At 68.4% G+C, this 113,298-nt stretch carries 103 protein-coding genes, 2 tRNA genes and 2 pseudogenes (1 of these 107 only partly in view); 49 read left to right on the forward strand and 58 right to left on the reverse strand.

Annotated elements, in window-relative coordinates:
* Positions 1-237, reverse strand: a 237-nt coding sequence (locus EFY87_RS14290; RefSeq protein ID WP_148043354.1) for a hypothetical protein, incomplete at its 3' end; no start/stop codon positions are given.
* Positions 238-536: 299 nt separating this feature from the next.
* Here EFY87_RS14290 and pta point away from each other — a divergent pair.
* From pta to EFY87_RS14325, 7 genes and pseudogenes are all read left to right on the forward strand, one after another.
* Entirely contained in the window at positions 537-2,672 is a 2,136-nt protein-coding gene (gene pta, locus EFY87_RS14295) for a phosphate acetyltransferase (RefSeq protein WP_123272168.1), read from the forward strand.
* Positions 2,673-2,936: 264 nt separating this feature from the next.
* Positions 2,937-3,980 (forward strand): annotated as a pseudogene (gene nicT / locus EFY87_RS20960) (Nickel transporter NicT).
* Positions 3,981-4,160: 180 nt separating this feature from the next.
* A complete protein-coding gene (locus tag EFY87_RS14305; RefSeq protein WP_158607653.1) occupies positions 4,161-6,101 on the forward strand; it encodes a S53 family peptidase in 1,941 nt (646 codons plus the stop codon).
* A gap of 29 nt (positions 6,102-6,130) precedes the next feature.
* Positions 6,131-6,814 (forward strand): hypothetical protein, encoded by a 684-nt coding sequence (locus tag EFY87_RS14310; RefSeq protein WP_123272170.1) that lies wholly within the window; start codon positions 6,131-6,133, stop codon positions 6,812-6,814.
* An 84-nt stretch (positions 6,815-6,898) separates the two neighbouring features.
* Positions 6,899-8,620: a glycoside hydrolase family 35 protein gene (locus tag EFY87_RS14315; protein WP_123272171.1), complete on the forward strand. Its 1,722-nt coding sequence runs from the start codon at positions 6,899-6,901 to the stop codon at positions 8,618-8,620.
* A gap of 56 nt (positions 8,621-8,676) precedes the next feature.
* Positions 8,677-9,093: a MarR family winged helix-turn-helix transcriptional regulator gene (locus tag EFY87_RS14320; protein WP_220093647.1), complete on the forward strand. Its 417-nt coding sequence runs from the start codon at positions 8,677-8,679 to the stop codon at positions 9,091-9,093.
* The gene (locus EFY87_RS14325) at positions 9,090-12,908 is read left to right on the forward strand and encodes an ABC transporter ATP-binding protein (RefSeq protein WP_123272172.1); all 3,819 of its coding nucleotides are present in this window, start codon (positions 9,090-9,092) and stop codon (positions 12,906-12,908) included. The genes EFY87_RS14320 and EFY87_RS14325 overlap by 4 nt, the downstream gene beginning before the upstream one ends.
* A 10-nt stretch (positions 12,909-12,918) precedes the next feature.
* Here the strand turns inward: EFY87_RS14325 and allB are convergent, their stop codons facing one another.
* The 5 genes from allB to EFY87_RS14350 all read right to left on the reverse strand — a co-directional run bounded on the left by allB (position 12,919) and on the right by EFY87_RS14350 (position 19,097).
* Positions 12,919-14,265: an allantoinase AllB gene (allB, locus tag EFY87_RS14330; RefSeq protein ID WP_281276209.1), complete on the reverse strand. Its 1,347-nt coding sequence runs from the start codon at positions 14,263-14,265 to the stop codon at positions 12,919-12,921.
* A 110-nt stretch (positions 14,266-14,375) separates the two neighbouring features.
* On the reverse strand, positions 14,376-15,545 hold the full coding sequence (locus EFY87_RS14335) for a glycerate kinase (protein WP_123272174.1): 1,170 nt from the start codon (positions 15,543-15,545) through the stop codon (positions 14,376-14,378).
* Between the two features lie 35 nt (positions 15,546-15,580).
* Positions 15,581-17,359, reverse strand: coding sequence for a glyoxylate carboligase (gcl, locus tag EFY87_RS14340; protein WP_123272175.1), 1,779 nt, complete (start codon positions 17,357-17,359; stop codon positions 15,581-15,583).
* Positions 17,356-18,279, reverse strand: a complete 924-nt coding sequence (locus EFY87_RS14345; protein WP_123272176.1) for a 2-hydroxy-3-oxopropionate reductase — start codon at positions 18,277-18,279, stop codon at positions 17,356-17,358. Before EFY87_RS14345 ends, gcl begins: the two co-directional genes overlap by 4 nt.
* 38 nt (positions 18,280-18,317) lie before the next feature.
* Positions 18,318-19,097, reverse strand: coding sequence for a hydroxypyruvate isomerase family protein (locus tag EFY87_RS14350; protein ID WP_123272177.1), 780 nt, complete (start codon positions 19,095-19,097; stop codon positions 18,318-18,320).
* A 196-nt stretch (positions 19,098-19,293) separates the two neighbouring features.
* On the opposite strand from EFY87_RS14350, the gene EFY87_RS14355 reads away from it, so the two are divergent.
* Complete coding sequence (locus tag EFY87_RS14355; protein ID WP_123272178.1) at positions 19,294-20,721, forward strand: NAD(P)-dependent malic enzyme; 1,428 nt, start codon at positions 19,294-19,296, stop codon at positions 20,719-20,721.
* Here EFY87_RS14355 and EFY87_RS14360 read toward each other — a convergent pair.
* From EFY87_RS14360 to aceB, 8 genes are all read right to left on the reverse strand, one after another.
* Positions 20,687-21,790, reverse strand: coding sequence for a DUF4185 domain-containing protein (locus EFY87_RS14360; protein WP_220093648.1), 1,104 nt, complete (start codon positions 21,788-21,790; stop codon positions 20,687-20,689). The genes EFY87_RS14355 and EFY87_RS14360 overlap by 35 nt on opposite strands.
* Positions 21,791-21,903: 113 nt before the next feature.
* On the reverse strand, positions 21,904-23,412 hold the full coding sequence (locus tag EFY87_RS14365) for a glycoside hydrolase family 3 protein (RefSeq protein WP_123272180.1): 1,509 nt from the start codon (positions 23,410-23,412) through the stop codon (positions 21,904-21,906).
* A gap of 95 nt (positions 23,413-23,507) precedes the next feature.
* Entirely contained in the window at positions 23,508-24,755 is a 1,248-nt protein-coding gene (locus EFY87_RS14370) for an acyl-CoA dehydrogenase family protein (RefSeq protein WP_123272181.1), read from the reverse strand.
* 51 nt (positions 24,756-24,806) lie between these two features.
* Positions 24,807-26,138 (reverse strand): acyl-CoA dehydrogenase family protein, encoded by a 1,332-nt coding sequence (locus EFY87_RS14375; RefSeq protein WP_123272182.1) that lies wholly within the window; start codon positions 26,136-26,138, stop codon positions 24,807-24,809.
* Between the two features lie 120 nt (positions 26,139-26,258).
* Positions 26,259-27,581, reverse strand: coding sequence for a (Fe-S)-binding protein (locus EFY87_RS14380; RefSeq protein WP_123272183.1), 1,323 nt, complete (start codon positions 27,579-27,581; stop codon positions 26,259-26,261).
* Positions 27,581-28,798, reverse strand: coding sequence for an FAD-binding oxidoreductase (locus EFY87_RS14385; protein WP_123272184.1), 1,218 nt, complete (start codon positions 28,796-28,798; stop codon positions 27,581-27,583). Before EFY87_RS14385 ends, EFY87_RS14380 begins: the two co-directional genes overlap by 1 nt.
* Positions 28,799-28,802: 4 nt before the next feature.
* Positions 28,803-30,275 (reverse strand): FAD-linked oxidase C-terminal domain-containing protein, encoded by a 1,473-nt coding sequence (locus EFY87_RS14390; RefSeq protein ID WP_123272185.1) that lies wholly within the window; start codon positions 30,273-30,275, stop codon positions 28,803-28,805.
* 5 nt (positions 30,276-30,280) lie between these two features.
* Positions 30,281-31,882 (reverse strand): malate synthase A, encoded by a 1,602-nt coding sequence (gene aceB, locus EFY87_RS14395; protein WP_123272186.1) that lies wholly within the window; start codon positions 31,880-31,882, stop codon positions 30,281-30,283.
* A gap of 209 nt (positions 31,883-32,091) precedes the next feature.
* Between aceB and EFY87_RS14400 the strand changes: the two genes are divergently transcribed.
* Genes EFY87_RS14400 through EFY87_RS14415 form a run of 4 tightly spaced genes read left to right on the forward strand, consistent with a single transcriptional unit; the run spans position 32,092 to position 36,489 of the window.
* Entirely contained in the window at positions 32,092-33,363 is a 1,272-nt protein-coding gene (locus EFY87_RS14400) for an MFS transporter (protein WP_245988654.1), read from the forward strand.
* 40 nt (positions 33,364-33,403) lie between these two features.
* Positions 33,404-35,248, forward strand: a complete 1,845-nt coding sequence (lepA, locus tag EFY87_RS14405; RefSeq protein ID WP_123272187.1) for a translation elongation factor 4 — start codon at positions 33,404-33,406, stop codon at positions 35,246-35,248.
* On the forward strand, positions 35,249-36,019 hold the full coding sequence (gene trmB, locus EFY87_RS14410) for a tRNA (guanosine(46)-N7)-methyltransferase TrmB (protein ID WP_245988655.1): 771 nt from the start codon (positions 35,249-35,251) through the stop codon (positions 36,017-36,019). It begins immediately after the preceding gene.
* Positions 36,016-36,489 (forward strand): hotdog fold domain-containing protein, encoded by a 474-nt coding sequence (locus EFY87_RS14415; RefSeq protein WP_123272188.1) that lies wholly within the window; start codon positions 36,016-36,018, stop codon positions 36,487-36,489. The genes trmB and EFY87_RS14415 overlap by 4 nt, the downstream gene beginning before the upstream one ends.
* Here EFY87_RS14415 and EFY87_RS14420 read toward each other — a convergent pair whose 3' ends face one another.
* Positions 36,490-37,380, reverse strand: coding sequence for a LysR family transcriptional regulator (locus EFY87_RS14420; RefSeq protein ID WP_123272189.1), 891 nt, complete (start codon positions 37,378-37,380; stop codon positions 36,490-36,492).
* 59 nt (positions 37,381-37,439) lie between these two features.
* On the opposite strand from EFY87_RS14420, the gene EFY87_RS14425 reads away from it, so the two are divergent.
* Positions 37,440-38,546 (forward strand): YeiH family protein, encoded by a 1,107-nt coding sequence (locus EFY87_RS14425; protein WP_123272190.1) that lies wholly within the window; start codon positions 37,440-37,442, stop codon positions 38,544-38,546.
* 23 nt (positions 38,547-38,569) lie between these two features.
* Here EFY87_RS14425 and EFY87_RS14430 read toward each other — a convergent pair whose 3' ends face one another.
* On the reverse strand, positions 38,570-39,556 hold the full coding sequence (locus EFY87_RS14430) for an N-acetylglucosamine kinase (RefSeq protein ID WP_158607654.1): 987 nt from the start codon (positions 39,554-39,556) through the stop codon (positions 38,570-38,572).
* 62 nt (positions 39,557-39,618) lie between these two features.
* Between EFY87_RS14430 and hemW the strand changes: the two genes are divergently transcribed.
* A complete protein-coding gene (gene hemW / locus EFY87_RS14435) occupies positions 39,619-40,851 on the forward strand; it encodes a radical SAM family heme chaperone HemW (RefSeq protein ID WP_123272192.1) in 1,233 nt (410 codons plus the stop codon).
* Between the two features lie 48 nt (positions 40,852-40,899).
* Here hemW and nadC read toward each other — a convergent pair whose 3' ends face one another.
* The 5 genes from nadC to EFY87_RS14460 form a co-directional block, all read right to left on the reverse strand.
* Positions 40,900-41,787 carry a carboxylating nicotinate-nucleotide diphosphorylase gene (gene nadC, locus EFY87_RS14440; protein WP_123272193.1) on the reverse strand — a complete coding sequence of 296 codons (888 nt, stop codon included), beginning with the start codon at positions 41,785-41,787 and terminating at the stop codon, positions 40,900-40,902.
* The gene (locus EFY87_RS14445; RefSeq protein ID WP_123272194.1) at positions 41,784-43,232 is read right to left on the reverse strand and encodes an L-aspartate oxidase; all 1,449 of its coding nucleotides are present in this window, start codon (positions 43,230-43,232) and stop codon (positions 41,784-41,786) included. The genes nadC and EFY87_RS14445 overlap by 4 nt, the downstream gene beginning before the upstream one ends.
* Positions 43,232-44,218: a quinolinate synthase NadA gene (gene nadA / locus EFY87_RS14450; protein WP_123272195.1), complete on the reverse strand. Its 987-nt coding sequence runs from the start codon at positions 44,216-44,218 to the stop codon at positions 43,232-43,234. The genes EFY87_RS14445 and nadA overlap by 1 nt, the downstream gene beginning before the upstream one ends.
* Positions 44,219-44,334: 116 nt before the next feature.
* Positions 44,335-45,225 carry an NUDIX hydrolase gene (locus EFY87_RS14455; protein WP_123272196.1) on the reverse strand — a complete coding sequence of 297 codons (891 nt, stop codon included), beginning with the start codon at positions 45,223-45,225 and terminating at the stop codon, positions 44,335-44,337.
* Complete coding sequence (locus EFY87_RS14460; protein WP_220093649.1) at positions 45,222-46,100, reverse strand: DUF3097 domain-containing protein; 879 nt, start codon at positions 46,098-46,100, stop codon at positions 45,222-45,224. Before EFY87_RS14460 ends, EFY87_RS14455 begins: the two co-directional genes overlap by 4 nt.
* A 147-nt stretch (positions 46,101-46,247) precedes the next feature.
* Here EFY87_RS14460 and hrcA point away from each other — a divergent pair, with 147 nt between their 5' ends.
* The 3 genes from hrcA to EFY87_RS14475 are packed head-to-tail and all read left to right on the forward strand — an operon-like array spanning position 46,248 to position 49,186.
* On the forward strand, positions 46,248-47,285 hold the full coding sequence (gene hrcA, locus EFY87_RS14465) for a heat-inducible transcriptional repressor HrcA (protein ID WP_342769127.1): 1,038 nt from the start codon (positions 46,248-46,250) through the stop codon (positions 47,283-47,285).
* Between the two features lie 25 nt (positions 47,286-47,310).
* On the forward strand, positions 47,311-48,435 hold the full coding sequence (gene dnaJ / locus EFY87_RS14470) for a molecular chaperone DnaJ (RefSeq protein WP_123272197.1): 1,125 nt from the start codon (positions 47,311-47,313) through the stop codon (positions 48,433-48,435).
* Positions 48,436-48,445: 10 nt separating this feature from the next.
* A complete protein-coding gene (locus EFY87_RS14475; protein ID WP_123272198.1) occupies positions 48,446-49,186 on the forward strand; it encodes a 16S rRNA (uracil(1498)-N(3))-methyltransferase in 741 nt (246 codons plus the stop codon).
* Here EFY87_RS14475 and EFY87_RS14480 read toward each other — a convergent pair.
* Positions 49,163-49,942 (reverse strand): ArsR/SmtB family transcription factor, encoded by a 780-nt coding sequence (locus tag EFY87_RS14480; protein WP_123272278.1) that lies wholly within the window; start codon positions 49,940-49,942, stop codon positions 49,163-49,165. The genes EFY87_RS14475 and EFY87_RS14480 overlap by 24 nt on opposite strands.
* Positions 49,943-50,007: 65 nt before the next feature.
* Between EFY87_RS14480 and EFY87_RS14485 the strand changes: the two genes are divergently transcribed.
* From EFY87_RS14485 to EFY87_RS14510, 6 genes are all read left to right on the forward strand, one after another.
* Positions 50,008-51,417: an MFS transporter gene (locus tag EFY87_RS14485; RefSeq protein ID WP_123272199.1), complete on the forward strand. Its 1,410-nt coding sequence runs from the start codon at positions 50,008-50,010 to the stop codon at positions 51,415-51,417.
* 71 nt (positions 51,418-51,488) lie between these two features.
* Entirely contained in the window at positions 51,489-52,544 is a 1,056-nt protein-coding gene (locus EFY87_RS14490) for a PhoH family protein (protein ID WP_123272200.1), read from the forward strand.
* Positions 52,545-52,557: 13 nt separating this feature from the next.
* Positions 52,558-53,055, forward strand: coding sequence for an rRNA maturation RNase YbeY (ybeY, locus tag EFY87_RS14495; protein ID WP_123272201.1), 498 nt, complete (start codon positions 52,558-52,560; stop codon positions 53,053-53,055).
* A 4-nt stretch (positions 53,056-53,059) separates the two neighbouring features.
* Complete coding sequence (locus EFY87_RS14500) at positions 53,060-54,427, forward strand: hemolysin family protein (protein WP_123272202.1); 1,368 nt, start codon at positions 53,060-53,062, stop codon at positions 54,425-54,427.
* Complete coding sequence (gene era / locus EFY87_RS14505) at positions 54,424-55,359, forward strand: GTPase Era (protein WP_123272203.1); 936 nt, start codon at positions 54,424-54,426, stop codon at positions 55,357-55,359. Before EFY87_RS14500 ends, era begins: the two co-directional genes overlap by 4 nt.
* A gap of 12 nt (positions 55,360-55,371) precedes the next feature.
* Positions 55,372-56,118: a class I SAM-dependent methyltransferase gene (locus tag EFY87_RS14510; RefSeq protein WP_123272204.1), complete on the forward strand. Its 747-nt coding sequence runs from the start codon at positions 55,372-55,374 to the stop codon at positions 56,116-56,118.
* Positions 56,119-56,123: 5 nt separating this feature from the next.
* Here EFY87_RS14510 and EFY87_RS14515 read toward each other — a convergent pair whose 3' ends face one another.
* The 4 genes from EFY87_RS14515 to EFY87_RS14530 form a co-directional block, all read right to left on the reverse strand.
* On the reverse strand, positions 56,124-57,518 hold the full coding sequence (locus tag EFY87_RS14515; RefSeq protein WP_123272205.1) for an ABC transporter permease: 1,395 nt from the start codon (positions 57,516-57,518) through the stop codon (positions 56,124-56,126).
* Positions 57,519-57,585: 67 nt separating this feature from the next.
* The gene (locus tag EFY87_RS14520; RefSeq protein ID WP_123272279.1) at positions 57,586-58,350 is read right to left on the reverse strand and encodes an ABC transporter ATP-binding protein; all 765 of its coding nucleotides are present in this window, start codon (positions 58,348-58,350) and stop codon (positions 57,586-57,588) included.
* A gap of 106 nt (positions 58,351-58,456) precedes the next feature.
* Positions 58,457-59,113 (reverse strand): response regulator, encoded by a 657-nt coding sequence (locus tag EFY87_RS14525; protein WP_245988656.1) that lies wholly within the window; start codon positions 59,111-59,113, stop codon positions 58,457-58,459.
* On the reverse strand, positions 59,110-60,324 hold the full coding sequence (locus EFY87_RS14530) for a sensor histidine kinase (protein WP_158607655.1): 1,215 nt from the start codon (positions 60,322-60,324) through the stop codon (positions 59,110-59,112). The genes EFY87_RS14525 and EFY87_RS14530 overlap by 4 nt, the downstream gene beginning before the upstream one ends.
* Before the next feature lie 21 nt (positions 60,325-60,345).
* Here EFY87_RS14530 and EFY87_RS14535 point away from each other — a divergent pair, with 21 nt between their 5' ends.
* The 3 genes from EFY87_RS14535 to EFY87_RS14545 all read left to right on the forward strand — a co-directional run bounded on the left by EFY87_RS14535 (position 60,346) and on the right by EFY87_RS14545 (position 61,976).
* Positions 60,346-61,278 carry a class I SAM-dependent methyltransferase gene (locus EFY87_RS14535; protein WP_158607656.1) on the forward strand — a complete coding sequence of 311 codons (933 nt, stop codon included), beginning with the start codon at positions 60,346-60,348 and terminating at the stop codon, positions 61,276-61,278.
* 79 nt (positions 61,279-61,357) lie between these two features.
* Positions 61,358-61,594, forward strand: coding sequence for a FitA-like ribbon-helix-helix domain-containing protein (locus tag EFY87_RS14540; RefSeq protein ID WP_123272281.1), 237 nt, complete (start codon positions 61,358-61,360; stop codon positions 61,592-61,594).
* Positions 61,581-61,976 (forward strand): type II toxin-antitoxin system VapC family toxin, encoded by a 396-nt coding sequence (locus tag EFY87_RS14545; RefSeq protein ID WP_123272208.1) that lies wholly within the window; start codon positions 61,581-61,583, stop codon positions 61,974-61,976. Before EFY87_RS14540 ends, EFY87_RS14545 begins: the two co-directional genes overlap by 14 nt.
* A gap of 200 nt (positions 61,977-62,176) precedes the next feature.
* Here the strand turns inward: EFY87_RS14545 and EFY87_RS21390 are convergent.
* Positions 62,177-62,260: pseudogene (locus EFY87_RS21390) on the reverse strand (HNH endonuclease); the annotation flags it as partial.
* A 139-nt stretch (positions 62,261-62,399) separates the two neighbouring features.
* On the reverse strand, positions 62,400-63,872 hold the full coding sequence (locus EFY87_RS14550; protein WP_158607657.1) for an HNH endonuclease signature motif containing protein: 1,473 nt from the start codon (positions 63,870-63,872) through the stop codon (positions 62,400-62,402).
* A gap of 352 nt (positions 63,873-64,224) precedes the next feature.
* Here EFY87_RS14550 and leuA point away from each other — a divergent pair, with 352 nt between their 5' ends.
* Positions 64,225-65,979 (forward strand): 2-isopropylmalate synthase, encoded by a 1,755-nt coding sequence (leuA, locus tag EFY87_RS14555; RefSeq protein ID WP_123272210.1) that lies wholly within the window; start codon positions 64,225-64,227, stop codon positions 65,977-65,979.
* A gap of 13 nt (positions 65,980-65,992) precedes the next feature.
* Here the strand turns inward: leuA and EFY87_RS14560 are convergent, their stop codons facing one another.
* On the reverse strand, positions 65,993-66,733 hold the full coding sequence (locus EFY87_RS14560; RefSeq protein WP_123272211.1) for a nucleotidyltransferase domain-containing protein: 741 nt from the start codon (positions 66,731-66,733) through the stop codon (positions 65,993-65,995).
* A 2-nt stretch (positions 66,734-66,735) separates the two neighbouring features.
* Positions 66,736-67,533, reverse strand: coding sequence for a maleylpyruvate isomerase N-terminal domain-containing protein (locus EFY87_RS14565; protein ID WP_158607658.1), 798 nt, complete (start codon positions 67,531-67,533; stop codon positions 66,736-66,738).
* Between the two features lie 88 nt (positions 67,534-67,621).
* On the opposite strand from EFY87_RS14565, the gene EFY87_RS14570 reads away from it, so the two are divergent.
* Positions 67,622-68,098, forward strand: a complete 477-nt coding sequence (locus EFY87_RS14570) for a hypothetical protein (protein ID WP_123272213.1) — start codon at positions 67,622-67,624, stop codon at positions 68,096-68,098.
* 4 nt (positions 68,099-68,102) lie between these two features.
* On the opposite strand, the gene EFY87_RS14575 is transcribed toward EFY87_RS14570, so the two are convergent.
* The gene (locus tag EFY87_RS14575; protein WP_148043355.1) at positions 68,103-68,429 is read right to left on the reverse strand and encodes a hypothetical protein; all 327 of its coding nucleotides are present in this window, start codon (positions 68,427-68,429) and stop codon (positions 68,103-68,105) included.
* Between the two features lie 39 nt (positions 68,430-68,468).
* Positions 68,469-68,960 carry a serine hydrolase gene (locus EFY87_RS14580; protein ID WP_158607659.1) on the reverse strand — a complete coding sequence of 164 codons (492 nt, stop codon included), beginning with the start codon at positions 68,958-68,960 and terminating at the stop codon, positions 68,469-68,471.
* A gap of 82 nt (positions 68,961-69,042) precedes the next feature.
* Between EFY87_RS14580 and EFY87_RS14585 the strand changes: the two genes are divergently transcribed.
* On the forward strand, positions 69,043-69,600 hold the full coding sequence (locus EFY87_RS14585) for a GNAT family N-acetyltransferase (RefSeq protein ID WP_158607660.1): 558 nt from the start codon (positions 69,043-69,045) through the stop codon (positions 69,598-69,600).
* 18 nt (positions 69,601-69,618) lie between these two features.
* Here the strand turns inward: EFY87_RS14585 and EFY87_RS14590 are convergent, their stop codons facing one another.
* Positions 69,619-70,260, reverse strand: coding sequence for an alpha-ketoglutarate-dependent dioxygenase AlkB (locus EFY87_RS14590; protein WP_123272217.1), 642 nt, complete (start codon positions 70,258-70,260; stop codon positions 69,619-69,621).
* A gap of 32 nt (positions 70,261-70,292) precedes the next feature.
* Positions 70,293-71,843, reverse strand: a complete 1,551-nt coding sequence (locus EFY87_RS14595; protein WP_123272218.1) for a phytoene desaturase family protein — start codon at positions 71,841-71,843, stop codon at positions 70,293-70,295.
* A 72-nt stretch (positions 71,844-71,915) separates the two neighbouring features.
* On the opposite strand from EFY87_RS14595, the gene recO reads away from it, so the two are divergent.
* Complete coding sequence (gene recO / locus EFY87_RS14600; RefSeq protein ID WP_123272219.1) at positions 71,916-72,665, forward strand: DNA repair protein RecO; 750 nt, start codon at positions 71,916-71,918, stop codon at positions 72,663-72,665.
* Positions 72,662-73,435 (forward strand): isoprenyl transferase, encoded by a 774-nt coding sequence (locus EFY87_RS14605; RefSeq protein ID WP_123272220.1) that lies wholly within the window; start codon positions 72,662-72,664, stop codon positions 73,433-73,435. Before recO ends, EFY87_RS14605 begins: the two co-directional genes overlap by 4 nt.
* Before the next feature lie 10 nt (positions 73,436-73,445).
* Here the strand turns inward: EFY87_RS14605 and EFY87_RS14610 are convergent, their stop codons facing one another.
* Both EFY87_RS14610 and EFY87_RS14615 read right to left on the reverse strand, forming a co-directional pair.
* Positions 73,446-73,853, reverse strand: coding sequence for a Fur family transcriptional regulator (locus EFY87_RS14610; RefSeq protein ID WP_123272221.1), 408 nt, complete (start codon positions 73,851-73,853; stop codon positions 73,446-73,448).
* A 6-nt stretch (positions 73,854-73,859) separates the two neighbouring features.
* Positions 73,860-74,171, reverse strand: coding sequence for a DUF6703 family protein (locus EFY87_RS14615; RefSeq protein WP_148043357.1), 312 nt, complete (start codon positions 74,169-74,171; stop codon positions 73,860-73,862).
* A gap of 106 nt (positions 74,172-74,277) precedes the next feature.
* Between EFY87_RS14615 and EFY87_RS14620 the strand changes: the two genes are divergently transcribed.
* Genes EFY87_RS14620 through EFY87_RS14635 form a run of 4 tightly spaced genes read left to right on the forward strand, consistent with a single transcriptional unit; the run spans position 74,278 to position 77,920 of the window.
* Entirely contained in the window at positions 74,278-75,219 is a 942-nt protein-coding gene (locus EFY87_RS14620) for an ABC transporter ATP-binding protein (protein WP_245988657.1), read from the forward strand.
* 2 nt (positions 75,220-75,221) lie between these two features.
* On the forward strand, positions 75,222-76,034 hold the full coding sequence (locus tag EFY87_RS14625) for an ABC transporter permease (RefSeq protein ID WP_123272223.1): 813 nt from the start codon (positions 75,222-75,224) through the stop codon (positions 76,032-76,034).
* A gap of 24 nt (positions 76,035-76,058) precedes the next feature.
* Positions 76,059-77,315, forward strand: a complete 1,257-nt coding sequence (locus EFY87_RS14630; RefSeq protein ID WP_245988658.1) for a sensor histidine kinase — start codon at positions 76,059-76,061, stop codon at positions 77,313-77,315.
* On the forward strand, positions 77,312-77,920 hold the full coding sequence (locus EFY87_RS14635; protein WP_123272224.1) for a response regulator transcription factor: 609 nt from the start codon (positions 77,312-77,314) through the stop codon (positions 77,918-77,920). The genes EFY87_RS14630 and EFY87_RS14635 overlap by 4 nt, the downstream gene beginning before the upstream one ends.
* A 74-nt stretch (positions 77,921-77,994) precedes the next feature.
* On the opposite strand, the gene EFY87_RS14640 is transcribed toward EFY87_RS14635, so the two are convergent.
* From EFY87_RS14640 to EFY87_RS14655, 4 genes are all read right to left on the reverse strand, one after another.
* Positions 77,995-78,300 carry an EthD family reductase gene (locus tag EFY87_RS14640; protein WP_123272225.1) on the reverse strand — a complete coding sequence of 102 codons (306 nt, stop codon included), beginning with the start codon at positions 78,298-78,300 and terminating at the stop codon, positions 77,995-77,997.
* A gap of 16 nt (positions 78,301-78,316) precedes the next feature.
* The gene (locus EFY87_RS14645) at positions 78,317-79,378 is read right to left on the reverse strand and encodes an alpha/beta fold hydrolase (RefSeq protein ID WP_123272226.1); all 1,062 of its coding nucleotides are present in this window, start codon (positions 79,376-79,378) and stop codon (positions 78,317-78,319) included.
* A gap of 49 nt (positions 79,379-79,427) precedes the next feature.
* Complete coding sequence (locus EFY87_RS14650) at positions 79,428-81,071, reverse strand: flavin-containing monooxygenase (RefSeq protein WP_123272227.1); 1,644 nt, start codon at positions 81,069-81,071, stop codon at positions 79,428-79,430.
* A gap of 173 nt (positions 81,072-81,244) precedes the next feature.
* Positions 81,245-83,116: a sigma-54-dependent Fis family transcriptional regulator gene (locus tag EFY87_RS14655; RefSeq protein ID WP_123272228.1), complete on the reverse strand. Its 1,872-nt coding sequence runs from the start codon at positions 83,114-83,116 to the stop codon at positions 81,245-81,247.
* A gap of 156 nt (positions 83,117-83,272) precedes the next feature.
* On the opposite strand from EFY87_RS14655, the gene dusB reads away from it, so the two are divergent.
* A complete protein-coding gene (gene dusB, locus EFY87_RS14660) occupies positions 83,273-84,478 on the forward strand; it encodes a tRNA dihydrouridine synthase DusB (RefSeq protein ID WP_123272229.1) in 1,206 nt (401 codons plus the stop codon).
* Between the two features lie 4 nt (positions 84,479-84,482).
* Here dusB and EFY87_RS14665 read toward each other — a convergent pair whose 3' ends face one another.
* Both EFY87_RS14665 and EFY87_RS14670 read right to left on the reverse strand, forming a co-directional pair.
* Entirely contained in the window at positions 84,483-85,595 is a 1,113-nt protein-coding gene (locus EFY87_RS14665) for a threonine aldolase family protein (RefSeq protein WP_123272230.1), read from the reverse strand.
* Between the two features lie 24 nt (positions 85,596-85,619).
* Positions 85,620-86,450, reverse strand: a complete 831-nt coding sequence (locus tag EFY87_RS14670) for a sulfurtransferase (RefSeq protein WP_123272231.1) — start codon at positions 86,448-86,450, stop codon at positions 85,620-85,622.
* 165 nt (positions 86,451-86,615) lie between these two features.
* Between EFY87_RS14670 and EFY87_RS14675 the strand changes: the two genes are divergently transcribed.
* From EFY87_RS14675 to EFY87_RS14710, 8 genes are all read left to right on the forward strand, one after another.
* Complete coding sequence (locus EFY87_RS14675; protein WP_123272232.1) at positions 86,616-87,434, forward strand: DoxX family protein; 819 nt, start codon at positions 86,616-86,618, stop codon at positions 87,432-87,434.
* Between the two features lie 31 nt (positions 87,435-87,465).
* Entirely contained in the window at positions 87,466-87,741 is a 276-nt protein-coding gene (locus tag EFY87_RS14680; protein ID WP_123272233.1) for a DUF2277 domain-containing protein, read from the forward strand.
* 10 nt (positions 87,742-87,751) lie between these two features.
* Positions 87,752-88,168, forward strand: coding sequence for a DUF3806 domain-containing protein (locus tag EFY87_RS14685; RefSeq protein WP_123272234.1), 417 nt, complete (start codon positions 87,752-87,754; stop codon positions 88,166-88,168).
* Positions 88,169-88,199: 31 nt separating this feature from the next.
* Positions 88,200-89,432 carry a deoxyguanosinetriphosphate triphosphohydrolase gene (locus EFY87_RS14690; RefSeq protein WP_123272235.1) on the forward strand — a complete coding sequence of 411 codons (1,233 nt, stop codon included), beginning with the start codon at positions 88,200-88,202 and terminating at the stop codon, positions 89,430-89,432.
* Positions 89,423-90,457 (forward strand): nitronate monooxygenase, encoded by a 1,035-nt coding sequence (locus EFY87_RS14695; RefSeq protein ID WP_245988659.1) that lies wholly within the window; start codon positions 89,423-89,425, stop codon positions 90,455-90,457. The genes EFY87_RS14690 and EFY87_RS14695 overlap by 10 nt, the downstream gene beginning before the upstream one ends.
* A 60-nt stretch (positions 90,458-90,517) precedes the next feature.
* Complete coding sequence (gene dnaG / locus EFY87_RS14700; protein WP_123272237.1) at positions 90,518-92,398, forward strand: DNA primase; 1,881 nt, start codon at positions 90,518-90,520, stop codon at positions 92,396-92,398.
* Between the two features lie 149 nt (positions 92,399-92,547).
* Complete coding sequence (locus tag EFY87_RS14705; RefSeq protein ID WP_123272238.1) at positions 92,548-93,063, forward strand: hypothetical protein; 516 nt, start codon at positions 92,548-92,550, stop codon at positions 93,061-93,063.
* Between the two features lie 65 nt (positions 93,064-93,128).
* Positions 93,129-93,201 (forward strand) — tRNA-Asn (locus EFY87_RS14710).
* A gap of 196 nt (positions 93,202-93,397) precedes the next feature.
* Here the strand turns inward: EFY87_RS14710 and EFY87_RS14715 are convergent.
* Both EFY87_RS14715 and EFY87_RS14720 read right to left on the reverse strand, forming a co-directional pair.
* Positions 93,398-94,237, reverse strand: coding sequence for a DNA-3-methyladenine glycosylase family protein (locus EFY87_RS14715; protein ID WP_220093650.1), 840 nt, complete (start codon positions 94,235-94,237; stop codon positions 93,398-93,400).
* Between the two features lie 18 nt (positions 94,238-94,255).
* On the reverse strand, positions 94,256-94,630 hold the full coding sequence (locus tag EFY87_RS14720) for a VOC family protein (RefSeq protein ID WP_123272240.1): 375 nt from the start codon (positions 94,628-94,630) through the stop codon (positions 94,256-94,258).
* A gap of 37 nt (positions 94,631-94,667) precedes the next feature.
* On the opposite strand from EFY87_RS14720, the gene EFY87_RS14725 reads away from it, so the two are divergent.
* Entirely contained in the window at positions 94,668-95,246 is a 579-nt protein-coding gene (locus EFY87_RS14725) for an EamA family transporter (RefSeq protein WP_425459368.1), read from the forward strand.
* 1,428 nt (positions 95,247-96,674) lie between these two features.
* Here the strand turns inward: EFY87_RS14725 and EFY87_RS14740 are convergent.
* From EFY87_RS14740 to EFY87_RS14755, 4 genes are all read right to left on the reverse strand, one after another.
* Positions 96,675-97,598, reverse strand: a complete 924-nt coding sequence (locus tag EFY87_RS14740; protein WP_123272243.1) for an amino acid ABC transporter permease — start codon at positions 97,596-97,598, stop codon at positions 96,675-96,677.
* On the reverse strand, positions 97,595-98,275 hold the full coding sequence (locus EFY87_RS14745) for an amino acid ABC transporter permease (protein ID WP_123272244.1): 681 nt from the start codon (positions 98,273-98,275) through the stop codon (positions 97,595-97,597). The genes EFY87_RS14740 and EFY87_RS14745 overlap by 4 nt, the downstream gene beginning before the upstream one ends.
* 107 nt (positions 98,276-98,382) lie before the next feature.
* Entirely contained in the window at positions 98,383-99,237 is an 855-nt protein-coding gene (locus EFY87_RS14750; RefSeq protein ID WP_123272245.1) for a glutamate ABC transporter substrate-binding protein, read from the reverse strand.
* 87 nt (positions 99,238-99,324) lie between these two features.
* Positions 99,325-100,107: an amino acid ABC transporter ATP-binding protein gene (locus EFY87_RS14755; RefSeq protein ID WP_123272246.1), complete on the reverse strand. Its 783-nt coding sequence runs from the start codon at positions 100,105-100,107 to the stop codon at positions 99,325-99,327.
* A 162-nt stretch (positions 100,108-100,269) separates the two neighbouring features.
* On the opposite strand from EFY87_RS14755, the gene EFY87_RS14760 reads away from it, so the two are divergent.
* Positions 100,270-100,346 (forward strand) — tRNA-Ile (locus tag EFY87_RS14760).
* A 63-nt stretch (positions 100,347-100,409) separates the two neighbouring features.
* Positions 100,410-100,937: a YflT domain-containing protein gene (locus tag EFY87_RS14765; RefSeq protein ID WP_123272247.1), complete on the forward strand. Its 528-nt coding sequence runs from the start codon at positions 100,410-100,412 to the stop codon at positions 100,935-100,937.
* A 19-nt stretch (positions 100,938-100,956) separates the two neighbouring features.
* Here the strand turns inward: EFY87_RS14765 and EFY87_RS14770 are convergent, their stop codons facing one another.
* The 5 genes from EFY87_RS14770 to EFY87_RS14790 all read right to left on the reverse strand — a co-directional run bounded on the left by EFY87_RS14770 (position 100,957) and on the right by EFY87_RS14790 (position 106,485).
* Complete coding sequence (locus EFY87_RS14770; protein WP_123272248.1) at positions 100,957-101,790, reverse strand: hypothetical protein; 834 nt, start codon at positions 101,788-101,790, stop codon at positions 100,957-100,959.
* Positions 101,791-101,832: 42 nt separating this feature from the next.
* Positions 101,833-103,062 (reverse strand): ROK family transcriptional regulator, encoded by a 1,230-nt coding sequence (locus EFY87_RS14775; RefSeq protein ID WP_123272249.1) that lies wholly within the window; start codon positions 103,060-103,062, stop codon positions 101,833-101,835.
* Between the two features lie 25 nt (positions 103,063-103,087).
* The gene (locus tag EFY87_RS14780; RefSeq protein ID WP_123272250.1) at positions 103,088-104,455 is read right to left on the reverse strand and encodes a sugar ABC transporter permease; all 1,368 of its coding nucleotides are present in this window, start codon (positions 104,453-104,455) and stop codon (positions 103,088-103,090) included.
* Positions 104,452-105,237, reverse strand: a complete 786-nt coding sequence (locus EFY87_RS14785; protein WP_123272251.1) for an ATP-binding cassette domain-containing protein — start codon at positions 105,235-105,237, stop codon at positions 104,452-104,454. Before EFY87_RS14785 ends, EFY87_RS14780 begins: the two co-directional genes overlap by 4 nt.
* Before the next feature lie 78 nt (positions 105,238-105,315).
* Positions 105,316-106,485, reverse strand: coding sequence for a sugar ABC transporter substrate-binding protein (locus tag EFY87_RS14790; RefSeq protein WP_123272252.1), 1,170 nt, complete (start codon positions 106,483-106,485; stop codon positions 105,316-105,318).
* A 228-nt stretch (positions 106,486-106,713) separates the two neighbouring features.
* Between EFY87_RS14790 and EFY87_RS14795 the strand changes: the two genes are divergently transcribed.
* Positions 106,714-108,000 carry an LCP family protein gene (locus EFY87_RS14795; protein ID WP_220093651.1) on the forward strand — a complete coding sequence of 429 codons (1,287 nt, stop codon included), beginning with the start codon at positions 106,714-106,716 and terminating at the stop codon, positions 107,998-108,000.
* A gap of 145 nt (positions 108,001-108,145) precedes the next feature.
* Complete coding sequence (locus EFY87_RS14800) at positions 108,146-108,661, forward strand: DUF3145 domain-containing protein (RefSeq protein WP_123272253.1); 516 nt, start codon at positions 108,146-108,148, stop codon at positions 108,659-108,661.
* Positions 108,662-108,702: 41 nt separating this feature from the next.
* On the opposite strand, the gene fabF is transcribed toward EFY87_RS14800, so the two are convergent.
* The 5 genes from fabF to EFY87_RS14825 all read right to left on the reverse strand — a co-directional run.
* Positions 108,703-109,947, reverse strand: a complete 1,245-nt coding sequence (gene fabF / locus EFY87_RS14805; protein WP_123272254.1) for a beta-ketoacyl-ACP synthase II — start codon at positions 109,945-109,947, stop codon at positions 108,703-108,705.
* 97 nt (positions 109,948-110,044) lie between these two features.
* Complete coding sequence (locus EFY87_RS14810) at positions 110,045-110,293, reverse strand: acyl carrier protein (RefSeq protein ID WP_123272255.1); 249 nt, start codon at positions 110,291-110,293, stop codon at positions 110,045-110,047.
* A 127-nt stretch (positions 110,294-110,420) separates the two neighbouring features.
* Entirely contained in the window at positions 110,421-111,491 is a 1,071-nt protein-coding gene (locus tag EFY87_RS14815; protein WP_123272256.1) for a beta-ketoacyl-ACP synthase III, read from the reverse strand.
* A 5-nt stretch (positions 111,492-111,496) separates the two neighbouring features.
* On the reverse strand, positions 111,497-112,438 hold the full coding sequence (locus tag EFY87_RS14820) for an ACP S-malonyltransferase (RefSeq protein ID WP_123272257.1): 942 nt from the start codon (positions 112,436-112,438) through the stop codon (positions 111,497-111,499).
* 99 nt (positions 112,439-112,537) lie between these two features.
* Positions 112,538-113,298, reverse strand: the 3' portion of a protein-coding gene (locus EFY87_RS14825) for a PucR family transcriptional regulator (protein ID WP_123272258.1). Its footprint extends 367 nt past the window's final position; only the last 761 of its 1,128 coding nucleotides appear in the window; its start codon lies beyond the right edge, outside the window; it ends in the stop codon at positions 112,538-112,540.

A 113,298-nucleotide genomic window follows, 5' to 3' on the forward strand; every position in this document is an offset into this window, starting at 1 on the left:
GTCGATCCCGCGCGGAACATCCCGGGAGGTTTGCTGCTCGTGCAGGTGGACGGTGATCCGGGCTTGCCGGGCGGTGATCGCGTTTTTCAGTTCTTCCAACGCCCGTAGTTCGGCCAGCAGGTCCGTGTCAGCATCCACGCCGACACGTGCGGTCAGCTGCTCACGGAACGCGGACACCACAGCAACACCGAAAACGGCCACGCCGTCTCCCGCACTGGTTTTCGTGGTGTCGTCCATGTGTTCGAGTATACCCGAATGCTGTTCGGATGCAACACTTTTCGTGACACTGTGTTGTCCACACCCTCCTCGTTTCGGGCGGGTTGTGCACAGGCCTTGGGGTGGGCCGACCTGGTGCGCGCTCGGCGCGGACTCGATACGCGGCTTCCCCCACTCCGGCACCCCACGAAGTTTTCCTCCGCTGCGGCCGACGTCGATATGCTCCTCCGCCGGCCAAGCACGCTCGTTCGGCTGCGCCCGTCTTGCCCGGCCCGTCAGTGCCTGGCGGCCAGATGCCCTCGCCTGACTACATTGGGCGCGTGGCCACGAATGTCTACATCGCGTCCGCCGAAGGCTTTTCCGGCAAGTCCACCATCGCGCTGGGCGTGCTCGACGCCTTCAGCCGCGCCGGCGAGCGGGTGGGCATCTTTCGGCCGGTGTCCCGGTCGGGCACGGAGCCGGACTACGTACTGCAGACGCTGCTTGCCCACGACACCGCGGATCTGGCGTATGCCGACTGCGTCGGCGTGACGTATGACGACGTCCGCGACGATCCCGAGGCTGCCCTGTCGACGATTGTGCAGCGTTACAAGCAGGTCGAGGCGCGCTGTTCAGCAATGGTCATCCTCGGCACCGACTACACCGATGTCAGCGCCGCGACCGAGCTGGCCTACAACGCCCGGATCGCGGCCAACCTCGGCGCCCCGGTGCTACTGGTCATCAACGGCCGGGACACGCGCACCGCAACCGAGGCGCTCGGGGTGACCTCTGCGCGCACGCCCGAACAGCTCGGTCACGTGGTGCATTTGGCAGTGCCGGAGATCCTGCACGAGCGCGCGGAACTCCTCGCCATTGCAGTGAATCGGGCCGATGAGGACACCCTGGACCAGATCCGGCGGACGGTGCGTCATACGCTCGCCGACCAGCTCGGGCTGCCATCGTTGCCGGTGTGGGCAGTGCCCGACGACGCGATCCTGGTGGCTCCCAGCGTCGCCGACGTCCAGGCCACGCTCGGCGCCGACCTGCTCCGCGGAGACCCGACCCGGTTGTCCCGGCCGGTCACCGCGCTGGTGATCGCGGGGATGTCCGCGGTCAACGCGCTCGACCACTTCGTCGATGGCGCGGTGGTGATCATCGCGGGGGACCGGACCGAATTGCTGCTGGCGACGGTGCTGGCCGATCAGTCGGGGACCTTCCCATCGCTGGCGGCGATCGCGCTCAATGGCGGGTTCGAACTGCCGGGCGTGATCGGCCGGCTGCTCGACGGCGTTACCTCCACGCTGCCGATCCTGCAGACCGGCCACGACACCTACCAGACCGCCGTGCGCGTCATGGGTGCGCGCGGGCGGGTCACCGCCGACTCCACCGTGCGCTATGACCGTGCCGTCGCGCTGTTCGAGCGCAGCATCGACCGAGGCGAACTCCTGCAGGCGCTCGACGTGTCCCGCCCCGCCGTGGTGACGCCGCTGATGTTCGAGTACGGGTTGATCGAGCGGGCCAGGACACACCACAAGACCATCGTGCTGCCGGAGGGCGGTGACGACCGGATCCTGCGCGCGGCAGCCATCGCACTCAGCCGCGGAATCGCGGATCTGATCATCCTGGGCGATGAATCGCAGGTGCGGTCACGGGCACTCGAACTGGGCGCGGATATCGCTGCGGCACAGGTGATCTCCCCCTTCGATCCCGCATTGGTCGAGCGGTTCGCCGCCGAATACGCACGGATCCGGCAGCGCAAGGGCGTCACCCTCGACCAGGCCGCCGACACGATCACCGACGTCTCCTACTTCGGCACGATGATGGTCCAGGCCGGGATCGCCGACGGCATGGTGTCCGGGGCTGCCCACACGACCGCACAGACCATCCGGCCGGCGTTCGAGATCATCAAGACGCGGCCCGGAGTTTCGGTGGTGTCGTCGGTCTTCCTGATGGCGCTGGCCGACCGGGTGCTGGTGTATGGCGACTGCGCGGTGATCCCTGACCCGACGGCGCAGCAACTGGCCGAGATCGCCATCAGTTCTGCAGCAACCGCCCGAGCGTTCGGCATCGAGCCGCGGGTGGCGATGCTCTCCTACTCGACCGGCAGCTCCGGCACGGGCGCCGACGTCGACAAGGTGCGTATGGCGACCGAGCTGGTCCGTGCCGCGGAGCCGTCTCTGGCGGTCGACGGACCGCTGCAGTACGACGCCGCGACCGACGCGGCCGTCGCCCGCACCAAGCTGCCGGATTCCCAAGTAGCAGGCCGCGCAACGGTTTTCATCTTCCCAGACCTCAACACGGGCAACAACACCTACAAGGCGGTGCAGCGCAGCGCCGGTGCCGTCGCGATGGGCCCGGTGCTGCAAGGCCTGAACAAGCCGATCAACGATCTGTCCCGTGGGGCGCTGGTCGAGGACATCGTCCAGACGATTGCGCTGACCGCCATCCAGGCAACTTTCGGCGCCGGCGACGCCTGAGCCGCGCGCCGTCCCAGCCTGCCTTCAGGCTTCGCTCATATCTTGCGACAGAGTCGCATCTGGAGACCACCGGATCGACCCCCTGGGCAGCGGAGGCGTGGCGATGAATGAGCGGAGCGAGCGAACAATTGGGTTCAGGGCGAATCGCCGCACCCGACGCAGGAGGGGGCGGCGATGAGCGAGCGGATCACGACGGCGGATGCGAGCCGGTGGGCGAAACTGACGGCCGCGCTGACCCCGGCCGAATGGCGGCGCGCCGGCTGGATGTTCGGCTCGATCGTGTTCTTGCATCTCGTCGGATTCGGCGTCTTTCTCTTCCTCGTGGTGCCGCACCACTACCGGGGGCTCGGCATCGGGGTGGCCGTCACGGCATACACCCTGGGTCTGCGGCACGCCTTCGACGCCGACCACATCTCCGCGATCGACAACACCACCCGCAAGCTGATGAACGACGGCCAGCGGCCGCTCAGCGTCGGCTACTTCTTCTCGCTTGGGCACTCGACCATCGTGGTCGCGATCGGTGTCGGCATCGTGATCGCGGAGAAGGCCGTCTACTCCGCGGTGTCCAACAACAACTCGTCGCTGGAGCAGTTCGGGGGAGTCTTCGGCACCGTCGTCTCGGCAGCGTTCCTCTATCTGATCGCGCTGATGAACGTGGTGATCCTGGTCGGGATCGTCAAGATCTGGCGGTCCATGCGGCGCGGGGAGTATGACGAGGCCGCTCTCGAGGAGCAGCTGCAGCAACGCGGTTTCATGAATCGCTTCTTCGGTCGGTGGATGCGCTCGATCACCAAGCCCTGGCAGATGTACCCCGTCGGCGTCGTCTTCGGGATGGGTTTCGACACCGCGACCGAGGTGGCGCTGCTCGCGACCACCGCGTTGCTGGCGACTCAGCACATCGCGTAGTACGCCATCCTGGCGCTGCCGATCCTGTTCACGGCCGGGATGAGCCTGATGGACACCCTCGACGGGTGCTTCATGAACACGGCATACGGCTGGGCGTTCATGAAGCCGGTCCGCAAGGTCTACTACAACTTGACGATCACCGGTCTGTCGGTCGCGATCTGCTACTTCATCGGCACCATCGAGATCCTGGGGCTGCTGCCGCAGGAGCTGCACTGGTCGGGGTCGTTCTGGACCTTCATGAAGAACTTCGACATCAACAAAGCGGGTTTCGTCATCGTCGCGATGTTCGTTCTGACCTGGGTGCTGGCCGTGGTGGTCTGGAAGGCCGCGAAAGTCGAACAACGCTGGGACGCCGGTATGGCGGCGGCCGACGCACGGTCCGGCACTGCGTCCGCGGAGTAGACCCGACGCCGGCCGGTTTCCGCATGCTCATGGGAATCCGAACCTTTTCCCAGCGTTCTCCCAAAGATGTGTGCTGCCCATGTAGAGTGCCAGCGCAACCACTTTCCCGGCCGGGTGTTTCGATGCCTCGAACCTTCGCCCGCCGGGCCCGTCACAGTCTGTCTCAAGGAGACGTGTTCGATGAAGCGAACTCTCGCGGCGTCCGCCGCTGCCCTGACCTGCGCGGCGCTCGTGCCCGCCGGCACTGCCTTGGCGGGCCCCGCCAAGCCCAACACGGTGACCCTGAACGGCTCCGGACGGCTCGCCAACTCCCACGTGAAGATGGGCGCTGCGGCCACGTCCGGCACCGTCGACCTCACCCTGCAGCTGCCGCTGCGCAACCAGGCGCTCGCGCAGCAGATGGCGCAGCGCGGCCAGGTGGTTTCCCCGGCGCGCTACGCCCAGTTGTTCGCGCCGAGCCAGGCGCAGGTCGACAGGGTTACATCCTGGGCGCGCGCCAAGGGCTTCCAGGTCACCTCGATCAGCCGCAGCTCCGGCCAGGTGTCGGCGGCGGCGCCGGTCAGCAAGGTCAACAGCGCCTTCGGTGTCAAGATGCACCGGGCCACGCTGGGCACCACCCGAGGTATGGCGGTCGACAAGGCTCCCACCGTGCCGGCCAGCCTCGGCCTGTCCGGAGTCGCGGGTCTCAACTCGCTGCACCGCATGCAGACGATGAACGCCAAGCAGACGGGTTCGGCGCGCAGCACGCTGCGCCCCAAGGCCGCAAAGGCACCGATCCGCGCCGGCGGGCTCCGCAAGCTGGCGAGCGGGTACGACGGCAGCACCGCCTGCGCCGACTACTGGGGCGACCACCTCGGTGCCAAGGCGCAGAAGTTTGCCAACGAGTCCAACTACCTGTGCGGTTACGGCCCCGGGGACCTCGCCACGATGTACGGCACCAGCGCCGCCGCCAAGAAGAACGCGCCGTCGCTCGGGCTGCTGCTGTGGGGCGGTGACACCACGGCCAACGTCATCAAGAACACCAACCAGTACATGAAGGACGCGGGTTACCCCGCGATGACGAAGTACACCTCCACCATCAGCAAGGGCAACGCGCAGATGGCCGACTGCGACCCGTTGGGTTCCACCGGCGAGCAGGCTATCGACGTGCAGTCCTCGCACGCCATCTCGCCCAACTCCCCGATCCAGTACGTCGGCGCGGCGAGCTGCTACGACAACGACCTGCAGTCCGCGTTGCAGAAGATGGTCGACGCGCACAAGGTGACCACCATCTCGATGTCCTTCGGCACCCTCGCCGACACGCCCGGCACGAACCCGGACACGTCGCTCACGGCCGCCGACAAGGCCGCCTGGGACCGTCCGATGCTGCAGGCGCACCTGACTGGCATCTCCACCTTCGCCTCCTCGGGCGACAACGGCGACACCAGCGGCAAGGACTCCAAGGGCAAATTCCTCGTCGACGGGAAGCCGCACGTCGGCTACCCGGCGTCCTCGACTTGGACGACCGCGGTCGGCGGTACCTCGATCGGGATGCTGACGACCGGCGCCCAGCCGGTCGTCTCCGGCTGGGAGAACAATTACTTCCTGCAGTCCGACCCGAACAAGGCGCAGTTCACCAACATCACCGCCAAAGTCGGCGTCGGCGGCGCCGGTGGCGGCCTGTCCGAGTCCTGGGCGATGCCGAGCTGGCAGAAGGGCAAGGTCAACGGCATCAGCTCCACTCGTCGCGCTGTCCCGGACGTCGCGGGTCTGTCCGACCCCTACACCGGCTACACGGTGCACTTCCTGGACCACAGCGTCGGCAGCGTGCAGTACGAGACGTATGGCGGCACCAGCCTCGGCTCGCCGATCATCGCGGCCGTGGTCGCACTCGCCAAGGCCAACAACAAGCTCACCCTCGGTGACGCTGCGCCGCTCTTCTACAAGCTGGCCGGCACCAGCGCGCTGATCGACGTCAACTCCAGGGGCAAGGCCGGGGTCTACTTCCCCGAGACCAAGCTGGGCAACATCGTCGTCGGCTTCGACGACAAGCCGCAGAGCCTGGTGACGGCCAAGGGCTGGGACAACGTGACCGGGGTCGGCACGCCCAACCCGAAGACGTTCATCGCGGCGTTCAAGTGAACCCGCGTCACGGAGGAGAGGGAAACAGCATGAAGCGCAACACGGCGCTCTTCGGAGCCTCGGTCGTGGTCGGCGTCGCCGCCGCAGCCGGTCTGGTGGCAGGTGGCACGAGCAGTTCCGCCGCCACGAACACGTTTGCGGGCTATGCCTACCACGGCATGCTCGGCAGCAGTGGCTGGAAGACGGGGTCGTTCACGGTCGACGACGCCCTGGCCAAGGGGTCGGCAACGACCACCGCGTCGTCCGCGAGCGCGTCCGTCACGATCGTCGGCGGTTCCAGCGCTGGGGTGACGACCACCTGCGCAGCGGACGGTTCGGTGTCGGTGAAGGTCACTGGCAACGCGGCCGGTGTCTACTCGGCCGGTCAGTCCGTGAGCCTGGCCAAGTTCAGCGGCCTGGCGAACGCGAGCGGCACCGTGACCTTCGGCAAGGCGACGGTCGGCGGGTTCACCGTCGGTGCCTACGTCGACTACTCGCAGCCCGGCACCGAGGGTAGTTACATCGCCCTTACCGGGGCGAAGTGCTCGGCCCAGTCGACGACCACGACGACCACCACGAAGACGACGTCGCCGACAACCGGGCCGACGAGCCCGTCGACCTCGCCGCCGAGTTCGTCGACTTCATCGACCAGCCCGTCGACGTCGCCGACGACCCAGCCGACGGAGCCGCCGACGCCGACTCCGACAACCACCACGCTGCCGGTCACCGGCTGATCAGCGACTGCACCAGCAACCGGCCCGGGATCCCCAGGATCCCGGGCTGGTTCGCGTTCTGCCGGGCATGAGAGAGTGCCCCCGATGAATGCTTCCGAACCCTCCTTCGCGACCCCCATTCTCAGCGGCGCGCTGCACTACTTCCGGGTCCACCCGGACCAGTGGGCCGACCGTGTGCAGCGTTGTCGCGCCATGGGATTGACCACGATCGAGACGTATGTCGCGTGGAATTTCCACGAGCCCCGCCGCGGTGAGCGTGACTTCTCCGGGTGGCGCGACCTGGAGGCGTTCATCGGGGTCGTCGCCGACCACGGCATGCAGCTGATCGTGCGACCCGGGCCCTACATCTGCGCCGAGTGGGACTTCGGTGGGCTGCCGGCCTGGCTGCTGGCCGACTTGCGCGACACCAGCCAGATTCGCTGTTCCGAGCCGAAATTCCTTGCGCTGGTTGACGATTGGTTCGATGACCTGATCCCGCGACTGGCGCGGCATCAGGTGACCCAGGGCGGTCCGATCGTCGCGCTGCAGGTCGAGAACGAATACGGCTCCTACGGGAGCGACACGGCATACCTTCGTCACCTGCGCGACGGGATGGCCGCACGCGGCATCGACGTGCCGTTCTTCACCTCGGACGGTCCCGAGCCGGTGATGCTGCTGGGCGGCACGATCGACGGCGTGTGGGCGACCGCCAACTTCGGCGGCGACGCCGTCGCCAACGTGCGCGTGCTGCAGGACTTCGGCACGCGCGGCCCGCTGATGTGCATGGAGTTCTGGAACGGCTGGTTCGACCACTGGGGCGAGCAGCACCACCGGCGTGAGCCGGCCGAAGCCGCCTCCGTGCTGCGCGACCTGCTGGACGCCGGTGCGTCGGTCAACTTCTACATGGCGCACGGCGGCACCAACTTCGGTGGGTATGCCGGTGCCAATCTCGAAGGCGACATCTACCAGCCGACGACCACCAGCTACGACTACGACGCGCCGATCGGCGAGGCGGGAGAGCTGACCGAGAAGTTCCGGGCGTTCCGGAGCGTCATCGCCGAGCGCACCGGGGTGACCCCGCCGGAGCCTCCGCGGGATGCGGAACGCCTTTCGCCGCAGCGAGTTTCGGTGCACGGTGGCTCGGTCCTGCCGTCCTTGCGCGGCGCCGGGCGCCATACCTCCGGTCCGCTGCCGGTCTCGATGGAGGATCTCGGCGAGCCGGACGGTGTCATGCACTACCGGACCAGGCTGCGCGGTCCGCTCGCCGACGCCGAGCTCACCCTCGGGGCTGTTCACGACCGGGCGTACGTGCGTGCGTGCGGTGACCTGGTCGCAACCGTCGAGCGGAACGACCCACGACCCGTCCTGCTGCAGATCCCGGCTGGCGGACTCGACCTGGAGATCGTGGTCGAGTGCTTCGGCCGGGTCAACTACGGCACGGGGACACCCGATCGCAAGGGATTGCTCGGTCCGGTGCGGCTCGGCCTGCGGTTCGTCCACGACTGGACCACGCGTCACCTGAGCTTCGCGGAGCTTGCCGACCTGGCCGTGGACGAGGCTGCGGACGAGACCCTGCCGTGGCTCGGCACCGCATCCGTGACTGTGGACAACCCCGCCGACGGCTTCGTCGCGCCGGCCGGCTGGGGGAGCGGGGTGCTGTGGCTCAACGGCTTCTGCCTCGGCCGCTACCGGTCCGACGGTCCGCAGCGCACGCTCTACGCGCCGGCGCCGCTGTGGCAGGCCGGTGAGAACGAGCTGCGGATCCTCGAATTCGCCACTCCCGGAAGGGATCTGGAGATCCGCGACCGGCCCGACCTGGGAGCCTGACAGCCACCCTCCTCATATTGGTTCGACTCTCGAACCAATATGAGTAGGGTGGCTATGTGAACGACATCGCTGCAGTGGACGCGGTCATCCGGTTGAGCCGGATGTTCGAGCGTGCCTCGACCGACCTCAGTCTCGCCCACTTCCGGGTGCTGTCCGCCGTCTCCGACGGCCAGCAGCGGGCCTCCCGGCTCGCACGCCGGCTGGCACTCGGAAAGCCCGCGGTCAGTGCGAGCGTCGAATCCTTGTGCAAGCGAGGCCTGCTCGAGCGGCAGGCAGAGGTCACTGACCAGCGAGCGGTCACCTTGCGGCTGACCGCCGACGGGGAAATCGCGCTCGCGGCAGCGCGCGCTGCCATGGTGCAGCAGCTTCGCGCAGTCATCGAGCACGCGTCCTCCGGGCCGGAGACCATCGATCGGCTGGCACAGCTCAACGTGGGGCTGGACGAACTGGCCGAGCAGAGGGCGGCCCGATGAGGAACGAGCAGGGCTGGGTGCGGCGCCTCTCGTCATACCTGCTCGCCCACCGGACCAGCCTCGTGCTCGCCGTGCTGGGCGCGGTCATGGGCAGCGTCTGCCAGAGCGTGGTGCCGTTGGTCGCGCGGCAGATCGTGGACCACGTCATCATCGCGCGGAACGCGTCGCTGTGGCCGTGGCTGACCGCGCTGATCGTGGCTGCGCTGCTCGCCTTCGGGTTCGCCCACTTGCGCCGCTACCAGGGCGGCAAGCTGGCGCTGTCAGTGCAATACGACCTGCGCAACCGCATGCACGACCACCTGCTGACGATGGACCAGAGCACGCTGGACCGGCTGCCGACGGGTCAGCTGGTGTCGCGCGCCAACTCCGACTCGACCCTGGTGCAGGGACTCCTTCAGTTCCTGCCGATGATGACCGGCAACCTGCTGCTGATGGTGGTCTCGCTGATCATCATGTTCGTCCTGTCGCCGCTGCTTGCGCTGGTCGGCCTGGTGGTGCTGCCCTCGCTGATCGCCGTGTCCTATTTCATGCGGCGCAAGGTCTTTCCGGCAACCTGGGACGGTCAGCAGCGCGAAGGCGACATTGCCCAGATCGTCGACGAGGACGTCGCCGGCGTCCGGGTGGTCAAGGCATTCGGCCAGGAGAGTCGTGAGCTGCGGCGGATGGTCGACACCGCGCAGGAGCTCTACGGCTCGCGGATGCGAGCAGTGCGCCTGCAGGCGCGCTATCAGCCGCTGCTCGAGGCGATCCCGTCGCTCGCGCAGGTGCTGATCCTCTTCCTCGGCGGCTGGATGGCTCTCGACCATCGCATCAGCATCGGCACCTTCCTCGCCTTCAGCACCTACATCGCGCAGTTCGTGGCGCCGGCGCGGCAACTGGCCGGTGTGCTGACCATCGGGCAACAGGCCCGCGCGGGCGTGGAACGCATCTTCCAGCTGATCGATCTGCGCCCGTCGATCGCCGACGCACCGGACGCGGTGGATCTCCCGCCGTTGCGCGGAGAAGTGGACCTGCGCGGCGTCCGGTTCGCGTATGACGAGGACGCTCCCGTCCTGCAGGGCCTCGACCTGCACATCGACGCAGGAGAGCGCGTCGCCATCGTCGGTGCCAGCGGAAGCGGCAAATCGACTGTCGCCGCGCTGATCTCACGCTTCTACGATCCCCAGTCCGGCACTGCGGCGGTCGACGGGCACGATCTGCGGTCGGTCAGCCGGCACTCGCTGCGGCGCCAGGTGGCGGTCGCCTTCGAGGAGAGTTTTCTCTTCTCGGACTCGGTGCGGGCCAACATCGCCTACGGGCGCCCCGACGCCACGGACGACGAGATCCGGGCGGCCGCACGGGCCGCGGCCGCCGACGACTTCATCCAGGCGTTGCCGCAGGGGTATGACACGCCGGTCGGTGAGCGCGGCCTGTCGTTGTCCGGCGGGCAACGCCAACGCATTGCGCTGGCCCGGGCGATCCTGGCCGACCCGCGGATCCTGATCCTGGACGATGCCACCAGCGCGGTCGATGCGCACACCGAGGAGACCATCCACGATGCGCTGCGCCACGTGCTCGCCGGCCGCACCACCCTGCTGATCGCGCACCGGGTCTCGACGCTGCACCTGGCCGACCGGATCGTGGTGCTGGACGGCGGCCGAGTGGCCGAGCAGGGCACCCACGCAGATCTCATGGCATCCAGCCACACCTATCGGACGCTGCTGTCCGGGCTGGAGGCCGAGCTCGAGGACGCAGTCGGTGACAGCATCGAGGTGCTCGCGACGATCTCGCCGGAGGCCGGGCGCACCGAGTCCGCGTGGGCGGCTGTGCGCGGCCGGCCGGCGCGCTCCGGCGCCGCCGTCTCGATCGGCGCGCCCAGCCTGGGCATGGGCCTCGGCGGAACGGCCGGCGGCGGATGGCGCCTGGCACTCGCGCCGACTCCCGAGTTGCTGGCGCGCGTGGCGGCACTGCCACCAGTGCGCGACCGGGCCGACGTCGACGTCGAGGACGAGACCCAGCCGATGCCCGACTTCTCGCTGTGGCGGCTGCTGCGGGACTTCCGGCGCCCACTCGGGATCGGGCTGCTGCTCGTGGTCCTCGACGCGATCGCCGGCCTGCTCGGCCCAGTGCTGGTGAAAATCGGAGTGGACAATGGCGTTTCGGCTGGCGCGAAGGGTGTGCTCTTCCTTGCCTCCGCGGTGTTCCTCGTCGTGACACTCGCCGACCTGCTCGACGAGGTCGCGGAGACCTTCGTCACCGGGCGCGCGGCCGAACGCATCATGTTCTCGCTGCGCATCCGGATCTGGGCGCAGCTGCAGCGGCTCTCGCTCGACTACTACGAGCGGGAGATGGCCGGGCGCATCATGACCCGGATGACCACCGACGTCGACCAGTTCGAGTCGCTGATCGAGAACGGCCTGCTGTCGGCGCTCGTCGCGCTCGTGACCTTCGTCGGCGTCGGGGTCGCGCTGGTCCTGGTCAACCTCGAACTCGGCCTGTGGACGCTCACCGTCGCCGCACCGCTCGCGGTGGCGACCTACTTCTTCCGTCGCCGGGCAGCGGTGCTCTACAGCCAGGCGCGGGAGCGGATCGCCGTGGTGAACGCCGACTTCCAGGAGAGCCTCTCCGGGGTCAAGGAGGCGCAGGCCTTCGTGCACGAGGCGGCGACGGTCGAGCACTTCCACGGACTGGGCCGGCGTTACCTCGACTCGCGGGTCGCCGCGCAACGACTGGTCGCGACCTATTTCCCGTTCGTGCAGTTCCTGTCGGCGATCGCCGACGTCATCGTGCTCGGGGTCGGCGCTCAGCTGATCGCGCGGCACGCCCTGACCACCGGGGAGCTGATCGCCTTCCTGCTCTACATCAATCTCTTCTTCTCGCCGATCCAGCAGCTGTCCCAGGTCTTCGACTCCTGGCAGCAGACCCGGGTGTCCGTCGATCGCATCTCGGAGCTGATGGCGCTGAAAACGCTGACCCCCCAGGCGGACTCGCCGATCGTGCCGGGACATGTCACCGGCCGGCTCGTCCTCGACCAGGTGCACTTCGCCTATCCGCCGGTGTCGCGCCGGCCCGGGCGCCCCGCGCGCGGACCACACGATCCGCGGTTGACGACGCACGTGCCCGACCCGGTGAAACCGCCGGAGGCGCTGCGCGGCGTCGACCTGACCATCGCGGCCGGGGAGACGGTCGCGCTCGTCGGCGAGACCGGGGCCGGCAAGTCGACCGTCATGAAGCTGCTGGCGCGTTTCTACGACCCGGACCACGGTGCGGTCTCCGTCGACGGTCATGACGTGCGAGGCCTGGACCTGCCGGCGTTCCGGCGATCCCTGGGTTACGTGCCGCAGGAGTCCTTTCTGTTCAGCGGCACGGTGCGCGACAACATCGCCTACGGCCGTCCGGGCGCTTCCGACCACGATGTCGAGGCGGCTGCGCGGGCGGTGGGAGCGCACGACTTCATCGCGACGTTGCCGGACGGGTATCACCACGAGCTGTCCGAGCGCGGCAGATCGCTGTCCGCGGGTCAGCGCCAGCTGCTGGCGCTGGCGCGCGCCCAGTTGGTCGATCCGGCGATCCTGCTGCTGGACGAGGCGACCGCGAATCTCGACCTGGCCACCGAGGCGAAGGTCACCGCGGCGATGGCGGCTGTCGCCGACACCCGCACCACGATCCTCATCGCGCACCGGCTGCAGACGGCTCGCACGGCCGACCGGATTGCGGTGCTCGATGCCGGAACGATCGTCGAGGTGGGTTTGCACGAGGAACTGCTGGCGGCCGACGGCCGGTATGCCCGCATGTGGCGGGCCTTCGAGCTGGTGGGCTCCGGCTCGGCGGGCTGAGGCGCGGGCCTCAGTCGGTGCCGTGCTGCAGCAGCCGGCCGCGCGGGTGCTCGAAGTCCACTCGGACGCCGCGCACGAAGGTCGCGTGCACGCCGCCGGTGACGTTCTTGCCGTCGTATGCCGTCACGGGGTTCTTGTGGTGCAGCTTCCGCGCGTCGACGGTGAACTCCTCGTCCGCGGCGAAGACGACCAGGTCCGCGTCATACCCGAGCGCAATTTTTCCCTTGTGCCGCAAGCCGATCCGGCTCGCGGGGGCAGCCGACAGCCACTGCGAGACCTGCTCCAGGGCGATGCCGCGGCGCCGGGCTTCGGTCCACACGACGGCCAGCTGCAGCTGCACCGAGGCGATGCCGCCCCAGGCGGTGCCGAAGTCGCCACCGGCCAGGTCCTTCAGCTCGACAGTGGACGGGGAGTGGTCCGAGGCGATGTAGTCGATCGTGCCGTCGGCCAGGGCGTCCCAGAGCAGGTCGCGATTGCTCGCCTCCCGGATCGGGGGACAGCACTTGTATGCCGTGCCGCCGTTCGGCACGTCCTGCGCGACCAGCGCGAGGTAGTGCGGGCATGTCTCGGCCGTGATGTCGATCCCGTCACGCTTGGCTGCGCGCAGCATCGGCAGTGCGTCGGAGGACGACAGGTGCAGGATGTGGACGCGTGCGCCGGTGCGGCGGGCTCGCTCGATCACCGCGGCGATTGCGAGGTTCTCCGCCTCGCGCGGCCGGGAACCGAGGAAGTCGGCATACCGGCTGCCGTGCGGTTGCGGTGCGTGCGCGATCGTCTCGGCGTCTTCGGCGTGCACGATCATCAGCCCGTCGAAGGCTCCGATCGTGGTGAGGTAGTCCTCGAGCAATTCCGTTGTGAGCGGCGGGAATTCGGGCACCCCTGAGTCGAGCAGGAAACACTTGAAGCCGAAGACGCCGGCTTCCTGCAGAGCGCGAAGGTGGGTCCGGTTGCCCGGCACCGCCCCGCCCCAGAAGCCCACGTCGACGAAGGTCTGGCCGGTGGCGACCAGTTGCTTGAACTCCAGCGCCTCGGCGGTCACCGTCGACGGTATGCAGTTGAGCGGCATGTCGACGATCGTGGTCACCCCGCCCGCCGCGGCGGCCAGCGTCGCGGTGCGGAAGCCCTCCCAGTCGGTGCGCCCCGGCTCGTTGACGTGCACATGCGCGTCGACCACCCCGGGAAGCAGCGTCTCGTCGTCCGCCAGCTCGACGACTGTTGCGGCCGACAGGCCGCTGCCGAGCGCCTCGACGGCGGCGATGCGGCCGCCGCGCACACCGACCTCGCACGCGATCATACCGTCCGGTGTGACAGCGCGCGCGGCACGGACGACCAGGTCGAACCCGGCACCGCCCGTCACCGTCAAGGCATCGCTCACCCGCGGATCATCATGCGTGGCAAGGAATTCGGCAATCTGGGCACGGACCCGCTCGGGCTGGTTGACTGCGGCCAGGTCGGCAGCGCGGTCGGTCACAAGGTCTCCTCGGGGTGCTCGGTGCGGGCCGCGGGAAGCTCGGTTGCCGCCCACCGGCCGATCGACTCGCCGACCCGTGTCAGCAGCGGGCCGGCGTGCGCGATGCTACGCGCCACGTCGGGTTCGATCGCGGCGAGTGTCCACGCGGCGTCGATGCCGCTGTTCCGCGTCTCGTCGCGGGACAGCGAGCTGACCCCGCACACCGCGACGACACGGGGCACTCCCGCGGTGCGTGCGATCCGGGCCACGCCGACCGGCGTCTTGCCGGACAGGCTCTGCTGGTCCAGGCTCCCCTCGCCGGTGACCACGAGGTCGGCGCCGCGCACCCGATCGGCGAGACCGACCAGATCGGCAACCAGGTCGAGCCCGGGCCGCGGGGCCGCGCCGAGCACAGTCAGCGCCGCGAACCCGACACCACCGGCCGCGCCGGCACCGGAAATCTCCGTCGTATCGCGCAGCTTCCCGCCGAGCGCGTCGCCCAGCACCCGGGCGTAGTTCGCCAGCGCGGCGTCGAGGAGGGCGACCTGCCCGGGGTCGGCGCCCTTCTGCGGACCGAAGGTGGCAGCCGCCCCGTGGCGACCCAGCAGCGGGTTGTCCACGTCGAGTGCGACGACAAAGGTGCAGTCCGCGAGCCGGACATCGAGGTGGGACAGGTCGATTCGGTTCACGCGCGCCAACGCGCCACCCCCATCCGGCAGCTCCTGACCGGCCGCGTCCAGCAGCCGGGCGCCGAGCGCGCCGATCATCCCGGCGCCGCCGTCGGTGCATGCGCTGCCGCCGAGCCCCAGCACGATCCGGGTGCAGCCGGCATCGAGTGCCGCACGGATCAGTTCGCCGGTGCCGCGGCTCGTTGCGTCCAGTGGCAGCAGCCGGTCGGGCGGCAGCAGCGCCAGCCCGGACGCTGCCGCCAGCTCGACGACGGCGGTGCTGCCCCGCACCGCGATGGTTGCCTCGACGGGCCGTCCATCCGGACCGGTCACCCGGTGGGTGGCAGGGGAGTAACCGGCACGCAGCGCCGCGTCCACAGTGCCGTCGCCGCCATCGGCCATCGGCACCAGATCCACCTCGGCGGGTATGACGCTGCGCAGCCCCTCCGCCACCGCTCGCGCGACAGCGTCCGCGGTGAGGGAGCCCTTGAACTTGTCAGGAGCGATGACCACGCGCACTGTGCTCTCCCGTCGTCGGTCCCATGGAAGCTCGGTCAGCCGATCGGCAGGATCGCCGTCGGCGCGTCCGCTGCCGACTCTGCCACTGCCTCGAACTCCGTGACGGCGTCGATGCCCGCAGCACCCATCGAGATGTTGGTGACGCGTTCGAGGATCACCTCCACCACGACCGGGACCTTCAGCTCCGCGGCCAGCTCGCTGGCGTGTCGCATCGCGGGCTCCAGGTCATCGGGGTTGTGCACCCGAATCGCCTTGCAGCCCAAGCCTTCCACCACCTTGAGATGGTCGACGCCATACCCCTCGACCTCCGGGGAGTTGATGTTCTCAAAGGCGAGCGACACGTAGTAGTCCATGTCGAAGGCGCGCTGCGACTGGCGGATCAGCCCGAGGTAGGAGTTGTTCACCAGCACGTGGACGTAGCCGATGTGGTGTTGCGCCCCGACGGCGAGTTCCTCGACGAGGAACTGGAAGTCGTAGTCACCGGACAGCGCCACGACCGGGGTGTCCGGACGCGCGGTGGCCACGCCGAGCGCGGCCGGCATCGTCCAGCCGAGCGGCCCGGCCTGGCCGCAGTTGATCCAGCGTCGCGGACCGAAGACGTGCAGCAGCTGCGCGCCCGCGATCTGCGACAGGCCGATCGTCGAGACGTAGACCGTGTCGCGGCCGAAGGCGGAGTTCATCGCCTCGTAGACCCGCTGCGGCTTGATCGGCACATTGTCGAAGTGCGTCTTGCGCTGCAGCGTTGCCTTGCGCTGCTGGGTGTCCTTCGCCCACACGGTGTAGTCGGGCAACGGCCCGGACGCCCGGCGTCGCTCGGCTTCGGCCAGGAACGCGTCGAGGAAGGCGCCTGCGTCGGACACGACGCCGTAGTCGGGGGCGAAGACCCGGCCGATCTGGGTCGGCTCGATGTCGACGTGCACGAACGTGCGGCCCGCTCGGTAGACGTCGAGCGCGCCCGTATGCCGGTTGGCCCAGCGGTTGCCGACGCCGAGCACGAAGTCTGCGGCGAGCAGTGTCTCGTTGCCGTAGCGGTGCGCGGTCTGGATTCCGACCATGCCCGCGTGCAGCGGGTGGTCATCGGGTATGACGCCCCAGCCCATCAGCGTGGGAATGACTGGTATGCCGAGCAATTCAGCGACCTCGACGAGCTTGTCGGGTGCGTCGGCATTGAGCACGCCGCCGCCGGCGATGATCACTGGGCGCTCGGCCGCCGCCAGGAGGTCGAACACTTTGGCGACTTGCGCCGGTGTCGCCGCCGGGCGCGTAACGGGCAGCGGCTCGTAGGTGTCGATGTCGAACTCGATCTCGGTCTGTTGCACGTCGATCGGCAGGTCGATCAGCACCGGTCCGGGCCGGCCTTCGCGCATCAGCCAGAACGCCTTGGCGAAGGTGCCGGGCACCTGGGCGCCCTCCTTGACGGTGACCGCCCACTTGGTCACCGGTCCGGCGATCGACGCGATGTCGACGGCCTGGAAGTCCTCCTTGTCGAGCTTGGCGATCGGCGCCTGCCCGGTGATGGCCAGGATCGGGATCGAGTCGGCCGACGCCGAGTAGAGACCGGTGATCATGTCGGTCCCGGCAGGACCGGAGGTGCCCATGCAGATGCCGATGTTGCCGGGTGCGGCGCGGGTGTAGCCCTCGGCCATGTGCGAGGCGGCCTCGACGTGGCGGGCGAGCACATGGCGCATCCCGCCGTGCCGGCGCATCGCCGCGTAGAGCGGATTGATGGCGGCACCGGGCAGACCGAAAGCCTGTGTCGCGCCTTCTTTCTCCATGATGAGGACGGCCGCGTCCACCGCTTGCATGCGGGTCATCGGGCGCCTCCTGTGGTGGTGTTGCTGCCCCTGCCGGACAACTGCTCCACGAGCAGCAGGAGCGCCGAGTGGTCGAGGCTGCCGTGCCCGAGGTTGCGCAGGTCCTGCACGAGTTGCGCCGTCTGGCTGCCCAGCGGGATCGCCACGCCGGCGGCGCGAGCCGAGTCGAGCACGATGCCCATGTCCTTGTGATGCAGGTCGATGCGGAAGCCGGGCTGGAACTCGCGCTTGATCATCGAGGCTGCCTTGCGGTCCAGGATGCGGTTGCCGGCCAGGCCGCCGGCGAGCACCTCAACCGCGGCGGTCGTGTCGACGTCATACGCCTCCAGGAAGACGAGAGCCTCGGCGACGAGTTCGATGGTGCCGGCAACGATGAGCTGATTGGCTGCCTTGACGGTTTGGCCGGAGCCGCTGGGGCCGACCAGCACCACGGTGCTGCCGACGGTTTCCAGGACCGGGCGCACCGCCTCCAGGTCGTCGGCGTCGCCGCCGACCATGATCGACAACGTGCCCTCGATGGCACCGGCTTCCCCGCCGGAGACCGGACCGTCCATCGGTCGCAGGCCGGCCGCGCGCGCTTCCTCGGCGACCTCGCGGGCGACGTCCGGCCGGATCGTCGAACAGTCGACCCAGATCGCGCCGGACTTTGCCGACCCGATGAGGCCGGCCTGGTCCTCAGTGCCGCGTGCCACTGCGGCGACATCGGGCGAGTCGGGGACCATGGTGATGATCACGTCGGCGTCTGCGACGGCGTCCGCGACGGACGTGGCAGCCGTGCCGCCGGCGGCGACGAGCTTGTCGATCGGTCCCTGGCTGCGGTTGTAGCCGGTCACCGGATAGTCGGCCTCGACCAGGTTGGTGGCCATCGGCAGACCCATGATCCCGAGTCCGATGACGGCGACGTTCGGTGTGCTGCTCATTGCGTGGCTCCTTGAAAACGGATGACTATCAGGGGTGTTCAGCTGTTGACCCAGGCGAAGGGGTCGGTGTCGCCGGCGAGGTACTCCAGCCCGACGGGCCCGTCATACCCGCCTTCCTGCGCCGCAGCGATCCAGTCGAGCAGCGGCAGGTCGCCGCTGCCGGGTGCACCGCGTCCGGGCGCGTCGGCGATCTGCACGTGCCCGAACCGTGCGGCGTGCTCGGCGATCACGTGCGCGACGTCGTCGCCGTTGACGGCGAGGTGGTAGAAGTCGGCGAGCAGGCGAAGATTGCCGGCACCGACCTGCTCGATGACGCCGAGTGCGTCGGCGGCGGTCTTCAGCGGATAGGCGGGCGCACCCGACACCGGCTCGAGCAGCACCGTGCCCCCCAATTCGCCGACCTTCGCTGCGGCGTGCGCGAGGTTGGCGCGCGCGGTGGTGGCCTCGGCCTCCGCGTCCACGCCGTCGTCGTGCAGCCCGTAGAGCGCGTTGAAGTGGCGGCAGCCGGTGCGGCCCGCGATGTCCACGACGAGATCGACGTTTGCGGTGAATTCGTCGACACGAGATGGGTTGTTGACGATCCCGCGGTCACCGGCCGGCATGTCGCCGGCGAAGAAGTTCAGCCCGGTCAGCGCGACTCCCGCGTCGTCGATCGCGGCGACGAACTCGTCCACCTCGCCCGCCGAGGGAAGCGCGGTTGCCGGCCAGGGCCACCAGAACTCGACGGCGTCGAATCCGGCGGCTCGCGCTGCTGCCGGCCGGTCGAGCAGGGGTAGGTCGGTCAGCAGGATCGAGGCGTTGACGGTGTAGCGAGTCATCGGGCTTCCCTTGGTCGACTGTGAACATTCCGAATCACGGAATTAATATGTTGTATGGTGGAAGTGTGCCAAGATCCAGTCGTCGCGTCAAGCGGGTTCGCCGGCTGCTGAGCCGGAGGTTCTGGATGATCGGACGCGGCATACTGCGACCACATTTCAAGGGCCGGGCACAGCCCGCCCGGATCGGAGAGCACAGATGACCCACACCAGCCCCGGCTATTCGGTCACGCTGCGCGTCGGCCTCACGCCCGGCGAGCGGACGGCGACCGACCTGGCATCGGCGGTCGCCGCGGCGGGCGCTTCGGTGACGGCACTGGACGTCACCGAGTCGACCCCGCAGCTTCTCGTGGTCGATGTCACCTGCGACACCACTGACGAGAACCACGCCGAGCGGATTCGCGAATCACTAGATTCTGCAGGGGGATACGACGTTCGTAAGGTCAGTGACCGCACGTTCCTGATGCACCTGGGCGGGAAGTTGTCGGTGGAGCCGAAGGTCGAGTTGCGCACCCGGGACGACCTGTCCCGGGCCTACACCCCCGGCGTGGCGCGGGTGTGTCTCGCGATCGCCGCGAACCCCGAGGATGCCCGCCGGCTGACCGTCAAGCGCAACACGGTCGCCGTCGTGACCGACGGCACCGCAGTGCTGGGCCTCGGCGATATCGGTCCGGCGGCGGCGCTGCCGGTGATGGAGGGCAAGGCCGCTCTCTTCAAGCAGTTCGCGAATGTCGATGCGTGGCCGGTGTGCCTGGACACCAAGGACACCGAAGAGATCATCGGCATCGTCAAGGCGCTCGCGCCGGTGTATGGCGGCGTCAACCTGGAAGACATCTCGGCACCCCGCTGCTTCGAGATCGAGCGACGACTGCGCGACGAGCTCGACATACCCGTCTTCCACGACGACCAGCACGGCACCGCCATCGTGGTGCTCGCCGCGCTGATCAATGCCCTGCGCGTCGTCGGCAAGAAGATCGAGGACGCGCGCATCGTGATCTCCGGGGTCGGGGCGGCGGGGCACGCGATCATCCACCTGCTCGGTGCGCAGGGTGCGCGGGACATCGTCGGCTGCGGCCGCACCGGCGCCATCCACCGGGGCGAGTCGTATGCCGACGAGCATCGCCAGTGGATCGCGGAGCGCACCAACCCGCGGGGCCTGACCGGAAGCCTGGCCGAAGTGCTGGTCGGCGCGGATGTCTTCATCGGCGTCTCGGGTCCGAACATCCTTGATGCCGAAGAGGTTTCGCGGATGGCTCCGGACGCGATCGTCTTTGCCCTCGCGAACCCGGACCCGGAGATCCCCCCGGCCGAGGCCGCCCAACACGCCGCGGTGGTCGCGACCGGCCGGAGTGACTTCCCCAATCAGATCAACAACGTGCTGGCGTTTCCCGGGCTGTTCCGCGGGTTGCTCGACGCTTCGGCGCGGGAGATCAGCACCGAACTGCTGGTCGCTGCTGCGCAGGCGATCGCCGACTCGGTGTCCGCCGACGAACTCAACTCCAGCTACATCGTGCCCAGCGTTTTCGACGCGGCCGTTGCGCCGGCGGTCGCGGAGGCCGTGCGGCATACCGTCGACGCACAGCGTGCCGTGGTCAGCTCGGCAGGCCGCCGATCTGGTACTGCATGAAGCGGTAGTCGGTGGCGTCATACCACTGGCTGACGACGATCTCGAAGTCGGCGAGGGTCGACCCGGGGATGATGAAGCCGCCGTATGGCGCACACACGACGTCGCCGAACTGCAGATCGGCCGGCCCGTTGACGATCATGATCTGCTCGGTGGTCGCGAAGAAGTCGCCCAGTGCGCTGTCGAACACCTGCGCGCGAATCGTGGCATCGGCATTGTTGAAGAAGGTGAAGACGAAGTGGCCGTCCGCCAGCTGGCGGAAGCAGATCTCACCCCAGCCGCGCGCGCCGGTGATCGTGGACGCCGGATTGCCCCACGCCCAGGCGCCGTTCGCGTAGCCCCAGGGCTCGTATGACGCAGGCGTTCCGACGTCGGCCTGCGGCACCCGATGCAGCAGCAGGCCCGACGTCGTGCTGCGGTTGAACACGCTGGACAGCACATAGCAGTACCCGTCATCGGCCACGGCATACGTCTTCTGCTGGAACTGCCCGCCGAGCAGGTCGCCCGGCCACTGGCACAGGTAGGTCCAGGTGTTGCCGTTGTCGGTGGACTGCCAGAAGTCGGTGTGATCGGTCTGGTAGATCACGCCGCGCATCAGGTGCATGTACATCGTGTTGCCGATGGTGAACACGTCGCTGGGGATGGCCGTGGTGTGACCGTTGCCGACCGCCACGTGTCCTTCGGGGACCAGGCCCACGGCACTACTGCCGCCCACCGCACTGTCGATCGTCAACGACGTCAGATTGCTACTGCTGGAACGGAGTCCGACGGGTGCCCGCCAGTTCGGGCCGCCGACGCCGGAGCCGTCGAACGTGTCACCTCCGACGAAGAGCATGCTGCCGTCCGGGCAGAGCGCCGGTATGCCGAGGTCGGACCACGGCGCGTGGAACTGCCCCGTCTCGGCCGGACCGCTCAAGTCCTTGATCTTGCCGGTGCTTCCGGCCGCGGCGTCCGCCGGCTGGCGCGACGCATCGAGGCTGAGGGCGGCGGTGAGGGCGACGCCGGCGCCCGCTCCGAGCACCGCGCGCCGGGTGGGTTGCACGCACTGCCCTGACGAGAATGACTTACGCACGACGACCCCTTGCTGGAAAACGATTACCGTCAGGGGAGTCTGTCGCCGGCCGCTACCCGCGACAAGGAATATGCGAAGAATTGACGAAACGTTGGCGCTCCGAACGACGGCGGTCAGCCGCCGGTGAGCAACTCGGCGACGGCGGCGGCGGTCGGAAGGCAGTCGCCGAACGTCCAGACGGCCCGGCGCGCGCCGTCCAGCGGCTCGTCCCCGTGGGCGTAGCCGACCACCAGAACGAGCGCATCAGGGTTGGCGCGCAACGCCTTTCGTCGCTGCTCGTCCTCGGCAGGATCCAGACCGGGCGAACCAGTCACGATCACGTCGGCCACCGCAAGCTGCGAAAGCGGCCGTAACTGCTCCGTGTCCGCATGGCCCTCGACCGCGGAGGGCAGCTCGAAGGCTGAGGTGACTGCCGACCCGGGTGCGGCCTCGGCGAGCGCGCGGACCGTCGTCGTGGGCAGGGCACCGGCGGCGACGTTGCGGCTGCGCCGCACGTCCAGGATACGCAGCCCGCCGGCGGGCAGCGTCATCGGTCCGCGGTGGGCGAGTGCGCGTCGTGCGACCGAGGCGTCGGCGTCGCCCACCGCGATCGAGACGTCCTGGTGGACGCGTCGCCAGGCACGCAGCGCAGTGATCCGCCCGGCAGCGTCCTCCAGACGCTCGACGGGCAGTCTGCCCTCGCGAACCGCCCGCGTCAGCGCCTCGTGCGCCTCAGTGAAGACCCGCTGGTCCTTGTCGGGATGATCGGCGCCGAGCACCGGGTTGCCCAGGCCGAGCAGATCCGCGCCGGCGAGCAGCGCCTGCACGCAGCCCTCGCCGAGACCGATGGTGTCGCGGATGGCACCCATGTCCAGCGCGTCGGTCATGACGACGCCGTCGAAGCCGAGCTCGCCGCGCAACACCGACAGGACGGTCCGGCTGATCGTCGCCGGTCGCGTCGGGTCGAGCGCCGGCACGATCACGTGCGCGGTCATCACCGCCCGCACGCCGGCGTCGATGACGGCCGAGAACGGGGCGAGTTCCCGCTCCCACAACACCTCCGCCGAGCAGTCCACGCGGGGTAGTCCGACATGGGAATCCACCGATGTGTCACCGTGACCCGGGAAGTGCTTCGCGGTCGCGGCCACGCCAGTGCGCTGGATGCCCTCGACATACGCGACCGACTGACGAGCCACGAGTTGCGGTGTGGCGCCGAAGGATCGGACCCCGATGACCGGGTTGGCCGGGTTGCTGTTGACGTCGACGACGGGTGCGAGATCGATGTCGATGCCCGACTCGCGCAGGCCGGCTCCGAGGGCGGTGGCGACCTCCCTGGTGGCGTCGGTGTCGTCGGCGCGGCCGAGCATCGCGGCTCCGACGTGGGGCGACCCGCCGCGCGCGCCGAGCCGGCTGACGATGCCGCCTTCCTCGTCGGTGGCGATGAGCACGTCGCCGAGGTCATGCAGTCGCCGCGACAGCCTGCCGGTCGTCTCGACGTCGCCGATGTTGTGACTGAAGTAGACGACGCCGCCGAGGCCGCGCTCGACGGCGCGCGCCAGCCACGCCGGCGGCCGTGAGGTGCCGGCGAAGCCCGGCTGGAGCACCGTGTGGATCAGGCGGTCGAGTGTGGGGTCGGCGCTCACTGCACTGCGCCGGACACCAGGACCGCACCGAGTCGACGTGGCGCGATGACGAAGATGATCACGACCGGCAGCGTAATCGCCGACCGGTCGGCGAACTACTTCAGCTCGCTGGAGCTCAGACCGAGCAGCCGCCGCGCGACCACGAGCAGCTGGATCTGCTGCGTGCCTTCGAAGATGTCCAGGATCTTGGCGTCCCGCGCCCACTTCTCCAGCAGTTCGGTTTCCGCGTAACCCGTTGCGCCGCAGAGCTCGACGCAGGCGAGCGCGATCTCGACGCAGGTGCGGCCGGCCTTCGCCTTGGCCATCGATGCCTGCATCGAGTTGGGTGTGCCGTTGTCGGCCATCCACGCCGCCCGGAGAGTCAGCAGGTATGCCGCCTCGTAGTCGGCCTCCAGTTGGAGCAGCCGCGCCGCGGCATACGGCTGGGTGCGGGCGGGAGCCGCCGGGTCGGGGGCGATGCCAGCATCGGCGAGCAACTCCGTGGTGCGGTCGAGGCAGGCCCGGGAGAGTCCGACAGCCATCGCCGCGACCAGCGGCCGCGTGTTGTCGAAGGTCTGCATCGCGCCGCCGAAGCCGCCTTCGATGCGGATCTCCGGGTCGCCGAGCAGGTCGTGTGCGGGCACCCGGCAGTTGTCCAGGGTGAACGCCGCAGTGTCGGATGCACGGATGCCGAGCTTGTGCTCCAAACGCACCAGTTTCAGGCCGGGGTTGTCGCGGCGGACGACGAACGACTTGATCGCGCGTTTGCCGAGGGAGCGGTCCAGCGTCGCCCAGACCACGACGAGTTCTGCGCGCTCGCCGCTGGTGACGAAGATCTTCTCGCCGTTGAGGACGTAGTCCTCTCCGTCCTTGACGGCCGTGGTGCGGATGGCGCCGGAGTCCGAGCCGGTGTTCGGCTCGGTGATCGCCATCGCGGCCCACTTGGTGCCGAACCGGGCCTTCTGCTCGGGGCTCGCGACGGCGGCGATGGCCGCGTTGCCGAGGCCCTGGCGGGGTAGCGCCAGGGTGAGACCGACGTCGCCGCGACAGGTCTGCATGATCGACAGCACGGACGACAGGTTGGAGCCGTTCACGTTGCCGCTCTTCGGTGTGGCCGCGCGAGACCCCGCGCCGACTCCGGCCGGCTCGCTGCCGCCGCCGCTCGTGGTGCGTGCCCCAGCCCCCTGCGACGCACCCGAGTCGGACAGTCCGTCGATGACCGCGGACATCAAGTCGAGTTCGTGCGGATAGTCGTGCTCGGCGAGGTCGTACTTCCGGCTGATCGGACGGAAGACCTGATCGGCGAGTCCGGCTGCCTGCTTCAGCAGCGGACCGAACTTGCGCGGCACTTCGAGATCGATCATGCGCTGAATCCTTCGTGACGAGAAAGACTTCGGAGTATGGTGGGCGGCGTCTCAGACAAGGAGTGCACCCTCCATCAGGCCGGCACCGCGCAGGTCGCGATACCAGCGTTCGTTGTCGAATTCCTTGACGAAACCGTGCCCGCCGAGCAATTGCACCCCGTCCGAGCCGATGCGCGAGCCGTGTGTGGCGGTCAGCACCCTGGCGTGCGCGATCTGGTCCGCCGCGTCCAGACCGCGGTCGAGACGCGCCGCGGCGCGCCATACGACCAGGCGAAGGCCGTCGAGTTCTATGGCGATGTCGGCGACGGTGAACGCGACGGCCTGACGGTGCGCGATCGGCTCGCCGAACGCGGTGCGGTCCGTGGTGTAGCCGGTGACCTGGTCGAGCACCGCTTGCGCCGTGCCGACGGCGGCGGCGGCCCAGGCGAGCCGGCCGCGCGCGACTGCATCCGCGTGATCTGGTTCGCTGCCAAGGAGATTCGTGGCCGGCACGCGTACCTGATTCAGGTGCAGGAGGCCGGTGCGCGCCGCGCGAATGCCCATGGCGGGATCGTCCGCGATCGTCACGCCGGGCGTTGCAGGCGGCACGATGACCAGCCGCGGCTCGCCGTCGAGAAGTGCGGACACCACGAGGAGATCGGCGGTCCCGGCGCCGACGACGAGCGACTTGGTGCCGTCGAGGATCAGCTCGGCGCCGTCGTGCGTTGCGGTCGTGCGTGGTGCGGCTGGGTCGAAGAGCGGTTGTGGCTCCATGATGGCGAGTGCACCCGTGGCCGGCGCCTGATCGTCGGTGAAGGCTGGGAGATAGGTCGCCTGTTGGTCCGAATCACCATAGTTGACAAGGCAGTTGGCAACTGCTGCCGATGACATCAGGGCAACGGCAAGGCCCATGTCGCCACGGGAGAGTTCCTCGAGCACCAGCACTCCGGTCAGCGCGGACGCTTCCTCGGCGACGCCGCCCAGCTCGGTGGGCACGCCGAGCAGTGCCATGCCGAGTTGGGCCGCCTGGTCGCGAACCTCGGCGGGAACAGTGCGGTCGGTGTCGGCCTGGGCTCCGGCGGGACGCATCACCTCCTCTGCGAGCTCGCGCGCCGCATCCCTGATCATCTGCTGGTCGTCCGTGGGCGTGAGGTCGAATTCAGCGCGGGGTCTCGTCGGCCGGCTCCGGGTGGGGGAGCCGGAGCCGCTCCGTGCGCTGAAGACGCGGCCGGCGGTGACCTGGGCCTTGAAGCCCTGCCGGGCGCTGCGGTAGAGGACCTTCTCGACCTTGCTGCGCAGCGCCGGGTTCTTCATGGCGTCCAGCCCACCTGCCCGGGTGATCAGGCGCATGCCGAGCGACTGCCCGCGATCGGCCAGGGTCGGCTTGGCGTGCGGTTGGCTCATTGCTGCCCTTTCGTTGGTCAACGACCGGTACCGGCGAGAGTCCCGGAAGTGTATGTAACTTACGGTACCGGAAACAAGTGTCATTCGCGGGAAGGGGCGACGCGGGGAGGGGTGGCTTCGTCAGCCCAGCAGGCTTTCGGCTGGGAGCCCGCGGATGGATGCGTCGAGCACCACTGCGGTGTGCGCCATCGGCATTGGCGTGCCGCGGCGCTCCAGCGCGACCGCGATCTGCATCAGGCAGCCGGGATTGGCTGTGACGATGAGGTCCGCCCCGGTGGCGGCGATCGCACGGGCCTTCGCATCGCCGAGCTCAGCCGCAGCCTGCGGCTGCAGGATGTTGTAGACCCCGGCGGAGCCGCAGCAGAGGGCAGCGTCCGCGATCTCCACCAGCTCGACGCCGGGTATGGCGCGCAGCAGTTGCCGCGGCTGGTCCCGCACACCCTGTGCGTGCCCGAGGTGGCAGGCATCGTGATAGGCGATCTTGAGCGACAGTGGGTGTCGTTCGGCGACCGGTCCCAGCTCGACCAGCAGCTCGCTGAGGTCGCGCACGCGGCCGGCGAATACAGCCGCGGAATCCGTTGCTGTCTGGTCATTTTCGGGCGCAAATAGCGCGCCGTAGTCCTTCATCGCACTGCCGCAGCCCGCAGCGTTGGTCACCACGGCGTCGACGCCGTCCAGGTCGAGCGTCGCGATCGTCTCGGCGGCGAAGCGCTGCGCCTCGGGTTCGCGCCCGGAATGACTGCTGAGCGCGCCACAACACCCCTGCCCCGAAGGTATGACGACGCGGCACCCCTCGGCGGCGAGCACGCGCGCGGTCGCCGCGTTGACCTCGGAGAAGAACACGTTCTGCACGCACCCGGTGAGCATCGCCACCGCGGCCCGCTGCTCACCGGCTGCAGGCACCACGTCGGGCAGTTCTTCCGCCGCGCCAAGGGTCGGCGTGAGTCGCTCCATTGCGGCAAGTCCTGGCAGCAACCGGTCCAGCACGCCGGTGCGGCGCACCGCACGGTCGAGCCGCAGCCGCTGGGACACCCGCAGCGGACCGCGCAGCTTGCGCAGTCGGCCGGGGTACGGGAAAAGGTTGAAAATCATTGTGCGCAGGACTTTTTCAGCGCGGGAACGCTGGTGATTGCGCTCCACCTGGGCTCGCGTCTGTTCGAGCAGCCGGTCGTACTGCACACCGCTCGGGCAGGCGGTCACGCACGCCATACAACCCAGACAGGCGTCGAAGTGGCCGACCATCCGGTCGGTGAGCGGGCTGCGTTCCAGACCCGCCTGCATCAGGTGGATACGGCCGCGCGGGGAGTCCATCTCCTCGCCCCAGAGCCGGTAGGTGGGGCAGGTCGGCAGGCAGAACCCGCAGTGCACGCAGTCGGCGATGAGTTCCTGCGATGGCGGGTTGTGCGCGTCGAATGCGCTGGGCTGCGACGGATCTGCTGGCATCAGATGCCTCCCACGAATCGCCCGGGCGAGAGCAGCTGCCCGGGGTCGAACTCCGCCTTGAGACGCCGCATCACGGCGAGCCCGTTGACCGGCCCCCAGACGTCGAGTCTGCGGCGGACGAGCGCCGGTGCGGTCAGCAGCACCGCCGACCCGCCCTGCTGGCGGGTCAGGTCGCGTAGTGTCCGGAGCCCGGACTCGAGCGACTCGGGCGTGGTCCACCCGGGCACGGCATACAGGACCCCGGTGCCGGCGGCACCGCGCACGTGCAAGCCGAGATCGTGGGCGGCAGAGGCGATTCCGGCTACCGCGCCGAGGCGGCAGGTGAGCTTGAGGCAGATGCCCCGGGCGACGTCCCGGGTCGGCAACTGCCACGGCCAGTCGAGGTCGTCGTCGACGGTCGTCGGCATCGCGAACTCCGCCTGCGCGGCCGCGATGCGTGCGGGTATGCCGTCGGCCGAGCCCTCCAGCAGCATCGCCACCGTCGGCACACCGTCACGGGGCCAGTCGATCTCGAGCGCCGAGGGGGCGAGCTGCGAGTGGCATAGCCGCGCGAGCAACGGCTCCAGCGCATCGGGCTGAGCACTCGCCGACACCCACTGTGCCCGCGCCGGCACCGGGTGCAGCCGGAAGGTGGCTTCGGTGATCACCGCGAGCGTGCCGAGCGAGCCGACCAGCAGTTTGCCCAGGTCGTACCCCGCGACGTTCTTGACCACCTTCCCGCCGGAATGCGCGACCGTGCCGTCGGCGAGCACGACGGTCACCCCGATCAGCAAGTCGCGAGCCGTTCCGGTGTGCAGGCGGCGCGGACCGCTGAGATTGGTCGCGACCACGCCACCGACGGTGCTGCCGGGCACCGGCTCGTCGATGCCGAGGCGCTGTCCGCTGGCGTGCAGCACCTCCTGGAGAGACGCGAGCGGCATACCGGCCTCGACGCGGGCGATCAGGTCACCTGGGGCATGTTCGAGCAACCGGTCGCAGCGGCTGAGGTCGAGCAGCAGGTCCGGCGCCGGGCCGGCGCCGCCGAAGGCGAGCTTCGTGCCGTGCCCGCGCACGACGACCGTCGCCCGTCGTGAATTTGCTTCCCGCAGAACGGCCGACACCTGGTCGGTGCTGACGGGGAAGGCGACGCAGGGCACCTCGTGATCGTCGACGAGGTCGTCCGGCTCACCCGGCCGGGCGTCGATGCCGAGGTCGTGCAGCGCGGGAATCAGCTCCATCGGCTCAGAAGACCTCACCGAGTCCGGCGGCCTGCACCGGGTGCGCCGCGGACCGCTTGCCAGGGACCTCACCGCACAGGCGCGGTGTCGGAAACACCTTGCCCGGATTGGAGATTCCCGTCGGATCGAACGCGCACCGCACCAGCTGCATGGTGCCGAGGTCTTCCGCGGTGAACATCTTGGGCATGTGCTTCGCCTTGTCCGCACCGACGCCGTGCTCGCCGGTGATCGATCCGCCGTGCTCCAGACACAGGTCGAGTATGGCGCCCGAGGCGTCCTCGGCAGCAGCGGCCTGACCGGGCACCCGCTCGTCGAAAAGCACCAGCGGGTGCAGGTTTCCGTCGCCCGCGTGGAAGACGTTCGCGACTCGCACGCCGCGCTCCCGGGCGAGTTCGGCCATCGACCGCAGCACCTCCGGCAGCGCGGTGCGCGGGATCACGCCGTCCTGCACGATGTAGTCGGGGCTGATCCGGCCGACGGCGGCGAACGCCGACTTGCGCCCGCGCCAGATCGCTTGGCGCTCTTCGTCATTCGCGGCGACCCGGATCTCGAAGGCGCCGGCGTCGCGACAGTGTTGCTCAGCCGCGGCGACCTCGGCGGCCACCTCGTCGGAGGGTCCGTCGAGCTCGACCACCAGCACCGCGCCCGCACCGGCGGGGTAGTTGCAGGCGACCGCGGCCTCGGCGGCCTCGATCGCCAGCGCGTCCATCATCTCGATCGCGGCCGGCACGATGCCCGCGCCAATGATCGCCGAGACGGCCGCTCCGGCCGAGTCGGTGTCGGCGAACCCGACGAGGAAGGTCTCGACCGCCGCGGGTGTGCGGGTGAGCCGGACGGTCACCGATGTCGCGATGCCGAGAGTGCCTTCCGAGCCGACGAAGGCACCGAGCACGTCATACCCAGGGGCATCCGGCGCCGTCGTGCCCAGGGTGATGCGTTCGCCGTCCGGCAGCACGATGTCGGCAGCCAGCACATGCGCTGCCGTGAAGCCATATTTCAGGCAGTGCGCGCCACCGGAGTTCTCTGCAACGTTGCCGCCGATCGTGCACACCTGCTGACTCGACGGGTCGGGTGCGAAGTAGTAACCCTCGGGCCGGGTGCGCGCGGACACGTCGAGATTGATCACGCCGGGGTCGACGACGGCTCGTTGGTCACGCGCGGAAACCGCTGTGATTGCGCGGAATCCACTCATCACGAGCAAGACACCGTCGGCATGGGGGAGTGCTCCGCCGGACAACCCGGTGCCCGAACCGCGCGCCACGAACGGCACGCCGTGCTGCGCACACGCACGCACGGCGAGGCGCACGTCGTCGGCGTCGTGTGCCAGCACGACGAGCGCCGGGGTGACCCGGTAATGCAGCAGGCCGTCGCAGTCGTAGGTCGCCAGCTGCGTCGGGTCGTCGATGACGCGCCCGGGCGCAAGCGCCGACCGCAGCTGCTCGAGAACGGCTGCGATCGGCGCGGCGGGCTGCGTCATACGGCTCAGGGCATGCGGTCGTATGCCGGGAGCGTCAGGAAGTCCGCGTAGTCGTCGGCGACCGCGACCTCCAGGAAAGTGGCCTTCGCGTCGTCGTAGTCACTCGGCGAGCCGGGCAGCTCCGCGACGACCTCGTCGGCGAGCGCCAGCACCATCTCCTTGGTGACGGTCTCGCCGGTGTCGGCCAGCTGCACCTGATTGCGGATCTGCTGCCAGATCTGCGACCGGCTGATCTCGGCGGTCGCAGCGTCCTCCATCAGGTTGTAGATGCCGACGGCGCCCCGGCCTTCGAGCCACGACTTGAGGTATTGCAGCGCGATGTCGATGTTGCTGCGCAGCCCCGCCGAGGTCACGTCACCGGGTGTGGACTTGACGTCGAGCAGTCGTGCGGCGGTGACGTCCGCGGCGGGGATGCTGTCGATCTGGTTCGGCCGGTCGCCGAACACGCCGGTGAAGACGTCGTTGCAGGTTTCGACCATCGCCGGGTGGGCGACCCAGGAGCCGTCGAAGCCGTCGCCCGCCTCGCGAGACTTGTCTGCGGTGACCTTCTCGTAGGCGGCCTGGTTGACAGCCTCGTCCTTGCTCGGGATGAACGCCGCCATGCCGCCGATGGCGGAGGCGCCGCGGCGATGGCAGGTGTTGACCAGCAGCTGCGTGTACGCCCGCATCATAGGCACCGTCATCGTCACCGAATTGCGGTCGGGGACAATGTAGTCCGCGCCGCGGGTGCGATAGGTCTTGATGACCGAGAAGAGGTAGTCCCATCGGCCGGCGTTCAGCCCGGAGGAGTGGTCGCGCAGTTCGTAGAGAATCTCCTCCATCTCGAACGCCGCGGGCAGCGTCTCGATCAGGCAGGTCGCCCGGATCGTGCCTTGGGGGATGCCGAGCCGGTCCTGGGCGATCGTGAAGGCGTCGTTCCAGAGGCGTGCCTCCCGGTGGCTCTCCATCTTCGGCAGGTAGAAGTAGGGGCCCTTGCCGCGGTCGAGTTGCTTGCGCGCGTTGGCGACGAAGTAGAGCGCGAAGTCGACCAGCGACCCGGAGGTGATTTCACCGTCGACCAGGATGTGCTTCTCGGGCAGGTGCCAGCCGCGCGGCCGCACGATGATCGTGGGCTGCTGCTCCGGTGGGACGAGCTGGTATTCCTTGCCTTCCGGACTGGTGAAGTCGATGGTGCCGTCGAGGGCGTCCTTGAGGTTGAGCGGGCCTTCGATGACGTTCTCCCACAACGGAGTGTTCGCGTCCTCCTGGTCGGCGAGCCACGCCTTCGCGCCGGAGTTGAGCGCGTTGATCGTCATCTTGCGGTCGGTCGGCCCGGTCATCTCGACTCGGCGGTCCTCCAGGCCGGGTGCGAGCGGGGCCACCTTCCAGGTGGGGTCCTCGCGGATGCTGCGAGTCTCTTCCAGGAAGTCCAGATCCTTTCCGGCGGCGACCTCGGCGACGCGGGCGGCGCGGGCTGCGAGGGCTTCCAGCCGGCGGCCGTTCAGTGCGCGGTGCAGTTCGGCGATGAGTTCCAGAGCGGACGAGCTGAGAATCTCGGCATAGCGCGGTTTGATCGGACCCGTGACTGACACGCCGTCGGGGAGTCCGGCGAGATTCGAGTCGGGCATGGGGGCAACCTCCACAGGTGTTCTTATTTCGTATGGCGGAATATCTGGCTCGCTGGGCGGAATGATACTCGCGTTGCTCTGGTGTGATCCTTTCGGGCTCCGCACGCCTGCGCAAGAGGCGTCGCGATCCGGCTGCCGGCGGCGTGAATCCGGTCACGTCCGGGCTTGCTGACTGGCGAGTAGGCCACCCGACACGGAAGGCTGGATCGGTGACGAAGACGACGGCGACGCTCTCCTCCTATGAGCCGGGTTCGTCGCTGTCCCCGGGGCGCCTCCGACTCGCGCTGTTCGCGCTGGCACTGGGCGGGTTCGGGATCGGCACCACCGAGTTCGTCACCATGGGCCTGCTCCCGCAGATCGCGAACGGTGTGCGGATCAGCATTCCGACCGCGGGTCACGTCGTCTCGGCATACGCACTCGGCGTCGTGGTGGGTGCGCCGCTGGTGGCGACCGTCGCCGCCAAGCTGCCGCGCAAAGCCGTGCTGATCGCGCTGATGGTGGCGTTCGCGGTGGGCAACCTGGCCTCGGCGCTGTCGCCGAACTATCCGGTGCTGCTGATCGCTCGCTTCGTCAGCGGGCTGCCACATGGTGCGTTCTTCGGCCTCGGCTCGGTGGTGGCCGCGTCCCTGGTGCCTCGCGATCGCCGCACCGCGGCCGTCGCGATGATGCTCGCGGGGCTCACCGTGGCCAACGTGCTCGGCGTGCCGGTGGCGACGCTGCTCGGCCAGCACGCCGGCTGGGAGTGGCCCTACGTCTTCGTCTCGCTGGTCGCGGTCGTCACCGTGGTGGCGGTGCTGGCCTGGGTGCCAGCGGGCGCGGGCGAGACCGGGTCCTCCGCGCGCGCAGAGCTCAGCGCGCTGCGCCGCCCGCAGGTGTGGCTGACTCTGGGAATCGGCACCGTCGGCTTCGGCGGCATGTTCGCGACGTTCTCCTACATCACCCCGACCATGACGCATCTCGCCGGCTTTCCGGACGGCATCGTCCCGCTGATCCTCGCCGTGTATGGCGTCGGTATGACGATCGGCACGATGCTGTCCGGGCGGGTGGCGGCATACGGCATGCTGCGTGCGATGGTGGCGACGCTCGTCTCGATCGCGGTGCTGCTGGCCGTGTTCGGCGAGTTGGCGCAGCTGCGGGTGACCGCGGTCATCGGGGTGTTCCTGCTCGGCATGCTGCCCTCCGTGCTCGTGCCACTGCTGCAGACGCGGCTGATGGACGTCGCCCACGAAGGCCAGTCCCTGGCCGCTGCACTCAACCACTCCACGCTCAACATCGCCAACGCGCTGGGCGCCTGGCTCGGCGGCGTGGTGCTCGCGCACGGGCTGGGCTACCAGTGGCCGAGCCGGGTCGGCGCCCTACTCGCGGTGGCCGGCATATGCGTCGCCGGCGTGAGCGTGCTGGTCGCGCACCGGGAGACCGGACCGGTCGCTGCGTCACCCGGCAGGAGCGGTGCCGCGGGCATGGGAGACTGGACCCAGTAACCCCGATCCCGCTTTCCCGAGGTAAGCCACGTTGTCTCCCATGGCTCGTCAGGCGCTGCCGCCCGCAGCCACGCCGCCCGACCTGATCCGCAACTTCTGCATCATCGCCCACATCGACCACGGCAAGTCGACGCTGGCGGACCGCATGCTGCAGATCACCGGGGTCGTCGACGAGCGCGCGATGCGCGCGCAATATCTCGACCGCATGGACATCGAGCGCGAGCGTGGCATCACCATCAAGAGCCAGGCGGTCCGTATGCCGTGGGACGTCGCGGGCCAGACCTACTGCCTGAACATGATCGACACGCCCGGTCACGTCGACTTCACCTACGAGGTGTCCCGGTCGCTGGCGGCGTGCGAGGGCGCGGTGCTGCTGGTCGACGCGGCCCAGGGCATTGAGGCGCAGACGCTCGCCAATCTCTATCTGGCGATGGAGAACGATCTGACGATCATCCCGGTGCTGAACAAGATCGACCTGCCGGCGGCGCAGCCGGAGAAGTATGCCGAGGAGCTGGCCGGTCTCATCGGGTGCGACCCGGGCGACGTGCTGCAGGTGTCGGGCAAGACCGGGGTCGGTGTCGAGCCGCTGCTCGACCAGATCGTGCAGCAGTTCCCTGCGCCGACGGGCGACGCCGATGCACCGGCGCGCGCGATGATCTTCGACTCCGTCTACGACACCTACCGCGGCGTGGTGACCTACGTCCGAGTGGTCGACGGTGCGCTGCACTCGCGCGAGCGCATCCAGATGATGTCCACGGGCGCACACCACGAACTGCTTGAAATCGGTGTGATCTCACCGGAACCCGCGCCCGCGCAGGGCCTCGGCGTCGGCGAGGTCGGCTACCTGATCACCGGGGTGAAAGACGTGCGGCAGTCGCGCGTGGGTGACACCGTGACGTCGGCGCGCGGTGGAGCGACCCAGGCGCTCGGCGGCTACCGCGACCCGAAGCCGATGGTGTTCTCCGGGCTCTATCCGATCGACGGGTCGGACTACCCGATCCTGCGCGACGCGCTCGACAAGCTGAAGCTGAACGACGCCGCGCTGGTCTACGAGCCGGAGACGTCGGCCGCGCTCGGCTTCGGTTTCCGGGTGGGCTTCCTCGGCATGCTGCACCTCGAGATCGTCCGGGAGCGGCTGGAGCGGGAGTTCGACCTGGACCTCATCTCCACCCTGCCGAGCGTCGTCTACGAGGTCACGCTGGACGACGGGCGCACCGTCACCGTCACCAACCCGAGCGAGTTCCCCGAGGGCAAGGTCTCCTCGATCACCGAGCCCGTGGTGCGCGGCACGATCCTGGCGCCCAGCGAATTCATCGGCGCGATCATGGAGCTGTGCCAGTCGCGGCGGGGCACCCTGCGCGGCATGGACTACCTCTCACCCGAGCGCGTGGAGATGCGCTACACCCTCCCGCTGGCCGAGATCGTCTTCGACTTCTTCGACGCGCTGAAGTCCAAGACCCGCGGATATGCCTCTCTCGACTACGAACCCGACGGTGAGCAGGACGCCGACCTGGTCAAGGTCGATGTGCTGTTGCAGGGGGACAAGGTCGACGCGTTCTCCACGATCGTGCACCGTGACAAGGCGTACAGCTATGGCGTGATGATGGCGACCAAGCTCAAGGAGCTCATACCGCGCCAGCAGTTCGAGGTGCCGATCCAGGCGGCCATCGGCACGCGGGTTATCGCCCGCGAAACGATCCGCGCCATCCGCAAGGATGTGCTTGCCAAGTGTTACGGCGGCGACATCAGCCGGAAGCGCAAGCTGCTGGAGAAGCAGAAGGAAGGCAAGAAGCGGATGAAGATGGTCGGCTCGGTGGAGGTGCCGCAAGAGGCGTTCATCGCCGCGCTGTCGCAGGACTCCGGAGCCGAGAAAGCGAAAAAGTAGGTGCCCGAAGACAATTCGCAGCATCTGGCCCGGACCAGATCGTTCACCCGCCGCAGCGGCCGGATGGCGGAGCGTCACCATCGGGCACTGGCCGAGCACGGCCCGCACTATCTGCTGGACGTCCCGATGGTCGGCGAGGGCACGACGGTCGAGCCGGATTTCCGCCTGGACATCGCCGGTGCGTTCGGCAGGATTGCGCCACTCGTCGTCGAAATCGGTTCGGGTGGCGGCGATTGCGTCGTGCACGCGGCGAAGCAGCATCCCGGGCACGACTTCCTCGCGGTCGAGGTGTGGGTGCCGGGCGTCGCGCAGGCCATTGCCAAGTGCGTGCACGAGGGCGTCGACAACGTGCGGCTGATCTGCGCAGACGCGGCGCAGGCGCTCCCGACCATGCTCGGGCCGGGCAGCGTGCGCGAGGTATGGACGTTCTTCCCCGACCCGTGGCCGAAGCTCAAACACCACAAGCGGCGGCTCGTGCAGTCGGAGTTCGCGGACAAGGTCGCCGATCTGATGGAACCGGAAGGCAATTGGCGCCTTGCGACCGACTGGGCGGACTACGCGTGGCAGATGCGTGACGTCATCGAAGGGTGCGCCGGTCTGGTCAATCCGTATGCCGGCCGGCTCGCCGATCCCGGTGACGTCGATGCCGACCCGCGCGGCGATCACGGAGGTTTCGCGCCACGGTTCGACGGGCGGGTCGCGACGCGTTTCGAGCGGAAGGGCCGCGCCGTCGGGCGCATCGTGCGGGATGTGGTCGGGGTTCGGCCGTGACGTCGACCTACCGGCTCTACCAGCGGCTCACCGCGCGGCCTTTCGGGCGACAACTCTTCGGCCTCGGCTTCATGGTGAGGGCGCCATACTTTGCCACCGTGCAGCCGCAGGTTCGCACCATGGAACCGAACCTCGGTGTCGTGCGCATTCGCAAATGGCGCGGAGTGCAGAACCACCTCGGCACTATGCACGCGATCGCCGTTGCCAACGGCATGGAAGCAGCAATGGGACTGCTCGCCGAAGCGTCGGTCAAACCCGGAACACGATGGATTCCCAAGGGGATTCAGCTGGAATACCTCGCGAAGGTTCCCTCCGCCGTGGAATGTGTGGCGCAGACCGACCCGGCAGACTGGGACCAGCCCACGCCGCACGAGGTGCGGGTCCGTGTCACCGGTCGGCTCGCCGACGGCACCGAAGTCGTGCGGGGCGTCATACCGCTGTGGGTGACGGAGCAGCCGAAGCGCTCCTGATCACAGTGAGCCCTTGGTGGCGATCGTCACCAGTTCGGCGGCCGCGCCGCGTAGCCGGCGCGGGCCGGTCCAGACGGCACGCAGGTCGCGGTGGATCCCGAGCGTCGTGGGCACTTCGTACACCGTGTGCACGGCGATCGCCTCGGTCACCGCAAGCCGGCTGAGCACTGCGGGCGCTGTGCCGGAGGCGACACTCACCCGCACAGCGGCGTTGCTCGCGAGTTCCAGAGCGGGACGCGCCGGCCCGCCGAGCGCCTCCTCGAGCGCCACCCGGGTGCCGGAGCCGGCTTCCCGGGTCACAAGAGGGGTGGTGCGCAGTTCCTCGGCCGTGACCGGGTGCCGCCGGTGTGCCCACGGGTGGTCCCGCGGCACGACGAGCACCATCTCGTCGTGTGCCACCACGACGTGGTTGACCCCGCGGGGCGGGTGCGGCCCCTCGATGAAGCCCAGGTTGCACCTGCCCTCGCGCAGCTGCTCCAGCACGTCGTGGGTGTTGGTGACGTGCACCTCGACCCGCAGGTCCGGGTGGATGGCGCGCAGCGCGCCCAGCCAGGCGGGCAGGAGGTGCTCGGCGACTGTCTGGCTCGCGGCCACCACTATCGACTCGGTAGCCCCGGCCGCGAGAGACGTTGCCCCGTCGAGAAGTTCGTGAGCCGCGTCCACAACGGTGCGGGCCCAGCCGACGACCAGCAGCCCGGCGTCGGTGAGGCTGGACCCACGCGTCGAGCGGTGCAGCAGGGTGACGCCGAGGTGGCGTTCCAGCCGGGCGATCGAGCGGCTGGCATTCGGTTGCGCCATACCGGCCGCGCGGGCGCCCGCCGACAGGCTCCCGTGATCGGCGACGGCGACAAGCAGCTCGAGCGCGCCGAGGTCGGGCCAGGACATAGTCATATGCGCAGGATATATCGGTATGGCGAAGTTGCGGCTACCGCATGGCCTGCCGTCGCCCGATGCTGGAACCTGTGGCACTGACGACGAGAATTCATGGCGCATCGCACGAGGGACGCGACGCGTCGGCAGCCGGAGACGAACACGGGGCGAGCCGGATCGGGAGTGTGGCAGCCAGGTTGCCCGGCGTTTTCGTCGCGGTCGTGATTGGCTGTGTCGCAACACTTCTCGGCCACTTCGCACCCGTCGTCGGGGGGCCGGTCTTCGGCATCGTCCTGGGGATCGTCGCGTCCGCGAGCATCCCGGCGCTGCGCGGAGCGTCCCTGGCACCGGGAGTTGCCTTCGCCGGCCGGTCGGTGCTGCAGCTGTCGATCGTCGTGCTGGGCACCGGGCTCTCGTTGCGCAAGGTTGTCCAGGTGGGTGGGTCCTCGCTGCCGGTGATGCTCGGCACCTTCGCCGTCGCGCTCATCGGCGCGTTCCTCATCGGCAAGGCGCTGCGCATACCTGGTGAGCTGGCGACCTTGATCGGCGTCGGCACGGGCATCTGCGGAGCTTCCGCGATCGCCGCGGCCACGGCGGTGATCAAGCCGAAGCAGTCGAACGTCGCCTATGCGATCGGAACCATCTTCACATTCAACATCCTTGCGGTGCTGCTGTTTCCGCCGCTCGGGCACTTCATCGGCATGAGCGGCCATTCCTTCGGGCTGTGGAGCGGAACGGCCATTAACGACGTCTCGTCCGTGGTCGCTGCGGCATACAGTTTCGGCGACGGCGCCGGGCCGTACGCCATCGTGGTGAAGCTGACCCGTTCGCTGCTGATCATCCCGATCGTCATCTTCCTGGCGCTCTGGACGGCGCGGCGCGACGCGGCGAAACAGGGCGAGCGCGTGCGGATTCCGTGGCGCAAGGTGGTACCGGCGTTCCTCATCGGATTCCTGATCACGGCAGCGCTGAACTCGCTCGGGGTGATCCCGGCCGGCTGGCACAGCGGGCTGAACTTCCTCGGCACGTTCCTGATCACCGTGGCGCTCGCCGCGATCGGGCTCGGTTTGCGGTTCGGCCAGTTGCGCAGCGCGGGCCACCGGCCGCTGCTGCTCGGCATGCTGCTGTGGATCTGCGTCGGATCCGCGAGTCTCGGGCTGCAGGCATTGACCGGCATCCTCTCCTGACCTCTCGCCGCGCGGGCGGCGAGTCAGGGGCGGGGCGCGCGGATCTCGTGGAGCGACTGCACGATGCGCGGGTGCATCGCCGCGTCCACGATGACGCCCGACGAGCGCAGGTTCATGCAGATCGCACCGACCGTGCCGTCGGATACCGGGTGCATGGAGCCCGACCAGCCACTCCCACGAAGCAGGCCCGCGACGCGGGTCCGGAGGGCTTCCTGGCGGAACAGCACGCTGCCGCCGGCGACGAGCGGGACGCTGCGATCGGCGGAGTGCAACGCGAGCACGGTTGTCGCGAGCTTGTCGCCCGCATCGTCGACGATCCGCGCCGCCACGTGGTCGGTGCCGGCGAGGTCGAACGCGAGCGGGGCGAAGCGGGCGGTGCCGGGCGCCGGGATGGCGTAGAGGAGCGCGACGAGCTGGTCGAGCAGGACGTCCTTGTCGGTGTTCCGATCGCCGACGACACCGGCAGCCGGCAGCAGTGCGTCGGTGAGGGCCGTGCGCGGACCTCGACGGTCCAGATCTGCGGTGACCGCTCGGATGACGCGGCGGGCGATCCAGTAGCCCGAGCCCGCGTCGCCGAGCAGCCAGCCGCGGCCATCGCTGCGGGCGGTGGTGGTGCCGCCCTGGACGACGACAGCTGCCGCGCCGGTGCCCGAGACCAGCGCGACGCCGTCGAGAGAGGCGGTGCCGCTGGCGAAGATCGCCTCCAGGTCGCTGCCGAGCTGCAACGGCGCTCGCACCCCGAGGGTCTCCAGCCCTTCCTCGACACCGGCGATGGACACCGCCGAGCCGGCCATCGCCGCGAGGGCCTGGGTGACCTGGCCGGGCGAGACGTGCGCCATACCAAGAGCGGAGGCGGTTGCGGTGCGCAGTTCGCGGGCGACTGCCTCGGCGCCCGATGCGGTCGGATTTCCGCCGCCTGCAACGCCATACCCCAGCGCCACGCCGTCCGCAGTGTGCACGATCGCGCGAGTTGAGGTGCCACCGGCGTCGAGGGTGAGGAAGAGGTCCATAGGTCCATTCAAGCGGGCGCCCGGCCCCTCGGAGGTGAGTGGGTGACATCTACGATTGGCCGGTGCCATCCGCTCTGCCCGACGGCGAACCCGCGCCCGCCGATGGGTCGTTGCCCGAGTCCGCGACGACCGACCTGGCCTCGCGCGAACTCGGCATCTACCTCCACGTGCCGTTCTGCCGAGTGCGGTGCGGTTACTGCGATTTCAACACGTACACCGCGACCGAGCTGGGTGGTCACGGTGCGGGCATCAGCACGTATGCCGAAGCCGCGATCGCCGAAATCGACCTGGCGGCAGGGGTGCTCGGCGAGACGGCGCCGACGGTCAGCACTGTCTTCGTGGGAGGCGGCACCCCGACCATGCTCGCGACGGGCGACCTGACGCGCATGGTCGCCCGGGTGCGGGACCGCTTCGGACTGCGGGACGACGCGGAGGTGACGACCGAGGCGAACCCGGACACGGTGGATGACGGCGTCGCGGAGTCACTGGCGGCCGGTGGGTTCACCCGGGTCAGCCTCGGCATGCAGTCGGCGGTGCCGCACGTGCTGGCAACCCTGGAACGCACGCACGATCCGGCCGGTGTGCGACGTGCGGTTCGCGCGGTGCAGGCGGCCGGGCTGCAGGTGAGTGTTGACCTGATCTACGGAGCGCCGGGGGAGAGCCTCGACGACTGGCGGCGCAGCATCGATGCGGCGCTCTCGCTGGAGCCGGATCATCTGAGCGCGTATGCGCTGGTGGTCGAGGAGGGCACCAAGCTGGCCGCGCAGGTGCGGCGTGGAGTTGTGCGGATGCCGGATGATGACGACGAGGCGGAGAAGTACGAGATCGCCGAAACGTCCTTCGCGGCAGCGGGTTTCGAGTGGTACGAGATCAGCAACTGGGCCCGCGACCCCGGTGCGCGATGCCGGCACAACGAGCTCTACTGGCGCGGCGACAACTGGTGGGGCATCGGTCCTGGGGCACACAGCCACGTCGGCGGGGTGCGCTGGTGGAACGTCAAACACCCTGCGCCGTATGCCGATCGGGTCCTCGCCGGCACTTCACCGGCTGCCGGCCGGGAGATCCTCACCCCGGACCAGGTGTATGACGAGCGCGTCCTGCTGGGGATCCGGCTGTCGGAAGGTCTGCCACTAGGGGCGTTGCAGGAGACCGGCCGCGCGGCGGTGGCGGGACTCATCGCGGACGGCCTGCTCGACGGCCCGGCGGCTCTGGACCGCGACTACCCGGCCGCTCGGCTCACCGTGCGCGGTCGCCTGCTCGCCGACACGGTCGTCCGGCGGCTGCTCGGCTGGTGAGGCACGCCGCGCCGGCCGCCATACAGCGTCGCGTTCCGGATGCCTCGGTTAGACCTGCAGGTCCAGCCCGAAGTCGTGACAACGGACGCTGTGCGTCAGTGCGCCGATCGAGATCGCATCGACTCCCGCGCGGGCGAGGTCCTGCACGGTTTCCTCGGTGACACCGCCGGACACCTCGGAGATCAGCGGCGCCGGGTGCCGCCGGATGCGCGCGACGCAGGTGCCGACCTCCCACGCCTGCATGTTGTCCAGCAGCACCGCGTGCACGACGGGCGGCAGCCCGTCGGCGATCCGGGCGGCGTCGAACGCCAGCAACGTGTCGAGTTGCGCGGTCGTGTCGACCTCGACCTCGACGCGCACCAGGTGCCCGGAGTCCGCGGCGAGCCGCTCCAGCACCGGCACGAGCCCACCGCCCAGTCCGATGTGGTTGTCCTTCACCAGGATTGCGTCATACAGCCCGAAGCGGTGGTTGGTGCCCCCGCCGTCCAGCACGGCTTCCTTCTCCAGCTCGCGCAGGCCCGGCGTGGTCTTCCGGGTGTCAACGATGCGTGCTCTGGTGCCGTCCACCAGGCCGACGAAATTGCTGGTGCGAGAGGCGATGCCGGTCAGGTGCCCGAGCAGGTTGAGCGCGGTGCGCTCGGCAGTGAGGATCGAGCGCGCCGCACCCCTGACGGTGGCGACGAGGTCACCGGGCGTCAGCTTCTCAGCGGATGCTTTCGCCCACTCGATCTGCAGCGACGGGTCGACGGCGGCGAAGGTCGCGGTCGCAGCCCGGACCCCGGACAGCACCCCCGGCTCCCGGCTGACGATGTATGCCGACCCGGTGGCGTCCTCCGGCACGGTCAGCCGGGACGTGAGATCCCCGCCGAGGCCGAGATCCTCGGCGAGAGCGGTCTGCACGACGCGATCGAGCGATGGCGAGAACCGGGTCGTCATACGTGCGCTCCTTCAGTCACGTCGTCGGTGCGCCGGTGCGCGCCGACACTGTGCGGGTGGGCGAGTGCGGACCGGGCGATCAGCCAGGCGACATACGCTACGTCGTCACCCAGGTGCGGTTCGAACGCGTCCACGGCCGCCTGCAAAGTCGGCCCGTCGCGCAGCACCCCGCACGCGGCGCCGAGCGTGGCGCGGACTGCGGGCAGCGACATGGGGGCGGACGCACTGGTGACACCGCGGGGAACGACGGTTGCCGGTTCGGCCGGTGCCACCGTCGGTGCCCAGGTGCCGTCCCAGTCGCTCGCGTCGGATGCCGCGACGCGACCCGTCACGAACGCTTCGAGCAGCGAGTTGGACGCGAGGCGGTTGGCGCCGTGCAGACCGGTGCGCGAGACTTCGCCGGCGGCCCAGAGCCCGGGCACCGAGGTGCGACTCCTCGCGTCGACGGTGACCCCGCCCATCGAGTAGTGCAGAGCCGGTCGCACGGGCAGCAGATCGCCGGCCAGGTCCAGTCCGCAATCACCAGCAAGCCGAGTGACCTCTGGGAATCGGGTTCGTACGTCGGGGATTCCACGCGCGTCGAGGTACACAGTCCGGTCGAGCATCAACTGCTCCCAGACTGCCGCGGCGACCACGTCGCGTGGCTGCAGTTCGTCGACGAATCGCACGCCTCCGGCCAGCAGCACCGCACCGGCACCCCGCAGGGCCTCGGTCAGGAGCGGCATCGGGTCGCGCGGCACGTCGAGACCGGTCGGGTGGAACTGCACCAGGTGCAGATCGTCGGTGCGCGCACCGGCCCGCGCCGCGAGTGCCACTCCCTGTCCCAGCGCCGTGCGCGGGTTGGTGGTGTGCGGCCAGAGCCCGCCCAGCCCTCCGGTCGCCAGGATCACCCGGCGGGTCTCGATGACCCGCGAGCCCTCCGGGGTGCGCACACGCACGCCGCTGATGGCACCCTGCTCATCGGTGAGCAGCTCTGTGACGTGATGATTTTCGAGGACTTCGGTGTCCGGCCAGGCGGACGCAGCGTTGGCCGACGTGGAGGTGATCGTGGCGCCGCTGCGGTCGCCGGCGTGCACGACGCGTGGCCGGCTGTGCCCGCCCTCCAGCGCCAGGTCGAGCTCGCCGTCCGGTCGCTGGTCGAAGCGGACGCCGATGCCGGCGAGGCTGTGCACGACTTCGGGGGCGACGTCCGTGATGCGGCGGATCACCTCGCGGTCGCCGGCGGCCGCGCCGGCCCGCCAGGTGTCCTGTGCGTGCAAGGCCGTCGAGTCATCGGGATCCAGAGCCGCGGCAATGCCGCCCTGCGCCAGCATGCTCGCGGCGCCCCCGGTGATCGCACCCGACGTGAGCACCCGGCAGGGCTGGCTGTCGCCGGTGACGTGCCGTGCCGCGGTCAGTCCGGCGAGCCCGGACCCGATGACGACGATCGGTTCGTGGGTGGTCATCAGCGCACCGCCAGCATTCGCTCTATGGCGTGTCGGGCCGGCTCGGCCACCGCTGAGTCGACGTCGATCTCCGGGCCACCGGTCTCCAGTGCAGTCCGTATGGCGCCCAACGTGTTTCGCTTCATGTGCGGGCACAGGTTGCACGGTCGCACGAACTCTAGATCGGGGTGCTGCGCGGCGAGGTTGTCGCTCATCGAGCACTCGGTGATCAGGGCAACGCTGACCGGGTGCTCGGTCTCGACATACCGCTGCATGTCGGCGGTCGACCCGGCGAAGTCCGCTTCGGCGACGACGTCCGGCGGGCACTCCGGGTGCGCCAGCACGGTCACGCCGGGATGTCCCTCGCGGATCTGCACGATGTCCAGTGGCGTGAAACGTTCGTGCACTTCGCAGGCGCCCGGGTGCGTGACGACCTCGACACCGGTGAGCGCCGCGATGTTCCGCGCGAGGTACTGATCGGGGATCATGATCACCTTGTCGACCCCTAGCGACCGGATGATCTGCACCGCGTTGCCGGATGTGCAGCAGATGTCGCTGGCGGCCTTCACCGTGGCCGAGGTGTTGACGTAGGTGACCACGGGCGCGCCCGGGTGTTGCGCGCGTAGCGCCGCAATGTCCTGTGGCGTAATGCTTTCCGCGAGGGAACAGCCGGAGCGCAGGTCGGGCAGCAGCACCCGCTTGGCCGGGTTGAGCAGCTTGGCGGTCTCCGCCATGAAGTGCACGCCGGCGAGCACGATGGTGCCGGCGTCGACATGCTGCGCTTCCCGCGCGAGAGCGAGCGAGTCGCCGCGAATGTCGGCAACACCGTGGAAGACCTCCGGCGTCATGTAGTTGTGCGCCAGGATCACCGCGTCCTGCTCGCGCTTGAGCCGCTGGATCGCCTCGATGTCCTCGGCATACATCGCCCACTCGATCTCGGGGATGACGTGTCGCACGGCGTCGTATGCCGCGGCGTGGTCGTATGCCGACAGTTCGCTGACACTCATGGCAACTCCTAGCCTGAAATGCTCATCGTGAGTAAATGCTGAAAGTGAGCATAACAGGCACCCTGCGGTATGCCGGTCGCGCGCCACACCGCGCGCTGGGCATACCGCAACGCTGTTCAGCGAGGCAACGGCAGCTTGGTGCCGACCTGGGCGCGCTCTTCGCGCACCGAGCCGCGGAAGCGGTAGAGCCGGGCGGGGCGGCCACCTGTGTCGTGGGACAGCTCGCCGGTCGGCTCGACGAGTTCGTGCTGCACTTCCACGGACCGGCGGAAGTTCTGCTTGTGGATGTGCTGCCCGGCGATCGCTTCGACGGTCTCTTGCAGGGCCAGCAGGGTGAAGGACTCGGGCATGAGCTCGAAAACCACTGGGCGGTATTGCAATTTGGCCCGGATACGCGACAGGCCGGTGGCCAGGATGCGGCGGTGGTCGTGTGCCATCGGGCCGGCGGTGAGTGCGGAAATCCTTCCGGCAGTAGGGGATTCGGCGACCAATCCCGCTTCCCACAGCAATTCGTAGCGTTGGAGGGCGAATTCGGCGCGCCAGGGTCGGTCGTCATACCCGAAGAGGAAGGCACAACGATCGCGTCGCTCGTCGAGGTCACCCGACCACCGCCGCAGCGCGAGCTCGATCTCCTCGCTGAGCCGGTCGGTGCCGCTGGCGGTCAGGTGGCGGCGGTCCTCCCAGGGGAGCAGGTCATAGAGCGCTGACCAGTCGGCCGGCCGGGCGCTGCCGTCGATCGGCGCCCGGGTCAGCCCGAGATAGGAGATCGACACGGTGCGACAGTCGTCGGCGGAGCGGCCGAGGTCGGCGAAGGTGTAGAGCTGTTCGACATACCCGAGATCGAACCCGCTTCTCTCGCGGGCAAATTCGCGCACCCCGGCCTGCAGCGATTCCCCGGCCGCCAGCGGACCGGCTGGCAGCGCAGGCGGCTCACCGCCCGCGAGCACCCATGGCCGGCCCGCGTTCACGGTGAGCACGACAGCCACGAGTTCGGCCTGAAGCCTCATGGCACGGCCGTCACGAAGTCGATGAGTTCCTCGACGCGGCCGAGCAATTCGGGCTGCAGGTCGGTATAGCTGCGAACGGTTCCGAGCATTCGCTGCCAGCCGGTCGCCACGTCGGCCTGCGTCTCGTGCGGCCAGCCGAGCGCGGCGAGGATGCCGTGCTTCCACGACATGCCACGAGGTATGACGGGCCATTTCTCCCAGCCCAGCCGCTCCGGGCGGATCGACTGCCACACATCGACATACGGGTGGCCCACGACGAGCACGTCCCGGTGCGCTTCCGGGATCGCCAGGGCGTCCTGCACGATGCGGGCTTCCTTGGTGCCGGGCACGAGGTGGTCGACCAGCACGCCCAGCCGGTGCGACGGCGACGGCGCGAAATCCCGGATGACGTCCCGCAGGTCGTCGACGCCGTGCAGCGGCTCCACGACGACACCTTCGATGCGCAGGTCGGCGCCCCACACCTTCTCGACCAGTTCGGCGTCATGCTTGCCCTCGACGAAGATCCGGGAACCACGCGCGATGCGGGCGGAAGTGTCGGCGACGGCCCTCGACCCGCTCGCCGTGCGGGACGCGGCTTCGCGCGCGGCCTGCAGCGCGGCGGCTTCGGCAGCGGGCACCGGAGCGATCAACTCGACGGGCGCACCGTCGATCAGGAATCCCGGACCCATCGGGAACGCCCGGATCCGGCCACGCCGGTCCTCGAGATGCACGACCCGCATGCCGCCCGACTTCTCGACCGAGACCACCGCGCCGCACCAGCCGGTCTCGACCTCTTCGACGACCAGGCCGGTGGCAGCCGGGACCTGCTGTGAGCGGCCCCGCGGCGGCTTACGCCAGTCACCGGCGAGCACGTCTGCGCCATATCTGTCCGTCACGTCGGGAAGAGTAACCAACATCTGCGTGCTCATCGGCGCGCTGCAGGTCGCGTGGCGCGGGCAATTCGGCGCAGTTGCCCGGGCGACGTAGACTTGGCACTCGGAACGGGTGAGTGCCAGGTCTGGTGGAGCTAGGTGGAGGTGACGATGGCGATCAGCGACGAGCGCAAGCTGCAGGTGCTGCGCGCCATCGTCCAGGACTATGTCGCGACGTCCGAGCCGGTGGGGTCCAAGGCGCTGCTCGAGCGGCACCAGCTGGGGGTGAGCGCCGCCACCGTACGCAACGACATGGCCGCGCTGGAGGACGAGGGCCTCATCGCCGCGCCGCACACGTCCGCAGGACGAATTCCGACCGACGCCGGATACCGCCTGTTCGTCGACAGGCTCAGCCAGATCAAGCCCTTGTCCAAGGCCGAACGCAACGCGATCGAGCAGTTCCTGGTGCGCTCGGTCGACCTTGACGACGTGCTGTCCCGCACGGTGCGCCTGCTCTCGTCGCTGACCGGCCAGGCGGCCGTCGTGCAGTATCCATCGCTTAGCACCGCAACCGTCCGCCACGTCGAACTCGTGCCGCGCACCGCCGACCGGCTCACCCTCGTCGTCATCCTGTCGACCGGCCGCGTCGAGCAGCGGGTGATCGACCTGGGCACCACCCTCGACGACACGCAGGTGGACGAACTCATCAATGACCTGCGAGGCGGCCTGAACGAACACACCGTCGGGCTGCGCCGGGCACCGGCATCCGCGGCGCTGCTGACCTGGTCGGCGCAACTGGAGACCGGTCAGAACAGTGCGCGTTCGCGAGTGGTCGAGTCGGTTGCTGCCGTGCTCGCCGAGGAGCGAGAAGATCGGGTGCTGCTCGGTGGCACGGCCAATCTGGTGCGCTCCGGCGGTGACTTCGCCTTGTCTCTCGGACCGTTGCTCGACGCACTGGAGGAGCACATGGTGCTGCTGCGGCTGCTCAGCCACGAGGTGGGTGAGGCCGCCAACGACGGAGTGGCCGTGCGGATCGGCGCCGAGAACACCATCCGCGGCCTCGCCGCGACGTCGATCGTGACGACGTCATACGACTCGGACAGTATGGCGAGCCTCGGCGTGCTCGGCCCGACCCGCATGGACTACCCCTCGACCATGGCTGCGGTGCGTGCGGTGGCACGCTACGTCGCCGACCTCATCGACAACTGAAAGCGCTACGGCTCAAAGGAGCTTCGTGAACGACTACTACGGCGAACTGGGTGTCGCGCAGGATGCGAGCCCGGAAGAGATCAAGCGCGCCTATCGCAAGCTCGCGCGCAAACTGCACCCCGACGTGAATCCGTCCGAGGAGGCGTCGGAGCAGTTCAAGCGGGTCGCGCAGGCGTATGACGTGGTGGGTGACGCGGAGAAGCGCCGCGCCTACGACATGGGCAACGACCCGTATGCCATGGCGGGCGGTGGCGCCGGCTACGGCCAGGGCTTCTCCTTCTCGGACATCATGGACGCCTTCTTCGGCGGCGGCGCGGCGGCCGCCGGCCCTCGGTCGCGCATGCAGCGCGGCCAGGATGCCCTGATTGGTGTCGAAATCGACCTGTCCACAGCGGTTTTCGGTGGCGCCGAGGAGATCACCTTCGACACGGCGGTCACCTGCTCGGTCTGCCACGGCGACGGCGCGCGGCCGGGCACCGGCAAGCACACCTGCGAGATCTGCCACGGCAGCGGGCAGGTGCAGGAGATGCAGCGCTCCTTCCTCGGCCAGGTCATGACGACCCGACCGTGTCACGCGTGCCGGGGGTATGGCGAGGTCATCGACGACCCGTGCTTCAACTGTTCCGGAGAAGGCCGCATTCGCGACCGGCGCACGATCACCGTCAAGGTGCCGGCCGGGGTGGATAGCGGAACCCGCATCCAGCTGACCGGCGAAGGTGAGGTCGGCCCGGGCGGTGGACCGTCGGGCGACCTCTACGTCGAGGTCCGAGTCCGCAAGCACGCGACGTTCCAGCGGCGGGGCGATGACCTGCACTGCTCGGTCGAGTTGCCCATGACGGCAGCGGCACTCGGCACCTCGCTGCCGTTGGAGACCTTCGACGGTCCGCGTGATGTCGAGATCCCGCAGGGCACGCAGCCCGGCGACGTGATCACGCTGCGCGGCCTCGGTGTCACGCACTTGCGCACACAGAGCCGCGGCGACCTGATGGTGCACGCCAACGTGCGCGTTCCCACCCGGCTCGACCCGCAGCAGGAGGACTTGCTGCGGCAACTGGCCAAGGAGCGCGGCGAGGAGCGTCCCGAGCCGCGCTTCGGGCGCGTCGAAAAAGGTCTCTTCGGCAAGCTGCGCGACGCGTTCCAGGCCAAGTAGCCGGCCGGCCGTGACGTCTCGCTTGTTCTTCGCCGCCGAGTCCGCTCTTGACGGTCTGGCCATCGGAGACACCGTGTCGGTGACCGGCGAGGAGGCGCGTCACGCCGTGGTGGTCAGCCGGTTCACGACCGGAGAAGTCGTGCGCGTCGCGGACGGTTCCGGGCAGGTGGTCGAAGGCGCGATCGTGGTGGCAGAGCCGGAGTTGCTCTCGGTCATGGTTGAGAAGATCCACGAATCTGCAGCAGCCGCAACCAGGTTCGTGCTCCTGCAGGCGCTCGCGAAGGGCGGCAGGGACGAGCAGGCGGTCGAGGCGGCGACCGAACTCGGCGTCGATGCCGTGATCCCATGGCGGGCCGACCGCAGCATCGTGCAGTGGCGCGGTGACCGGGCGGTCAAGGCGCAGCGCAAGTGGGAGGCACTGGCGCGGGCAGCCAGCAAACAGTCCCGTCGGCCCGCGGTGCCGCCGATCGAGCCAGTGGTCACCAGCAAGTCGGTGCTGTCCCGGCTGGCCGACGCCGACGCAGTGATCGTGCTGCACGAGGACGCAGAGCAACCCATCGGCGAATTCGACGTGCCGGCAGGCGAAGTCGTGATCGTCGTCGGCCCCGAGGGTGGCATCTCGCCCGGTGAACTGTCGGCCTTCCAGGACGTCGGTGCCCGGCCACTACGGCTCGGCCCGACTGTCCTGCGCGCCTCGAATGCCGGCCCGACCGCGCTCGCGATCCTGCTATCCCGCACTCGCTGGCGCTGACCACCCGGGGAGCGACGGCGCGAGACGCGCGAACGCCGCCGTGCCGGCCTCGGTGATCGCCAGCTCCCGCGGGCGCGGACCGGGCCGCACCCAGTCGCGTTCGCGAGCTGCCTGCAGGATCGCCGCGCCGAGGGCGCCGGACAGGTGGTGCTGCTGCTCGGTCCAATCCAGGCAGAAGCGCAGTGTCGGCCGGGAGAGGCTCTCGACATACGCCAATTCGACTCCCCAGGAAGGCAATTCGACAGCGGCGCGCGGCCCCAGGCCAAAGTGACCGCGGCCGAGCTGCGCGGACAACGGGTCACCGGGACGCCGTCGCGCGTCCGGCACTGCGTCGAGCGACACCAGCACCTCGGCATCGATCAGCGCCGCCGTAATGGCGACTCCGAGGCGTCCCGCGAAGTGGTCGTAGCACGTGCGTGCGGTCCGTAACCGCTGCAACCGGGTGCCGGCGCGCAGTGATGTCACCGGCGGTAACGGGGTGAGTGCCTGCATCGCCTCGAACGCGGCCGCGACCTGTCTGTCGGCCAGATAGTAGAAGCGGTGCCGGCCGCTGACCTCGACCTGGACCACGCCTGCTTCGAGCAATTTGCGCAAGTGTCCGCTCGCGGTCGCCGCGCTCACCCCTGCCTCGCTCGCGAGCCTGGACGCCGGCAGCCGCCGTCCGTCGACGAGCGCTCCGATCATCGAAGCGCGCGCCCGGTCCGCGAAGAGCGTGGCGACGTCGCTGACCTCTCGGAGGCCGGGGGCTTTCGTCATACGTCCATTGTCGTCGGCGAACACTTCGGCGGCCACCGAAGTTTCACCACACCAGCCTTGCCGGTATGGCGAGCGAGCAAAGGATCAGCAAGAGACGTGGACTGCGTGGGGCAACTGTCACGACGCCGCTCTTCGAGACGAATCGGCGAAGTGCCCTGATCATCCTGTGCGCCGCGATGTTCCTGGTGCTTCTCGACGTATCCATTGTTAACGTCGCGTTGCCCAGCATCGCCCGCAACCTCGGCGGTGGCACTTCCGGCGCGCAGGCGGTGATTGACAGCTACACGGTGCCACTGGCCGCCTTCTTGCTGACCGCCGGGGCGATGGCCGACCGGTGGGGTGCCCGGCGGACGTTCGCGGCGGGCCTGTTGGGGTTCGGGCTGGGTTCGATCTGTTGTGCCGCTGCCCCGGACCTTCCGGTGCTCATGGCTGGCCGCATCGCGCAGGGGGCCGGCGCCGCAGGGATGTTGCCCGCCAGCCTCGCGCTGATCGCAGTCATCTGGGACGAGCCGGGCCGGCGTGCTCGCGCGATCGGCGTGTGGTCGGGCATCTCTGGGTCCGCCGTGGCCATCGGCCCGCTCGTCGGCGGCGCGTTGGTCGAGGCCGGTGGCTGGCGCTGGATCTTCGTGGTCAATCTGCCGGTGGTCGCGGCGGCGCTCGCAGCTGCCTGGCTGCTACCTGCCGGCACCAGATGCGCTCGCGCGATCGACTGGTTCGGTGCAGCGGCGTCGACATTGTGTCTGGGGTGCCTGATCGCCGGGGTCATCGAACTCGGCGAGCACGGTGCCGGTGCGCTGGCACTGGCACTCCTCGCCGGCGCGGCGGTATGCGGGATAGTGTTCGTCGCCGAGCAGCGCCGTGTTCCGGAGCCGATGGTGCCACGCGAATTGTGGCGCAACGCAGCATTGCTGCGCTCGTGCGGCGGCTCGCTCGGGATGAACCTGGTGGGCAACGGAACACTGCTCGTGCTGGCCTTCCTCTTCCAAGTGGTGCAGCACCGCGGCGCGCTCGCAGCCGGCCTGGCGACCCTGCCCGTGTTCGCGCCGTTGACCCTGGTGCCACTCGTGGGCAGCAGCATTCTGTCGCGGATGCGTCCGCCCGTGCTGATCCGTCGCGGTTTCGCAGCTGGCGTCGTAGGCCAGCTGGCGCTGGTCGCTGCGGTGCTGCGGGCCCCTCACTCAGCCGTCGCAGTCGTGCCCGGCATGGTGCTCAGCGGCTGCGCGCTCGGAGCGCTGGTCACTCCGCTCGTCGCGTCGGCTGTCGCGGCTGCGCCGTCGTACGGCGGTCTGATCGGTGGTCTCAACAACGCGGCGCGCCAGACGGGCACGTCGGTGGGAGTGGCCCTGTTCGGTGCGGTCACCGGCACCGCGAGCGCGCCATCCGCGACGGGGCGTATGGCGGGATGCTTCCTGCTTGGCGCCGGGATCTGGCTGGTCTCCGGGATCTTTGCGGGACGTTCGCCGCGCGACGGGTAACCGAGCACGCGTCGCGCGGCGTGCAGTTTCGATTCGAGCCTGTCGGACGGCGCCCGTAGACTGAGACCACGATGACGAGCGACGACCATGATCCCCAGCCCGGCGTGAGCGTCCCGGGCGACTTCCGGGCCGAGCACACCGTCGAGATCCCGCCGGACATCGCGATGGTGAGCCTGCTGGGTCCGCGCGATGAGTTGCTGCGCACGATGGAGCGCGCGTTTCCGCGGCTGACGATGCACGTGCGAGGCAACGTCTTCCACCTGGCCGGCCCGCCGGCCGACATGGCGCTGGTCGAGGAACTCATCGACGAGTTGCTGGTCGTGCTCGACGCCGGCCAGCCGCTCAACCGCGACGCTGTCGAGCGCTCGATCGGCATGCTGCGTGCGCGCACCCGCGAACGCCCGGCCGACGTGCTGACGATGAACATCGTCAGCAACCGTGGCCGCACCATCCGGCCCAAGACCGTGGGGCAGAAGGAATACGTCGACGCCATCGACGACCACACGGTGGTCTTCGGCATCGGCCCGGCGGGCACCGGCAAGACCTACCTCGCCATGGCCAAGGCGGTGGCCGCGTTGCAGGCGAAGCAGGTCAACCGGATCATCCTGACCCGGCCGGCCGTCGAAGCGGGGGAGCGCCTCGGCTTCCTGCCCGGCACCCTCAACGACAAGATCGACCCCTACCTGCGACCGCTCTACGACGCGCTCCATGACATGGTCGACCCCGACTCCATCCCGCGCTTGATGGCGGCCGGCACCATCGAGGTCGCGCCGCTGGCCTTCATGCGTGGCCGGACCCTGAACTCCTCGTTCATCATCCTCGACGAGGCGCAGAACACCTCGGCCGAGCAGATGAAGATGTTTCTGACCCGGCTCGGGTTCGGCTCCAAGATGGTCGTGACCGGCGATGTCACCCAGGTCGATCTGCCCGGCGGCACCCAGTCCGGCCTGCGTGTCGTCCAGGACATCCTGGCCGACATCGACGACATCCACTTCTCCCGGCTGACCGCGCAGGACGTAGTGCGGCACCGGCTGGTGAGCGAGATCGTCGAGGCGTATGACGAGTTCGACGCGCGCGGCAAGACCGCCCGCCCGGCCAGCGTCCGGGGCGGCGGGAACGCACGATGAGCGAGCAACCAAGATGAGCATCGATCTGCTCAACGAGACGGACTACGAGGTCGACCTGCCCGAGCTGCGCGACTGCGCGGCGCACGTCCTGAGCGAGCTCAACGTGCACCCGGAAGTCGAGCTCTACATCGGCATCATCGACGAGTCGGCCATGGAGTTGCTGCACAAGCAGTGGATGGACCTGCCCGGCCCCACCGATGTCATGAGCTTCCCGATGGACGAGCTGCGTCCCGGCAAGGAGGGCGACGATCCCGTCGAGGGTGTCCTCGGCGACATCGTGCTGTGTCCGACGGTCGCCGCCGCGCAGGCCGAGCAGGCGGGTCACACCACCGCCGAGGAGCTCCTGCTGCTCACCGTGCATGGCCTGCTGCACCTGCTCGGTTTCGATCACGCCGAACCCGGCGAGCGCCGCGAGATGTTCTCCTTGCAGCGCACCTTGTTGTTGACTTTCCTGGCCGGTCGCCAGCGGCAGGGTGAGGACGTGCGCATCATTCCGCCCACGGGCGAGTGACCCGATGATCGCTCTGCTCGTCGCTGCGCTGCTCTCGGTAGTGCTCGGCTTTGCGTTCGCGGCGATCGATTCCGCGCTCAGCCGGGTCGGACGTCATACCGCCGACGACCTGGTCGAGTCAGGCCGCCGCGGGGCACTGCCGTTGCAGCGTCTCGTGGCCGACAGCTCGTCGGTCGCCATGGTGCTCGCCTTCCTGCGCGTCGCGGCCGAGGCAACTGCTGCGGTGCTGGTCACCCTTGCCGTGCGGGAAGCGGCTCACGACTTCTGGGTCGCGTTGCTGGTCGCGATCGTGGTCATGGCGATCGTTTCGTTCGTGCTGGTCGGTGTCTCACCACGCACGCTCGGTCGGCAGCACGCCATAGCGGTCGCGCTCGGCGCGGCACCGGTCGTGCTGTGGCTGCACCGCCTCCTCGGGCCGATCGCACGCGGCCTGGTCGCCGTCGGCAATGCGGTCACTCCCGGGCGCGGTTATCGCGACGGGCCGTTCGACACCGAGGAGGAGTTGCGCGAATACGTCGATCTGGCAACGGATTCGGAGCTGATCGAAGACGACGAGCGCAAGATGATCCAGTCCGTTTTCGAGCTGGACGAGACGGTCGTGCGCGAACTGATGGTGCCCCGGCCCGACATGATCACGATTGACGTGAGCAAGACCCTCGGGCAGGCCATGCGCCTGTTCATGCGGTCCGGGTTCTCCCGCGTACCCGTGGTCGACGGCAGCGCCGACGCCGTCGACGGAGTGCTCTACTTCAAGGACGTGGCCGCGCGTGTCTTCCGCCGCGACGAATTGCTCGATCAGCAGGTCACCGAGGTGATGCGCGACGTCACGTTCGTCCCCGACAGCAAGCCGGCGGACGACCTCCTGCGCGAGATGCAGCTGGCACGAAGGCATTTCGCGATCGTCATCGACGAGTATGGCGGCACCGCCGGCCTGGTCACGCTCGAAGACATCATCGAAGAGGTTGTCGGCGAGATCGACGACGAATTCGACCGGGTGACACCCGGACCCGAAGAGTTGCCGGCGGGCGCCGTCCGGGTGCCGGCCCGTATGGCGGTCGACGATCTCGCCGAATACTTCGACGTCACCATCGACGAGGACGACGTCGACACCGTCGGCGGCCTGCTCGCCAAACTGGTCGGCCGGGTGCCGATCCCGGGCGCGACCGCCGACATCGCCGGGCTGCGGCTGACCGCGGAAAGACTGGCCGGCCGGCGGCACCAGATCGCGACCGTGCTCGTGGAGCCGGTGCCGAGCGCACCCGCGGAGGAGGACACGGCAGACCCCGGCGGCACCGGCGTGGGGGCGGATGAGAAGCAGGCCCCCGGCATACAGCAGGATGGGCGCAAGCCGGCAAAGGATGTAGTGCAATGAGCGACCACGAAGAATCGTCCAGCAAGCCTTACCGCGCTGGGTTCGCCTGTCTCGTCGGACGACCCAATGCGGGCAAGTCGACACTGACGAATGCCCTTGTGGGGCAAAAGGTTGCGATCACGTCGAGCAAACCGCAAACGACCCGTCACACGATTCGCGGCATCGCCACGACCGACGAGGCGCAGCTCATCCTGGTGGACACACCTGGCCTGCACAAGCCACGCACGTTGCTCGGGCAACGGCTCAACGATGTGGTGCGAGAGACGCTGCTCGACGTCGACGTCATCGGTTTCTGCCTGCCTTGTGATCAGCGGATCGGACCTGGCGACCAGTTCATCGCGGCCGAGCTCGCGGAGCTGCGGCGTGGCCGTAAGCGGCCGGTGGTCGCGCTCGCGACCAAGTCGGACACCGTCGACCGGGAGCGGCTCGCCCAGCACTTGATCGCGATCGAGCGGCTCGGCGAGTGGCAGGAGATTGTGCCGTGCTCGGCCACCAGCGGCACCCAGGTCGACACGGTCCTCGATGTGCTGATGAAGTACCTGCCCGAGTCGCCCAAGCTCTACCCGGACGGTGTGCTCACCGACGAGCCGGACGACGTGATGGTCGCCGAGCTGGTGCGGGAAGCCGCGCTCGAGGGCGTGCGCGACGAGCTGCCGCACAGCATCGCGGTGGTTGTCGAGGAGATGCTGCCCCGCGAGGGCCGGCCCGCAGACCGGCCGCTGATGGACGTGCGGGTCAACATCTTCGTCGAGCGCTCCAGTCAGAAGGCGATCATCATCGGCCGTGGCGGTTCACGGTTGCGTGACGTGGGCACTCGTGCCCGGCAGGCGATCGAGGAGCTGCTCGGCCAGCGGGTCTTCCTCGACCTGCACGTGAAGATCGCCAAGGACTGGCAGCGTGATCCCAACCAGCTGTCCAAGCTGGGGTTCTAGGAGGGGTCGAACATGACGCGTGATCGGGAAAATCTTGCGTGGGCCGAGTTCGGGGACACGCTGCGCTTGCCGGTTGACCCGGACAACGACTACATCCATGGAATCCCCTGGGATACGGCCCGATTCGACGCGTCTCACCCGCTCCTGGACATCGGGTCCGGCAGCGGGTTGACGACGATCACTCTGGCAGAGCGCTTTCCCGACGCCGAGATCATCTCGGTCGAGCCCGACCCGCCGATGCGCTCGTTGCTGATGCTGCGCGTCGCCGAGCGTGACGACGTTCGGGCGCGCACGACAGTGCTGCCGGAGTCGATCGTGGACACCTGGCTGCCCGAACGATGTGGTGGGGCGCTACTTCTGAACGTGATCTACTTCCTCGGCGGTCGTGATCGCGAGGAGTTCTGGGCACGGATGGCGCGGGCGTTGGTGCCGGGGGCGCCCATCCTGATGAGTCGATCGTACGGGGGAGTACCTTCCGAGCCTGTCGAACAGAAGCTGGTGACGTCTGCCCGGATGGGTCGGCACGAGTATCAGCGCTGGTTCGAGTCGAAGCCGGTGCGCGGCGGCCGGGTGGAGATCACCAACACCTACCGCGTGCTGCGTGATGGCGAACAGGTGCGTGAGGTGGTCACGACAGTTGCGCCTGTCGGCATGGATGAGGAGGATGTGCTCGCGGAGATCCCGATCGGTCAGTTCGGCATCGAGGAGCTCGACGATCGCTACTTCGCGATCCGCCGGCTGACCGACATACGTCGCTGAACGCATCAGCCTTCGACGCGCAGCGCGACAACAGGTGGCGTGGCGATCGCTCGCCGGGCCGGCGGCTGCGACGCGAGGAGTATGACGGCCAGCGCCGCCAGCACGATGGCGACCAGCACCAGCCAGGGCAGACCCCAGACGAAGCCGCGGGTTTCGGCCCCCACCAGCGCCTGCGCACCGGCCGATCCGTAGCAGATGCCCACCACGATCCCGGCTGCCGTCGCCGCAGCGGACATCGCCACCGACTCCTTGGTGATCATCGAGCGGACCTGTGCGCCGGTGAAACCCAGTGCCCGGAGCAGCCCGAGCTCGCGGCGTCGCTGGATCACCGTCAGGGACATGGTGCTGACGAACCCGACGGCGGCGATCAGTGACGAGACGACGCCGACGGTGACGGTGATCGTTGTCGCGACCGTGAGCACCTGGTGCGCCTCGTGTCGTTGCGCTGCCGACGTGAACCGCCATGAGGCGACCGCGGTCTGCAGGGCGGAGTCGCCGGACGCGACGGTGACCACGAGCGCGACACCGACGAACAGACCGAGGGTGGAACGCGTCGTGCGGGCTGGGTCAGCAACGGCGTTACGTCGCGCGATCCGGCTCGGGCCGTCGCTGCCGGTGAGCCGACCGAGCAGGTTGACGACGGCCGGCAGCACGAAACGGGCGCCCGACAGCAGCCCGGTCGAGGTTACGCAGGCCGCGAGAAAGGCGACGAAAAAGCCTCCGGGGCCACCGTTTTCGCCCATCACCATGGCCAGCGCGAACAGTGCCGCACCGACGACGACCAGTGTCATCGAGAAGACGACGCGCACCCGACCAAGGGGACTGCCGACGCCGCGCGCCCCGCTGGACCCGGCGAGCGCGTCGGCGGGTGAGACCTCCAGCACCCGGCGCGAACCGGCCCAGCCGGCAACCGCCGCAACAGCGGTGATGGCGAGCGCGGCGATCGGCGATCCCCAGGAGAACCACGGGTAGCGGACGTCGGGCAGGTGGCTCTGGTGCACCAGGATCAGGCGCACCGCGTCGACCGCGATGGTTGCCACGACGACTCCGATGACACTGCCCAGCAGGCAGATCCGAGCACTGCTGGCCGCGATGGAGCGGCGCAGGTCGGTGCTCTTGGCGCCGAGCAGGCGCAGGGTTGCGATCTGCTGGAGTCGCCCGGCGACCACGGTGGCGACGCCGGAGGAGATCACGACCGCGGCGACATACAGCGCCATCCCGATGAAGACGGTGGCGACGATGTCGAGGAATGCGCTGGCGGAGCCGCCGCTGTGCTTGCCCAGGGTCGACAGGAGGGTGCTGCAGCTGAGCAGGGCTCCGGCATATGCCCCGGACAGGCCTGCGACCACCGCGATGGTGGTGAGCTCGCGCGGCGACCCGAGGACGAGGTTGCGTCTCATGCGCACCCCTCCTTCGTCGGTGTGTGCATGAGCCCTGTGCCTATTGGGCACTCGCTGCGCTCGCTGATCATGCCGGCACCCCCTCGGCAGTGAGGAGCAGCTGCGAGATCTGCTGCGGTGACATCCTGCCGTGGTCGGCGACGACGCGGCCGTCGGCCAGCACGAGCACTCGGTCGGCGAATGAGGCGGCGATCGGATCGTGACTGACCATGGCGATCGTCTGCCCGTATTCCGTCGCGGCAGAACGCATCAGCTGTAGCACCTCGCTCGATGACCGGGTGTCCAGGTTGCCGGTCGGTTCGTCCGCGAAGATGATCGCCGGCCGGGACGCGAGAGCGCGCGCGATCGCCACGCGCTGCTGCTGACCACCGGACAGCTCGGCCGGTTTGTGGTCGACCCGGGCGGCCAGCCCGAGCACGTGCACCAGGTGGTCGATCCAGGTCCGCTGCTGCGGTGTGACCGATCGACCGGCCAGTTCGAACGGAAGCAAGACGTTTTCGGCGACTGTCAGCGTCGGCACCAGATTGAACGACTGGAAGACGAATCCGACGTGCTGGCGGCGAAGGATGGTGCGCGCGGTGTCGTCCATCGCGTGCAGTGGCTGTCCGGCGAGGAAGACGCCGCCCGTTGTGACGTCGTCCAGCCCGGCCGCGACATTCATGAAGGTCGACTTGCCGGAGCCGGACGGTCCCATGATCGCGGTGAATTCGCCGCGCCGGATGTCGACGCTGACGTCCCGCAGCGCGTGCACAACGGTCGCTTCAGTGCCGTAGCTCTTGCCGACTTCGCGGAACGCGACCACGGCGGCTTCGTCGTTGGGTGTGGTGAACATGCGACCAGCCTCGCGGGCCGGGCGGCGCTGCACATCCGGCGAGTGGATCAATCCGCCTACGTCCGAGGTTGTATGGCGCAGCGGGCGCCATACAACCTCCGGCGGCTCAGAGCAGGCCGTGCTCGTAGCAGTAGACCACCAGCTGCACGCGGTCCCGCAGCTGCAGTTTCGCGAGCACGCGCGACATGTGAGTCTTCACCGTTGCTTCGGAAAGGTATTCGGCAGAAGCAATTTCGGCGTTCGACATACCCTTGGCGGCGCGCAGCATGATTTCCCGCTCGCGTTCGGTCAGCCGGTCGTACTCCTTGCCCGGGGTTCGCGACTGTTCGGCGCGGAAGCGTTCGAAGAGCGACTTGGTCGCGGTCGCCGCGACGACCTGGCTGCCGGATGCGATGGCCCGGATGGCGCCGAGCAGAAACTCGGGCTCGGCGTCCTTGAGCAGGAAGCCGCTGGCACCCGCCTCGATCGCGTCCGCGACTGCCGCATCGAGGTCAAAAGTGGTCAGCACCAGCACTTTCGGCGCCCGCTCACCGAAGTGCTCACCGATGGTGCGCGTCGCGGTCACCCCGTCGACGTGCGGCATCCGGACGTCCATCAGCACCACGTCGGGGGAGGTGCGCGTGACCAGGTCGACGGCGTCCGAGCCGTCGGCCGCCTGACCGACCACAAGCAGGTCGGGCTGGCTGCCGATGACCAGTGCGAGACCGCTGCGGAAGAGCGCCTGGTCGTCGATCATGGCGACTCGGGTGGGTTTCTCGGTCACGAGCGCGTGGATTCCTTTGCCATTTCGACAGTTTCACATGCCTGACCGGCCCTTGCCGGTCCGGGGACGCGTGCTTCGACCACCCAGTTGGCGCCGCATGCCGCAGCGTCGAGGTGCCCGCCCGCGATCGTGGCGCGTTCCATCATGCCGATGACGCCGTGTCCGGTGCCCTCGCCGCGTTCGCCGATCGTGTTGGCAACCTGCAGCCGGTAGCCATCCGTCCAGTCCTGGGTGACCAGGACCGGACGGCTCAGGTCGCCGTGCTTGAGGGCGTTGGTGAGCGCCTCGCTCAGCAGCCGGTATGCCGTCAGCGCGAGCAGCCCCGAGGAATCAGGCGTGCCGTAGCTCTCGCAGCGAAGATCCATCCCGGTCAACCGCATTCGGTCCATCAGGCGGTCTTGTTGCGCGTGTCCGGGTGTCGCCCGGTCGGCGTCGGAGTCGCGCAGCTCGGCAAGGATGGTGCGCAGATCCGCGATCGTCGAGCGCGCCGTCTCGGCGATGACGTCGAGTGCCTGCGCTGTCGCGTCCGGGTCGGCCCGGAGGGCATATCGGGCGCCGTCGGCTTGTGCTGCCACGACCGCCCAGGAGTGGGCGACGATGTCGTGCATGTCGGCGGCGACACGGCTGCGTTGTAGTTCGTGTTCGTAGCTTTCGGCGAGGCGCTGGCGCTCGATCCGGTCGAGTTGCGCGTCGACCGATGCCTGGATGGACCGTCGCCGCTGCAGCCGCAGGTAGCCACCGATCCAGCCGCCGCCGCAGACGAGAGCTGCCATCGCGGTGATCGCGACGGCGTCGGCGATCCGGCCACTGGCGGTGCCGTCGATCCGCACAGCCAGCGTGACCCAGACCAGCAGCACCGTGAGCCCGGCCCCGGCCGCGACCAGCCCGAAGATGCGCACCGCCCGGCGCGGATGAGCGCCGAGGACGAAGAAGAGCGCGGCATACGCCAGGTCGGCGAACGCAGGGGTGAGGAACCACTCGGGGTGCGCGAACTGGAGTATGGCGGCAGCGAGCCCGAGAGCAACCGTCGCCGGCAGGCTGAGGCGTCGTACGGCCAGGGCCGCGCCCAGCAGCAGAACGACGATGACGTGCCCGACCCCGATGAGACTGTAGAGCCCGCCGAACAGCAGCGCGAATGCCGCCGCGCAGCCGAGGTCGAAGACCAGCTGCCGGCGAGTCGGCCGGCCGCCGTGCTCCCAGATCTGTGGCATCTCACCAGTGTGACGGAGTGCGTGCCGTCGGACATCGTCCGCAGGTTGTATGGCGCCGGCCGGATAGCTCTTCGCGTGCAGATGACGCTGTGTCTCGGGTCCGTGCTGGTGCGGTTCGGCCACTTAATTCGGTTGCCGATATCAGTGGCCGACGCGACTGTCGTGGGCATGGCTGGAGATCCGGTGCTCTATTTCAATGATGTTGCGGATCGGTATGACGAGGCAGCGCCATTCTTTGCGTCGTTCGCTCGCGAGACGGCAACGGCGCTCGGCATCGGTCGATTCGCTGAGGTGCTGGACGTTGGCGCCGGGCGTGGAGCACTCGCCAAGGAGGCGCTGACGCACGGCTGTACCGAGGTGATCGCCGTGGACGCCGCCCCACGCATGATGCAGCTGTTGGCGCGGGAGCGGACCCGGATCGGAACCGCTGTCATGGACGCTCAACGGCTTGCGTTTCGGGACTTGGCTTTCGACGCGGTGGTTTCGGCGTTCGTCATACATATCGTGCCCGATCCGCAACAGGTGATGCGGGAGATGGTCCGCGTCGTGCGCAGCAGTGGCCTCGTGGCCGTCGTCGTGCCGGGGCGCGCGGACGACTTACCCGACCCGTGGGACGACCCGATTCGCCCGATTGTCAACGACTTTCGCCGTCACTTCGCTGATGGGCATGGCCGTCACGCCGGCGGGAACTACGCCGATGAAGAGGCTCTGCTGCTAGAAGCGGGACTGCGGGATGTTCAGGGGGTGACGGTCGAGGTGCGCCTGCCAGTGAGCAACGGTGAGCACTACTGGCAGTGGCTGACCAGTCACGGCGCCGGAGCATTCACGCAGGGACTGCCTGGCACTGCCCGGTCAGAGTTCCGACGCCGGGTGACTGCCGCGGTCGACGAGCGCCCGGGGTTTTGCATCCGACGCAGCGCGGCGGTCTGGTGTGGCCGTCGCCACGGCCGGTGATGACACCCCGTCGCGGCTCTGGCCAGGTGCAGAACGGCCGAGGCTGGACCCTGGTGGCTCGTGGCGCCACAATGGCGCCATGCCCAGCATTCAGATCAAGAACGTCTCCGACGAGGCGCACGCCGTGCTGCGGTCGCGCGCCGCAGCGGCGCACCAGTCCCTGCAGGAGTACTTGCGTACGCGCCTGGAGGAGGAGGCACGAACGCCGAGCCTCGACGAGATCCTCGACCGGGCAGCGGCCCGGGCCGGCAGCGGTGGGAGCGTTCGCATGGCGGAGGCAGTGGCGATCTTGCGCGAAGAACGTGATCGTCGTTGATGCCAGCGTCGTGGTAGCGACGCTCGTCGGCGAGGTCACGGAGGTGGCGACCGCTACCCAGCGACTTCGCGGCGAGGAGCTCGCTGACCCCGAGCTGGTCGATATCGAAGTGATGTCAGTGCTGCGCCGGAAGGTGGGCGCGGGCGAGTTGACGCCGGCCAAGGCGCGCTTGGCCCTGAACGATCTGCGGCTGATGCCCATGCGACGGTATCCGAATGCGGCCCTGCTCGATCGATGCTGGGAGCTGCGCGACAACCTGTCGTCGTACGACGCGGTGTATGTTGCGCTTGCGGAAGCACTCGCTGCGACGCTGGTGACGGCGGACAAGCGCCTGGCGAACGCGCCGGGCCCGCAGTGCGCGATCGAAGTCTTGCAGGTGTGATCGCCGTGGCTCAGGGGGCGCGAAAGACCGTGTCCATGTGCCAGTGACTGCGTCGCGGTCCGGCCGGTCCGGGCGACGATCCGGCAGCGTGATCGGCTCACCCGTGCGGTCGTAGAAATCCTTGCCGCTGCCCCAGTCTCGACGGAGCGCCGGACTGACGGGTAGCCGGAATGTGTCGTCGATGCCGAGGTAGCCTCGTCGTCGAAGAGGGTGTGCACATCCGAGCGCAGGAGCAGCCCGTTATCGACGCGATGTTCACCAGAGCACTCCCGACGTAACTCCAGTCGGGATCCTTCTCGTCATACCCCTTCCACGGACCCCGTCGACGCTCCACCTGTGGTGGGCCGACGCCCGCTGATTGCGGCGCGACGCAGGTTCGAACCGACTGACTTGCGCTACCGCTCGTATGGCGAGCCGTCCGTCTCACGGACCGGGTGACGGGTCGTCCCGCGGCGGGTCGCCGAGCGATCGTGCGCCGTCCGCCATCGGCATTGGCTGTCGTGGCCGTTCGGGCTCGGGTGGGCGTGGGTAGAACCGCACGAGAGACAAGTGGAGTTTCTCGTTCACTGGCCCGGCATACCGCGTGCGCCGCTGACCGTCGTCTCGCGGAGAAGGCAACGCATCTGGTCTGAAGTGGGGTCGCAGTCTGCTGCCGTCGCGTGCGGTGAAGATGATGCCGTCCGGTCTGCTGGGGTCGCCGACCATGACGAAGGTGCCGCGGTGGTGCTCGTCGTGATGGAACGGGCACAGCATGACCATCCGGTCGGCATCGGTCTGTCCGCCGTCGATCCAGTGGTCGAGGTGATGGCATTCCAGGTGGTGCATTGCCAGGCAGCCCGGATAGCGGCATCCGCGGTCGCGGTCTTCGAGTAGGCGACGGGTCCGGGCCGGAACGATGCGTTGAGCGCGACCGACACTGACCGGTTTGCCGTCGGTCTCCCATACCGGCTGTATGACGCCATCGCAGACAATCCGGTCGCGCAGCGCCGGCGGAATCGCGGATCGCTTGTTGAGCCAGCTGTTGCCGGAGGTGTCCAGGTGCAGGTAGACGCGGTAGCGGCTGGCACGGGAGTGGCCGATGGGTGCGCCCGTGTCCAGCGAGCGCTGCGCCATCAGACCCATTGCCGCGCCGAATGAGGCGGCGCCGCGATTTCGGCTCGCTTCACCGGGCGTGTCGATACGGAAGAGTTCGTCCTTGGCTTCCAGCAGCGCCTGCTCGACGAGCGCACCGATGTCGGCCGGCGCGTCATAGGACAGCACGAATCGTCCAGCGGCATAACGCATGTCAAGCCGGGGCGGCGCAGTCGCCGGGTCGAACGGTGCCGGGGCGCTGTCGATGACGGCATCGGATGCGGAGTCGACGTGCTCGGCATGGTCCGCGGCGTCGCCGGGAAGTAGCGCGCTTTCCGTGCCGGATGCGGCTGCCGCCGCGGAGTCCGCGTTGAACTCGTAGCGGCACAAGGCCCGGCGCAACTGGGTGACCGTTGTGTAGGAGGCGAACTCGGCCACATCTGCGTCGAAATCGGTGGGAGTGTATTTCGCGACCACCGCTGCCTGTCCAAGGCTGAGGGTGCCGTCGTCCAGCAGCCGCTGCATATTGGGCAACTCGACCGAGCGCTCGGCGATGCGGACGATGTCGTGGGCGGACGACCAGGTCAGCCCGGCGTATGCCGTCAGCCACTGCTCCGGCGACTTCAAGCCGACACCGCACCAGAGTTCATCCGCCAGCACCCGGCGCATCAGCGCAATGAGCCGGGCATGGCCGTCGTTCAGCTGACCGCCGATGACTGCCAGCTCATCTCGCGCGCTCGCCATGGCGGCGTTGCGCGCCGGCTCGTGCGGCGAGTCGGTGACGGTGCCGCCACTGAGCGGTTTCGTCGGACATGTTTCGATCATGCGTCTAGTCAAACACCGAGCACCGACAGCCCTCCGCGGTCCGTCGCGCGATGTATGGCGGCCCCGCATCGGCAACTGCGCCGAGTGGGCACTTGCTGGTGGGTGGGCGCGGGTCCTCGCCAGCAAGCGCGCCGGGTGGACACTTACTGACGGGTAGGCATCTGTCCGAATGCCGGACGCCCCGCCCGGCCCGTGGACAGCGCTCAGATGGTGCCGTATGGTGCAGGACGTGCGCTCGGCATACTCGCTTCTCCTTCGGTGCCGCGACGGGGCCTGACCTTCGGCCTTCCTCGTCGCGGAGGTTCTGCTGCCCGGGCCGAAGCCCAGCACCCACCGAAAGACGAGCCCCACCATGAAGCACCCTCAGCTGCCGACGTCGATGCCGGTCGGCAAGTACGTGCCCTTCCACGAACAGATCAAGGTCGACCTGCCCGACCGGCAGTGGCCCGGCAAGATCATCACCAAGGCACCTCGCTGGTGCGCTGTCGACCTGCGCGACGGCAACCAGGCGCTGATCGACCCGATGAACTCCGAGCGCAAGATGCGGATGTTCGACCTGTTGGTCCGGATGGGCTACAAGGAGATCGAGGTCGGTTTTCCGAGCGCCAGCCAGACGGACTACGACTTCGTCCGGGAACTGATCGAGGGCGGACACATACCCGACGACGTGACGATCCAGGTGCTGACCCAGTGCCGCGACCAGCTGATCGAGCGGACCTTCGACGCGATCCGGGGCGCGAAGCAAGTCATCCTGCACTTCTACAACTCCACCAGCATCCTGCAGCGCCGGGTGGTCTTCGGGCTGGGCGAGGACGGCATCGTCGACATCGCCACCCAGGCGGCGCGACTGGCCAAGAAGCTGGAGGAAACGGTCCCCGAGACCGACCTCTACTACGAATACTCGCCCGAGTCCTACACCGGCACCGAGCTGGAGTTCGCGGCCCGGATCTGCAACGAGGTCATCGAGATCATCGACCCGACGCCGGACCACCAGATGATCGTCAACCTGCCCGCCACCGTCGAGATGGCAACCCCGAACGTCTACGCCGACTCGATCGAGTGGATGTCGGCCCACCTGGACCGGCGCGAGTCGGTGCTGCTGAGCCTGCACCCGCACAACGACCGCGGAACCGGTGTCGCCGCAGCGGAACTCGGCTACCAGGCCGGTGCCGACCGCATCGAGGGCTGCCTCTTCGGCAACGGCGAGCGCACCGGCAACGTCGACCTGGTCACCCTGGGGCTGAACCTGTTCAGCCAGGGCATCGACCCGCAGATCGACTTCTCCGATATCGACCACATCCGGCGCACCGTCGAGCACTGCAACCAGTTGCCGGTCCACGAGCGGCACCCGTATGGCGGGGACCTGGTCTTCACCGCCTTCTCGGGCTCGCACCAGGACGCGATCAACAAGGGCTTCGCCGACATGGCTCGTCAGGAGGCGGAGACCGGCAAGTCCATCAATGAGCTCGTCTGGGGCGTGCCCTACCTGCCGATCGACCCGCACGACGTCGGGCGCTCTTACGAAGCGGTGGTGCGCGTCAACAGCCAGTCCGGCAAGGGCGGCGTTGCCTACCTGCTCAAGGCCGAACATCAGCTGGACCTGCCGCGCCGGCTGCAGATCGAGTTCAGCGGCGTGGTGCAGCAGCGCACGGACACCGTGGGCGGCGAGGTCACCCCGGACCAGTTGTGGGATGCGTTCCAGGACGAATACCTGCCCAGCACCGGCGAAGGTGAGGCCGCCTGGGGGCGCTTCCGGCCGATCACGCACAGCCTGCAGAGCGGCGAGGACGGCCGGGACCACATCGTTGCGACGATGTCCGACCACGGCGAACAGATCACGGTCGAGGGCGACGGCAACGGCCCGATCGACGCCTTCACCAACGCGCTGGCATCGATAGGTGTCGACGTGCGAGTGCTGGACTACGCCGAGCACACGTTGTCGACCGGTGGTGACGCGCGCGCAGCGGCATACCTTGAGTGCGCCATCGGCGACCGGGTCATCTGGGGTGTCGGCATCCACAGCTCGATCGTGAAGGCTTCGCTGACCGCCATCCTTTCGGCAGTCAACCGCGCCGAGCGGGATGCCGAGGCCGACTCCGAAGTCTGATCCGGAGATGGCGCTAGACAGATCGCGCGCCATATCGCGCGATCTGTCTAGCGGAAGCTTCGAGCAGTCCGATGGCGCGTGCCACGAATTCCGCTGCCGCACTGTCCGCCGGACCGAGTGGCTGGCCGGCGAGCTGCGCCGATTTTGCTTGGGAAACAAGCGGATTCGGTCCAAATCGACTTACCCACCAGTCGGCACCGTCGATCTTCGACAGCAGGCGTCCCCCGGAAGCGAATGCAACTGCACGGCACGCGTTGAGCACCGCGTAGCGCTGATCGGCATACTGCAGACCCCACCTCAATTCGCCGACGAAGTAGCCGACGAGCGCGTGCGGGGACACGGCGCCAAAGATGTCCTGCGGCGGCGGTCCGAACAACGCGATGGCCGATTGACGGCATACGGCGTAGTGGGCGGCGAGATCGGGGTCGCCTTCGCCGGTGTCCTCCGACATCCTCGCCGGGCCGGCGATGTGCAGCCGGAACGGGTATGGCGCAAGTGGTGTCGCCGCCGCAGCCCGCGACACGATGGACAACTCCAGCGCACTCGGCGTCGCGCACGCCAATAAAACGGGTGCGACACCGGTGACAGAGCCGTCCGCGACCACCAGGATGTCCAGGTCCGATGACCGCGTGAAACCGCCCAGCGCAGCCGAACCGTGCAGGTACACGCCCACCAGGTCGTGCACGTTCGCGACACAAGCGTCGGCCACCCGGACGGCCTGCTCGCTCCAGAACGGTCGGGCCACGCCTTCCATCGCTACTTCACACCCTCACGGAGGAGCACGTCGTCCATCGCGGCCAACGCCTGCGCATCGCCGCTCCGTGCCAGGGTGCCCGCCGTGGGGCGGTTCCAGAGCCACAGATCGAGGTCGGCGGCCGTGCCGGAGATCGTGGCCGCGGGGATGGCATCGGGAGCCGGGCGGAAGTTGGGGTCATCGATGCGCTCGCCGGATTCGGGCAGCGTCGCGGTCTCGCGGCCCAGCTGAAGCATCCAGCGACGGCCGGCGTCGGTCGCGACCAGCTCGATCACGCTGCCCGCGGCTGCAGCGAACGTCAGCAGGGGGTGCTCCCGGCCGTACATCACCGCCACGATCTCATCCACGCCATCCGCCGCCAGGGTCGGATCGATCCCGGAAACCGTTGCGCCGGAGGTGAGTTCGGCATCCACCCGATGGATCAACGCCTCGTGTGCCTGCCGGCGGGCGATGTAGCCGGCCGTGTGCAGCGCAGCATCGGCGGTCCACATCCAGCGAGTTTCGTCGCTCGCGGTGTCCCGCAGTGCAGCGGTCAGCTCGCGCTGTGCGTCGTCGAATGCGCGCAGCAGCGCGTCGTGGCCATCGGGCCGCTCGGGGTGCTCCAGCGACTCCGGGTCTGCGACGTTCTGGGACACGATCGTGCCCCAGAACCACTGCACTTCGGTGAGATGCCAGAGCAGGTCGTCGGCTGTCCAGTCCGGACACGTGGGCACGGCTGTGTCGGGGTCGGCGCCCGTGAGGACGTCGCGGAAACGGGTGGACTCGTCGCGGATGGTGGCCAGGAAGTCGGGTGTCGCCATACCGACGGACAGTACGGCGCAGGACCGACGGCGGGCCACCAGAAAAGCTTCCGGTCGACTTTGCGCCATGTGCAATATGCTCCGCCGTATGACGCACCCAGGGGATCCGGCGAATCAGCCTCAGCAACCGACCGGCACACCGCTGCCGGGCCAGTGGCAAGGAGCTCCCGGCCAGTGGCAGGGGGCACCGCCGCCGCAGCAACCGCGAGGCGGCGCCGGTGGACTGCTGCTGCTGACCTTGCAGGGCAGTCCGCTGACCGCCAGCATGCTGACACCGAAGGTGTTCATCGACGGCTTCCCGGTAGGTGCGGCATACGGGCTCAACACGATTCCCGTGCCGCCCGGTCGCCATACGGTCAGGGCCGAGGCGACCTGGATCGTGAAATACGGCCAGGCGTCATACGACTTCGACGCTCAGCCCGGGCAGCAGGTGGAAGTGTTCTACGCCTCGCCGATGATCCAGTTCATGAAGGGCCGGATGGGTCCGGTCAAGCAGAAGCGGCCGGGCGTCTGGCTGTTGGTAGTCATCCTCGTGATCGTGGTCGTGATTGTCGTCGTGTCCTGACAACTCAGCGCAACGGCGCGGCCATCGCGGCATAGAGGATTCTCGACACGCCGCCCACGGTGTCGCGGCCGTAATAGAAACCGCGTGGTGCCCGGCTCAGGATGACGGCGTTGTAGTTGTGCCCGTGACCGCCGATGTGGCCGAGCGAGTTGAGCCGGTAGCCGCCGGGGCGCGGACCCCAGCCATTTTTGGTGTTCCAGGCATTGCTGGTCGGCAGCGGCGGCGTGCAGACGCCCCATCGTTGTGCCGGAATCACCTGGGCCATCAGGCTTTTCAGGTAGTCACGGTTGGCGACGGTGAGCACGGTCGTGCCCCATACGACACCGGTCATCAGCACGATCTGGTCTTGCGCCGTAGTCGTCGAATATCCTCACCAGCTGGTGGCGCCCGCTGTCGTGCCGCCCTGTATGACGGTGCTCTTCAAGCCGTAGAGCCCTGCGACCCGGCGGACGTTCGACACTCCGGCCCAGGTGAGCAGCGCATTGGTGGCGGTGTTGTCGCTCCGCGTGATCATCGCCTTTGCCTGCGCGCGCTGCGCGGTGGTGAGGTTGACCTTGCGCTCCTGACAGCGGCGCAGCACGGTCGCCAGGATCAAGACCTTGATGATGCTGAGCGTCTCATTGCGCCAAGTTCCCTGGTAGGTAAAGGTTTTGCCGTTCCGGCAGTCGTAGAGCGCGACGCTGAAAGTTCCACCCCTGGTGCGCTGGTAGGCCTTCAGCCGGGCGGTCAGTTGTGCTGCGGTGAGACTCGCGGCGTGCGCTGGCGCGGGCACCAGCAGGGTCGCTCCCACAGTGGATATGCCGCCGGCGAGGACCAGGCGACGGGTCAGCGTCGGCGTGCGGCTGCCGGGCTGTGCGGTCATGTCGGGGCCTCGCATCGAGTCGGGGAAATCTCAGCGAAAACGCAGCATATTGCCAGGTAGATCCGTGTGTCACACTCGCGTGATGATCGAGCCGGACACCCCGAGATTCGCGGATGTCGCGTTGCGGGAGGGATCGCTGGTGTTGCGCCCGCCGGTTGTGGCGGATGTGCCCGCCATCGTGCGGTCGTGCCGCGACGCGCTCACCCAGCGATGGCTTCCGCTGTCCGACCCGTATGACGAGTCCCATGCTCGCGAATTCGTCACCTTGGGTGCGGAAACGACCTGGCGCAGCGGTGATGGTGTGGTCCGCGCGATCGAGCACGACGGTGCGTTCGCCGGGATGATCGACCTGAAGAAGACGTCGTGGCGTGGCCGGACCACCGAGATCGGCTACTGGGTGGCGCCGGAGCACCGAGGGCGTGGTTTGGCCGCGAGGGCGGCGCGGCTGCTGGGCGACTGGGCGCTCCGCGACCAGGGGATGGAGCGTGTCGAGATCCGTGCAGCCACAGGCAATCTCGGCTCTCAGCGAGCGGCGCTCGCCGCGGGATATCGCGAGGAGGGCGTGCTGCGTTCGGCTGGTTTCGTGCACGGCGGACGCGTCGATCTGGTGGTCTTCGGGAAGGTCCGCGCCGACCTCTGACGGCGCGGGGCCGGCGATTCACCGCACGTCATACGGCCGGAACTGGATGCTGATGCGCGGTCCGACCGGCTTGCTGGTCTTCGGAATGGCGTGCTCCCATGTTCGCTGCGCCGAACCGCCCATGACGACCAGGTCGCCGTGCCCGAGGGTATGGCGCACGGACGCGCCGCCGCCCACCGGCCGCATCGCGAAGGTGCGCGGATGACCGATCGAGACGATGGCGATCATGGTGTCCTGCGTGCTTGACCGGCCGATGCGGTCGCCGTGCCACGCCACGGAGTCGCGCCCGTCGCGATAGAGGCACATGCCCGCGGTCGTGAAGGGCTCGCCGAGCTCGTCCGCGTAGTGTGCGGAAAGCGCCGAACGTGCTTGGGTCAGAACGGGATCGGGCAGCGTCTCGTGCTGGTGATAGAAGCGCAGCAACCGCGGGGTTGCGACCTCCCGGTCATACATCTGGCGCCGTTCCGCCCGCCAGCCGACGCCCGCGCTGCCGCCCTGAGTGAGCCGGGCGAACAACTCGTCGGCGCCGGTGAGCCAGCCGGGCCGCAGGTCGAGCCACGCGCCGCGGGTGAGGGGGATCCGCCGGATTGCGCCGTCCAGGGGGCGCAGCCCGATCTCGTCGACCTGGTCGAGCAACGAACCCTGCAGAGCCATGTTCATCTGCTCAGGGTAGGCACCGATCGAACGTATGTCTAGTTCTCGCCCGCTTCCAATGCAGCGCGGGCGGCGTGGTATCCGCCGAGCCCGCTCACGCCGCCACCGCGACGAGAACCCGCTCCTGCCAACAGGATCCGGCCCTCGCGGGTGGCCACACCCCAGCGCTGCGCCGGAGTGTCCAGCGGTTCGTCGTCCGATGCCCATGGCCAGGAAAGGGGTCCGTGGAAGATGTTGCCTCCCGGCATCCACAGCGCGTCCTGCAGATCACGTGTCGTCTTGGTCTCCACGCACAGCGCACCCGTCGGATCGGTCAGCACGACGTCGTCGATCGGCTCGGCGAGCACGCTGGACAGTGAATCCAGCACAGACCGCTGCAATTTCGCGCGTTCCTCATCGCCGCCCTGGATCAACCGGTCCGGTGTCTGCAGCGAGAAGACCGTGAGCGTCTGCGCGCCGGACTCCCGCAACTGGGGTGACAGGATCGTCGGATCGGTCAGCGAGTGGCAGTAGATCTCGGCCGGCATCGGCGACGGGATGGTCCCGGAAACCGCCTGCTGGTAAGCGGTTTCGAGCCCTGAGTAGGTCTCGTTGATGTGGAACGTGCCACCGAACGCAGCCGCAGGATCGATGCGTTGCTCACGCAACGCCGGCAGCCGCCGCAGCAGCAGGTTGACCTTGACCTGAGCGCCTTCGGCCGGCCCTGGGGCGCTGCCCAGCAGCCGGTCGAGCACGGCGGGGGCTGCCGCCCAGAGCACCTGGCCCGCGTCCGCGACAACCTCGTCGTCGTGGTCTCGCCAGTGCACCGTGCCGTCATCGACGCTGGTGACCTCGCACCCGGTGCGTAGCTCGGCGCCGGCGTCGCGTGCCGCCTGCTCGAGCGCACCGGACACCGCACCCATGCCGCCGACCGGCACGTCCCAGTCGCCGGTGCCGCCACCGATCACGTGATAGAGGAAACAGATGTTCTGCTGCAGATCGGTGCCGTGTGCCTGCGCGAAGGTCGAGATGAGCCCGTCGGTCAGGATCACGCCGCGCACCAGGTCATCGTGCACGCTCGACTCGATCACTTCGCCGAGCGGCCGGTCGAGGAAGTCGTGCACGATCGATGCGTCGCCGAGCGTCTCGGCAATCGCCGAACGGCGTTGCAGCGGAGCGGTCACCGTCGGCCAGAGCACCTGCGCCATACGGGCAGCACGTGCGTAGAACGTGTCCCACCCAGCCACGTCGGAGCCTGCGCCGATCGATTCGAACGATGCCTGCGTGGCAGCGACGTCGCCGTGGTCGACCAGCAGCCCTCGGTCGCCATCCGGCACCGGTGTGTATGACGCAAAACGCCTGCGCTTCAAGGTGATCCGCAGGCCGAGGTCATCGATGATCTGCTGCGGGAGCAGGCTGACGAGGTAGGAGTAGCGGGACAGCCGCGCTCCGGTGCCGGGAAATGCCTCGGCCGACACGGACGCACCGCCGAGATGGTCCTGGCGCTCCAGCAGCAGCACGGACTTGCCCGCACGAGCGAGATAGGCGGCGGCGGTCAGGCCGTTGTGACCGCCGCCGACGATGATGGCGTCATACCGAGAGCGAGACATGGCGCAAGGGTATGACGCGGGCCCGCGTGCCTGCGCGAGGTTCTCGGCGCTGTCGGCGACAATGGATCGGTCATGGCCACTTATCGCGACGTCGGCATCGTGCTGCGCACCCACAAGCTGGGGGAGACGGACCGCATCGTCACCATGCTCACCCGCGGGCGGGGCGAAGTGCGCGCGGTGGCCAAGGGAGTGCGCCGGACCAAGTCGAAGTTCGGCGCTCGCCTGGAGCCGGGAATGATCGTCGATCTGCAGTGTTACGAGGGCCGTTCGCTCGACACAGTCACTCAGGCCGAGATCATCGCACCGTATGGCGAGCGCCTCACCCGTGACTATGCCGCCTTCACCGCGGCGACGGCCATGCTGGAGACCGCCGAGCGGCTGATCGAGGAGCGGGAGGCTGCGCCGCAGCAGTTCAACCTCCTGGCCGGTGGCCTGGCGTCTCTGGCGCATCGCGAGCACGAGCCGGGTCTGGTGCTCGACTCCTACTTGCTGCGTGCTGTCGCCATTGCGGGCTGGGCGCCCAGCTTCGCCGACTGTGCCGGCTGTGGCGCGCCCGGGCCGCACCGCGGGTTCAACCTGGCGTCCGGCGGTGCGGTCTGTTCCGCCTGCCGGATGCCGGGCAGTTCCGCGCCCGACCCGGACACCTTCGTGCTGCTCGCGGCCCTGCTGACCGCGGACTGGGCGGTCGCGGACGGCAGCGCGGCGGCCTCCCGCAAGGAGGCGAGTGGCCTGGTCGCGGCATACGTCCAGTGGCACCTGGAGCGCGGTGTGCGATCGTTGCGTCTCGTGGATCGCACCAGCCCCGTCGGATCGACCCGATGAGCACACTGCCCTTCCCGCACCCGAGCGGTGCGCGCCCGCCCGCCATACCCGGGCGGCTGGTGCCCGAGCACATCGCGCTGGTCATGGACGGCAACGGCCGGTGGGCCAACCAGCGCGGGCTGCCCCGCACCAAGGGACACGAGGCCGGCGAGGCGCAGCTGATCGACGTGATCGCCGGCTGCATCGAGGCGGGCGTGAAAAACCTGTCGGCATACATGTTCTCGACCGAGAACTGGCGCCGGTCGCCCGACGAGGTGCGCTTCCTGATGGGCTTCAACCGCGACGTCATCCGCCGCCGTGTGGATCTGCTGCACTCCTGGGGGGTGCGCTGCCGCTGGTCGGGGCAGCGACCCCGGTTGTGGCGTTCGGTGCTGAAGGAGTTGCAGCGCGCGGAGGAGATCACCGCCGGAAACACGGTGATGACCCTGCAGATGTGCGTCAACTACGGTGGCCGGGCCGAGATCGCCGACGCCACCCGGCGGATTGCCGAACAGGTGCAGGCCGGCAAGCTCAAACCGTCGGCGATCAGCGAGAAGACCATCGCCCGCAACCTGACCTGGCCCGACATGCCGGATGTCGATCTGTTCGTGCGGTCCTCCGGAGAGCAGCGCACCAGCAACTTCATGCTGTGGCAGTCGGCGTATGCCGAGCTGGTCTTCCTCGACACGCTCTGGCCGGACTTCGACCGGCTGGACCTGTGGCGCGCCATCCAGATCTACGCGGAGCGGGACCGCCGTTTCGGCGGCGCGGTCGACGCCGCGAAGGCCTGACCCCGCCCGATCAGCCCTTGGCGGTGCAGTCGGCGCAGGTGCCGAAGATCTCCACGGTGTGCTCGACGTCGGTGAAGCCGTGTTCGGTGCTGACCGCCGCGGCCCAGCGTTCGACCTGCGGACCCTCGACCTCAACGGCGCGCCCACAGGAGCGGCAGACGAGGTGGTGGTGGTGCCCGGTGCTGCAGCGCCGGTAGATCGCCTCGCCGTCGGGGGCGCGCAGCACGTCCACCTCACCCTCGGACGCCATGTTTTGCAGGATCCGGTAAACCGTTGCCAGGCCTACGGATTCTCCGGCCGTCTTGAGGGCAGCGTGCAGTTCCTGGGCCGAGACGAAGTCGGTCTGGTCACGCAGTTGCTCGGCGACGGCAACCTGCTGCCGGGTGGTACGGCGGGCAATGGGCTGCTTGGCGGACATGGCCTCTCACATCCCGGCACTGACGACGGCCAGAGCGACAGCGAGCAGGAGCACCGCGCCGCGCATCATCCGCTCGATGGGCGCGATGCGGGGCCAGGCGAGATAGAGCAGCCAGGCCACCAGCAGCCCGCACAGGCCGAAGCACACCGTGCCGACGACGCCGCGGAAGACGGCGCCGACGACCAGCAACAGCAGCACGATCAGGACGGGCAACGCCCGCGGTGCGGTGGCGATGCGCCGCAACAACGGGTCGCTGGCGTGCTCGACGCGCACGCGAAGTGGTGACGAGGCGACGGACGGGCGAGAAGGAGCAGACATCACCACCAGGATATCTGCTGCCCGGGACGATCCATGACCGATGTCATGGGCACGACATGACCCACAACATGACCGCGGAGGCCGCGGATCCGGCAGAGTCGTCGGCATGATGAAGACAGATGCGCAGAACCAGCTGGACAAGCAGGCCCTGCAAACCGCGCCGGCGATCGAACTCGTCGGCCTGGAGAAGCATTTCGGCTCGGTGCAGGCGGTCCGCGGACTGGACCTGACCGTGCAGCAGGGCGAGATCGTCGCCTTCCTCGGGCCGAACGGCGCGGGCAAGACCTCCACCATCGACATGATGCTGGGCTTGTCGATGCCCAATGCAGGCACCGCACGGGTCTTCGGCATGTCGCCGCGGGACGCGATCGGCCGCGGCCTGGTTGCCGCCGTCATGCAGACCGGCGGCCTTCTCAAGGATCTGACGGTCCGGGAGACGGTCGACCTGACCTCGAGCCTCTTCGTGCAGACCCGCTCGGTCGAGGAGTGCCTGGAGCGTGCCGGCATCGCCGATATCGCGGACCGGAAGGTGCAGAAGTGCTCCGGTGGGCAGCAGCAGCGGCTGCGCTTCGCCATGGCGCTGGTCTCCGACCCGGCGCTGGTCATCCTCGACGAACCGACCACCGGGATGGACGTCACCGGCCGCCGGGACTTCTGGGGTGCGATCCGGCAGGACGCGCAACGTGGCCGCACGGTCTTGTTCGCGACCCACTACCTGGAGGAGGCCGACCAGTATGCCGACCGGATCGTTCTGCTCCGCAAAGGGGAGATCGTCGCCGACGGCACCGGCGCGCACATCAAGTCGATGGCCACGGGCCGCACGGTCCGCGCGACCATCACCGGCTTGAGCGACCGCGAGCTGGCCGCCATACCCGGCGTGGATTCGGTCGAACTCCAAGGAGATTCGGTGTCGCTGCACTCCAAGGACAGCGACGCGGTCGCCCGCTACCTCTTCGCCAACACCAACGCCCGCGACGTCGAGATCACCGCACGTGGTCTCGAAGACGCATTTATCGCCCTCACCAGCGACGAGCAGCAAGGAGCCTGACGATGACTGATGTCACTGCACCGAGAGCACTACCCGTCGACGAGCGGATCGACCTGGAGCGCCGGGTGCCCGGCCGAGGCGGATTCAACGGCCGGCTGCTGCGGATCGAACTGCTGCGGGTGTTGCGCAACAAGCGCACGCTGATCTTCACCATGCTGCTGCCGGTCGTTTTCTACGTGGCGTTCGGGGTTCCGCAGTCCGGCCGGTGGCCGGGCACCAACTTCAACCCCAAGTCCTACGAGATGATCAGCTTCGCCCTGTACGGCGCGCTCGCCGCATCCTGCGCGATCGGCGCCAGCGTTGCGGTCGAACGGGCACAGGGCTGGAGCCGACAGCTGCGGCTGACACCGCTGACCGGTCCGGCATACATCGGCGTGAAGGTGCTCACCGCCCTGATCGCCGCCGCGCTGCCGGTGCTGGTCGTCTTCGTGATCGGCGCGAGCACCGGAGCGTCCATGTCCACCGGTGCGTGGCCGCTGACCTTCGTGCTGAGCTGGCTTGCCGGTGGGCTGTTTGCGTCGCTCGGACTCTTCGTCGGCTATCTGGTGCCGTCGGAGAACGCCATGCAGATCCTTGGGCCGGGTATCTCTCTGCTGGCCTTTGCCGGTGGAATCTTCTACCCGCTGGCGGTGATGAGCCACACGATGCAGAATGTTGCGTCGTTCACACCGATGTGGGGCCTGTCGCAGATCGCGCGCTACCCGCTGCTCGGGGGATCTTTCAACGTCATGTGGCTGGTCAGCGGGGTCGTCTGGATCGGCCTCTTCGCGGCCGGTGCGGTATGGCGTTTCCGCAGCGACACCAGCCGCGTCTGAGCCGACTTTGACAGACTGACGACGATGAACGACGAAGCGCAACGGCCGGCCCCGCAGTGTCCTGCGGGGTCGGCCGCTGCCGCGCGCGAGGAGGAGCAGGTCGAGAGCCGCAGGGACCACCTGATCATGATCTTCTGGTCCGGGGTGTGGCTTTTCTGGATGCTCGGCCCGTTCGTCACGTCGGTCCGCCACATCGACACCCCACGTGGGGTGCTGGGGACCGTGGCGGTGCCGCTCTTCTGCGTGACATACCTGAGGCACTTCTACGAATGCCGCGCAGCGTTCTTCCGGCTCACCAACCCCGCTGGTTTCCGGCCGCGCCCGAGAGACCTGGCTCGCTACGGCTTGCTCGGCCTCATCGCCGCGCTCTGTGTCGTCGCAGCTGGCCAGCCCGGTTACGCTGCGGTCATTTTCTTCGCGCTGTCCGGGCTATGGACACTGCGCCTGCAACGCGGCTGGCTGATCGTCATCTTGGTCGGCGTCTGTTATCCGTTCCTGTGGGCGCTTCCGGGCTGGAAGGCCGACGGGACCAGCTACATCGGTCTGGGTTTCGGTGCATTTGCGATCACGATCGGTATGACGGCAGGCCGTCGTCAGCACCAGTTGCGCGAGACGCGGCGGGTCAACGCCGAGCTGATGGTGCAACAGGAGCGCAACCGGATGGCGCGCGACCTGCACGACATCCTCGGGCACTCGCTCACGGTCATCACGGTCAAGTCCGAGTTGGCCGGCCGGCTGCTCGACGCCGGCGCCGGCGAGCGTGCCCGCGCGGAAGTGGCCGATCTGGAACGGCTGTCCCGCACCGCGCTCGCCGATGTGCGGCGGGCGGTCGAGGGCTATCGGGAGATCTCGCTGTCCGGCGAGCTGGCCCGGGCCAAGGAGGCGTTCGCCGCTGCCGGCATCACCGCGCGCACGCCGACTGCGCTGGACCAAGTGCCGGCCGACTTGGTGGAGCCCTTCGCCTGGACGGTGCGCGAATGCGTCACCAATGTGCTGCGGCACAGCGGCGCGACGACCTGCACGATCAGCGTCGGACCCGGCTCGATCACGGTCGAGGACAACGGAATCGGCGCTGGGTCCGTAGTCGTCGGCAACGGGTTGGCCGGGTTGCGCGAGCGCGCGTCCGCGGCCGGTGCGGTCGTGATCACCCGGCCGGTCGAGCCACACGGGTTCTCGGTCACCGTCGCCACCAAGGCCGAAGCACCGATGGTCGAGGTCACACCGGACGAGGACACGCCCCGGCATACCGTCGGGCACCGGTCCGGAGGGGCGTTCACATGACGATCAGGGTGCTGCTCGCCGACGATCAGGCGCTGGTGCGAGGCGCGCTCGCAGCCCTTCTCGAGCTCGAGAGCGACCTGACAGTCGTGGGCGAGGTCGGGGACGGCACTGAGGTCGTTGCTGCGGCGCTCGACGCGCGACCCGACGTGGTCCTGATGGACGTCGAAATGCCCGGCATGGACGGCATCACCGCCACCGCTGAACTGCGCAAGGTGCTGCCGGACGTGCGCGTGCTGATCGTGACCACTTTCGGTCGCCCGGGCTATCTGCGCCGCGGATTGCAAGCCGGTGCAGCGGGTTTCGTCGTCAAGGACACACCTGCGCGTGAACTCGCCGACGCGGTCCGCCGCGTGCACCAAGGTTTGCGCGTTGTCGACCCGGCGCTCGCCACCGACAGCCTCATCGCGGGGGAGTCACCGCTGACGGCACGCGAGACCGATGTGCTGCGCGCTGCCCGCGGTGGCGGCACGGTCGCCGATATCGCCGCCGAACTCTTCCTCTCCGAGGGAACGATCCGCAACCACCTGTCCGCAGTGATCGGCAAGACCGGTGCGCGCACCCGGGCCGAGGCGGCCCAGATCGCCGAGTCCAACGGCTGGTTGTGACGCGAAGATTCGTTCCTCATCTTCGCGTCACAACCTGATTCTGATTGCCGTCCTTCGGCTGGTCGTGATTGCCGTCAGCCGACGAGGTCGTCGATGACCAGCATGGTCGCGCCGCCGGTGGCGAAGTTGGCGATGTCGGCGGCGGCGGCCTGCCCGTCCGGGGACGCAAGTCCGGCGGACAGTGCCTCCTGTGATGCGAAGTTCAGCACCGCGACGACGTAGTACGGCGGTTCGGACCCGTCCGGGGCCGCGCAGTGACCCGCGTGCCAACTGGTGACCCCGGGAATCTTGTCGGCGAGCGGCTGGTGGGTGGACGTGTAGTAGCTGTCGAATGCGGCCGGGTCGTCCGGCTTGCCGTAGGCGACGACCAGTTGGGGCATGGTGTGTCCTTCGGTGTCAGACCTCGGTGGCGAGCAACTCGCCGAGGTGCTGGTCGATCTGCGGCATATACGTCGGTGCGACTCCAAACAGGCCGAGGTGACCGAGCACATCGTTGATGACGCGCAGTTCGCTGCCTGGCACGAGCTGCTGCTCAGGCTTGCAGTCGCGCACCGGGAAGAGCTGGTCCTCGTCGATGGGCATGACGAACATCTTGGCGGTGATGCGGCCCAGGGCTGCCGCCAAGTCGCCGCCGGTGTGCCGCGCCACGTCGCCGCGCTGCCAGGCCCAGGATTGGGTGAGCAGGTCGTTCGGGTCCATGGCAGTGAAGTACGGCTCGAGGAAGCCGGCCAGGAAGGCCTCCTTGGAGTCGAATTCCAGCGCCCGCCATACCTCTTGCTTCCAGAACTCGGTGGAGAAGCCGACCACCGCCCAGATGTGCGCCTGGCGGGTCAGTCCGCCCAGTACGTCGGCGTTCGAACTGTATTCGCCACCGTTCCAGCCAGGGTCGGACACGGTCGCTTCGCGCATCGCCTCCGCGATCAGGTAGTCGCCCGGCGTGTTCTGCGCGGTGCCCGCGATCGGTGCAGCGCGTAGCACTTTGTCCGGGAACCGGACCGCCCATTCGTAGGTCTGCTGGGCTCCCATCGAGCCGCCGACCACCAGCGCCAGCCGGTCGATGCCGAAGTGCTCGCGCAGCAGGCGCTCCTGCGCGACCACGTTGTCCCCGATCGTTACGTGGGGGAACTTCGACATGGCGATCGATGCGTTGGCCTCGTCCGCGTTGTGCGGAGAAGTGGACAGGCCGCTGCCGATCTGGTTGACCGAGACGATGAAGTACTTCTCGGGGTTGAGCGCGTGGTCGGGACCGATGTAGACATCCCGCCAGATCTGGTGCGTACCCGAATACCACGTCGGGATCAGGATGGCGTTGTCCTTGGCCTCGTTGAGGGTGCCGAAGGTCGCGACGGCGAGCTGACAGTCGGGTATGGCGCCACCCTCCTCGAGGCCGAGTTCGCCGATGCTGATCAGGTCGTAGTCGCCGTGGAACTCGTGACTGTAGAAGGGGTTGTCGATCATGCCGAGGTGCTCCTTATCCAGATGAAGTGTGCTGAGAACGGGCGAGTGGTCACTCGAATCGGAACGCCTGGTATCCGCCGTTGGCGGCGGCGTCCGCCTGCTGCCGGTAGGCGCCGACCCCGCCGACATAGGACAACACCCGGCCGGTCGGCTTACCCGGCACGTTTGCGCCGTTGTACCAGGAACTGGTCTTGGACACCAGGGTTGCGTTGGCGATCGCGTCGTGATGCTGCACCCACTCCTCCTCACCTTGCTCGGTGGGTTCGACGACGTCATAGCCGTGCTCGCCCATGTAGGCGAGCAGGTCGGTGATCCACTCCGTCTGCTGCTGCAGGCACGTCGTCATATTGCACAGCGCTGCCGACGGTGCGAGCGGGATCGCCGTGGTGAGCATGTTGGGGTAGCCATGCACCATGATGCCGAGCGTGCTACGGATCTCCCGGCCCCAGTCGTCCGCGAGCGACCGTCCACCACGGCCTCGGATGTCGATGCGGGTCAGCGCACCGGTGCCAGCGTCGAAACCGGTCGCCATCACGATGATGTCGAGCTCGTACACCGATCCGTCCGCGAGTTCGATGCCCTCCGGCACGATCCGCGTGATCGGGTTGTCCCGGACCCCGATCGCTTCCACGTTGGGCCGGTGGAACGCCTCGTAGTAGCCGCGCTCCAGGGGAACACGATGGGTACCGAAGCCGAATTCGCCGGGTCTGGGAACGAGCAGGTCGATGAGTTCCGGATCCTGCAGCCGCGCCTCGATCTTCTCCCGGACGAAAGCCGAGATCTCGTCGCTGACATCCTGCTCGAAGAACATCTCGCCGAATGAGGCGAGCCACAGTTTCAGCGAGCCGTCCTCGTAGATCTCTTCGAGGATCTCGCGTCGCCGCTCCGGTGAGGTGTCGTGCCAGGGGTGCTCCCAGTCGTATTCGAAGCCGCTGAAAGTGTGCGGTATGACCGAGCGCAACTCGTCGAAACGGCCGTGGTACCACTCCTGCTCCGTCGGACCGTAGTCCGGGTTCTTCATCGGCAAGGTGTACTGGGGGGAGCGGATGAACACCTTCAGCTGATCGACATCCGCAGCGATGGTCTGGATGACCTGGATGCCGGTGGCACCGGTGCCGATGACACCGACCCGCTTGCCGGTGAAGTCGACTCCTTCGCGCGGCCAGCGCGAGGTGTGGAAGATCTCGCCGGTGAAGTCGTCCTGGCCCTCGAAGAGGTTGGCAAGTGGAGCGGAAAGCATGCCGGCGCAGGTGACCAGGAACTTGGTGTCGATCACTTCCCCGGTGTCGGTGGTCACCGTCCAGCGTTCCGTCCGCTCGTCGAACACTGCCTTGGCGATCCGGGTGTCGAACTGGAAGTCGCCGCGCACGTTCAGCTCGTCGGTGACGTAGTGCATCCAGCGTTCGATCTCCGGCTGGCCGGGGAACTTCTGGCTCCAGGACCATCCCTTGTAGAGGTCCTCGTCGAAGATGTACTGGTAGATGTAACCCTCGGAGTCGAACCGGGCGCCCGGGTAGCGATTCCAATACCAGGTGCCGCCTACGTCGCTGCCGGCCTCGTAGCCCCGGACTTTCAGGCCGAGCTTCTTCAATTGGAACACCTGGTAGATGCCGGCGACGCCCGCGCCGATGACCAGCGCCTCCAATTGTGTGGTGGCTTCGGCGGAACTCGTGTCGGGCAGGGTCTGAGTCATGGTGACAGTCGTCCTTCTCGCGTCTCGATTTTCGGCTGCAAACCATTGTTGTGGCGTAGGACACAGTTGAGCCGTCCCATGATGGGACACTTTTTCGGGGCGCCCGGACGACACGTCGGTATGGCGAGGCATCCCGGCGACGCCGGCCGGGATCGGATTGTGGCGCGCCGGAGTCAGCCGACAATGCCGTAGGTCTTGATCTTCCGATAGAGGCTGCTGCGCGATATTCCCACGTGGGCGGCCGCAGCCACCCGGTTGCCGTCGTGCTCTCGCAACGCGCTGATGAGGGCATCGCGTTCGGCGACCTGGATGGGAGTCAGGTTGTGGCTGCTGATGTTCGTCTGGCAGTACCGGGGCAGGTCGTCCACCTGGATCTCGCCAACGGGGCGTTGCCGCAACGCCTGGCCGAGTGCGTCCCGAAGCTGGGTGACGTTGCCCGGCCAGGGGTAGGCCGCGAGTGTTCGCGTCGCGACGGGGGAGAGGTGTACGTGGCGAAGGGGAGCGAGTTCGCGCAGCAGTCGCCCGATGAGGTGGTCGAGGTCTTCGGTGCGGTAGCGCAAGGGTGGTACCTGCACCGAGGCCCGGAACAGCGAGAGCAGAGCCGGCCGGATGACGGACAACTCACCGTCCACCTGGGTGACCGTCGCGACGACAGTGACCGGAGCGGCGCCGGAGCGTGCGGCATCGACGATGCGCGTCAGCGTCGCAGCGCCTTCGGCGCCGAGGTTTTCGATGTTGCGCGCCACCACCAGGGTCGGGCGGTCGGGAACTTCGCCCACGAGCGTCTCGGCGTCGATGCCGACGCCATTGTCGAGCTGCCCGGCGTCGAGGCAGACGCTGCGTCCGTTGAGGCGATCCGCATGGAACGTCTCCGTGGTCAGCGTGAACTTGCCCGACCCCGGCTCGCCCAGCACCAGCGTGGTCGCTGCCGCTGCCAGCGAATGCTGCAGCTCGTCCTGGGCACGTGCCCAGGACGGTGAGGTACTCACCGCTGCAGGCCCGATCCGGCGGTGCCGCAGGCCGGTCACGATCGATTGGGTGTCGGCGGTGGCCACCGACACGTTCGGCACTACCCGCACGCCGAACTCCGCCGCGCTGCGGGCCGCAGCCACCAGGTGCGACTCGGCGAGCTCGGCCACCACGACGATCCCGGCTGTCGTGTCGCCGCTGACGATCCGGGTGCCGCGGAAACGGACTACTCGCCCGGAGGAGAGCGTGATCGTGTCGGTGACTTTGTCGCGCCGGCTCATGAGGAACCTGGCGTGATCGCGGATCCCGGCCTGTTCTTCATGGGTGAACAAGGTCTGCGCGTTCGCGTTCGCCATCACCACTGCGGAACCGAAACCGAACACGGCGTTTTTTGAGCACCGTGCGTCGGCATGCAGGTAGGTGTTGAACAGCACCTGCTGCGCCTGGCTGCGGTCGTTGAAGAGGTTGCTGCTGATGTCCTTGGCCGCGGACTTGACCAGCGTATGCAGCAACGGACTCCACGACCGGGCGACCGTCGACACGTCGAGGATGCCTTCGATCCGGCCGGTGATCGGGTCGATGATCGGTGCCGCCGTGCATGCGAACGGCTGCAGCTGCTCCGAATAGTGTTCATGTCCGACGATCGAGACTGGCTGACCCGACTGAATCGCCGTGCCTACGCCGTTGGTGCCCATGGTGTCTTCGGCGTAGCTGAATCCTGGCGCAAACTCGACGCGGTCGACCAGACGCGCGACGCCGGTGGAGATGTCGAGCCGTTCGACGAGCCGCGCCTTGTGATCGGTGAGGGCGATGACCAGCGCGACGTCGGGAATGTCCGCGCCCAGCTGGTCGATTACCGGTCTGGCGCACCGCGCCAGCCGCGACGAAGTGTCGATGTCGTCGCTGTAGGTAGGGCTCGTACGGTCGGCGTCGACGCCGGCAGACCGGCTGCGCACCCATGATGCCGCCAGCACGTCAGAGACTGCGGCCGCGGCCGGCCGACCGGTCTCCAGGAAGTCGGCGCGCGCGGCCGCGACCCGCAGCTGGTGCTTCGGTGGTCGGTTCGGCAACGTCATACCACCGCTGTGATGCACGACACATCATCATTGTGCGCTGGAGACGGCGTCAGCCCAAGGGTGCGCGGGCACCAACTTCGGGCAATTCGCTGTTTCCGGCGCACAGATGCGCTGATTTGGGCAGGCGTGTGCCCGCCTGGGACGATGTATGGCGCAATGACCGACACGCCCACGCCCACGCCCGTCCTGCCGCCGCTGCAGATCGGCCCGCACACGATCGCCTCACCCGTGGTGCTGGCGCCGATGGCCGGCATCACCAACCGGGCGTTCCGCCGCCTGTGCCGCAGGTATGGCGAAGCCGGCTCCAGTGCTGGCGGCGCCTCGGGCGCGACCAGCCTCTACATCAGCGAGATGATCACCTCGCGGGCACTCGTGGAGCGCAACCCGATGACCATGCGGCTGATTGAGCACGACCCGGACGAGTCACCACGCTCGATCCAGCTCTACAGCGTCGACCCGGAGACCACCGGTCGCGCCGCACATCTGCTGGCGAGTGAAAGCCGTTGTGACCACATCGATCTCAACTTTGGCTGCCCGGTGCCGAAGGTCACCCGCAAGGGCGGCGGCTCCGCGTTGCCGTGGAAGACCGACTTGTTCCGGGGCGTGGTGTCCGCGGCGGTGCGAGCGGCCGCGCCATACGGCATCCCGGTGACGGTGAAGATGCGCAAGGGCATCGACGACGATCACCTGACCTTCCTGGAAGCCGGTCGCATCGCCGAAGGGGAGGGTGCTGCGGCGGTTGCGCTGCACGCACGGACGGCTGCGCAGGCATACTCCGGCACCGCGCAGTGGGACGCGATCGCCCAGCTGAAGCAGACCGTCACGAGCGTCCCGGTGCTCGGCAACGGCGACATCTGGTCTGCCGACGACGCGCTGCGGATGGTGGCCGAGACCGGCTGTGACGGTGTGGTGGTCGGCCGCGGCTGCCTGGGCCGGCCGTGGCTGTTCACCGACCTCGCGGCGGCGTTCGCGGGTGGTTCGACCCGGGTGCAGCCGACCATGCGGGAAGTCGCCGACACGCTGCGGCTGCACACGCTCTACCTTGCCGAGTTCTTCGAGTCGGAGGACAAGGCATGCCGAGACATCCGCAAGCACATCGCCTGGTATTTCAAGGGATTCCGGGTCGGCTCGGAGTTGCGCGCCGGCCTGGGCCTGGTGCAGTCGGTGGCCAGTCTGGACGACCTGCTGGGCAGTCTCGACCTGGACCAGCCGTGGCCCGGCGACGCGGCGGAGGGCCCGCGCGGCCGCGCGGGGTCCGAGCGGCACGTCGTGCTCCCCGAAGGCTGGCTCGACTCGCGCACGATCGACGACGACACGCGCCGCGATGTGGCGGCTGCCGAGGCGTGGAGCAGCGGCGGGTAGGTCCTCAGCTGTGGACGACCGACGTGAGGGCGACCGCGACCTCCTGCGCGGTCCATCGCATGGTCGCCGACCCCACGGACACCTCCGCCCACGACCATCCGGGGACGTCTGCGCGCGCCCAGTTCTGGACCGCGATCACGCCTTCTCGTTCCGCGAGCTGAACAACCTTCTCTCGCAACGAATCCGGTGTCCCCGGTGCGTATACGACGAACTCGCGTGTGTGCGGTTGCTCGGGTACGACGGCGACGCCTCCTTCACGCAGAAGCGCCGCGATCTCGACGGCCCGGTCGTGGTACTCGGACATCCGTGGCAGGTGCTCGTCCAGTCCCGCGATCGCCGACGCGGCATACGCCGTCATGCCATAGAGCGTGCCACCGAGCCGGCGGCGCCACTGATTAGCCTCCGCGACGAGATCTTCCGGACCAGCCAGTGCAGCACCGGCGAGTGCGCCGAGACCCTTGTAGAACGAGACGTACACGCTGTCGGCGAGCGCCGTGACCTCCTGCGGCGATGCCCCGAGATGCGGCGTCGAGTCCCAGAGTCGCGCGCCATCCAGGTGCAGCGGGACGCCACGATCCCGGCAGCGGGCGCTGAAGTCACGCAACTCGCCGAACGTTGGCAGCACGAAGCCCGCTTCTCGCAGCGGAAGCTCCAGCAGGACGGCGCCCAACGGTCCGGGTATGGCGTCCAGCTGTGCCACTGTCGGCACCTGCCGACCCGTGCCGAGCCGTTCGCAGCGCAGATCGTGCAACAGCGCGGGGCCGTCCAGCTCGTGACGCAACAGGTGCGACAGCTCGGGGATCGCCACGCGGCGGGTCCCGGACTGGTCGACCCAGCATCGCAGTGCCGCCTGCTGTGCCATGATCCCGCTGGGGAAGAACGTCACCGCGGGAGTGCCGAGGATGGTCGCCACACGCGACTCCAACTCGGCGACGAGCCCGCCGTCGCCATACCGGTCCCAGTCGTTCGTCGAAGCGATGCCGTCTGCGACTGCGGCGAGCGCCTCCTTCGGAGTGCGGATGTCGTGCCCGAGCATCCGGCGGGCGCCCCGTGCTGCGGTGGCGAATCGAGCGTCGAGTGTGGTGGAGTCGGTGGGGGTGTCATCTGCAGCAGGCATCGTGCAATCCTGCCCGACGCGTGTTCAGACCTCGACCGGGCGCTCGGGGTCGGTGATCCAGTGCGACCAGGACCCGATGTAGACGCTGGTCTGCGGGTGAATCCCGGATGCTTCCAGCGCGAGCGCCAGATGCGTCGCCTGCACACCCGACCCGCAATAGACGCCGACCTCGCTCTCCGGCCGGACGCCGAGCGCGGTGAAGCGCAGCGCCAGGTCGTCGGGGGAGAGGAACGCGCCGGTGTCGGTCAGATTGGCCAGGGCGGGAGCGGACACGGCGCCCGGGATGTGACCGGCAACGGGGTCGACGGTCTCGTGCTGCCCGGCGAAGCGGTCCGCGGGCCGGGCGTCCAGCAGCAGCTTGGTGGCCGCGATCTCGGCGGCGTCGTCGGCATCGAGTAGCGCAGCGCCCGGGTCGGTGGGGAAGAAATCACCCTCGTGCGGTGCTGGCTGATCGGTGGACACCGGGAGCCCGGCCGCCTGCCACGCGGCGAATCCGCCGTCGAGCACCTGCACGTCCTCTTTGCCGAAATACCTCAGCAGCCACCAGCACCGGCTCGCCGCAAGGGAATTCCCGTCGTCGTACACCACAACCGGGCGGTCGTTGCGGACACCGGCCGCCCGCATCGCGACGGCGAAGACGTCACGTTCCGGCATCGGGTGGCGACCCCCGGCTCCTGGGGCGCTGGCCATGACGCCCTCGAACTCCACCCAGGCGGCGCCCGGCACGTGCCCCACGTCGTATGCCGGTCGGCGGGACGGCGCACCCAGTTGCCAGCGTGTGTCGATCAAGGTCACGCGATCCCGGACGGACGCCAGCCCGGCCGGGGTGATGAGGGGGTGCGTGGGGCGGGTCATACCCAAAGTGTGATGGCGTCGGGCAGCACCCGCAATGCGGAGGTCAATTCTGAACAAGCCTCGTGGTCGCTGATTGTTCACCCGCCGGACTGGGTAGTCTCGACCTGTTCCGGTGTCCCCGTGCGGGGGCGCTCCGTGCCAAGACCGATCCGTGGAGGTTCGACCGTGCTCGTCCGTCGCCTTGCCCGTCCGATGTTGTCGTCGATCTTCATCTATGGCGGGTTCAACTCAGTGCGCAATCCGGACCGCTCGGTGCCGGCCGCCGAGCCGTTCCTGGACAAGCTACGCGGACTGTTGCCCCAGCAGGCAGCAGACCTGATTCCGCAGGACCCGGCGACGGCCGTCCGCCTCAATGGTGCCGTCCAAGTCGTGGGCGGACTCATGCTCGCCACCGGCAAGTTCCCGCGCGTTGCCGCGCTCGCGCTGGCCGGCAGCATGGTCCCGACGACCCTCGCCGGACATGCCTTCTGGCAGGAGGACGACCCGGCGAAACGCTCGCAGCAGCAGTTGCAGTTCATCAAGAACGTGAGCCTGATCGGCGGACTGCTGATCGCGGCAGCCGACACGGGAGGCAAGCCGAGCCTCGCCTGGCGGGGTCGCGCGGCCGCACATCACGCCGGTGAGGCCGTGGCATCGGCGCTGCCCTCGAGTTCTGACAACTCCGAAACCGTCGCCTCGCTGAAGGACACGCTCAGCACCGTGGCCGATGCGGCCCGTGTGCACGGTCAGCATCTGGCCGAGGTGGTCAAGGAGCAGGCGCCGGTCGTGGCAGATGCGGCCCGTGTGCACGGTCAGCATCTGGCCGAGGTGGTCAAGGAGCAGGCCCCGGTCGTGGCCGATGCGGCGCGCGAGCACGGCGAGGCGCTTGCCGACGCTGCGCGCGAACAGGCGCCCGTGGTCGCCGAGGCAGTGCGGCAGCGCGGTGGCGAGTTCAGCCGGAAGGCTGCGGAGGCGGCGCGACAGGCACGCGCTCAGGTGTCGTGAGTCCCGGACTCACATCGGGTTCAATGGGGACATGTGCCGCAATATCCGTCCGCTGAACAACTTCGAACCGCCGGCGACCGATGACGAAGTGCACGCCGCCGCGCTGCAGTTCGTCCGCAAGATCGCCGGCGGTGCCAAACCCTCGAAGGCCAACCAGGCTGCCTACGACCAAGCGGTCGAGGTGATCGCCGCAGCGAGCCGTGAGCTGCTCGACGCGCTCGTGACTACGGCGCCGCCGAAGAATCGCGAAGAGGAGGCGGCCAAGGCCAGGGCCCGCTCCGCGGCGCGCTATCCATCGGCGTCGTGAAAGGCGTGTTGTGACAACCGAGATCACCGTCCGGCCACTCGATCGCAGCGCTCAGCGCGCGCTGGTCGGCTGGCTGGGCGACGCCCGGGCGGCGGGCATCGACATCGACGACGTGGAGTCGATCGGCAGCGCGTATGACGCCTACGTCAACGAAGTGTTGCTGATGCCGGCGGACCAGCGCCCCGACCCGACGCCGAAGCTGACAATGATCGCGATGGCGATGGGCGAGCATCTGCAACGCAATTCGTCGCTGCAGTGGCGAATTGCGGGGGACGCGAAGGGGACCGACCTTGCGCTGGCGTCCGCGGACGATCTCGGCGTGCTCTACCCGATCGACCCGATCGCGCAGGCCTGGTCGCAGCGGCAGCGCGGCTGGCTGCCGGTCTTCGTGCGCGAACTGATGCGCAGCATCGAAGGCCCGGCCTGATCGTGCCACTGCGGACGGGCCGGCGCCCGGCATGAGCTATTCGGCATACGACCGGCAGCGTTTCGTGCGCGAGGACCCGGTGCAGAAGCGCGCCGACCGGGACGACTTCGCACGCGACCGGGCACGGGTGCTGCACTCGGCCGGGTGGCGTCGGCTGGCGTCGAAGACCCAAGTGCTGCAACCAGATAACGACTTCATCCGCAACAGGTTGACGCACTCGCTGGAGGTCGCTCAGATCGGCCGGGAGTTCGGTGAGGTCATCGGCTGCAATGCCGACGTGGTCGACACGGCGTGTCTCGCGCACGACCTCGGGCATCCGCCGTTCGGGCACAACGGTGAGGCGGCGCTCAACGCACTCTGCGGGCACATCGGCGGATTCGAGGGCAACGCGCAGACCTTCCGCATCCTGACCCGGCTCGAGGCCAAGCGGTCGCGGAACAACGGCGGCTCGGTCGGGCTCAACCTCACCCGCGCATCTCTGGACGCGGCCAGCAAATATCCCTGGTTTCGTGGCGAAAATCGTTCCTACCCGGGCAAGTTCGGCTGCTACGAAGATGATGCTGAAATCTTCGGCTGGGTCCGCGCCACCGCGCCGACGGAGCGCTTCCAGCAGCGCTGCGTGGAGGCGCAGGTCATGGACTGGGCCGACGACGTCGCCTACTCGGTCCACGACGTGGAGGACGGCATCACCTTCGGACTGATCGATCTGCGGGCACTACGCTCTGCGCCAGAACAGGAGCTGCTGGCCGACCTGGCGCGGCGCACGTATGCGCCGCAACTCGAAACCGCGCAACTGGCAGGGGCTTTCGCGCAGTTGGTGGCGACTGGCGTCATACCCGACCGGCTACGTCCCGGCCGGCAAGGGGTTGCCGCGCTCAAGGACATGACAAGCCGGCTGATCGGTCGATTCGTGGCTGCCGCCGAGCAGGCGACGCGGGACAAGTATGGAGATGGACCCCTGACCCGCTATTCCGCGGACGTCGTGATCCCGGCGGACGTGCTCGCCGAGTGCGTGATGCTGAAGGCCGTCGCTGCGCACTTCGTCATGCGAACCGAGGCCCGGCGGTTGCTGCAGGAGGAGCAGCGCCGGATCGTCGAGACGCTCTTCAGCATCTATCAGGAGCATCCCGATCGGCTCGATCCGATGCTCGCAGAGGACTATTCGGCCGCGCCGGACGACGCGGCGGCGCTGCGGGTGGTCGTCGACCAGATCGCCTCGCTGACCGATCACCGGGCGCGAGCGCTCGCGGAGTCGTGGAGTTAGCCATGTGGTCGCTGTCGCCGCTGCCGGTCGTGGGTGCACCGATGGCCGGTGTCGGCACGCCGGAGCTCACCGCCGCAGTGAGTGCAGCCGGCGGTCTCGGCATCGTGCCCGGCGGCTACCTGACCGCGGCGCGGTGCGCGGCCGATCTCGCACGGGTCCGGGAGCTGACCGATCGGCCTTTCGGCGCCAACCTCTTCCTGCCGACCCCGGTCGACGAGGCCCGGGGCGCCGCCCGATTGCGTTCGTATGCCGAGGCGCTCGCCCCCATTGCCGCTGCCGCGGGCGTGGACCTGCCCGAGCCGCGCTGGGACGGCACGGACGACTTCGACGCGAAGCTCGGAGTGCTCCTCGACCAGCCGCCGGCACTCGTGTCGTTCATGTTCGGCGTGCCACCGGCCGACGCTGTTCGCCGGCTGCATGCGGTCGGCAGCCGGATCATGGTGACCGTGACCGACGCCGCGGAGGCGCGGGCGGCGGTCGCCGCGGGTGCCGACGTGCTGTGCCTGCAGGGTGCGGACGCGGGCGGGCACCGCGGGACGCATCGCGTCGAAGCCGAGCCGAACTCGGCGGGCTGGCGCGAGCTGCTGGCATCGGTGCTCGCCGTTGCCCCTGTGCCGGTCGTGGTCGCCGGCGGCGTGATGGGCTCGCGCGATGTGGCTGAGGCGCTGGCCTCCGGAGCGGCAGCAGTGCAGTGCGGCACCGCCTTCCTGCTCACCGACGAGTGCGCGATGCCCGCGGCATACCGCGCGGGGTTCACCGCGCCGGAGTTGACCGAGCTCGTCGTGACCCGTGCCTTCAGCGGCCGGCCGGCGCGCGCCATACGCAATGAGTTCGTGGCACGTCTCGACCCACTGGCGGTGCCGGTCTATCCGATGGTCAACCAGCTGACCCGGCCAGTGCGTGCGGCGGGTGCAGCGGCCGGGAATCGGGAGCTGGTGAGCCTGTGGGCGGGTACCGGCTGGCGACAGGCCCGGACTGGACCAGCAGCCGACGTCGTAGCGGCGCTCGTCCGGCACCCTGATTGACCGATGACCTGTGGACGGGCGCGCCCGCGCGGGTGCCCGGCCACCTAGACTGCCGGTGTTATGGCGGGTCGCATCAAGTCCGAAGACGTCGAACTCGTCAAGGAGCGCAGTTCGATCGAGGACGTCGTGCGCGAGCACGTCACACTGCGCCGGTCGGGGAGCAACCTGGTCGGTCTGTGCCCGTTCCACGACGAGAAGACGCCCAGCTTCTCGGTCAACCCGGCGCAGGGTTTCTACCACTGCTTCGGCTGCGGCAAGGGCGGCGATGTCATCTCCTTCGTGCAGGAGGTCGACCACCTCAGTTTCGCCGAGGCCGTCGAACGGCTGGCCGGCAAGGCCGGCGTCGAACTGCACTACGAGGACGGGGTGCGGCCGCGTGAGGAGAGCATCGGCCGGCGCACCCGGCTGCTCGAAGCCCACCGGGTCGCAGCAGAGTTCTACGCGTCGTTGCTCCCGGGTATGCCGGAGGCGCGCACCGCGCGCGACTACCTACGCGGCCGCGAGTTCGACGGCGCGATCGCCGAGCAATTCGGGCTCGGCTACGCTCCGACCGACGGTCATGCGTTGGCGAACCTGTTGCGTGACAAGGGTTTCAGTCGTGACGAGCTGCTCGCGGCGGGGCTGATCAACCGTGGCGGGTATGACGTCTTCCAGGGCCGGCTGCTCTGGCCGATCCACGACATCACCGGCGACACGGTAGGTTTCGGCGCCCGCCGGATCTTCGACGCCGACCCGCGGCCGGCGAAATACCTGAACACCAGTGAGACCGCGATCTACAAGAAGCAGCGCGTGCTCTACGGGCTGGACCTGGCCAAGAAGTCGATCGCCGACGACCGCAAGGCGGTGATTGTCGAGGGCTACACCGACGTGATGGCGGCGCACCTGTCCGGGGTGACGCAGGCGGTCGCGACGTGCGGCACCGCCTTCGGCGTCGAGCACATCAAGCTGTTGCGCCGGTTGCTGCGCGACGAGCGGGGGGGAGACCCCGCCAAGGTGATCTTCACCTTCGACGGTGACGCGGCCGGGCAGAAGGCTGCGTTGCGTGCGTATGACGAGGACCAGCGCTGGGCATCTCAGTCGTATGTCGCGGTCGCCGCGGACGGCCAGGACCCGTGCGAGTTGCGGATGTCCGGCGGTGCGGAAGCGGTGCGCGAACTCGTCGAGGGTGCTACTCCGATGTTCGAGTTCGTCGTGCAGACCACGCTCGCGCGGTTCGACCTCGACTCGGTGAGCGGGCGGGTTGCCGCGACCCGGGCGATCGCGCCCATCGTGGCCGACATCCGCGATGGCTTCAGCCGGGACGAACTGATCCGGGAGGTGTCACGCCGGATCGGCGTCGGCATCGACGACTTCGCGCAGGCGGTGCGCCGAGCGCCACGAGGCGGCATCGCCGCGGCCGCGAAGCAGGAGCGGGACAATCATGCCGATGCGGCCGAGTCACCAGGGGCTGCACCGGCATACGAACCCCCGAACCTGCGGGATCCGGTGGTGCGGGCCGAGCACATGCTGCTGCAGTGCGCCATCCAGTTCCCGGGTGTGATGCCGACCCAGCAGCTGGACCAGATCGACCCGGCCGAGCTGACCGCGCCCGCGCACCGGGCGGTTTTCGAGGCGATCCGGACGGTCGGCATCGACACCGGCCGCAGCCAGAGCGCCTGGGTCTCCGCGGTGAACGAGGCAGTGCCGCAGGTGGTCCGCCCACTGGTGGCGCAACTGGCCGTCGAGCCGTTGCCGACGAAGCTGGACAGCCAGGGCCGGCCCGACTGGCACTACGTGCGCTCGCTCGTGGTCCGCGTGCGTGAGGTCGCGCTGCGCCGCCGGATCGCGCAGGTGATGAGCGCATTGCGGCGCACCGAGGACCCGGAGGAGGCCCGCGGCATCTCGGCGCAGCTGACCACGCTGCAGCGCACCCTGGCCGATCTGCTGGCCAGCCTGGAGTGACCTGCGCGCACTCACTGACGCTCGAAACGGTCGCTGACGCTCGAACCAGCCGCTGACGGTGCAGCAACGGGGTCAGCGGCTGGTTCGAGCGTCAACGGCGCGGGGGTGTCCCGTGTGCTGGGACTGACCCGGGGGACAATGGCCGGATCATGTCGTTTCTGAAGCGGTCCAAGCCGCAGCTATCGGACGAGGTGCTCGCGCAACTGCGCCTGCCCAAAGGTGAGCGCGTGCTGGCGTCGGCCGTCGACCAGTTGACGGGCGCGCGCGTGGTCGCGACCAACTGGCACCTCATTCAAGTAGCAGCGGACGGCACAGTGACCCCGCGCCCGTGGCATGAGGTCGACGCCGGTCAGTGGAACTCGGAGGCATGGACCCTCAGCGTCACCTGGATCGAGACACGCAGGCCGTCGCAGTGGACCTTCGGCGAGCAGGACACCCGCCTGCCGGAGACGTTCCACGAGCGCGTGCGCGCGAGCATCGTGCTGGCCGAGGACCTGCCCCTGACCGGGCGCGCCAAGGGCCGGGTCGTCGTACGACGGGACCTGCAGACCGGTCAGCTCCTCACGCAGACGGTGCTCGGACGAGCCACCCGCGCCGACGATCCGGAGGTGCAGGACGCCGTCGCCCGCACCACGGCGTTCGTCCGCGACGCCGTCGGTCTGTAGCACGTCGCCCGATTCGGCGTTGGCCGCGCGCCTTTGCTATGGTTTCCCTCGCGTCAAGCGCGCGATCCCCTGTAGCTCAATTGGCAGAGCATTCGGCTGTTAACCGGAGGGTTCTTGGTTCGAGTCCAAGTGGGGGAGCAGCAAGAGGGCCTCTGACCAGCGGAAACGGTCAAGGGGCCTTTCTCATCGCTCCGAAAGAACGTCGATCTCCGGTCTCGCGCAGCGGGGCGCTCTCTGGGGTCAAGCGGAGTCAGACTGGGTCACCGAGTTGTTTTGTGTTTGGCTGGTCTGGACTTGGGTGAGATCCCTTCAGGCGTCCGCGCCTGGGCTACGATTACCGGCGTTGTCCGCGGAGCGCTCGGAGGTGGACGGACGCCCAGGAGCGAAACGGTCTCCAGGTCTCGGATACTTCCGCGAGTGTGACGCCGGGGCCGTAGAGATGGCTGATCTCGGCGTCGAGGTGGCGTTCCGCGCGAGGGAGAACGTCCGGGGCGTTCGTGCCACGAATCAGGGTCAGGTCTGTGGCGAACGGGCCGATCCCGGTGATGGCAAGGAGCTGGCCGCGCGCCTCGTCTTCGGGCAGGGCACGCAGATACGGGCCGTGGAGAACGCCATCCAGTGCCGCGTGCGCGACCTCGACCAAATATTCTGCTGTGCGGCCGGGGAGGACGAGTTCTCCTGTGCGGGCGGCACGGATGAGATCGGCAGGTGCGGGGAACGCGCCGTGTGCTCCGTAAATGGCCATCAGATCGCGGCGAAGTCGAGCCGCCTCCGGTACACGGGTGCGCTGGGACAGCACCGCCCAGGCCGCAGCTTCGTAGGGTGAGTAAAACCCGCATGGCCGGAAGCCGGGTAACGCACGCTGCGCGCCGGCGATGATCGGGTCGCGGTCTCCGACATCCGGCCAATCGGTTGCGTCGATGTCCAGGGAGAGGAAGCTGGCGACCTGTTCAGCGGCGGCGTTCAGGTCGCCGTCGCCGAACAGCTCAATGCGCGCGGCGCTGCCGTGCTGAGTGACGTTCGCGGTAGTGGGCGTCCAGTCGTGTTCGCTGACGAAGCGAGTCTGTAACACGCCGGGATCACCACTGGGCGAGATCGCGGTGGGCGTGAACCCCTTCCAGAACCCTCGGCTGGTCCGCAGCGACCACGGTCCTACCACCTCGATCTCCGCCACATGCCGCCTCACGGCATCTCACGCCTCGGAGTGGATCGTGACGATATACCCGTCCGGGTCGCGGAACGCGAACTGAAATCCGAATGGACCCTCGGAGGGCTCCTGGGCGATCGGCACGCCCTGCTCCATCAGACGTGAGTGCAGCCCGGCCGCGTCCTTGTTGTGGAACCACACGCCGATGCCCGCGCCGAACTGGCCGATCGCGTCAAGATCCACGCCGGGGAACGGGTCGCGTACCGCGAATGCGACCCCACCAGCGGAGAACACCGTCGCGGCTGGGTTCGGCGCGGGAAGCCGACTGAGCCCGACCGTCTCCTCATAGAAGCGTGCGGACACCTCCCGGTCGCGGACCTGGAACGAGACGAAATCGGGGCCGGCCGTCATAGCTGTCATCAGACTTTCTCCTGTCGCTCGATTCAGTGTCAATAGATTGACACTCAATCGAGCGTCTGTGGTCGCCGGCGGCACCTACGCGACCTACACGTGGGCCTCGCATCGCCTGATGAACAGCGGTGTCGGCCGCGCGGCCTCGATGGGTGCGGTGTTCGGCGGGGGAGGGCTGCTACTCCCGCCGGTGCTCCTGCTGACCGGGGCTCCGTTGCTCGCCTCCCGGGAGAACTTCGCTGTCAGTGCCTATATGGCGCTGGTGCCGATGTTCCTCGGCTACTTGCTGTTCGGCTACGGCCTGACCCGGGTGCCAGCGAGCACCGCCACCACGGCGCCTCTTGTCGAGCCCGCCGTCGCCGCCGTGCTGGCGGTGGTGATCGTCGGTGAACGACTGCCGGCGCTGGGCTGGGTCGGCCTCGGCATCATCGCGGTGGTTCTCGTCATCCTCGTGCTCGCACCAACCCCCAGCACCCTGGATGTCCCCTCAGCTGGCCAGCCTGCCCGGGTCGGGGCCGTTCGCCCACCAGCGGGCGGCGCGCTGCTGACCGGTGGGTATGCCGGAGCCGTCGAGACTGGTGAGGCCGGGGTGGCCCGACATACCGGCCGCATAGATGACGCGTGACGTGGCGCCGGTCTCCCGGATCGCCGTCGCGAGGTCGACGTCGGCCGGGAACGCGCGGTGGTGCGCCAGCGGGGTGAGCAGCCGGCGCTTGTCCGACGGGGTGCCGGAGCGATACGCGGCGGCGAGCGTCTCGGGGTCGGTGCGCCGGCAGGCGCCCATCGCAACCGACGTGAACGGGAACTCGGTTGCCCGCCCTACGGTTCCGCGTGTGGTGGACATTTCAGCGGGCCGGGACCAGAAGCGGCGCTCGAGCTCGTGGGAAAGCGCGTGCCCGTAAGGACTCGCCGACACCGCGAGACCGGCCGTGAACGGATCGGTGCCATCGACCAGCAGCCGCCACAGCCAGGTCGCCAGACCGTCCTCGTGCCGGCGGTTCATCCGCCCGGCAAGTTCCCTGGCCAGACTCGCGCAGGTGATGCGGAACTCCCGCGCATCCGCCGCAGGCAGCGTCTCCGGGCGAGACCGGACGATGCTCAACTGCACCCGCCGGGACTGATCCCGGCTGAGCGGAGACAGCAGGTCCCGCAACTGCCACGGGCTCAGGCTCGACGCGACGATCGTCGCAACCGCCTCCAACTCCGCGTGACCGCTCGTCAGGTCCTCCCGCAGGGTGTCGCGTATGGCGCCCCACAGCTCGCGCTTGCTGCGCCCCTGACGCAGGTCGATGGCGAGCACATGCGCGACGGACTCCGTCGGTTCGCCGCGCAGCGATCGATAGGTCTGCAGTGCGAGCGCCGTGCCACGCGGGTGCTGCACCTCGGTCAACGACGCGAGCGCATCTCCGATCACGGTGTGGCCGCAGGCAGCGAGATGGTCGCGCACCGCGTCTTCGACAGGCCCGCTGACGACCGGGTCGGCGGCAAGCACTTCCAGGGCACGGATGCGCAAGCGATATCCGGCACAGGTGGAGCGGGACATCTCGTTGACCAGCAGGTGTGACCAGAAGGCGATCCGCTCTGGAGACTGTGGTGTGCCCGTCGTGATCAGGGTTGCCAGCTCGAGCCAGTCCCGTCCCGACAGCGGGGTGGTGTCTGCGGCGTCAGCCCGGGTGAGCAAGCTCCACTGTGCCGCACGGTCTTGCGTGCTCGCCTTGCCGCTGGGCAGATAGGAACTGATCTCGCCTGGGGCGAGGCCGACGATGTCCTCCAGGGCGGCGACCACCGGCAGCGGCGGAGTCAATCCGCCGGTCTCGTAACGGGTGAGCGTGCCCGGCACCAGGGTCTTGCGGACACCCGGGTGGGCCTTCATCGCCTCGATCATTCTCGGCTGCACACGCAGTGCGGGGTCCGGGGCTGCGTGGCGCCATGACCGCATCAGCCAGGGGACCGGCGACCAATCCTGCAGCGGGGTGTCCACGGGCGAAGAGTACGCGGGAGTCCGCCTCCAGCGCACTGGATAGTCACCCCTCAGTATGCCGAGCGCGCTGCGTCATACGGCCTGCCCGGTGGCGACACCCGGCGCGTTGGTGGGCCCGGCCGGGTCACCGTCGGGCGCAGCCGGGCCGGTCGTGCGGCCGCGAGCCTGCAGACGGTGCTCGACCCACGTCGCCAGCTTGCTGATGGCGTAGTTGATCGCGATGTAGATGGCCGCGATCACCACGAGCATCGCAAAGATGTTGCCGTTCAACGAAGTTGCCGGCTTGCTGTTGTAGAGCAGCTCGCCGTAGAGGACGTTGTAACCCAGCGCCGTGTCCTTCAGCACGACGATGACCTGGCTGATCAGCGACGGAAGCATCGCGGTGATCGCCTGCGGCAGCAGGATCTGGCGCACCGTCTGGCCCTCGGTCAGCCCAATCGAGCGACCGGCCTCGGACTGGCCCTTCGGCAGCTGACCGACACCACCTCGGATGACCTCGCAGATGACCGACGAGTTGTAGAACGACAGGCCGGCGACGGTCGCGATCAGCGGGCCGTTGCCGCTGCCGTGTCCGTTCGCACTGAGCACACCGAAGATGAAGAGCATCATCAGCAGCACCGGTATGGCGCGCGTCAGCTCGACCCAGGCCGTCGCGATCCAGGTCACGGCACGCAGCCCGATTGCCTTGGGGGAGTTGCCCGTTGGCACGGAAAGCAGCCGCAGCATCGCCAGCAGCACACCGAGCACCAACGCGATGACGATGGCGATCGCGGCAGCCACCAGGGTGCCGCGCAGGCCCGGCAGGATGTAGCTGTGCCAGGTGCTCCACTCGGCGAAAGGCTTCCACTTCGCGCTGGCGAACTGATCCTTGGTGGCGAGCTTCCAGACCACCAGCGCCATGATCGCCGCGAACACCACGCCGCCGATGACGCCGAGGAGTGCGTACCGACGCCGCGCCTTCGGCCCGGGCGCGTCGAACAAGACACTCGCACTCATCTCTTCACCGCCACTCGGTTGCCGAGCCGGCCGATCGCGACACCCATCGGCAGGGTCAGGATCACGAAGATCACCCCGACGACCAGGAAGGACAGATTGAGCAGGCCGGGATCGCGCTCGGTGACGGTCTTGAGCACCGCCGAGAGCTCGTACACCCCGATGGTCACCGCGACGGTCGTGTTCTTGGTCAGCGCGATCAGCGTGTTCCCGAGCGGCACCACCGCACCGCGGAACGCCTGCGGCAGGATCACTTCACGCATCGTCTGGCCGAAGGTGAGCCCGATCGACCTGGCGGCCTCGGCCTGGCCGAGCGGGATCGTGTTGAAGCCGGAGCGCAGCGCCTCGCAGACATAGGTCGCGTGATAGACCGTCATACCGACGACCGCCAGTCGAAAACCGTTGACGTCGGCAAACTTTGGGTCGGACGAGTTGGCCAGCGTGATGCCCAGCTGGATGTAGAGCACGAAGCTGCACGACAGGATGATCAGGGTCAGTGGGGTGTTGCGGAAGATGTTGACGTATGACGTGCCCACGAAGCGCAGGATCCCGATCGGCGACAGCCGGAGCGTCGCGACGATCGTGCCGAGGACCAGGCTGCCGATCGCGCTGTAGATGGTGAGCCGGACCGTCGCCCACAGCGCGGTCCAGATGTGGTAATCGGAGAAGAGCGAAGACACCGCTGAGCTCCCTGTCTCGAACGGACGGGTGAAGATCTCCCGGCGGTGGCCACATGACGGTTGGCCACCGCCGGGAACGAGTGAAAGTCCTTGCAATCAGCGAGGACTCAGGCCTGGCAGGTCGGCGTCTTCGGCGGGTTGGACTCGCTGTTGTACTTGTAGTCAGAGCCCAGGTTGTTGTCGAGCGCCTTCTGCCAGTTGCCGTTGTCGACGGTCTTCTTGATCGCGTCGGCGACCTTCTGGCAGTCGGCTGCACCCTTCTTCAGGCCGATGCCGTAGTTCTCCTCGCTGAACGTGCCGCCGACCAGCTTGAACTTGTCCTTGTACTGCGACTGGTTGGCGTATCCGGCGAGGATCGTGTCGTCGGTGGTCATCGCGTCGATCGAGCCGGACGCCAGGGCCTCGGCGCACGCCGAGTAGGTGTCGTACTTCTGCGGCACCAGGTTCGGCTGTTCCTTCTTCAGGTTGTCGACCGAGGTCGAACCGGTCACCGAGCAGACCTTCTTGCCGGCCAGGCCCTTGACACTGTCGATCTTGGAGTCCTTGCTGACCAGCAACGACTGTCCCGCAACGAAATACGGTCCGGCGAAGCCGACTTCCTTCAGCCGCTTGTCGGTGATCGAGTATGTCGCGACGATCATCTTGACCGTGCCGGCCTGCAGCATCTTCTCCCGCTGCGGTGACGGTGACTGCACGAAGTCGACCTTGCTGTAACCCAGCTCGCCTGCGACGCAGCGGGCGATGTCGACGTCGAAGCCGGTGTACTTGTCGCCGTCCTTCAAACCCAGGCCGGGCTGGTCGAACTTGACGCCGACCTTCACGGTCGGGCCCTTGTCGGGCAGCTTGCAGACGGCTTCCTTGCTGCTGCCGCCGCTGCCGGAACTCCCGCCGCAAGCGGTCAGTCCGAGGCCGAGGCTGAGAGCGGCGGCAGCCGCTCCGGCATACGTGGCGCGAAACTTCATGGTGTCTTCCCTCCGGGTTCGCGGGTTTTCCCCGCTGCGGTTGGCGGCGATCGTGACGGTGACCGCCGCCGCTGAAACTCAGGTCGGTCAGTGGGTGAGGATCTTGGACAGGAAATCCTTCGCTCGGGCGGACTCGGGATTGGTGAAGAAGTCGTCCGGCGTCTTCTGCTCGAGGATCTGGCCGTCTGCCATGAACACGACGCGATCGGCCGCCCGCCGGGCGAAGCCCATCTCGTGGGTGACGACGATCATCGTCATGCCGTCCTTGGCGAGGCCGGACATGACGTCGAGGACCTCGTTGATCATCTCGGGGTCGAGCGCCGAGGTCGGCTCGTCGAAAAGCATCACCTTCGGCTGCATCGCGAGCGATCGGGCGATCGCCACCCGCTGCTGCTGTCCGCCGGAGAGCTGCGCCGGGTATTTCTGGGCCTGCTGTGCCACGCCCACGCGCTCAAGAAGCTGCATCGCGCGCGCCTCCGCCTCGGACTTGCCGAGTCCCCGCACCTTGATCGGGCCGAGCGTGACGTTCTGCAGGATCGTCTTGTGCGCGAACAGGTTGAACGACTGGAACACCATCCCGACGTCGGCGCGCAGCTTCGCCAGTGCGGCGCCCTCTTCGGGCAGCGGTTCGCCGTCGATCGTGATCGTGCCGGATTCGAATGTCTCCAGCCGGTTGATGGTGCGGCACAGCGTCGACTTGCCCGAGCCGGACGGACCCAGCACGACCACGACCTCGCCCTTGGCGACGTCGAGGTTGATGTCCTGCAGCACGTGGAGGTCGCCGAAGTGCTTGTCGACCCCCGTCATACACACGAGGGGTTCGCCGGCCTCGGCGTTGGTCGCGCCGGCGGTAGGTGCCTGGTCCGTCATGGGTATGCACCCTACAAGGCGCCCCCAGGTAATTTTAAGAATAGTGCGCTAGTGGCACGGATCGTTGCCGCGTTGTTGCCATCTGACCGCCCGGTGACCGGTTGCTGAGTCCGGCCTGGTCACGCACTGTGCGCCGTGTGATGTCACAATGGCTCGGCACGAGGGGCGATAGCTCAGCCGGTTAGAGCAGCGGACTCATAATCCGTCGGTCCTGGGTTCAAGCCCCAGTCGCCCCACCAGATTTCAGCAACGCGAGCGTGGCCGACCCGATTGCGTCCGCACGTCGCACTAGGCTGATGTGTATGTCGAGTCCGATGAGCGGCGGCTTCGGTCGCCCGCAGAACCCCCGAATGCAGGGCCAGGGCCTGAGCCTTGAATACCCCATGTCCTTGGGCATCTACACCGAATACCGCGACGCGCAGCAGGCCGTCGACTATCTGTCCGACCAGCAGTTCCCGGTTGAGAACTGCATGATCGTCGGCACCGAGCTCAAGCAGATCGAGCGGGTCGTCGGCCGGCTCACCTGGGGCCGTGTGCTCGCCGGTGGGGCGCTGTCCGGCGCCTGGTTCGGTGCCTTCATCGGCCTGATCCTGTCGATGTTCGACTCGGTCAACGTGCTCGGCGTGATCTTCTCGACGATCATCTTCGGCGCCGTGTTCGGTGCCGTCTGGGCGTCGATCGGTTACAGCCTCACTCGCGGACAGCGTGACTTCCAGTCGGTGACGCAAGTCGTCGCGACCAAATATGAGGTGCTCGTCGAGCACAAGTTCGCGATGCAGGCGCGCGAACTGCTGGAGCGGATGCCCGGCGGCGGGCCGACGCTCACCTGAGTGCGGTAGCCAGGACCGGTCACAGCCGCAGGTCATCCCCGGATGGCCCGAACTTGTCCCGCAGGAAGCGGTGGCTGGCGAGTATGCCGTCGGCGCCCGCTGACTGGGCGGCAGTCGCGATGTCGTCCAAGGCGCTGTCCAGCAGTTCCAACTGCTCCTGAAGCAGGACCGCACCGGTCTTGCCGTCCTCGATCGGTGCGGTGTCCGCAGTCGCCGGCGACAGCGCCAGGTAGCTGCGGACCGCGGTGGGCGCGTAGTCCTCGTGGATCTGTTCCACCTCGAAGATCAGCCGGTCGCTGACCTGGCGCGTGCGCAGGTCGGCATGCAGCGCGTCCGCGCGGCGCAGCACGATGTGCAGGCGCTCGCGCGCGACACCGGGCAAGCGCGGGTGATTGAAGAGACGGTCGAGGTCCACGGCCGAATCATGAGCAGCCGCAGCCTGCTCGGATACCTTCCGCATTTCCTCGCGCCGCACCGACTTCGCCTCCTTCCGCCGATTGCGCGCGGGACCGCCGGTGATGACCCACAACACCGCCATGAAGCCGACAGGGAACACGGCCCACGGGTAATGGTGGGTCGTTGCGGCAGCCGCGAGGAGCACCACCAGTGACGCGAGCGAGGCTTGCAGCTCGCGCCTGACCTTGTGGTAGGGGCGGTAGAGGAACTGGATGCTCGACAGCGTCAGGATCGCCATACCGGCTTCGACTGCCCAGTCGGCATGGGTGAACGCCAGGCCGGCCATCACCAGAGCGCTGCCGAGGGTGCGCAGGATCGCGTCCCTGCCGCGTGTGAAGGCACCCGACAACATGGCGACGGTCGACACAACGGCGAGCAGCGTCCAGACGGCATCCACGAGCGACTCCAGTCTCCAGAACGGGCATCCGTTCCTTCCAGGCTAACTGCCCGGCACGGGTTCGGCAGCACGCCTGTGGTCCAGGCAGGGCAGCAGGTCCGGTGCGGCGAGCAGTCGCTCGAAGGCCAGTTCGGCCGCGCCGATCAGCGACGCCTCCGGGACCGTTCCCTGGAGCAGCGTGATCGGCGCGCGGCCGATGGTGAGCATGCCGCGCTGCAGGCCTATTCGCACTGAGGGTTCGGCGATCCGCAGCACTTGGGCCAGGTGGCCGCCGGTGACGATCGCCTCCGGGTTGAGCACGTGCGCCACGCTGGACAACCCGCGGCCCAGCCACTGCGCAACGGACGACACCACGTCCAGCGCGACCGCGTCGCCGTCTGCCGCGCGTTCGAAAAGTGAATCCAGTGAAGGAGATTCGATCCCGGCGGCCTCGGCAGCGCGCAGGATGGCTTCCTCGCCGACATACTCCTCGAGGCAGCCGCGATTGCCGCAATGGCAGACGGGGCCGTCGGCCTGGACGGTGAGGTGGCCGATTTCCGCGGCATACCCCCGGCTGCCGCGCAGCAACTCACCACCGACGATGACGCCGCCACCGACGCCGACCCGCCCGAGAACCAGGACGACGTGCGAAAAACCGGCAGCGACTCCGCGGCGATGCTCGGCGAGCAGGGCCAGGTCGGAGTCGTTGCCGACCACGACATGGTCGCCCAGTCGCGCTCGCAGCAGCGAACCGAACGGCGCATTGCTCCACTGCAGGTTGGGCGCGTAGACAGCGATGCCCTGCGGGTTGTCGACCATCGCCGGAACACTGACACCGACACCGACCCGGACGCTGTCGTCCACGCCGACACACAGCTGGCCCGCCGCATCCGCGACCCGGTCGGCGACGCGTGCCGCCGACCGGTCGGACCCCGGGCGGTGCTCCCAGGTGATGCGGTCGAGCACCGTCCCGGAGAGTCCGACAGCGGCCACCTGCACTCGCGCGACGTCGACGTCGACCGCGATGACGTGCACCGCGCCGGGCCGGAGCGCCACCAGGTATGGCGGGCGCCCGGCCCTGTCCCGGCTCTCGGTCGGCGTGTGCTGGACCACGATCCCGAGCTCGACCAGATCGCCGACCAGCGCGCCGATCGTGCTGCGGTTGAGCCCGGTCAGCCGCACCAGATCCGGTCGCGACAGCGGGCCGTGCAGGTGCAGGTGCCGCAGCACGACGGACAGGTTGTGCCGTCGGATCTGCTCGGGGCGCGCCGCGGAGCGTGCGCCCGGTGGCATCAGCGGACCGGCCGGAGGACGGCCATCAGCCCACCCCGGTCGAACCGGCGCGGCGCCGGGACACGGCGTCGACGGTGGCGGCGAGCAGCAGCACCAGCCCGGTCACGATCCACTGCCAGGCGGAGTTGTTCTTGCCCTGCAACAGGTCCGCCATACCGTTGATGATGACGGCGACCACGGCACCACCGACGACTGCGTCGGTGATCTTGCCCTTGCCCCCGAAGAGGCTGGTGCCACCGACCACGGCTGCGCCGACGGCGAGCAGCAGCGTGTTGCCGCCACCCTGGGAGGCATTGACCGCGGTCTGCGAGGCGAGCACGACACCGGAGACCACGGCCAGCATCGAGCAGATCACGAAGACCGAGATGCGCACGGTGTTGACCCGGATGCCGGCCCGGCGGGCGGCCTCGTCGCTTCCACCGACGGCGTAGACGTGCCGGCCGTAGCGGGTGCGGCTGAGCACGAAACCGAGCACCACGACGAGCACCAGGATCACCGGCACCACCCACGGAACCCCGCCGAGGTATGCCGCAGCGACCTTCTCGCTGACCAGCTTGCCGTCCTTCTGGACGATCTTGGTGCCGCCTCCGGCGTTCACCGCCCGGTTGAGGTTGAGCACGAGGGTGAAGACGATCGCGACGATCGCGATGCCGCCCACCTTGGATGCAGTCACCAGGACCGGCTCGGTGGGCAACTCCCGGCGTCGCCGCGCGTTGACGGCCAGCAGCTTCTGGGCGGCGTAGCCGACGATGACGATCGCAGCCATCAGCCAGCCCGCCCACTGCGGCATGTTGCTGTTCTCAAGAGCGACCAGCGCCTCGCTGTTCAGCGACACGTTGCCCTGCGTGCCGGCGCTGTTGACGACGATCTGCACGACACCCTGCAGGCCGAGGAAGAGCGCCAGGGTCGAGACGAACGACGGAACCCGTAGGAAAGTGCGCATCCAGCCGATCAGCAGGCCGATGGCGGCGCCGACGACCAGGGCGAGCAGCACGGCGAGCGGCCACGGCCAGTTCTTCATCAGCAGCACGGCGACGACCGCGCCGCCGACACCAGACGTGGTGCCGGCCGACAGGTCGATCTCGCCGAGCAGCAGCACGAACACCAGGCCCATGGCGAGCAGGATGCCGGGGGCAGCCTGGGTGATCAGGCTGGCGAAGTTGGCCTTGGTGAAGAAGCCGCTCTCCGCGACGGAGAAGACCAGGAAAAGGACGACCAGCGCGGCAACTGCGGGCAGCGAGCCCATGTCACCGCCGCGGATGCGTTGCCAGTAGTTGTGCAGGTAGGCGCCGACGCTGCTGCCGGTCGGCAGCGTCGTCGCCGCTGCCGCAGTGTCGTCGGACGCAGTCTCCGCCTCGGCGGCGGTGGCCGGCTTGGCGAATTCGGGGGTCATGCGGATGCTCCAGTGATCGTGCCGATGGGTTGCAGGCCGAGGTTGCCGCTGCGGCCGGTGGTGATCAGCTCGACGACCTGGGTCTGGTTGACGTCTGCCCGGTTGACGGTCGCCGCCAGCTGGCCGAGGTAGAGGACCGAGATCGTGTCGGCCACCTGGAGCACGTCGAGCATGTTGTGCGAGATGAGGATCACGGCAGTGCCCTGGTCGGCGAGACGGCGCACCAGCTCGAGCACCTGTGCGGTCTGCGCGACACCGAGTGCGGCCGTGGGCTCGTCCAGGATGACGACCTTCGACTTCCACAGTGCGGCCTTGGCGATGGCGACCGTCTGCCGCTGACCGCCGGACAGGCTGGACACGCGCTGTCGCACCGACTTCAGGGTGCGCACCGACAGCGACTTCAGCGTGTCGGACGCGGCGATCTCCATCGACTCCTCGTCGAGCACGATGCCGCGCAGGCGCTCCCGGCCGAGGAACATGTTCTGGACGACGTCGAGGTTCTCGCAGAGAGCGAGATCCTGGTAGACGATCTCGACCCCGAGGGCGGCCGCGTCGCGCGGGTCGGACACGTGCTGGGACGTGCCCTCGAACTCGTAGCTGCCCGAGTCGATCGTGTAAGTGCCACCGATGCACTTGACGAGAGTGGACTTGCCGGCGCCGTTGTCGCCGACGAGCGCGGTCACCTTACCGGCGTATGCCGCAAAGTCGACGTCGTGCAGCACATGCACGGCACCGAAGCTCTTGTTGACCCCGCGCAACTGCAGGATCGGCTGATCAGACATGAATCTCCCTAGACACGAGTGCGGGCCGGGCGGACGGAGGTCCGCCCGGCCCGCACTTCGTAGTGACGAACGGAACGCTTACTTGACGCCGGCGGCCTTGCACAGGGCGACGTACTTGCCGACACAGGTGGTCGACTTCGGCGTGTATCCCGCGTTGATCGGGACCGCGACGTTCGCCTTGGTGATCGCGATCGGCGGTGCCAGAATCGCCGGAACCTCCCGGCCGGTCTGGGTGTCCTTGATCTGGGTCGTCGTCTTCGGCGGCTTGCCGTTGGCGAGGTCGGCCGCCGCGTCGATGACCGGGTAGGCCTCTTCGGTGGACGGCTTGTAGATGGTGAAGCACTGGGTGCCGTCCATGATGCGCTGCAGACCCTGCACGGTCGCGTCCTGTCCGGAGACGGCGACCTTGCCGGCCAGTCCCTGCTTCTGCAGAGCGGTGACGACCGATCCCGCCATACCGTCGTTGGCGACCATGACGGCGTTCAGCTTCGGGGCCTTCTGCAGCATCGAGGTGAAGATGATCCCGGCCTGCTGGTTGTCCCAGTTGGGCACCGACTGGTCGCCGACCTTCGTCCAGCCCTTGGCGTCCTTCAGGACGCTGTCGTAGCCCTGCTTGAAGAGCGTGGCGTTGTTGTCCGTCGGGGCGCCGTTCAGATCGACGTACTGCACGGCCGACTTGCCCTTGACCTGCGAGCACTGCTCGAGGGTCTTGCCCTGCAGCTGACCGACCTTGACGTTGTCGAACGACACGTAGAGGCTCGCCGACCCGCCGAGGGTGAGGCGGTCGTAGTCGATGGTGTAGATGCCCTTGGACTTGGCGGTCTTCTCGATCTGGGCCGCGGATGCGGAGTCGAGGTTGACCAGCGCCAGGACCTTGACGCCGTCATTCATCATCTTGGTGGCGATCGTGGTCATCTGCTGCGCCGAGCCGTTGGCGTTCTGGATGTCGCAGCTGAGGTTGTCGGTCTTGCAGCGCGCCTTCAGCGCCTCCGGGTCGGAGGAGATCCAGCGGTTGGAGGATTGCCGGTCCGGCAGAATGATGCCGACCTTGGCGCCCTTGCCGTCGACGCCGCCGGCTGCGGCGGTCGCCGAGCCGCCGGTTGCCGGCGCGCTGCTCGAGCTCATACCACCGGTTCCGCTGCTCGGCGTGCCGCTGGACTTGCCACCGCCACTACTGCTGCTGCCGCACCCCGCCAGGGCGATGACGCCGGCAACTGCACAGGCTGTGCTGAGTGCACCCTTGCGCATGGTTCCACCTTTCCGTCCAACTCGAAGGCAGATCATCCGCCGGTTCGAGCCGTTGTCCATGAATATGTTGCGTACGGCAACTTATCCCGACCGTGAGTGATCCGCACCACATTTGGCCGGATCGGCGCCCTGAGCGGCAGATCGTGACCTGGCTGTGACCTGCTCGTTCGGCATACGCACAGGGAACTCCCGAGATTCGCGCGGGCTGACCGCTTAGGTTCCGCAGGTATGAGCGTCGAGGTCGGCACCCGCAGACGCGCCCGGCTGACGAGCCGTCGGCGTGCAACGCGCCGACGGCTCGTCATCGCCATGGTCGTCATCCTCGTGCTGGTCATCGGTGGCGGCATCGGTCTCTATCTGCATCTGAACGGCAACCTGAAGACCGCTCCGCTGCTATCGCAGGGCCACGAGACCAAGAACGCGGCCGGCCACTCACCGATCAACCTGCTGGTCATCGGATCGGACACCAGGGCGAGCCGTGAGGACTGTGCAATCGGTGGCGACTGCTCTGTTGCAACGGCGACCTCGACGAAGGCGACGTCGGCGGCCGCCAATTCGGATGTGCTGATGGTGGTGCACATCTCGGCCGACCGCAGCAACGCGACCGTGATGAGCATCCCGCGCGACACCATGATGAGCGTGCCGTCGTGTGTCGATCAGGCGACGGGAGAGACCGAGAGTCCGCACGTCGACCGGATCAACAGCACTTTCCAGTATGGCGCGGACTGCACCGCGCGCGCGGTGCACCAGCTCACCGGCATCGTCGTGGATCACTTCATGGTGATCGACTTCGCCGGTGTCGTGAAGATGTCCGATGCGGTCGGCGGCGTGTCGGTCTGCGTGAACAACAATGTCTACGACCCGTATTCGCACCTGAAGCTCGCCAAGGGAACGCACACGCTGAAGGGAATCGCGGCACTGGAGTTCCTGCGCACCCGGCACGGTTTCGGCGACGGTAGCGACATCGGGCGCACGGTCGCCCAGCACGTCTTCCTGTCCGCGATGCTGCGCAACATGGAGAGCGCGTCGACGCTGGTCAACCCGGTCAAAGTCCTCAAGCTGGCCGATGCGGCCACCTCGGCGGTCACCGTCGACCCCGGCCTGGGCAGCATCCCCTCCCTGACGTCGCTCGCCTATCAGCTCAGTGAAGTGCCCGGCTCCCGCACCACGTTCGTGACGATGCCGACGGTGCCTGATCCGAGCAACGACAACGTGGTGGTTCCGGCGTCGAACGCACCCACGCTGTTCGGCAAGATCGTGCGCGACGTGAGCCTTAGCCGGCCTGCCGGCCACATCGGCGTGTCCAAGGCGCCGAAACCGTCGAAGTCGACAGTCGCGAAGCCGAGCGCCAGCCCGACACCGACGGATTCCGCGACCGACTATGCGGAGACCGTGACATCGGCGTCGGGTTGTGCTCAGGTCAGCACCTACCGGACCGTGGTCATCAACGGCGTCGCGATGACACCGACCCAGGCGTATGCCGCCAGCCCCTCCGTTCCCGACTCGGCACCGTGACCGGCGGGAACGGCTCGGCTGGTGCTGCTGTGACGGATGAGGCAGAATAGGGCGCACAACCGCACAAGCACGCCATACGGCACGTATGCCGGCCGCCCGCGAGGTCGTTGGGGAAGACGTCCCTCGCAATTGTCAGGAGGCCCGGATGTCTGCCGCTACTGCGCGCGCTGTTACCCGCGGGGTGGTGTTCGTACACTCCACCCCGGCCGCGCTCTGCCCGCACATCGGCTGGGCGCTGGAAAGTGTGCTCGGCGCTGCCGCGCCCATCGAGTGGATCAAGCAGCCCGTCGCCGCCGGCACTCTGCGCACCGAGCTGTCCTGGATGGGCGAGCCCGGCACCGGTGCCAAGCTCGCCAGTGCCCTGCGCGGCTGGGTCGACGTGCGCTACGAGGTCACCGAGGAACCCAGCCCCGGATGCGATGGCTCGCGCTGGTCGCACACGCCGACTCTTGGCATCCATCACACCTGGACCGCTGCGTCGGGGGACGCGGTCGTCAGCGAGGATCGGCTGCGCGCTGCGCTCGTCGCCAGCAAGGGTGACCCGGAGCTGTTCCGGGCCGAGATGGCCGAGCTGCTCGGAACTGCCTGGGACCAGGAGCTGGAGCCCTTCCGGTATGCCGGCGAGGGTGCCTCGGTGCGCTGGCTGCACCGCGTGTCCTGATCCGGCCGCGCTCCTCACTCGCGAAGGGAGGAGCGCGGGGATCAGGCCGTCCTCAGCACGACCGCGATGTTGTGGCCGCCGAAGCCGAACGCGTTGCTCATGGCGGCCAGGTCGCCGTCCGGCAACGTGCGGTGGTCCTTGATGACCAGGTCGAGGTCGATCTCGGGGTCGACGTCGGTGACGTTGATGGTCCGCGGCACGATCCGGTGGTGCAGGGTCTGCGCCAGGATGATCGCCTCGAGCGCGCCGGCGGCGCCGAGCAGGTGACCGGTCATCGACTTGGTGCCGGTGAGGCACACGCCGTCCACGGCGTCGCCGAAAGCCCGCTTCACCGAGGTGATCTCGGCCGCGTCGCCGACGGGAGTCGAGGTCGCGTGCGCATTGACGTGCACGATGTCGGACGGCTGCAGGCCGGCGCTGGCGATCGCCTCGTTCATCGCCCGTGCCTGGCCCGCACCTTCCGGGTCACCGGCCGTGATGTGGTAGGCGTCGGCCGACATACCGAGGCCGGCGAATTCGGCGTAGATCTTTGCCCCGCGAGCCTTGGCGTGCTCGTAGGACTCCAGCACGACGACGCCGGCACCCTCGCCGAGCAGGAAACCGTCGCGGTCGGCGGCCCACGGGCGCGACGCGCCCTGCGGGTCGTCGTTTCGTTTCGAGAGCGCCTGGGAAGCGGCGAATCCGGCGATCGGCAACGGATGTATGGCGGCCTCGGTGCCGCCCGCGATGGCCACGTCGGCACGACCCTGACGAATCATGCTCGCTGCCAGGCCCATTGACTCGGCACCGGACGCGCAAGCGGACACCGCAGTGTGCGCTCCGGCACGTGCCTTGAACTCCATGGAGATCATCCCGGAGGCGGAGTTGGGCATCAGCATCGGCACGGTCAGCGGGTAGACGCGCCGCGGACCCTTCTCGTTCAGGACGTCGTACTGGTCGAGCAGCGTGTGCACGCCGCCGATGCCAGTGCCGATGGCGGCGAGCAGGCGCTCGGGCTCGATCTCCGGCGCGCCGGCGTCCTGCCAGGCTTCTCGGGCAGCGATCACGGCATACTGCGCGAACGGGTCGGCTCGGCGGATCTCGACCCGCGAGAGCACCTCGCTCGGGTCCTGCTTGAGGCTGGCCGCGAAGGTGACGGGCAGTTCATACCGCTCGAGCCACTCGGCCGGCAGCGGTTTGGCGCCGGACTCGCCGGCCAGCAGGGCCTCCCAGGTCTCGGGGGCCGTGCCACCGATCGGCGTGGTAGCGCCCAGTCCGGTGATGACGACGCGCTTGTCTGCGCTCATGAATCTTCAGGCTCCTCAGGCGGGGTGGTGGTATGACGCTGTTCCGCGGTGGTCCGGCGAGCACGCTCGCCGGACCACCGCGGGACGAAAGGGTGTTTCAGTCTTGAGCGTTCTGGATGTACTTGACGGCGTCGCCGACGGTGGTCAGGTTCTTGACGTCGTCGTCGGGGATGCGCACGCCGAACTTCTCCTCGGCGTTGACGACGATCGTCATCATGGACAGCGAGTCGATGTCGAGGTCCTCGGTGAAGGACTTGTCGAGCTGCACGTCCGCGGCGTCGACGCCGGTCTCCTCGTTCACGATCTCGGCAAGGCCCTGCAGGATCTCCTGCTCGCTCTGCGCCATCTCAATGCTCCTTGTTCGAATTGCTGATGGTGGATTTTCGCACCTTCGGGCTGACCCGGATTACCCGCCGGATCGCGGGAGTCGTGCATTCGACCTTATGGCACGGCGGGCCCTTGCCGGCGAACGTTCAGGGCAACTCGATCACTTGCGCCGCGTAGGCCAGCCCGGCTCCGAACCCGATCTGTAGCGCGAGCCCGCCGTGCGGGGCGATGCCTTCGCGCAGCATCCGCTCGGTCGCGAGCGGGACGGAGGCCGCCGAGGTGTTGCCTGTTTCGGCGATGTCGCGCGCGACCGGGATGTCGGCGGGCAGCTTCAGCTGCTTGATCATCGCGTCGATGATGCGCATGTTGGCCTGGTGCGGGATGAACACGTCGAGATCGTCGACGGTGATCCCTGCCGCGTCCATCGCCTGCTGCGCGACAGGGGCCATCGACCACACCGCCCAGCGGAAGACGGACGGGCCCTGCATCGCGAGAGAGGTCTCGGCGTACGCCTTCGCGGGGTCGAGGTCTGCCGCCTTGCCCGACTCGGCCTCGACGAACCATTGGTCGCGCAGCTGCGTCCAGGGCTCGCGCTGCTGGATGGCTTCCCACTTCTCGCCGTCCGAACCCCAGATAGTCGGGCCGATCGCCGGGTGGTCCGAAGGCCCGACGATCGCGGCACCGGCCCCGTCGCCGAAGATGAACGCGGTGCCCCGGTCGTGGATGTCGGTGAACGCCGACAGCTTTTCGGCGCCGATCACGAGCACGTTCTCCGCGCTGCCGCCGCGCACCATGTCCGAGGCGATCGAGACACCGTGACAGTAGCCCGCGCACGCTGCGGAGATGTCGAACGCCGGAATGCCGTTGGCGCCGAGACGGGTGGCGAGGGCAGGGGCAGCAGCCGGCGTCTGGTAGGGGTGGGTCACGGTCGCGACGACGATGGCACTGAGCCGGTCGGCCGTCATCCCGGCGGCGCGCAGCACGTCGAACGCGGCCGCCTCGGCCATGTCGATGACGGTCTCATCCTGCCTGGCCCACCGTCGCGACTCGATGCCGGAGCGCTCGCGGATCCACTGGTCGGAGGATTCGATCCAGGTGCAGACCTCGGCGTTGGTGATCACGCGTTCGGGGCGGTAGCCACCGACAGCGACGATGCGCGAATAGCGCGCGCCCTGCGAAGCCTGCAGCGTGCCAGTGTGTTTCGGCTGGACGGTCATGCGGGTCAGCTCCCTTGCGAAGCGTTGGAGGTGTGCTCGCGCAGGAGGTCGCGGGCCTTGTCGAGGTCGTCCGGTGTCTTGACGGCGACGCTCGCGACGCCGCGCATGCCGCGCTTGGCCAGACCCACGAGCGTTCCGGCCGGGCAGAGCTCGATCAGTCCGGTGACTCCCAGATCGAGCATGGTCTGCATGGTGGCGTCCCAGCGCACGGGTCCGGCGACCTGTGCGACCAGACGGTCGACCACCTCCGTGCCGTCGCTCACCGGGCCGCCGTCCTTGTTGGACAGCAGGCGGACACGGGGATCGTGCACCTCGAGCGACGCGGCGTGCTCGCGCAGCGCGTCGACAGCCGGTGCCATGTGGGCGGTGTGGAACGCCCCCGCCACCTGCAGCGGTATGACGCGAGCTTTCGCCGGCGGCGCTTCCTGCAGCGCGGCGAGCTGTTCCAACGTGCCCGCCGCCACGATCTGGCCGGCACCGTTGCGGTTGGCCGGGGTCAGCCCCAGCGACTCCAGCGTGACGAGCACTTCCGCCTCGTCGCCGCCGAGCACGGCCGCCATGCCGGTCGGCGTGACGGCGGCGGCGCGCGCCATATCGTTGCCGCGCTCGGTGACGAACCGCATCGCGTCGTCCTCGCTGAGCACGCTGGCGGCCGCGGCGGCGGTGATCTCACCGACCGAGTGGCCCGCCAGCACAGCGTCGCCAGCCAGGTCCGCGTCGTCCAGCAGTGCGCTGAGGGTGCCGAGGCCGGTGGCGACGATCAGCGGCTGCGCGACGGCGGTGTCCTTGATGGTCTCGGCATCAGAGGTGGTGCCGTGGGCGACCAGATCGGTGTCAGCGACCTGCGACAGCCGGTGCAGGTGGTCGGCGAAACCGGGCACCTCCAGCCAGGGAGTCAGGAATCCGGGGGTCTGTGAGCCCTGTCCAGGGCAGACGATCGCGAGCACAGGTCTACTGTGCCGGACCGGCCGTCCTGATGGCGTCTTCGAATCCGACGAAGCTGCGGCACCCCATTTGGAGGATTCCTCCAAAATGGGGTGACTCGCTCAGAGGCGGGAGAGTGCGAGCGCGAGCCGCACGGTGAAGGCGTCCCGCGGGTCGGTGAGGTCATATCCGGTCAGTTCGGCGATGCGCCCGAGCCGGTAGCGGACGGTGTTCGGGTGCACGTAGAGCGTGCGCGAGGTCGCCTCCAGTGCGCCGCACTCGAGGTATGCCGCGACGGTGTCCCGCAACTCGGGGCGGTCGCGCACCGGCCGGGTCACCTTGTCGACGAGGGACCGGCGGGCGCGTGTATCGCCCGCCAGCGCGCGCTCGGGCAGCAGCTCGCTCGCGGCGCACGGCCGTGGCGCGTCGGGCCAGGCCGCGGCCGCGCGGTAGCCGGACAGCGCGGCCCGGGCGCTGCGTCCGGCGGCATACAGGTGCGGCACGCGCGGTCCGACGACGACCGGGCCTTCGCCCCAGAGGTGCTGCAGGGCCGTGGCGACGGCCAGGCTGTCCTCGACGCCGCCGAGGATCGCGATCAGCAGGTTGCGATGCACGGACGCGAGGGTTGTCACGCCCTTGTGAGTTGCGTTGCGCCGCAATGCATCCAGTGCGTCAGTGCCCGGTCCGTGCGGGGCCGCGCCGGCGATCACGACGACACCTCGCACGTCGTGCCAGCCCAGCGCTGCGACCCGGGAGCTGAGGTCGTCGTCGGCCTCGGCGCGCAGCACGGCATCGACGACGAGAGCTTCCAGCCGGGCGTCCCAGGCGCCACGGACCTCGGCTGCCTGTGCGTAGACGTGTGCCGCGGCAAACGCGATGTCCC

The sequence above is a fragment of the Flexivirga caeni genome (genome assembly GCF_003724155.1).
GTDB classification, from domain to species: domain Bacteria; phylum Actinomycetota; class Actinomycetes; order Actinomycetales; family Dermatophilaceae; genus Flexivirga; species Flexivirga caeni.

What these genes read in the sequence shown, in the direction of transcription:
- EFY87_RS14350 (WP_123272177.1), bottom strand. Translation starts at nt 19,097, where the DNA reads ATGACTCGCTACACCGTCAACGCCTCGATCCTGCTGACCGACCTACCC.
- EFY87_RS14705 (WP_123272238.1), top strand. Translation starts at nt 92,548, where the DNA reads ATGTCGTTTCTGAAGCGGTCCAAGCCGCAGCTATCGGACGAGGTGCTC.
- EFY87_RS14430 (WP_158607654.1), bottom strand. Translation starts at nt 39,556, where the DNA reads ATGGACCTCTTCCTCACCCTCGACGCCGGTGGCACCTCAACTCGCGCG.
- EFY87_RS14740 (WP_123272243.1), bottom strand. Translation starts at nt 97,598, where the DNA reads ATGAGTGCGAGTGTCTTGTTCGACGCGCCCGGGCCGAAGGCGCGGCGT.
- EFY87_RS14480 (WP_123272278.1), bottom strand. Translation starts at nt 49,942, where the DNA reads ATGACGAAAGCCCCCGGCCTCCGAGAGGTCAGCGACGTCGCCACGCTC.
- EFY87_RS14815 (WP_123272256.1), bottom strand. Translation starts at nt 111,491, where the DNA reads ATGACCGTCCAGCCGAAACACACTGGCACGCTGCAGGCTTCGCAGGGC.
- EFY87_RS14790 (WP_123272252.1), bottom strand. Translation starts at nt 106,485, where the DNA reads ATGCGCAAGGGTGCACTCAGCACAGCCTGTGCAGTTGCCGGCGTCATC.
- EFY87_RS14780 (WP_123272250.1), bottom strand. Translation starts at nt 104,455, where the DNA reads ATGACCCCCGAATTCGCCAAGCCGGCCACCGCCGCCGAGGCGGAGACT.
- EFY87_RS14390 (WP_123272185.1), bottom strand. Translation starts at nt 30,275, where the DNA reads ATGACGCAGCCCGCCGCGCCGATCGCAGCCGTTCTCGAGCAGCTGCGG.
- era (WP_123272203.1), top strand. Translation starts at nt 54,424, where the DNA reads ATGAGCGACCACGAAGAATCGTCCAGCAAGCCTTACCGCGCTGGGTTC.
- EFY87_RS14570 (WP_123272213.1), top strand. Translation starts at nt 67,622, where the DNA reads ATGACGCACCCAGGGGATCCGGCGAATCAGCCTCAGCAACCGACCGGC.
- fabF (WP_123272254.1), bottom strand. Translation starts at nt 109,947, where the DNA reads ATGAGCGCAGACAAGCGCGTCGTCATCACCGGACTGGGCGCTACCACG.
- EFY87_RS14585 (WP_158607660.1), top strand. Translation starts at nt 69,043, where the DNA reads ATGATCGAGCCGGACACCCCGAGATTCGCGGATGTCGCGTTGCGGGAG.
- EFY87_RS14670 (WP_123272231.1), bottom strand. Translation starts at nt 86,450, where the DNA reads ATGACCCGCCCCACGCACCCCCTCATCACCCCGGCCGGGCTGGCGTCC.
- EFY87_RS14345 (WP_123272176.1), bottom strand. Translation starts at nt 18,279, where the DNA reads ATGAGCAGCACACCGAACGTCGCCGTCATCGGACTCGGGATCATGGGT.
- EFY87_RS14785 (WP_123272251.1), bottom strand. Translation starts at nt 105,237, where the DNA reads ATGTCTGATCAGCCGATCCTGCAGTTGCGCGGGGTCAACAAGAGCTTC.
- EFY87_RS14610 (WP_123272221.1), bottom strand. Translation starts at nt 73,853, where the DNA reads ATGTCCGCCAAGCAGCCCATTGCCCGCCGTACCACCCGGCAGCAGGTT.
- ybeY (WP_123272201.1), top strand. Translation starts at nt 52,558, where the DNA reads ATGAGCATCGATCTGCTCAACGAGACGGACTACGAGGTCGACCTGCCC.
- EFY87_RS14370 (WP_123272181.1), bottom strand. Translation starts at nt 24,755, where the DNA reads ATGATCGATCTCGAAGTGCCGCGCAAGTTCGGTCCGCTGCTGAAGCAG.
- nadC (WP_123272193.1), bottom strand. Translation starts at nt 41,787, where the DNA reads ATGACGACCCGGTTCTCGCCATCGCTCGATCGCGTCGTGCAGACCGCT.
- EFY87_RS14575 (WP_148043355.1), bottom strand. Translation starts at nt 68,429, where the DNA reads ATGACCGGTGTCGTATGGGGCACGACCGTGCTCACCGTCGCCAACCGT.
- EFY87_RS14315 (WP_123272171.1), top strand. Translation starts at nt 6,899, where the DNA reads ATGAATGCTTCCGAACCCTCCTTCGCGACCCCCATTCTCAGCGGCGCG.
- EFY87_RS14615 (WP_148043357.1), bottom strand. Translation starts at nt 74,171, where the DNA reads ATGTCTGCTCCTTCTCGCCCGTCCGTCGCCTCGTCACCACTTCGCGTG.
- EFY87_RS14620 (WP_245988657.1), top strand. Translation starts at nt 74,278, where the DNA reads ATGATGAAGACAGATGCGCAGAACCAGCTGGACAAGCAGGCCCTGCAA.
- EFY87_RS14550 (WP_158607657.1), bottom strand. Translation starts at nt 63,872, where the DNA reads ATGATCGAAACATGTCCGACGAAACCGCTCAGTGGCGGCACCGTCACC.
- dnaG (WP_123272237.1), top strand. Translation starts at nt 90,518, where the DNA reads ATGGCGGGTCGCATCAAGTCCGAAGACGTCGAACTCGTCAAGGAGCGC.
- EFY87_RS14590 (WP_123272217.1), bottom strand. Translation starts at nt 70,260, where the DNA reads ATGAACATGGCTCTGCAGGGTTCGTTGCTCGACCAGGTCGACGAGATC.
- EFY87_RS14310 (WP_123272170.1), top strand. Translation starts at nt 6,131, where the DNA reads ATGAAGCGCAACACGGCGCTCTTCGGAGCCTCGGTCGTGGTCGGCGTC.
- EFY87_RS14750 (WP_123272245.1), bottom strand. Translation starts at nt 99,237, where the DNA reads ATGAAGTTTCGCGCCACGTATGCCGGAGCGGCTGCCGCCGCTCTCAGC.
- lepA (WP_123272187.1), top strand. Translation starts at nt 33,404, where the DNA reads ATGGCTCGTCAGGCGCTGCCGCCCGCAGCCACGCCGCCCGACCTGATC.
- EFY87_RS14485 (WP_123272199.1), top strand. Translation starts at nt 50,008, where the DNA reads ATGGCGAGCGAGCAAAGGATCAGCAAGAGACGTGGACTGCGTGGGGCA.
- EFY87_RS14595 (WP_123272218.1), bottom strand. Translation starts at nt 71,843, where the DNA reads ATGTCTCGCTCTCGGTATGACGCCATCATCGTCGGCGGCGGTCACAAC.
- EFY87_RS14510 (WP_123272204.1), top strand. Translation starts at nt 55,372, where the DNA reads ATGACGCGTGATCGGGAAAATCTTGCGTGGGCCGAGTTCGGGGACACG.
- EFY87_RS14795 (WP_220093651.1), top strand. Translation starts at nt 106,714, where the DNA reads ATGAGCGTCGAGGTCGGCACCCGCAGACGCGCCCGGCTGACGAGCCGT.
- EFY87_RS14560 (WP_123272211.1), bottom strand. Translation starts at nt 66,733, where the DNA reads ATGGAAGGCGTGGCCCGACCGTTCTGGAGCGAGCAGGCCGTCCGGGTG.
- EFY87_RS14630 (WP_245988658.1), top strand. Translation starts at nt 76,059, where the DNA reads ATGAACGACGAAGCGCAACGGCCGGCCCCGCAGTGTCCTGCGGGGTCG.
- EFY87_RS14515 (WP_123272205.1), bottom strand. Translation starts at nt 57,518, where the DNA reads ATGAGACGCAACCTCGTCCTCGGGTCGCCGCGCGAGCTCACCACCATC.
- gcl (WP_123272175.1), bottom strand. Translation starts at nt 17,359, where the DNA reads ATGACCCGCATGCAAGCGGTGGACGCGGCCGTCCTCATCATGGAGAAA.
- EFY87_RS14305 (WP_158607653.1), top strand. Translation starts at nt 4,161, where the DNA reads ATGAAGCGAACTCTCGCGGCGTCCGCCGCTGCCCTGACCTGCGCGGCG.
- EFY87_RS14625 (WP_123272223.1), top strand. Translation starts at nt 75,222, where the DNA reads ATGACTGATGTCACTGCACCGAGAGCACTACCCGTCGACGAGCGGATC.
- EFY87_RS14375 (WP_123272182.1), bottom strand. Translation starts at nt 26,138, where the DNA reads ATGAGCCAACCGCACGCCAAGCCGACCCTGGCCGATCGCGGGCAGTCG.
- EFY87_RS14680 (WP_123272233.1), top strand. Translation starts at nt 87,466, where the DNA reads ATGTGCCGCAATATCCGTCCGCTGAACAACTTCGAACCGCCGGCGACC.
- EFY87_RS14690 (WP_123272235.1), top strand. Translation starts at nt 88,200, where the DNA reads ATGAGCTATTCGGCATACGACCGGCAGCGTTTCGTGCGCGAGGACCCG.
- leuA (WP_123272210.1), top strand. Translation starts at nt 64,225, where the DNA reads ATGAAGCACCCTCAGCTGCCGACGTCGATGCCGGTCGGCAAGTACGTG.
- EFY87_RS14650 (WP_123272227.1), bottom strand. Translation starts at nt 81,071, where the DNA reads ATGACTCAGACCCTGCCCGACACGAGTTCCGCCGAAGCCACCACACAA.
- EFY87_RS14530 (WP_158607655.1), bottom strand. Translation starts at nt 60,324, where the DNA reads ATGCCACAGATCTGGGAGCACGGCGGCCGGCCGACTCGCCGGCAGCTG.
- EFY87_RS14605 (WP_123272220.1), top strand. Translation starts at nt 72,662, where the DNA reads ATGAGCACACTGCCCTTCCCGCACCCGAGCGGTGCGCGCCCGCCCGCC.
- EFY87_RS14490 (WP_123272200.1), top strand. Translation starts at nt 51,489, where the DNA reads ATGACGAGCGACGACCATGATCCCCAGCCCGGCGTGAGCGTCCCGGGC.
- EFY87_RS14420 (WP_123272189.1), bottom strand. Translation starts at nt 37,380, where the DNA reads ATGACTATGTCCTGGCCCGACCTCGGCGCGCTCGAGCTGCTTGTCGCC.
- EFY87_RS14580 (WP_158607659.1), bottom strand. Translation starts at nt 68,960, where the DNA reads ATGACCGCACAGCCCGGCAGCCGCACGCCGACGCTGACCCGTCGCCTG.
- dusB (WP_123272229.1), top strand. Translation starts at nt 83,273, where the DNA reads ATGACCGACACGCCCACGCCCACGCCCGTCCTGCCGCCGCTGCAGATC.
- EFY87_RS14565 (WP_158607658.1), bottom strand. Translation starts at nt 67,533, where the DNA reads ATGGCGACACCCGACTTCCTGGCCACCATCCGCGACGAGTCCACCCGT.
- EFY87_RS14455 (WP_123272196.1), bottom strand. Translation starts at nt 45,225, where the DNA reads ATGAGGCTTCAGGCCGAACTCGTGGCTGTCGTGCTCACCGTGAACGCG.
- EFY87_RS14325 (WP_123272172.1), top strand. Translation starts at nt 9,090, where the DNA reads ATGAGGAACGAGCAGGGCTGGGTGCGGCGCCTCTCGTCATACCTGCTC.
- EFY87_RS14385 (WP_123272184.1), bottom strand. Translation starts at nt 28,798, where the DNA reads ATGGAGCTGATTCCCGCGCTGCACGACCTCGGCATCGACGCCCGGCCG.
- EFY87_RS14380 (WP_123272183.1), bottom strand. Translation starts at nt 27,581, where the DNA reads ATGCCAGCAGATCCGTCGCAGCCCAGCGCATTCGACGCGCACAACCCG.
- EFY87_RS14765 (WP_123272247.1), top strand. Translation starts at nt 100,410, where the DNA reads ATGTCGAGTCCGATGAGCGGCGGCTTCGGTCGCCCGCAGAACCCCCGA.
- EFY87_RS14645 (WP_123272226.1), bottom strand. Translation starts at nt 79,378, where the DNA reads ATGATCGACAACCCCTTCTACAGTCACGAGTTCCACGGCGACTACGAC.
- EFY87_RS14775 (WP_123272249.1), bottom strand. Translation starts at nt 103,062, where the DNA reads ATGCCACCGGGCGCACGCTCCGCGGCGCGCCCCGAGCAGATCCGACGG.
- hrcA (WP_342769127.1), top strand. Translation starts at nt 46,248, where the DNA reads ATGGCGATCAGCGACGAGCGCAAGCTGCAGGTGCTGCGCGCCATCGTC.
- EFY87_RS14755 (WP_123272246.1), bottom strand. Translation starts at nt 100,107, where the DNA reads ATGACGGACCAGGCACCTACCGCCGGCGCGACCAACGCCGAGGCCGGC.
- nadA (WP_123272195.1), bottom strand. Translation starts at nt 44,218, where the DNA reads ATGAGTGTCAGCGAACTGTCGGCATACGACCACGCCGCGGCATACGAC.
- EFY87_RS14500 (WP_123272202.1), top strand. Translation starts at nt 53,060, where the DNA reads ATGATCGCTCTGCTCGTCGCTGCGCTGCTCTCGGTAGTGCTCGGCTTT.
- EFY87_RS14540 (WP_123272281.1), top strand. Translation starts at nt 61,358, where the DNA reads ATGCCCAGCATTCAGATCAAGAACGTCTCCGACGAGGCGCACGCCGTG.
- EFY87_RS14640 (WP_123272225.1), bottom strand. Translation starts at nt 78,300, where the DNA reads ATGCCCCAACTGGTCGTCGCCTACGGCAAGCCGGACGACCCGGCCGCA.
- recO (WP_123272219.1), top strand. Translation starts at nt 71,916, where the DNA reads ATGGCCACTTATCGCGACGTCGGCATCGTGCTGCGCACCCACAAGCTG.
- EFY87_RS14720 (WP_123272240.1), bottom strand. Translation starts at nt 94,630, where the DNA reads ATGACAGCTATGACGGCCGGCCCCGATTTCGTCTCGTTCCAGGTCCGC.
- EFY87_RS14520 (WP_123272279.1), bottom strand. Translation starts at nt 58,350, where the DNA reads ATGTTCACCACACCCAACGACGAAGCCGCCGTGGTCGCGTTCCGCGAA.
- EFY87_RS14425 (WP_123272190.1), top strand. Translation starts at nt 37,440, where the DNA reads ATGCTGGAACCTGTGGCACTGACGACGAGAATTCATGGCGCATCGCAC.
- EFY87_RS14355 (WP_123272178.1), top strand. Translation starts at nt 19,294, where the DNA reads ATGACCCACACCAGCCCCGGCTATTCGGTCACGCTGCGCGTCGGCCTC.
- EFY87_RS14800 (WP_123272253.1), top strand. Translation starts at nt 108,146, where the DNA reads ATGTCTGCCGCTACTGCGCGCGCTGTTACCCGCGGGGTGGTGTTCGTA.
- EFY87_RS14635 (WP_123272224.1), top strand. Translation starts at nt 77,312, where the DNA reads ATGACGATCAGGGTGCTGCTCGCCGACGATCAGGCGCTGGTGCGAGGC.
- EFY87_RS14655 (WP_123272228.1), bottom strand. Translation starts at nt 83,116, where the DNA reads ATGACGTTGCCGAACCGACCACCGAAGCACCAGCTGCGGGTCGCGGCC.
- aceB (WP_123272186.1), bottom strand. Translation starts at nt 31,882, where the DNA reads ATGCCCGACTCGAATCTCGCCGGACTCCCCGACGGCGTGTCAGTCACG.
- EFY87_RS14445 (WP_123272194.1), bottom strand. Translation starts at nt 43,232, where the DNA reads ATGACCACCCACGAACCGATCGTCGTCATCGGGTCCGGGCTCGCCGGA.
- EFY87_RS14665 (WP_123272230.1), bottom strand. Translation starts at nt 85,595, where the DNA reads ATGCCTGCTGCAGATGACACCCCCACCGACTCCACCACACTCGACGCT.
- EFY87_RS14810 (WP_123272255.1), bottom strand. Translation starts at nt 110,293, where the DNA reads ATGGCGCAGAGCGAGCAGGAGATCCTGCAGGGCCTTGCCGAGATCGTG.